The sequence below is a fragment of the Planktothrix tepida PCC 9214 genome (assembly GCF_900009145.1).
Classification (GTDB): Bacteria; Cyanobacteriota; Cyanobacteriia; order Cyanobacteriales; family Microcoleaceae; genus Planktothrix; species Planktothrix tepida.
On record NZ_LN889782.1, the window covers coordinates 1571897 to 1675984 of the forward strand.

General features: G+C 39.3%; 87 protein-coding genes, 1 tRNA gene and 3 pseudogenes (1 of these 91 running past the window's edge). 47 read left to right on the forward strand and 44 right to left on the reverse strand.

Annotated features, from left to right (window positions below):
- A pseudogene (locus tag PL9214_RS09855) lies at positions 1-341 on the reverse strand (shikimate dehydrogenase); its annotated part reaches 4 nt to the left of the window's first position; the annotation flags it as partial.
- Positions 342-555: 214 nt separating this feature from the next.
- On the opposite strand from PL9214_RS09855, the gene PL9214_RS09860 reads away from it, so the two are divergent.
- Positions 556-1959, forward strand: coding sequence for a hypothetical protein (locus tag PL9214_RS09860; protein WP_072718554.1), 1404 nt, complete (start codon positions 556-558; stop codon positions 1957-1959).
- Positions 1960-3291: 1332 nt separating this feature from the next.
- Here PL9214_RS09860 and PL9214_RS30060 read toward each other — a convergent pair.
- From PL9214_RS30060 to PL9214_RS09895, 3 genes are all read right to left on the reverse strand, one after another.
- Positions 3292-3696: a hypothetical protein gene (locus PL9214_RS30060; protein ID WP_083579942.1), complete on the reverse strand. Its 405-nt coding sequence runs from the start codon at positions 3694-3696 to the stop codon at positions 3292-3294.
- Positions 3697-3948: 252 nt separating this feature from the next.
- Positions 3949-4233, reverse strand: coding sequence for a hypothetical protein (locus PL9214_RS09885; protein ID WP_072718558.1), 285 nt, complete (start codon positions 4231-4233; stop codon positions 3949-3951).
- Positions 4234-5029: 796 nt separating this feature from the next.
- Positions 5030-5833: a hypothetical protein gene (locus tag PL9214_RS09895; protein ID WP_072718559.1), complete on the reverse strand. Its 804-nt coding sequence runs from the start codon at positions 5831-5833 to the stop codon at positions 5030-5032.
- 163 nt (positions 5834-5996) lie between these two features.
- On the opposite strand from PL9214_RS09895, the gene PL9214_RS09900 reads away from it, so the two are divergent.
- Positions 5997-6182 carry a ribbon-helix-helix domain-containing protein gene (locus PL9214_RS09900; protein ID WP_072718560.1) on the forward strand — a complete coding sequence of 62 codons (186 nt, stop codon included), beginning with the start codon at positions 5997-5999 and terminating at the stop codon, positions 6180-6182.
- A 557-nt stretch (positions 6183-6739) separates the two neighbouring features.
- On the opposite strand, the gene PL9214_RS09905 is transcribed toward PL9214_RS09900, so the two are convergent.
- Positions 6740-7006 (reverse strand): hypothetical protein, encoded by a 267-nt coding sequence (locus PL9214_RS09905; RefSeq protein WP_072718561.1) that lies wholly within the window; start codon positions 7004-7006, stop codon positions 6740-6742.
- Between the two features lie 1052 nt (positions 7007-8058).
- Between PL9214_RS09905 and ltrA the strand changes: the two are divergent.
- Positions 8059-9857 (forward strand): annotated as a pseudogene (ltrA, locus tag PL9214_RS09915) (group II intron reverse transcriptase/maturase).
- A gap of 261 nt (positions 9858-10118) precedes the next feature.
- On the opposite strand, the gene PL9214_RS09920 reads toward ltrA, so the two are convergent.
- A tRNA-Gly gene (locus tag PL9214_RS09920) sits at positions 10119-10190 on the reverse strand.
- 255 nt (positions 10191-10445) lie between these two features.
- On the opposite strand from PL9214_RS09920, the gene PL9214_RS09925 reads away from it, so the two are divergent.
- Positions 10446-11417 (forward strand): LysR family transcriptional regulator, encoded by a 972-nt coding sequence (locus tag PL9214_RS09925; RefSeq protein WP_072718563.1) that lies wholly within the window; start codon positions 10446-10448, stop codon positions 11415-11417.
- 157 nt (positions 11418-11574) lie between these two features.
- On the opposite strand, the gene PL9214_RS09930 is transcribed toward PL9214_RS09925, so the two are convergent.
- From PL9214_RS09930 to trmD, 9 genes are all read right to left on the reverse strand, one after another.
- Positions 11575-12429 carry a nitrate ABC transporter ATP-binding protein gene (locus PL9214_RS09930; RefSeq protein WP_072718564.1) on the reverse strand — a complete coding sequence of 285 codons (855 nt, stop codon included), beginning with the start codon at positions 12427-12429 and terminating at the stop codon, positions 11575-11577.
- Positions 12430-12497: 68 nt separating this feature from the next.
- On the reverse strand, positions 12498-14507 hold the full coding sequence (locus tag PL9214_RS09935; protein ID WP_072718565.1) for an ABC transporter ATP-binding/substrate-binding protein: 2010 nt from the start codon (positions 14505-14507) through the stop codon (positions 12498-12500).
- A gap of 69 nt (positions 14508-14576) precedes the next feature.
- Positions 14577-15425 (reverse strand): nitrate ABC transporter permease, encoded by an 849-nt coding sequence (gene ntrB, locus PL9214_RS09940; RefSeq protein WP_072718566.1) that lies wholly within the window; start codon positions 15423-15425, stop codon positions 14577-14579.
- Between the two features lie 118 nt (positions 15426-15543).
- The gene (locus tag PL9214_RS09945) at positions 15544-16917 is read right to left on the reverse strand and encodes a CmpA/NrtA family ABC transporter substrate-binding protein (protein ID WP_072718567.1); all 1374 of its coding nucleotides are present in this window, start codon (positions 16915-16917) and stop codon (positions 15544-15546) included.
- Between the two features lie 661 nt (positions 16918-17578).
- Complete coding sequence (gene rnc / locus PL9214_RS09950) at positions 17579-18280, reverse strand: ribonuclease III (RefSeq protein WP_367400268.1); 702 nt, start codon at positions 18278-18280, stop codon at positions 17579-17581.
- Positions 18281-18442: 162 nt separating this feature from the next.
- On the reverse strand, positions 18443-19192 hold the full coding sequence (locus PL9214_RS09955; protein ID WP_072718568.1) for an NYN domain-containing protein: 750 nt from the start codon (positions 19190-19192) through the stop codon (positions 18443-18445).
- Between the two features lie 610 nt (positions 19193-19802).
- Positions 19803-20069, reverse strand: a complete 267-nt coding sequence (locus PL9214_RS09960; RefSeq protein WP_072718569.1) for a KGG domain-containing protein — start codon at positions 20067-20069, stop codon at positions 19803-19805.
- Between the two features lie 497 nt (positions 20070-20566).
- Positions 20567-20926: a hypothetical protein gene (locus PL9214_RS09965; protein WP_072718747.1), complete on the reverse strand. Its 360-nt coding sequence runs from the start codon at positions 20924-20926 to the stop codon at positions 20567-20569.
- Between the two features lie 62 nt (positions 20927-20988).
- Entirely contained in the window at positions 20989-21711 is a 723-nt protein-coding gene (gene trmD / locus PL9214_RS09970; RefSeq protein ID WP_072718570.1) for a tRNA (guanosine(37)-N1)-methyltransferase TrmD, read from the reverse strand.
- A gap of 522 nt (positions 21712-22233) precedes the next feature.
- Here trmD and PL9214_RS09975 point away from each other — a divergent pair.
- Together PL9214_RS09975 and cphA are read left to right on the forward strand one after the other, a co-directional pair.
- Entirely contained in the window at positions 22234-23088 is an 855-nt protein-coding gene (locus tag PL9214_RS09975) for a cyanophycinase (protein WP_072718571.1), read from the forward strand.
- A gap of 402 nt (positions 23089-23490) precedes the next feature.
- Positions 23491-26196, forward strand: a complete 2706-nt coding sequence (cphA, locus tag PL9214_RS09985; protein WP_072718573.1) for a cyanophycin synthetase — start codon at positions 23491-23493, stop codon at positions 26194-26196.
- Between the two features lie 73 nt (positions 26197-26269).
- Here the strand turns inward: cphA and leuB are convergent, their stop codons facing one another.
- Entirely contained in the window at positions 26270-27358 is a 1089-nt protein-coding gene (leuB, locus tag PL9214_RS09990) for a 3-isopropylmalate dehydrogenase (protein WP_072718574.1), read from the reverse strand.
- Between the two features lie 184 nt (positions 27359-27542).
- On the opposite strand from leuB, the gene PL9214_RS09995 reads away from it, so the two are divergent.
- On the forward strand, positions 27543-28034 hold the full coding sequence (locus tag PL9214_RS09995; RefSeq protein ID WP_245824207.1) for a universal stress protein: 492 nt from the start codon (positions 27543-27545) through the stop codon (positions 28032-28034).
- Between the two features lie 92 nt (positions 28035-28126).
- On the opposite strand, the gene ilvA is transcribed toward PL9214_RS09995, so the two are convergent.
- Positions 28127-29644 carry a threonine ammonia-lyase, biosynthetic gene (gene ilvA / locus PL9214_RS10000; protein ID WP_072718576.1) on the reverse strand — a complete coding sequence of 506 codons (1518 nt, stop codon included), beginning with the start codon at positions 29642-29644 and terminating at the stop codon, positions 28127-28129.
- Between the two features lie 178 nt (positions 29645-29822).
- Between ilvA and PL9214_RS10005 the strand changes: the two genes are divergently transcribed.
- Positions 29823-31130 carry an MBT domain-containing protein gene (locus tag PL9214_RS10005; RefSeq protein ID WP_072718577.1) on the forward strand — a complete coding sequence of 436 codons (1308 nt, stop codon included), beginning with the start codon at positions 29823-29825 and terminating at the stop codon, positions 31128-31130.
- A gap of 117 nt (positions 31131-31247) precedes the next feature.
- Here PL9214_RS10005 and PL9214_RS10010 read toward each other — a convergent pair whose 3' ends face one another.
- Positions 31248-31838 (reverse strand): LppP/LprE family lipoprotein, encoded by a 591-nt coding sequence (locus PL9214_RS10010; protein ID WP_072718578.1) that lies wholly within the window; start codon positions 31836-31838, stop codon positions 31248-31250.
- Between the two features lie 311 nt (positions 31839-32149).
- Positions 32150-33394 carry a tRNA nucleotidyltransferase/poly(A) polymerase-related protein gene (locus PL9214_RS10015; RefSeq protein WP_072718579.1) on the reverse strand — a complete coding sequence of 415 codons (1245 nt, stop codon included), beginning with the start codon at positions 33392-33394 and terminating at the stop codon, positions 32150-32152.
- Between the two features lie 109 nt (positions 33395-33503).
- Between PL9214_RS10015 and PL9214_RS10020 the strand changes: the two genes are divergently transcribed.
- The 7 genes from PL9214_RS10020 (at position 33504) to PL9214_RS10050 (ending at position 44015) form a co-directional block, all read left to right on the forward strand.
- Entirely contained in the window at positions 33504-33755 is a 252-nt protein-coding gene (locus tag PL9214_RS10020) for a Ycf34 family protein (protein WP_072718580.1), read from the forward strand.
- Positions 33756-33925: 170 nt separating this feature from the next.
- Positions 33926-35677 (forward strand): serine/threonine-protein kinase, encoded by a 1752-nt coding sequence (locus PL9214_RS10025; protein WP_072718581.1) that lies wholly within the window; start codon positions 33926-33928, stop codon positions 35675-35677.
- Positions 35678-35686: 9 nt separating this feature from the next.
- A complete protein-coding gene (gene tsaB, locus PL9214_RS10030; RefSeq protein ID WP_072718582.1) occupies positions 35687-36349 on the forward strand; it encodes a tRNA (adenosine(37)-N6)-threonylcarbamoyltransferase complex dimerization subunit type 1 TsaB in 663 nt (220 codons plus the stop codon).
- Between the two features lie 232 nt (positions 36350-36581).
- On the forward strand, positions 36582-37505 hold the full coding sequence (locus PL9214_RS10035; RefSeq protein ID WP_437126712.1) for an undecaprenyl-diphosphate phosphatase: 924 nt from the start codon (positions 36582-36584) through the stop codon (positions 37503-37505).
- Positions 37506-37585: 80 nt separating this feature from the next.
- Complete coding sequence (locus PL9214_RS10040) at positions 37586-38908, forward strand: TIGR03279 family radical SAM protein (RefSeq protein WP_072718583.1); 1323 nt, start codon at positions 37586-37588, stop codon at positions 38906-38908.
- Positions 38909-39011: 103 nt separating this feature from the next.
- Positions 39012-43067, forward strand: coding sequence for a PAS domain S-box protein (locus PL9214_RS10045; protein ID WP_072718584.1), 4056 nt, complete (start codon positions 39012-39014; stop codon positions 43065-43067).
- Between the two features lie 3 nt (positions 43068-43070).
- Positions 43071-44015, forward strand: coding sequence for a diguanylate cyclase (locus PL9214_RS10050; RefSeq protein ID WP_072718585.1), 945 nt, complete (start codon positions 43071-43073; stop codon positions 44013-44015).
- A 16-nt stretch (positions 44016-44031) separates the two neighbouring features.
- Here the strand turns inward: PL9214_RS10050 and PL9214_RS10055 are convergent, their stop codons facing one another.
- The 3 genes from PL9214_RS10055 to PL9214_RS10065 form a co-directional block, all read right to left on the reverse strand.
- A complete protein-coding gene (locus PL9214_RS10055) occupies positions 44032-44994 on the reverse strand; it encodes a TIGR03885 family FMN-dependent LLM class oxidoreductase (protein WP_072718586.1) in 963 nt (320 codons plus the stop codon).
- Positions 44995-45109: 115 nt separating this feature from the next.
- The gene (locus tag PL9214_RS10060) at positions 45110-45505 is read right to left on the reverse strand and encodes a sensory rhodopsin transducer (RefSeq protein ID WP_072718587.1); all 396 of its coding nucleotides are present in this window, start codon (positions 45503-45505) and stop codon (positions 45110-45112) included.
- A gap of 203 nt (positions 45506-45708) precedes the next feature.
- Positions 45709-46359, reverse strand: coding sequence for a hypothetical protein (locus tag PL9214_RS10065; RefSeq protein WP_072718588.1), 651 nt, complete (start codon positions 46357-46359; stop codon positions 45709-45711).
- Between the two features lie 421 nt (positions 46360-46780).
- Between PL9214_RS10065 and PL9214_RS10070 the strand changes: the two genes are divergently transcribed.
- On the forward strand, positions 46781-47422 hold the full coding sequence (locus tag PL9214_RS10070) for a DUF6335 family protein (protein WP_245824208.1): 642 nt from the start codon (positions 46781-46783) through the stop codon (positions 47420-47422).
- Positions 47423-47561: 139 nt separating this feature from the next.
- Here PL9214_RS10070 and PL9214_RS10075 read toward each other — a convergent pair whose 3' ends face one another.
- The gene (locus PL9214_RS10075; protein ID WP_072718589.1) at positions 47562-48521 is read right to left on the reverse strand and encodes a hypothetical protein; all 960 of its coding nucleotides are present in this window, start codon (positions 48519-48521) and stop codon (positions 47562-47564) included.
- A gap of 11 nt (positions 48522-48532) precedes the next feature.
- Entirely contained in the window at positions 48533-49870 is a 1338-nt protein-coding gene (locus tag PL9214_RS10080) for an AAA family ATPase (RefSeq protein WP_072718590.1), read from the reverse strand.
- Between the two features lie 306 nt (positions 49871-50176).
- Here PL9214_RS10080 and PL9214_RS10085 point away from each other — a divergent pair, with 306 nt between their 5' ends.
- Together PL9214_RS10085 and PL9214_RS10090 are read left to right on the forward strand one after the other, a co-directional pair.
- Positions 50177-51361 (forward strand): NAD(P)H-quinone oxidoreductase subunit H, encoded by a 1185-nt coding sequence (locus tag PL9214_RS10085; protein ID WP_072718591.1) that lies wholly within the window; start codon positions 50177-50179, stop codon positions 51359-51361.
- Positions 51362-51692: 331 nt separating this feature from the next.
- Positions 51693-52694 (forward strand): pentapeptide repeat-containing protein, encoded by a 1002-nt coding sequence (locus PL9214_RS10090; RefSeq protein WP_072718592.1) that lies wholly within the window; start codon positions 51693-51695, stop codon positions 52692-52694.
- A 31-nt stretch (positions 52695-52725) separates the two neighbouring features.
- Here the strand turns inward: PL9214_RS10090 and PL9214_RS10095 are convergent, their stop codons facing one another.
- The 4 genes from PL9214_RS10095 to PL9214_RS10110 all read right to left on the reverse strand — a co-directional run bounded on the left by PL9214_RS10095 (position 52726) and on the right by PL9214_RS10110 (position 56337).
- On the reverse strand, positions 52726-53937 hold the full coding sequence (locus tag PL9214_RS10095) for an anion transporter (RefSeq protein WP_072718593.1): 1212 nt from the start codon (positions 53935-53937) through the stop codon (positions 52726-52728).
- A 164-nt stretch (positions 53938-54101) separates the two neighbouring features.
- A complete protein-coding gene (locus PL9214_RS10100; RefSeq protein ID WP_072718594.1) occupies positions 54102-54956 on the reverse strand; it encodes a CPBP family intramembrane glutamic endopeptidase in 855 nt (284 codons plus the stop codon).
- A gap of 26 nt (positions 54957-54982) precedes the next feature.
- Positions 54983-55264 (reverse strand): ATP-dependent Clp protease adapter ClpS, encoded by a 282-nt coding sequence (gene clpS, locus PL9214_RS10105; protein WP_072718595.1) that lies wholly within the window; start codon positions 55262-55264, stop codon positions 54983-54985.
- Between the two features lie 452 nt (positions 55265-55716).
- On the reverse strand, positions 55717-56337 hold the full coding sequence (locus tag PL9214_RS10110; RefSeq protein ID WP_072718596.1) for a hypothetical protein: 621 nt from the start codon (positions 56335-56337) through the stop codon (positions 55717-55719).
- 186 nt (positions 56338-56523) lie between these two features.
- On the opposite strand from PL9214_RS10110, the gene queF reads away from it, so the two are divergent.
- From queF to PL9214_RS10155, 9 genes are all read left to right on the forward strand, one after another.
- Positions 56524-56958: a preQ(1) synthase gene (queF, locus tag PL9214_RS10115; RefSeq protein ID WP_072718597.1), complete on the forward strand. Its 435-nt coding sequence runs from the start codon at positions 56524-56526 to the stop codon at positions 56956-56958.
- Between the two features lie 181 nt (positions 56959-57139).
- The gene (gene rpmI / locus PL9214_RS10120) at positions 57140-57337 is read left to right on the forward strand and encodes a 50S ribosomal protein L35 (RefSeq protein ID WP_072718598.1); all 198 of its coding nucleotides are present in this window, start codon (positions 57140-57142) and stop codon (positions 57335-57337) included.
- A 35-nt stretch (positions 57338-57372) separates the two neighbouring features.
- Positions 57373-57729 carry a 50S ribosomal protein L20 gene (rplT, locus tag PL9214_RS10125; RefSeq protein WP_072718599.1) on the forward strand — a complete coding sequence of 119 codons (357 nt, stop codon included), beginning with the start codon at positions 57373-57375 and terminating at the stop codon, positions 57727-57729.
- A gap of 223 nt (positions 57730-57952) precedes the next feature.
- Positions 57953-58492, forward strand: coding sequence for a tetratricopeptide repeat protein (locus PL9214_RS10130; RefSeq protein WP_072718600.1), 540 nt, complete (start codon positions 57953-57955; stop codon positions 58490-58492).
- A 162-nt stretch (positions 58493-58654) separates the two neighbouring features.
- Positions 58655-59557, forward strand: coding sequence for a lipid kinase (locus PL9214_RS10135; protein ID WP_072718601.1), 903 nt, complete (start codon positions 58655-58657; stop codon positions 59555-59557).
- Between the two features lie 290 nt (positions 59558-59847).
- Entirely contained in the window at positions 59848-60078 is a 231-nt protein-coding gene (locus PL9214_RS10140) for a hypothetical protein (protein WP_072718602.1), read from the forward strand.
- A 235-nt stretch (positions 60079-60313) separates the two neighbouring features.
- A complete protein-coding gene (locus tag PL9214_RS10145) occupies positions 60314-61405 on the forward strand; it encodes an amino acid ABC transporter substrate-binding protein (protein ID WP_072718603.1) in 1092 nt (363 codons plus the stop codon).
- Between the two features lie 113 nt (positions 61406-61518).
- Complete coding sequence (locus tag PL9214_RS10150; RefSeq protein WP_072718604.1) at positions 61519-62682, forward strand: amino acid ABC transporter permease; 1164 nt, start codon at positions 61519-61521, stop codon at positions 62680-62682.
- Between the two features lie 42 nt (positions 62683-62724).
- Entirely contained in the window at positions 62725-63945 is a 1221-nt protein-coding gene (locus tag PL9214_RS10155) for an amino acid ABC transporter permease (RefSeq protein WP_072718605.1), read from the forward strand.
- A gap of 183 nt (positions 63946-64128) precedes the next feature.
- Here PL9214_RS10155 and PL9214_RS10160 read toward each other — a convergent pair whose 3' ends face one another.
- Positions 64129-64818 carry a class I SAM-dependent methyltransferase gene (locus tag PL9214_RS10160; protein WP_072718606.1) on the reverse strand — a complete coding sequence of 230 codons (690 nt, stop codon included), beginning with the start codon at positions 64816-64818 and terminating at the stop codon, positions 64129-64131.
- 392 nt (positions 64819-65210) lie between these two features.
- Here PL9214_RS10160 and PL9214_RS10165 point away from each other — a divergent pair, with 392 nt between their 5' ends.
- The gene (locus tag PL9214_RS10165; protein WP_072718607.1) at positions 65211-65990 is read left to right on the forward strand and encodes an amino acid ABC transporter ATP-binding protein; all 780 of its coding nucleotides are present in this window, start codon (positions 65211-65213) and stop codon (positions 65988-65990) included.
- 110 nt (positions 65991-66100) lie between these two features.
- Here PL9214_RS10165 and PL9214_RS10170 read toward each other — a convergent pair whose 3' ends face one another.
- Both PL9214_RS10170 and PL9214_RS10175 read right to left on the reverse strand, forming a co-directional pair.
- The gene (locus PL9214_RS10170; RefSeq protein WP_139295006.1) at positions 66101-66445 is read right to left on the reverse strand and encodes a hypothetical protein; all 345 of its coding nucleotides are present in this window, start codon (positions 66443-66445) and stop codon (positions 66101-66103) included.
- Positions 66446-66539: 94 nt separating this feature from the next.
- Positions 66540-67472, reverse strand: coding sequence for a calcium-binding protein (locus PL9214_RS10175; protein WP_072718609.1), 933 nt, complete (start codon positions 67470-67472; stop codon positions 66540-66542).
- Between the two features lie 136 nt (positions 67473-67608).
- Between PL9214_RS10175 and gor the strand changes: the two genes are divergently transcribed.
- The 3 genes from gor (at position 67609) to PL9214_RS10190 (ending at position 71636) form a co-directional block, all read left to right on the forward strand.
- Positions 67609-68955: a glutathione-disulfide reductase gene (gene gor, locus PL9214_RS10180; RefSeq protein ID WP_072718610.1), complete on the forward strand. Its 1347-nt coding sequence runs from the start codon at positions 67609-67611 to the stop codon at positions 68953-68955.
- A gap of 677 nt (positions 68956-69632) precedes the next feature.
- A complete protein-coding gene (locus PL9214_RS10185; RefSeq protein ID WP_072718611.1) occupies positions 69633-70337 on the forward strand; it encodes a pentapeptide repeat-containing protein in 705 nt (234 codons plus the stop codon).
- A 144-nt stretch (positions 70338-70481) separates the two neighbouring features.
- On the forward strand, positions 70482-71636 hold the full coding sequence (locus tag PL9214_RS10190) for a DNA cytosine methyltransferase (RefSeq protein ID WP_072718612.1): 1155 nt from the start codon (positions 70482-70484) through the stop codon (positions 71634-71636).
- Here PL9214_RS10190 and PL9214_RS10195 read toward each other — a convergent pair.
- The 4 genes and pseudogenes from PL9214_RS10195 to PL9214_RS10210 all read right to left on the reverse strand — a co-directional run bounded on the left by PL9214_RS10195 (position 71605) and on the right by PL9214_RS10210 (position 75797).
- Positions 71605-72171 (reverse strand): Uma2 family endonuclease, encoded by a 567-nt coding sequence (locus PL9214_RS10195; protein WP_072718613.1) that lies wholly within the window; start codon positions 72169-72171, stop codon positions 71605-71607. The genes PL9214_RS10190 and PL9214_RS10195 overlap by 32 nt on opposite strands.
- 79 nt (positions 72172-72250) lie before the next feature.
- Positions 72251-73645 carry a DUF1800 domain-containing protein gene (locus tag PL9214_RS10200; protein ID WP_072718614.1) on the reverse strand — a complete coding sequence of 465 codons (1395 nt, stop codon included), beginning with the start codon at positions 73643-73645 and terminating at the stop codon, positions 72251-72253.
- Between the two features lie 87 nt (positions 73646-73732).
- Positions 73733-74569: pseudogene (locus tag PL9214_RS10205) on the reverse strand (FHA domain-containing protein); the annotation flags it as partial.
- Position 74570: 1 nt separating this feature from the next.
- On the reverse strand, positions 74571-75797 hold the full coding sequence (locus PL9214_RS10210; RefSeq protein ID WP_222425192.1) for an RNA-guided endonuclease InsQ/TnpB family protein: 1227 nt from the start codon (positions 75795-75797) through the stop codon (positions 74571-74573).
- Positions 75798-75832: 35 nt separating this feature from the next.
- Here PL9214_RS10210 and tnpA point away from each other — a divergent pair, with 35 nt between their 5' ends.
- Complete coding sequence (tnpA, locus tag PL9214_RS10215; protein ID WP_072717176.1) at positions 75833-76231, forward strand: IS200/IS605 family transposase; 399 nt, start codon at positions 75833-75835, stop codon at positions 76229-76231.
- A gap of 66 nt (positions 76232-76297) precedes the next feature.
- Here tnpA and PL9214_RS10220 read toward each other — a convergent pair whose 3' ends face one another.
- Complete coding sequence (locus PL9214_RS10220) at positions 76298-77149, reverse strand: hypothetical protein (RefSeq protein WP_072718615.1); 852 nt, start codon at positions 77147-77149, stop codon at positions 76298-76300.
- 322 nt (positions 77150-77471) lie between these two features.
- On the opposite strand from PL9214_RS10220, the gene glgX reads away from it, so the two are divergent.
- A complete protein-coding gene (glgX, locus tag PL9214_RS10225; protein WP_072718750.1) occupies positions 77472-79541 on the forward strand; it encodes a glycogen debranching protein GlgX in 2070 nt (689 codons plus the stop codon).
- A gap of 52 nt (positions 79542-79593) precedes the next feature.
- On the opposite strand, the gene PL9214_RS10230 is transcribed toward glgX, so the two are convergent.
- A complete protein-coding gene (locus tag PL9214_RS10230) occupies positions 79594-79869 on the reverse strand; it encodes a glutathione S-transferase C-terminal domain-containing protein (protein ID WP_245824210.1) in 276 nt (91 codons plus the stop codon).
- Positions 79870-79999: 130 nt separating this feature from the next.
- Between PL9214_RS10230 and PL9214_RS10235 the strand changes: the two genes are divergently transcribed.
- Both PL9214_RS10235 and PL9214_RS10240 read left to right on the forward strand, forming a co-directional pair.
- The gene (locus tag PL9214_RS10235) at positions 80000-81847 is read left to right on the forward strand and encodes a peptidoglycan D,D-transpeptidase FtsI family protein (RefSeq protein WP_072718616.1); all 1848 of its coding nucleotides are present in this window, start codon (positions 80000-80002) and stop codon (positions 81845-81847) included.
- Between the two features lie 342 nt (positions 81848-82189).
- The gene (locus PL9214_RS10240; RefSeq protein WP_072718617.1) at positions 82190-83137 is read left to right on the forward strand and encodes an Hpt domain-containing protein; all 948 of its coding nucleotides are present in this window, start codon (positions 82190-82192) and stop codon (positions 83135-83137) included.
- A 16-nt stretch (positions 83138-83153) separates the two neighbouring features.
- Here PL9214_RS10240 and radC read toward each other — a convergent pair whose 3' ends face one another.
- The 3 genes from radC to gcvP all read right to left on the reverse strand — a co-directional run bounded on the left by radC (position 83154) and on the right by gcvP (position 88162).
- Positions 83154-83885 carry a RadC family protein gene (gene radC / locus PL9214_RS10245; RefSeq protein WP_072718751.1) on the reverse strand — a complete coding sequence of 244 codons (732 nt, stop codon included), beginning with the start codon at positions 83883-83885 and terminating at the stop codon, positions 83154-83156.
- A 230-nt stretch (positions 83886-84115) separates the two neighbouring features.
- Entirely contained in the window at positions 84116-84958 is an 843-nt protein-coding gene (locus PL9214_RS10250) for an MOSC domain-containing protein (protein ID WP_072718618.1), read from the reverse strand.
- Positions 84959-85231: 273 nt separating this feature from the next.
- The gene (gene gcvP / locus PL9214_RS10255; RefSeq protein ID WP_083579946.1) at positions 85232-88162 is read right to left on the reverse strand and encodes an aminomethyl-transferring glycine dehydrogenase; all 2931 of its coding nucleotides are present in this window, start codon (positions 88160-88162) and stop codon (positions 85232-85234) included.
- A gap of 354 nt (positions 88163-88516) precedes the next feature.
- Between gcvP and PL9214_RS10260 the strand changes: the two genes are divergently transcribed.
- From PL9214_RS10260 to PL9214_RS10275, 4 genes are all read left to right on the forward strand, one after another.
- The gene (locus tag PL9214_RS10260; RefSeq protein WP_072718753.1) at positions 88517-88903 is read left to right on the forward strand and encodes a C6orf136 family protein; all 387 of its coding nucleotides are present in this window, start codon (positions 88517-88519) and stop codon (positions 88901-88903) included.
- 38 nt (positions 88904-88941) lie between these two features.
- Positions 88942-90129 carry a TRC40/GET3/ArsA family transport-energizing ATPase gene (locus PL9214_RS10265; RefSeq protein WP_072718619.1) on the forward strand — a complete coding sequence of 396 codons (1188 nt, stop codon included), beginning with the start codon at positions 88942-88944 and terminating at the stop codon, positions 90127-90129.
- A gap of 222 nt (positions 90130-90351) precedes the next feature.
- Positions 90352-91017, forward strand: coding sequence for a Panacea domain-containing protein (locus PL9214_RS32255; protein WP_245824211.1), 666 nt, complete (start codon positions 90352-90354; stop codon positions 91015-91017).
- 2 nt (positions 91018-91019) lie between these two features.
- Positions 91020-91439, forward strand: a complete 420-nt coding sequence (locus PL9214_RS10275; protein ID WP_072718620.1) for a hypothetical protein — start codon at positions 91020-91022, stop codon at positions 91437-91439.
- Between the two features lie 168 nt (positions 91440-91607).
- Here PL9214_RS10275 and PL9214_RS10280 read toward each other — a convergent pair whose 3' ends face one another.
- On the reverse strand, positions 91608-92405 hold the full coding sequence (locus tag PL9214_RS10280) for an inositol monophosphatase family protein (protein ID WP_072718621.1): 798 nt from the start codon (positions 92403-92405) through the stop codon (positions 91608-91610).
- A 65-nt stretch (positions 92406-92470) separates the two neighbouring features.
- Here PL9214_RS10280 and PL9214_RS10285 point away from each other — a divergent pair, with 65 nt between their 5' ends.
- On the forward strand, positions 92471-92800 hold the full coding sequence (locus PL9214_RS10285; protein WP_072718622.1) for an NAD(P)H-quinone oxidoreductase subunit M: 330 nt from the start codon (positions 92471-92473) through the stop codon (positions 92798-92800).
- A gap of 63 nt (positions 92801-92863) precedes the next feature.
- Here the strand turns inward: PL9214_RS10285 and PL9214_RS10290 are convergent, their stop codons facing one another.
- Both PL9214_RS10290 and PL9214_RS10295 read right to left on the reverse strand, forming a co-directional pair.
- Positions 92864-93163, reverse strand: a complete 300-nt coding sequence (locus tag PL9214_RS10290) for a hypothetical protein (RefSeq protein ID WP_072718623.1) — start codon at positions 93161-93163, stop codon at positions 92864-92866.
- 209 nt (positions 93164-93372) lie between these two features.
- Positions 93373-94602, reverse strand: coding sequence for an RNA-guided endonuclease InsQ/TnpB family protein (locus tag PL9214_RS10295; RefSeq protein WP_072718624.1), 1230 nt, complete (start codon positions 94600-94602; stop codon positions 93373-93375).
- 311 nt (positions 94603-94913) lie between these two features.
- Between PL9214_RS10295 and PL9214_RS10300 the strand changes: the two genes are divergently transcribed.
- The 6 genes from PL9214_RS10300 (at position 94914) to PL9214_RS10320 (ending at position 103088) form a co-directional block, all read left to right on the forward strand.
- Positions 94914-97124, forward strand: coding sequence for a PP2C family protein-serine/threonine phosphatase (locus PL9214_RS10300; protein ID WP_072718625.1), 2211 nt, complete (start codon positions 94914-94916; stop codon positions 97122-97124).
- 101 nt (positions 97125-97225) lie between these two features.
- Positions 97226-99469: a cation:proton antiporter domain-containing protein gene (locus tag PL9214_RS10305; protein WP_072718626.1), complete on the forward strand. Its 2244-nt coding sequence runs from the start codon at positions 97226-97228 to the stop codon at positions 99467-99469.
- 41 nt (positions 99470-99510) lie between these two features.
- A complete protein-coding gene (locus tag PL9214_RS10310; protein ID WP_072718627.1) occupies positions 99511-100152 on the forward strand; it encodes a Uma2 family endonuclease in 642 nt (213 codons plus the stop codon).
- A gap of 110 nt (positions 100153-100262) precedes the next feature.
- On the forward strand, positions 100263-102557 hold the full coding sequence (locus PL9214_RS32260) for an McrB family protein (RefSeq protein WP_072718628.1): 2295 nt from the start codon (positions 100263-100265) through the stop codon (positions 102555-102557).
- Between the two features lie 38 nt (positions 102558-102595).
- Positions 102596-102712 carry a hypothetical protein gene (locus PL9214_RS33390; RefSeq protein ID WP_496196694.1) on the forward strand — a complete coding sequence of 39 codons (117 nt, stop codon included), beginning with the start codon at positions 102596-102598 and terminating at the stop codon, positions 102710-102712.
- On the forward strand, positions 102699-103088 hold the full coding sequence (locus PL9214_RS10320; RefSeq protein WP_072718629.1) for a hypothetical protein: 390 nt from the start codon (positions 102699-102701) through the stop codon (positions 103086-103088). Before PL9214_RS33390 ends, PL9214_RS10320 begins: the two co-directional genes overlap by 14 nt.
- Before the next feature lie 64 nt (positions 103089-103152).
- Here PL9214_RS10320 and PL9214_RS10325 read toward each other — a convergent pair whose 3' ends face one another.
- A complete protein-coding gene (locus PL9214_RS10325) occupies positions 103153-103503 on the reverse strand; it encodes a glutathione S-transferase N-terminal domain-containing protein (RefSeq protein WP_222425228.1) in 351 nt (116 codons plus the stop codon).
- Positions 103504-103701: 198 nt separating this feature from the next.
- Here PL9214_RS10325 and PL9214_RS10330 point away from each other — a divergent pair.
- Positions 103702-104088: hypothetical protein (locus PL9214_RS10330; RefSeq protein ID WP_072718630.1), on the forward strand; the 387-nt coding region annotated here is incomplete at its 3' end.

A 104088-nucleotide genomic window follows, 5' to 3' on the forward strand; every position in this document is an offset into this window, starting at 1 on the left:
AAGGGCGTAAGAAACCCTACAACATCGGTATTTGTACCACTCCAACCGTTATGAGTACACCAAACCGTATTCACCGCGCCCACGGATTGGGCCAAGGTTGTCACCTCGGATAAAAAGGGTAAAATTGCCTGTTTGTGAGGAATTGTCACATTAAATCCTTGTACACCAATGGTGGCAAATCCTTCAAGAGCGGTTTTTAAATTAGGGGGGGAAATGGCAAAAGGAAGGTAAACATAATCTACACCCAAATGGGCGATCGCCGCATTCTGCATCACCGGAGAAAGCGAATGTTCAATGGGATAACCAATCACCCCTAATAGTTTCGTAGTTCCTTTAATCATCATAAATATTCATTCGCTCCCCTGAACTGTGAATTATTAACGCTAGATCCGTTATAAAGATGTGGGTGTAATTCAGTTAGAGAATATTCCATTCATGAGGTTAGCGAAGTGAAGCGGACGAGGGGACTCGAACCCACCAACTAAGCTACAACCCCTATAACTGCGTTACTTAGAGTTGCTCAATACCAAACCCCGGTTAAAGGATGAGCAAATAATGAGTAACGGTACATACAACCAATTAAGCGATCTAATCACATTCTACAACCGCAAAAGGAAGGAATGTCCTAAAGGGGTTAGCCTTAAGCTGCATGATAACAGACTATTATTCCTTCAATTCATAGACCCTTCTACTAGCAAGAGAACAAGTAGAGCTTGTAATGTGACGTTTACCGAGAAGGGTATCCTAGATGCTGTAGACAAAGCCTACAAGGTAGCTGAAGCTTTAAAGCGGTTTACAACATCATCTGACTTTTGGAACTGGTATGGAGTAGAGATAATAGATAAAAATATTATTGAGAACGATCTCGTAACTTATCGGGAGATATTCAAGCAAATAGAGGATAACTTTTTCAAAGGTAGACACCGTAACACAGGAAGAAAACGAGAGAGAGATATTAATAAACCAGGAGGGGCATCAGATATCGCAAGTTTTAGAAGACAGTATGGTGTTATTTTTGATATGTTCCCAAACTGGGACACATACCCAACTTGGGAAGAGTTAAAAAATATCTGGTTTACTTTAGAGCAAGGAACTAAAAGTTTTAAAGATGCTAAAACCACGATGTTAGCAATAGCTGAATTAACCCCTAACAACACTAAACTACTTAAGCAGATAAAAAGCGTTAATGCTACTCAAACTAAGTTTAAAGAAAAGCAATCAATAAGTTTAGATGAGTTTTTAAGCTGGTACAAAGAAGCGTATAGCAGTATTGAATTTTTAGACAGGGAAGATAGAAAACTAAGTAAAAAATCATGGCTATGGGTTTCTGCTATGTGTGTTTTATACGGGTTAAGACCGTCAGAAATTGCAGCCAGTTTAAACTTAGATAAACCGTATACAAAAGATGGAGTAACGATACATCCAATAACTGATAGCGTTAATAACCCAGAATGTACAATTGTAGTCGGTGAGTTTACTTATTTTGGTACGTCAACTAAAACAGGTTTTAGAGTTATTAATCCAGTACCCTTAAAGCATTTATGGGAAGAATTAAAAATCACAGATCCGTTACTACCAATTTACAGCCCCAAACCTGACAGTAAACCTGAAACTATAGCTTCTGGCTTTGATCATCTATATGATATGAGAATGAAAAGTTATAAATGTCCGATAACGCAAAAATATGCTTTTAGACATTTATATAATCAGTTATTAGAAATGTGTGGAATAAACACATCTGTTAGAAGTCGATTAATGGGTCATTCAGAAACCACTAACCAAGGTACATACAAAAAGCGTAGAAACCTTAAAACTGAGTTAAATATTATAAACAGTGTTAATAAAAAAACACCGTTAACTTTAGACATCGTTAAAACTCAACTTGAATCATCTGGCTTTGATTTAAATGATCCATCGGTTAAGGCAATGTTAAAAATCATCTACCAGTTAGATGATTAACCCAATTAATATTCTATCAGTGTAACGGTGATTCAAAGGGGGTTAGTTCCCCCTTTTTATTTTGTGCCTCAATCAGGTTTTTAAGTTGATTTGAGTTCCAAAAACCTTAAGCTTATAATCCGACTTGTACTTGATAAGATATCCCTCTTCTGTCAGTCTCCGAGGAGTAAAATTAGAAAATAAACCAGATGGGTAGCTAGAAGGGGGATAGGGTAATGGATNAGGCATCAATAAACCCTTCTGTAATGAGAATGTAGAATCGGTCATCAATAGACCAACAATGTTTTTTAAGCTCATCTCCATGAAGCCAGAAGTTAGGGTATTCAGGATGATTGGGTAACATTGCATCAATTTCACAACCATACGGGGTGACGTACTTGGTAGCCCGTTCTGTACCGTCCGTTCTTTTCTCTACTTTTGGATTGTCCGGTCTAAACTGATTCTGTAGGCTTGGTAACGCTGACTTTAACAGAATGCCATCGGACGGCGCGCTAAAACCCATCTCTTTAGCTTTTTTCTGGGTGATACTCTCAAAATTAGCGACTACCCAGTGTCTCGGTATCTTCCGGTCAAACCTTAAATAGTTGTAGTGCTTGCCAGTGAGATTACCAACAACTTTTTTAGCCTGTTGCGTATTTTGGTGAGTTGTACTATAATTGCTCATATCGGTTTTTAACATTGATTTTATGTGATTTTATGTGAATTTTTATTCATACCTTCTTAGAGGTAACTTTTACGGGGTTGCCTCTTTTTGCGTTTGTAGAGGGTATTCTCTGAAAATAGCATACCTATCGAGAAAATTTCAACAAGAAAAATATTTATTTTTGAACAGGTAAACCCTAGGGTTTCCGTTTTAATTTCTGCTTTCGGTACAGGACGGAAACTTACGGAACCATAACGGAAACCTTTAAGGTTTCCTACTACACTCTTGTTAACCCTACCCATTACCAGGTTTAAATTATTCATCGGGTAATTACGGTATTTTTTGAGGGAATAACCCGTTAACGGATTTTAATAAAAAACTAATTAACGGGTTTTAGTAAAAAACGTTTAATCGTCTAAATCAATAAAACGCTTTATTTCATTTAATACGTTTTTACCTTCCTTGTAACGGTAGTTTTTAAATCCCATCACGTTTTTAATGATATGGGAGTCACTCAATCCATCTTCTAAGGCATCCAGTACATCCTCAAAATGTTCTACAGCTAAAGGTGAGAGTTCATCGGCTGAACTGTTCTGAACCGCTTGAACTGACTTGTTCAGGAGTTCTGAACTGTTCTGAACTGAGTCTACATTTTCGCTAGAACCCTGATGAACGCTATCGTTCAGGAGTTAATTCTCAACAGCTTGTTCTGAACTCAGTGAACTACTCCTATCAGCAATCAGATATTGTGCGATAGCGGTATTCGTACTTTGAGCTAAATATAAATCACTCGCTAAACTGTGTTTAAATTCAGCTTGCTCACGTTTATTGATTGCATCAATTTTGGGTTTTAGTTTACCGAGTTGAGTCGTTAGGTAGAGTGACGTACCGCTTGCGACTATCGCGTAGGTAATAGAACTGAACCTAAAAAACTTATGCCAACCGTTAGCGTTTACATCACGGGTAAGGAATGGAGCAAAAAACCAGAAAGGGAGCGACGTAGTTAACAGGAATAAGTTGATAACGTGGTTTAACTTCCAATTTTGTTTAATCGCTTCTATGTTGGTAGATGGATTGATTACTGAGTAACCCATTGAATTAACCCCCCTACTAATAAAGCAGTAGCTAAACCAACAACAAAAAGTAAGCCTAAAACCCATTATTTATTGTCGGTTTTACGATAATAGATAACCGTACCCGTAACACCTAAACCGATTGAAATGATAAGCGAAAGAACAAAAAAAGGTTCCTTTAATTGGTTAACTAATAACGCTAGTAAACTGATTAAGCTTGCGGTACTAGCTACTAACAAAAGGAACCCGGTAATACGATAAAGTTGAATCACCTTAACAATCCTCTAGTAGCCAGAGTTCACTGTCTATAAACCATTCGTCAATATCAGATGATGAGTTGAGAAACTTTACTTGATACTCCCAAACAGGTTCAGGTCTGTTATCGGTAACGTAAGCCATACCCGTTACCCGTCCAGGGAACCAAGCATACACGTTAGGGTTAGACCAATCTGCTAAAGCATAAGCTTCTACCAGTTGACCGATACGGTACTCAGGCATCGGAATATTTATTGGTAGTAAAAAGTCAATCTTTTGTCGCTCAATTTGTGCTACGATCATGTTACAATCCTTTGTGATATTTAATGGATTACCCTTACCCGTCCTGAGTCTAAGAGGACGGGTTTATAATTTCTAAATCTATTCAATAAAATTCATTGAATAAAAACAGAAAAGACTACAGTTGAGACATCAAATTGTTAATAGCTTGGTCTGCCAACTGTTCTGCTTTTTGCAAGCTTTGTCCGAGTTGAGCATACTCAGGTCGTAAGGAATGAAGGTATTTTGCGCTAGTGCTTTTATACCCTTGAATTCGGCGCTCATTCCGTCCCTCATTTCGTCGGTAAGTCTCATGATGACGATTAATTGCAGTTTGATGATTACCAATTTTTTGCAGTTTATCGTAAGCACGTTTAGACGCTTTACGTTTACGTCGGGTATCTTTTTCTAACTCAGTTAATGCGTCAGCCTCTTCCTCGGTAAACGCGCGTGCTTCTTCTACAACGGGTACAGCGCGATAACTTTTCCAGCTACCAGGAGAATCTGGAGTAATAGCATTTTGAGCAGATTTTGAGTGAACAGAATTAGCATCTAAATTTGAGTGCTTACCGTCTACAGGAGCGATATTACCCCCGTTAAAATCATCACCTTTAAAGAATTCTAATATTTGTGTAAACTCTTACTGAATGAGTGTTACACTGATAACTGATAACTTAATCTAGCCACAATTAACTTAACCGTTCAAAGGTTGTTATAGGGGCAATCTTTACTTCAATAACTGTATTGAGAAAGTACCCAGCGAGGAAACAGAATAACGGGATAAACCAAGGAGATAAGTAGTCAATGATTCCAGTAGGTTTCATGCTGCTAACGCCTCAAATAACATCCGCTCTGATTCCTCTAGTAACCCTAAATAGATCGCTGCGGTATGTTCATCAGGTGGGTCTTTCTGCATTTCTTCTAAAGCGCTTAAAGTTACCCCGTTATCCACATAACCCGACATTTTCGCGATTAACTTGTCACGGTATGGGGTAGATGATTCACTCGGTTTTTCCTTAACCCAGTTACCCAGTTTTTCATCAAAAATTAAATAACCAGAATTATCAGGTTTACAGGGTTTAGTAGGGGTAAAGGTAAACGGGAGAATAGGAAAGGATTGACTCGCTGTAATACTGTTAGAAACGGGTTTGTTTTCAATCTCAACCCATTTACCGTCAATTAAGGTATGGGTAGGTTCAAAGGGTAACTCTTCAGTAGTAGGCTGATTCACGGTTTCAGCGATATCTTTAGATAAATCGGATTCTGTCTGACCAATGGGGTTGTCGGTAGGCTTCCCCAGTTTGGCGGCTTGCAGTTTGTTAGCCTTAGCTATCGCCTCAGTTATTGAATGACTACTCCAATCGCCGCCTTCTTCCTCAAACTGAATATAGAAGTTATTCGCAAAGGAAAAGATTTTAAATCCAGTTCCGTAAAACTTGTCTACCCGATAGGCTTCTGTTTGGTAAATGCCCTTAGTATCTAGGCTCTTTTCAGCAATAGCTTTTTCCGTCGCTGCAATGGCCGTTTCCCATGTCGCTTTTTTAGCGAGTGAACCGTGTTGACGTACTTCGTCGGTCGTTAGACCTAACTCAGTGGCTTTAGCCTTGAGTTCTGCAAGTGTCATAATTTAATAGCTCCTAAGTGGTTAGGGGTGAGTACCCACTGGTGAGAGTTTGGCGACTGATACCAGTGGGTTTTACTTTGCTTTTGAGTATAGCACAGTATTTATAAAGTGTTAACACTGTGTTACTATGAAATTGTAGGATATTAATATAGAGTTGTAAAGTATGACTTTTACTCAATCCGTCAAGGCTGTGCCAACAAACCTTTCTAAAACAATGGTCTATATGCCTGATGAACTAAAAGAGGCGTTGGTTAAACGGGCGAAAAGGGAAAACAGGTCATTGTCTAACCTGATAGTTACCCTGCTACAGGAAGTAGTAAAGAATGCAGAATCCGAAACAAAAAACTAACCCACTCACCCAAAACACTAAAACCCACTGACTAACAATCGGTGGGTTATTTTTATGGGGGGTTGTGTAAGGGGTTGTGTAGACGTGTAACCCTTGTAGCAAGGGAGTTTTAGTGTTTTTGTGTCAAACCTCAACTAAGGGGTTGTGTAAGGGGTTGTGTAAGCCTCTAATCCTTATATATCAATACTTCCACCATTCGTTACACAGCTTACACAGCCTTTTTGCTAAAAAAATAAATTTTTCATTACCTATACCTCTGTCAATGTCCACTTAGGACTACCAGATAGATACCCTTACCCGTTTTTCAAAAATTTTAGGGAAAAATGATGTGTAGGTTGTGTAAGCTATCCTGAAACCCTTATACAGTAATATTTTGAACCCTACACAACCCCCTACACATCCTCAAAAGTTAATCTGACCTGTAAATGCCTGAAATGATTACCAGGTAAGCTTTACGGCGTTTACACAACCCCTCCCAGTATTTTACACAACCCCCGTGACAAAAAAACCCACTGATTTAACGTCAGTGGGTGAGTGAATGGGTTTAATTTTGGGGGTCAGCCTTTGGCTAGTATCTCCAGTGCCTTTTTGATTCCCGTTTTAATCGCGCCCCCTTTGTTGGCGGGTAGGGTTAACGATTGAGTCAACATTTTTATGGCGGTGTCCAATTCAACAGTAGAGCGATCATTCTCCCCTTTGTCCAATTTATGAGCATAGGCTAGGACATCATCTGCTATCGGTTCAGGTAGACGGTAAACTTTCACAGGTTTATTAACCCACTTTGATTGAGTTAGTCCTTCAGTGTTGGGATTATAGTTAGGCATATAATTATTCCCTGTTTAGTGTTAACTATTCTATCAATGTAACACTGATTCAATAAAATAAGTTATTCAGTTTGTTTTTCTGTTTTGTGATTTCTATTTTTACTGAGTAAATTTTACTCAGTAAATTTTTTTATTACCTATCCTTTAACATCTCAAACTTATCTGTAACCAGTCCAGCCTTACCCTTACTGTGTACCCATACCAGATACTCAATCGTTTCTGACATACCATTGCCGTACTGACTCAGATACTCTCGTGTAGACTTGCTTAAGCTTAATGTAGTCCTTACCTTCTCCTCATCCCCTACATAGCGCTTAACCCTACCCTTCTCTAAGTTCTCAAGCTTACGGTTCACTTGCGGTTCACTCATATTTTTTTACCGTTCGTCTAAAAGTTTTGCTTACTTCCCTAAGTACATACAACTGGAAGTAAATCTGAAAGTTATCGTGCGATTCGTTTAACCTAAAATAAGCCAAAAAGCTTATGGGACGGTTAGCCTAGCTACCTAGGTAGTTAGAGATAACTAATTACATTTATGGGTGAAATTCTGTGAATTAAGTCCCATCCCTCAAGTGCTGAGGTGAAAGCATAACCCCTAGTCTGCTTAAGTAGCAACTAACAGACTAAAGCGGGGTTAAAAGGTAGAACTACTGGTAGCCAAATCTGGTAACTATCGAGCAAGAAGTCCATGTGTAGCGAAAGCAAAGATGCGTTTGAACCATCGTTAACAGAAATGGTGTAATGGGCTAAATTCAAGATAAAACTTGATAAACACCAAGCCAAAAGGCAAGGATTAGGGCATAAGCGGTTGATAATCCGACTTATAAGCACCGCCCAATAAACCCGGTGGATAGCATCACGCTAAAGACTTCAAACAAATGTGTAATCGGAACGAAGTAACCCCTAATTATCTCTGGTAAAAGGTCGATAACCAGTAAGTAGCTAACGAATGGTAATTAGGGGAGGGATGGTATCAAAAGCGAATGCCCTTGGTAATGCAAGGGATATGCTGACAGATACTCGGTAATTCCAAAGAAATAGAACAAGTAGCAATGAATAAATCTAAAACGCTGAACAAAAATCAGACGGTGGAGTGGAAAGACATCAACTGGCGCAAGCTAGAACGGGTGACTTTCAAGTTGCAAAAGCGCATATTTCGAGCGAGTGAACGAGGCGATGTTAAAGCAGTTCGCAAACTTCAGAAGACCCTGATTAGGTCTTGGTCAGCAAAATGTATCGCTGTACGTCGGGTAACACAGGACAATCAAGGCAAAAATACCGCAGGAGTGGACGGAGTTAAATCTCTGACCCCAAAACAACGGATGAGCCTTGTAGGACGATTAAAGTTAACAGGTAAGGTTAAACCTACTCGTAGAGTAATGATACCCAAACCGGGAACAACTGAAACTCGTCCATTGGGAATACCCACAATAGACGACCGTGCATTACAAGCGTTAGTCAAACTAGCATTAGAACCCGAATGGGAGGCTAAATTTGAACCTAACAGTTACGGTTTCAGACCAGGACGTTCCTGCCACGATGCAATCGAAGCAATATTCAATAGCATCCATCAAAAAGCCAAATATGTGCTTGATGCTGATATCTCAAAATGCTTTGATCGTATAGACCATCAAGTGTTAATCTCCAAAATACATACATACCCCACTTTAAGCCGTCAAATTCAAGTGTGGCTCAAAGCAGGGTACTGCGTCGGAAAACAACTTTTTCCTGCCCATGAGGGAACACCACAAGGGGGGGTGATTTCACCTCTACTTGCAAATATTGCCTTACATGGTATGGAAGAAAGAGTCAAGCAATATGCAGAAACTCTAAAAGGACATAAACAAAATAACCGTAATGCCCTTAGTTTAATCCGTTACGCTGATGACTTTGTGATAATCCATGAGGATGTAAACGTTGTCAGAAAGTGTCAAGAGATAATCGCTGAATGGTTGAGTGATATGGGATTGGAATTAAAACCCAGTAAAACAAAAATAACCCACACCCTCAATGAAATTGACGGAAAAGTTGGGTTTAATTTTTTAGGATTCCATATACAACAACACGAAGTAGGTAACTACAGAAGTGCCAATAATTCCAAAGGAATTCCACTAGGTTTTAAAACAATAATCACACCCTCAAAAACCAAAATCAAAACTCATCTTATCAAGATAGCTGAAGTAATAGATACTTATACGACCGCCCCACAAGCTACTTTAATTAGTAAGCTAAACCCAATAATTAAAGGGTGGTCAAACTATTACTCAACAGTTGCTAGTAAAAAAACTTTCTCACAAGTTGATCATCTAACTTATGATAAGTTGAGAACATGGGCAAGAACAAGGGGAAAAGGGGACATCAATAAAGATAAATACTGGAGAACAGTAGGCAACAAAAATTGGTGTTTCAGTACAGAAGACGGATTAGAATTAATCACTCACGCTAGTACGCCAATCGTAAGGCATACAAAGGTTAAAAGCGAAGCTAGTCCGTATGATGGCAACTGGACTTATTGGAGTAAACGAAGAGGCAAATATCCTGAAACTCCTAACAGGGTTTCTAAATTAATCAAGAAACAAAAGGGTATTTGTCCTGACTGTGGTCTGTATTTCACAAGTACAGACATTGTAGAGGTTGATCATATTAAACCAACATCATTAGGTGGAAAAGACACTTATGATAATCTGCAACTTCTACACAAACATTGTCACGACATAAAAACGGCCCACGACGGTTCTTTAATCAAGAATCATGACAATAACCCGTTTTGAATCGTACCTATAACAAAGGTGGAATTATCAAGGAGCCGTGTGAGGTGAAAGTCTCACGCACGGTTCTGAAGGAGAGGTAGAAGTGGTAACGCTTCTATCGACTCTAACAGGCAAGGTAAGGGTGAAGGTGATATGGCTTATAAATATCGTCTATTTACGGATTATAAGCAAAAGTTAAGCGATCGCTCTAACAGCTATAAGTATTATCTATATAACTATAAAGTGTTGTCACTCATCCAACCCGTTACACTAACAGTATGTTGAGTGATGATTGAGTGATTCAGTGGTAAAAATGTTACGTTCTTAAGGTGAACGTCGTACAGTGAGAGTATTACAGCTTAAGCGGACGAGGGGACTCGAACCCCTGACGTTCACCTTGGGAAGGTGACATTCTACCACTGAATTACGCCCGCAGCTTTTTTTCAGACTATATTTGATTATAACTCAATTTTCCGTATTTTCAATACCCCTCATGGAGAAAAAGCCAAAAGCGGTAGAATGGTTTTCCCTCAGTGAGCATCGACTCTCAGTGTTAGATAACTTTTAGTTATATAGTTTTTTTTTAATGTTAAACGATAATTTTATTGATTTATATCTATAATAGAAAAGAGAGAAACGTTGCAAAGCTTTTATTTCATAACCCTAATGACTCAAGGAGGGATAGACTCTTGATGCAGGCAACCTTACATCAACTGAAAGTATTTGAGGCCGTGGCGCGTCATAGTAGCTTTACGAAGGCTGCCGAAGAAATGATGATTACACAGCCAACGGTTTCAACTCAAGTTAAACAACTCACTCAAACCATTGGTTTACCATTATTTGAACAAATTGGCAAGCAACTGTATCTGACTGAAGCCGGAGAAGCATTGCTATCTACTTGTCAAGATATTTTTGAACGGTTGGATAATTTAGAAATGCAAGTGGCTTCATTAAAAGGAACAAAACAAGGTCGCTTGCGGTTAGGAGTCGTCTCAACGGCTAAATATTTCGTCCCCAGAGTGTTAGGGCATTTTTGTCAACAATATCCAGGGATTGATATTGCTTTACAGGTGACTAATCATGCTACCTTAATTCAACGAATGCAAGACAATCAAGATGATTTGTATATCCTGAGTCAACCTCCTGAAGATTTAGCATTATCCAGTCAACCGTTTTTAGATAATCCCTTAGTTGTTGTATCCCGACAAGATCATCCTTTAGCGGGAGAAAAGAATATTCCGATTAAATCTTTAGCGGGAGAACCCTTTATTATGCGAGAACAAGGTTCAGGAACACGACAATCGGTTCAAAAGCTATTTGAACGGTATAAAGTTGGGGTAAAAGTTCGTTTAGAATTAGGGAGTAATGAAGCCATTAAACAAGCGATAGCAGGAGGTTTAGGGCTTTCAGTTCTGTCTCAACATACTCTGATTGCAGAACAGTTAATGGGGGAACTGACTATTTTAGATGTACAACATTTTCCGATTCATCTGCGGTGGTATGTGACTCATTTAGAAGGAAAACAACTGTCTATTATTGCAGAAACTTTTTTAAAATTTTTATTAGAAAATAGTAATCATGTTCCCTTATTAGGAACCCTGGCTTTACAGAATGGAACGTTGCTCGGAAATCATCATGGAGATTTAGTTAAAATGGGATGAAATCAGTTAGAGTTCGGAAAGAAAATGACATTTTAATTCATCTAAAGATCCCCTGTATCGGCGAGGTTTTCTCGCCCTTAAATGCTTTAAATTTTCCTAAGATTAAAACCCCGGTTTCTTGAAGAAACTGGGGTTTTAGGGTGTAGTCAAAAATTATTTATTCATCATCATGGGCAAACCGACGATAGAGGAAATCTAGGGCATAATTTCTGAGGTTATAATATTCAGGATCTTCCATAATTTGAGTGCGATCGCGAGGACGTTCAAAGGGAATTTCTAAGATTTCGCCAATGGTTGCCGAGGGGCCGTTTGTCATCATCACTAAGCGATCAGCCAGGAATAATGCCTCATCAATATCATGGGTAATCATCAATACTGTACAGCGATGATCATTCCATATTTTTAACAATTCTTCCTGCAATTCTTCTTTGGTAATAGCATCCAACGCCCCAAAGGGTTCATCTAAAATTAACACTTCAGGACGAATGGCTAAGGCCCGTGCGATCGCAGCCCGTTGTTTCATCCCTCCCGAAATTTGAGGGGGTTTTTTCTCGGCCGCTTCTGATAATCCCACCATAGCTAAATGATCACGAACAATGGCATTTTTTTCAACTTGTGACTTATTGGGATGAACCGCATTAACCGCCAAATAAACATTTTCAAAGACCGTCCGCCAAGGTAATAAGGCATAGTTTTGAAACACCACCATGCGGTCTGGCCCTGGTTTTAAAATCGGTTTTGAGCGTAATGTCACCTGACCATCGGAAGGAGTATTAAAACCAGAAACCATATTTAATAAAGTAGACTTTCCGCAACCAGAATGTCCGATCACGCAAATAAACTCTCCTTCACTAATGGTGAGATTAACATCTTTTAAAACCGTGTAAGGCCCTTTAGAAGTCGGATAAACCTTAGAAACGTGATCAAACACTAAATAAGGCTGATTTTTGACTTTTGATGTTTTAGTAAATTTTTTACCAAAGGTAGAACCCACATTTTTAACAGTAGTCATGGTTAATTTTTCCTTATTTTTAAATGGTATTTGTAGAGACGTGCCACGGCGCGTCTCTATTGGTTGAATTAAGCAACTTTAATCCGGGGATAATCTAAGACAATTTCTGTCACCGTAAAATCCCGTTTAATCTTCAAATTATTGAGATAACCAATGGGATCTTCAGTATCAAATTTTGTGCCATCAAATAATTGAATAGCGCTGCGACTATAACTAATTTCAGAAAGTCCTAATTCACGGGCGGCGGTACTAAAAGCCCCCACTGCACATAAACGTTCTAAAATTTCCACCCAGTTGCGGGGGAAGGGAGTATGCCCCCAACGAGCCATTTGAACCATGTGCCACAGTTGTTCAGTGCGGCTGGGACGGTTGACGCCTTCGCCAAAAAATTGATGATGGGCATATTGACGCATGGGTTGATCCAGATTGCAAGCCACATCATTGGGGTCAGCCAACTGAATATATTCGGCGCGAGTACCGAGATAAGTCCGTTGGGCTAAAATTTCCCGAATTTCATCGGCATTTTCCGGGTTAGCACAATAGGCAGACGCCTCTAACAGCGATTTCACTAAAGCAATATGGGTATTGGGATAGGCTGCTGCCCAGTCTTCCCGCACCCCTAAGACTTTTCCAGGGTGTCCCGGCCAAATTTCTAAGTCCGTCGCCACCGTAAACCCGACATCTTCCATCATCGCCCGCAGGTTCCAAGGTTCGCCGACGCAGAACCCATCAATAGTGCCACCTTGTAAGTCCACCACCATTTGGGCAGGGGGAATGGTCAACAGTTCCACATCATGGTCAGGGTCTATCCCTCCCGAAGCCAACCAATAGCGGAGTAACAGGTTGTGCATGGAACTAGGATGGACAACCCCCATGCGATGTTGCTGTCCAGGGGATTTTAATAGCATTTTTTTGAAGTCTGCCAAGGTGTAAATGCCTTGGTCATAGAAGCGACGGGCGAGGGTAATGGCGTTGCCGTTGCGGGTCATGGTGAGGGATGTAATCACTGTTACGGGCTTGGTGTCATCATCCCCCCCTAACGTCATCCACAGAGGCATCCCAGAGGGCATCTGAGCCGCGTCTAAATAGCCTCCGGCAATGCCATCACTAATGCCGCGCCAACTGCTTTCCCGCACCAGATGAACTTCATCTAAACCGTGTTTTTCAAAAAATCCTAATTCTTTAGCAACGGCGAGGGGGGCGCAGGCGGTGAGGGGAACAAAACCCAGTTCTAAATTAATTTTTTCTAAGCCATGACGGGCAATGACTTTATTCTTTTTAGCCCGCATTTTTTTGATCAGTTTTTGTTGATTGAGAAAATAAATCATTTCACTTCGCAACCGATAGTAACTGGGGTGTTCTACGACTTGCATCCGTTGACGGGGACGAGGAATATCGACATCTAAAATTTGTCCGATTTTTGATTCTGGGCCGTTAGTTAACATCACAATTCGGTCGGATAATAAAACCGCTTCATCGACATCGTGTGTCACCATTAAGGCACTGATTTGATTATCTTGGCAAATCTTCATTAATTGTTCTTGAAGATTACCCCGGGTTAAGGCGTCTAAGGCTCCAAAGGGTTCATCTAATAAGAGTAATTTCGGGCGTAAAGCTAGAGCACGAGCGATCGCAACCCGTTGTTTCATTCCCCCAGATAATTGAGCCGGATATTTATCAACAGCATGACGTAAGCCGACTAAATCAATATGGCTTTCGATGATACTTGTCCGTTCTGCTAACGGTAATCCCTTCATTACGGAATCTACTGCTAAAGCAATATTTTCTCGCACGGTTCGCCAGGGTAATAAGGAATAGTTTTGAAACACCACCATCCGATCTGGCCCTGGTTTGGTGATTTTTTGACCTTCAATGGTAACAATTCCTTCTGAGGGTAAATCTAACCCGGCTACCATATTTAATAAGGTGGATTTTCCGCAACCTGAGTGTCCAATTAAGGAAACAAATTCACCTTTTTTAATTTGTAAATCAATGCCTTTGAGGGCTATATATTGACCGCCTCCGGCTAAAGGAAAGACTTTATCAATTTGTTCAACTTCGATTAAAGGTTTTGCCATGATGTTAACTCCTAAGTAATTATTTTGGAATGGTGCGTGCGCTGGGCTGACGCACCCTACGGCTGTTATTTACTTTCTTTCACCGGGAACAATTAATTGTTGAATGTAACCAATGCCTCGGTCTAAAATTAAACCTACTGCACCGATATAAACGACGGCTAAGAGAATGTCACTGATGTAGTTTTGTTGGTAAGCATCCCAGATAAAGAAACCAATTCCGACGATACCAGACATCACGATTTCGGCTGCAATAATGGCTAACCAAGCTAAACCGATGGCAATTCTTAATCCGGTAAAAATGTAAGGTAAAGCAGAGGGAAACAGAATATTTAAGTAATATTCTTTGCGAGATAATTGCAACACACGAGCAACGTTATTGTAATCATCAGGAATTTGTTTAACACCTTCTTTGGTATTAATTAAAATTGGCCAAACAGAAGTAATAAAAATCACGAAAATAGCGGCGGGTTGGTTTTGTTGAAAGGCAACTAAGGCAATAGGAACCCAGGCTAAAGGTGCAACCATTCGTAAAAACTGGAATAACGGATCTAATGCTTTATCTAATATGGGGTTTGTTCCGACTAAAATACCTACGCTAATCCCAACAATGGCAGCAATTGAATAGCCTTGAGCTACCCGTCCTAAACTGGCTAAGGTTTGCCAAAATAAGCCTTTATCTAATCCTCCTCGGTCATAAAAAGGATACATTAATAAAATGCGAGTTTGTTCATTTGTAACCACACTCAACGGCCCAGGCAAACGGGTAATTCCTGATAGAGATAAAAGTTGCCAAACTATCAAAAAACCCAGGGTTCCTATTAAAGGAAGAATAATATTTTGTGCATTCTTTTTCCAAAATTCACCGAGGTTATCAGCAAAGCTATTTCCATTTGCTCTTCTTTTGGCTACGCTTGTCATTTTGTTACAACTCCTTGAAAGTTTTTCAGTCTACAATAAGAATGGGGAAGGTTTACTTTTCAAGAATTAAGAATCATCTATAATTCCTATAGATTTATTCTTAATTCTGAAGTTTTCACTATACTTTTTTGATAGTTAAACTTTGAAGATAAGCTTCAGGATTTGCTGGATCAAAGGTAATTCCATCAAAGAATTTTTCAACCCCTCTTGAAGTTGAAGTGGGAATATCAGCTGTAAATCCAGCTTCTTGAGCCGCTTCCCGCCAAATATCTTCGCGGTTTACCTTATCAACAATAGCTTTAGCTTGGGCAATATCTTGAATTTGACCTTGATGGAAACCCCAACGAATGCTTTCAGTTAAAAACCATAAATCATGGCTTTTATAGGGATAGGAAACATTACCAATGGGATCTTTCCAATATAACGGGCCTTTATTAAAGTCTTGAATGGCGGGTTTTCCATCTCCCATCTGATAGTTTCCTTGGAATGGAGGGGTAATTACATCTTTGGGAATATTAAAATAATTCCGCCCAGAAACAATCGTCACTAATTCGGCTCGATTTTCTGGTTTATCACACCATTGTTGGGCTTCCATTATCCCTTTTAATAGAGCTTTTGTTGCTTTGGGATGTTTATCAACCCAGTCAGCACGAATGGCTAAATATTCTTCAGGATGAAACGGCCAAACTTCGGTGGTTAAACAGGACATAAACCCGATATTATCGCTAACAATTCGATAAGGCCAGGGGTCTCCTGTACTAAAGGCATCCATTGTTCCATTTCGCATTCCCTGAACCGTTTCTGCGGGAGGAACTGCGATCAAATCAATATCAACATCGGGGTCTATTCCACCCGCCGCCAACCAATAACGAATCCAAAAATCTTGGTTAGCATTGGGGAAAGTATAAGCAGCTTTAAATTTGCGTCCACTGGTACTTGGAAAACTGCGAATATATTCGGCTGCTCCTTTAATATCTAAGCCTATTCCTTTCCCTAAATGGGTATTAGAAATAGCAACACCATTACCATTTGTTACTAATTGAGCTAAGACATACATGGGAACCTTTTTGCCCCCGGTAATAATGCCTTCTGTCATTAAATGGGGCATCGGCATTTGCCATTGTCCGCCATCAATTCCACCCCCACTTGACCCAATGGTAACGTTATCCCGTGCTGAAGCCCAGTTTGCTTGTTTGGAAATTTCAACATCACTCATTCCATACTTAGCAAAAAAGCCTTTTTCCTTAGCAATAATTAATGGAGCAGCTTCGACAATAGGAATAAAACCCAGTTTAATTTTGGTAACTTCTGGAGCTTGTTCCGGGCTAATATTTGCCACAGGAACTGCTGTTGTTGCGGGTGAACTTCCCGTATTAGCAGTGGGTTCGGGTGGGTTGCCTAAACATCCTTTTAAAAAGATGGTACTAGCGGCAGAAACTCCGGCTGTAATTAAAAATTTTCTGCGAGAATAATTGTTTGAAAATTGAGACATAGACCCTCCTAACAACCTGCTTTTAAAACAATAGGTTGCTACTTACAAAATAGGTTTTGTAGTAGTTAAATCATTGAACACAAGGGATCTAGCTTGTCCTGAAAGGCAATCAGCTAGATTAAACATCACCTTACCGTTAAGGTGACTTTGGCTAGAGCCGAATTAATTAAGAAGTCGTGTTAAGACTGTTCTTATCTATAAAGATAACAGCTTTTTCCCAATATGTCACTACCTTTTAGTGTTAAATTTTTATTTTTTCTTAAATATAGTGATCAAGTTTAGCTTATCATTCATCACTTTCTTTGACTAAAATTTATGGCTTTAATAATTTTTGCTTATTAAATATGGCAATTTGAGGCGAAATCGGCGACTAAAACAATAATTTTGTTGTTTAAGTTAACTCAAAACCACTGGATCACAAACATTGATAAGAAACAATACTCAATAAACTTGACATAGAAAACAGTCTATGAAGATAAGACGGGAAGATAGAGCAGGGGGAGTCGGGGAAGCAGGGGAAGCAGGGGGAGCAGAGGGAGTAGAAGAAGTCGGGGAAGTCGGGGAAGTCGGGGAAGTGGAGGGACGTTAGCTCTACCCTCGCTCAATGATTTTGAACCGCAAACTCACTGATAACTGATAACTGATAACTGATAACTGATTATCAAAGCAGACCCAACTTTTGTAACGCGACTTCTGCGGCTCTTTTCTCCGCATCCTGTTTTCGGCGTCCTTTTCCATAACCATATACTTTGTCCCTAACCCGAACTTCAGTCTGAAATTCCTTAGCGTGATCTGGCCCAGATTCTCCGACGACATAATATTTTGGGTTTTCACCGTATTCCGCTAAGGCCCATTGTTGAAAACGGTTTTTACAATCAATTAAGGTTTGGGGTGTTGTTTCTGCTTGGGGAAAGACAATTTCATTCGCAACCGCCGAAAATAAAGGATGAATAAAATCTCGAACTGCATCAATATTTGTATCTAAATAATAAGCACCAATATAAGCTTCAAAGGCATCACTCAGTAACGCTGGGTTAGTGCGTCCCCCATCTCGAATGGCTCCTTTTCCTAACCGTAATAATTCCCCTAAATTAAATTGAATCGCAAATTTAGCAAGTTGTTTTTCATCGACTAACGCTGACCGTAAGCGCGTCATATTCGCTTCACTCATTTTGGTCATGTCTTCGGGATAACGTTTTTTAAATAGCAATTCTCCCACTAAAAATCCTAAAACAGCATCCCCTAAAAATTCTAATCGTTCATTGTCTTCTCCAGCATTAGGGTGTTCATTAATATAGGAACGATGGGTGAGAGCTTGTAGTCGTAATTGTTCGTTTTTGATTTCGGGTAATTTTGTCATCATTATATAGGAATCCGTATAAGATTTGTGATTCAATATTGTAGGGGTTTGGTTTCCAAACCCAACAGAAAAAACGGTTGGGATTAACATCGCCCCTACAATAAAATATTACAACCTTGGCGCGGATTTCTATATCGGATGATTGAGATCGCTATTTTTCTACATTCATACTACAGTTAACTCTCCATTGCAATTTTTTTGAATAATTCCCTCCTGAATTACTGCATCTACAAATTTACTGAAATTATAAACAATCTTTCCATCAGGTTTGCAATATGAGATTTTTTTATACCCTGAAAGTTGCGGATGCTCTTTGATTAAATTACCCATTAAAGCAAGAGTCGTTTTTTTCCCTCTCGCTTTAACTGTCTGGATCGATTCAATTAAGCATTTTTTAGCTTCTTCGTAAGAAATTATAGCAGGAGAATCTAGTTGTTCTGGAGTTGCCTTATCGAGTTCAACAGAGGCGATTACTTCATTAATATTATAGGCTTCATCAACAGTTCCTTTCAAGGCTTGACTAACATTATCACCATGAATCAATATGACTTTTATTCCTAACTGTTGCAACTCCTCAACTAAGGGTAAAAAGTCTTTATCCCCTGTAATTAAAATTACAATTCTAATGCTCCTGTCTGTCATTATATCATGTTTGCAATCTTGAATCATTTCATCATCAACTGCATTTTTTTTTAAGTGAGGAACATGAATTATTTTAAAACTAGACTCAGCGATAACCTCTGCAAATAGTTGATTTTCTTTCTTCCAGTTAGAATAACCTTTCTTTTTCAAGATACGGCCTTTTAGATTTAACCATGTATTCAAAAGTTTAAATTCTTCAGGAGAATTCCGAACATTTTGAAAATCCGCATAAATTGCCACACCAACTGCCAAAATTTCCAAGGAAGTTTTCATACCTGGCTCCTAATATTTTAATGAATTAGATGCCTAGCATTAATAAAGCTTTAAATTCTAACCCTTCAGACACTTGGTGTGAATTAAAGTATACTCCCCATTTCCAAGTCCAAAATAGAACTCGAAAACTGATACTGTCAGCACCAGAGCTAATGTATTGAATCCAAACTCTAAGTTGAGAGTGGTTTTGGCTAAAGTCTCAAGTATCGGAATCAGAGTAAGAGGCAACATACAGAAGACAAGGGATAGGAGTAAAACACTTAACCATTAAGGATCGCACCTATCATTAATGTTCTAACTGCATTGTTAACTGCTATATTCTTTAATTCCGATAAATGAGGCAGAAGTCAATTTCCGACTCAAACCTATTGCTAGGTGACTCTACTATAATCAAGCCGTCTGAGAATGTCAAGTCTTTTGTGCCAAAGCTTAAACTCCAACAGAGTCACGACTTCTCCGTTGGAGTCTAAAAACTTGTTACACAGGTAGAGTGGGCAAAAACTAGGCTTAATCTTAAGAAAAACCCAGTTTTTGAGCACTATTTCAAACAGAAGCTTTTTTTAAACACCCAAGTTTGATCTCAATTGAGATTAAACTTTATGGAACCAGATTATGAGTTTTCTTCATTATCTTGATTATTTTGTTCATTATCATTATCTTTTTTATGGCTATTTTTACCTCCTTTACGACCAATAGCAGCCATGTGTTCGCGATCTTGGCTGACTGCTTTACCACCTTTGCGACCCGCTTCTCTGGCCTCTTCAGGAGTAAATTCATGAGCGCGGCCTGACTCATGGGCTGCTTTACCGCCTTTGCTGGCTATCTCCCGTTGTTTTTCTTCATCCATGGAAGCAAATCCACGTTTTTCTGTCGCCATGATTTTCTCCTTATCTTTTCTTGATTGGCTAAACACTACTGTATCTCTCTGATTAAGGTTTACCTTCTACCAGAAGACAGAGTTAACTTCTTCCACTAATAAACTGAAAGATAGAATAATTTAACCGTCAACTTATTCCTTAGTCAACGTCCAATAATCCCTAGAAATTGGCTCTGATCACAAAATTTATCAAATTTGTGATAAATCCTCCATTTCCCTCACTAAAACAGCCAATTCTTACACTCCGTCAAGGTTAGCCCAAAATACTGATAAAAGGATTGAGATTAATCCGAGAGTTTCTACTATTAATTATAGCATTACTCAATTAATTTGTGTATAAGGTTGCCCCGATTGAATCACTAGGCAATTGATCCCAGACTTTATCGCTGTGAAACCTCCTTAACAATATCACTCTTTTATCTAGGGTATTTTTATATTTTAAAGTATATCAATAAATCGAGATTTTAAGTTAAATATTGCCGAAACTCAGTCGGAAATTAATAAATAATTGTATAAAATAAATCTTTCATTTTTTCCTTTCCGACTTGAGCAAATAATTCATCAATAGAACTCGCATCTGCAATTAAATTCCCTTTTTCTAATGCCACCCATCTCCCCCGATAATGTTGGCGATGTTGAATCACCCAATTAAGATTTAAGGGTGTATCTGGATTGGGAGCAAGTTGATGAAAAGGCAAATTTCGAGAAGCTAAAATTCGAGCATAGCGTTGAATTTTTGCATGATTAGGGTAATCTTGACTCGCTTGGGCACAGAGGGTTTTTGCTTGATTAAAATTCCCTTGACTTAATGCCCAATCAATAGCTCGAATGACTTCTTCGGGTGTATCAGAATTCATACTGTTGACTGTTGATTGTTGACGCTTGACCCTTGGTTGTTGACCAACAACCAAAATCCTCTTTATCCCCTTGTCCCCTCATCCTCAATCTTGCTTTCTGACCTCTGTATCCAATCTTGCCACAAATCAGGACGACGCTCACGAGTGCGCTGAAGTTGCTGTTGTTTTCGCCATTGCTCAATTTTCTGATGATTTCCTGATAATAAAACATCAGGAACTCGCATTCCTCGAAACTCCGCAGGTCGAGTATAGTGAGGGTAATCCAGTAACCCATCTTCAAAGCTTTCTGCTTTGAGAGACTCCTGTTTTCCAACCGTTCCCGGTAATAATCGTACAACTCCATTAATCAGTGCCATTGCTGGAATTTCGCCTCCAGTCAGGACAAAATCTCCTAAAGAAACTTCACGGGTCACTAAGGACAAAATGCGTTCATCGATACCTTCATAATGCCCACAAATTAAAACAATCTGATCAAAATTTAAAGCTAAATTGCGGAATAACCCTTGGTGCATTTTTTCCCCTTGGGGCGTTAAGAAAATCACTTCTCGACGGGGAAGTTGGGATAAGGATTCAACAGCTGCATAAATTGGTTCAGGTTTCAAGACCATTCCCACACCACCCCCATAGGACTCATCATCCACCCGGCGATGCTTATCCGATGCAAAATCACGGGGATTAACTAAATGGACATCAGCAATTTGCTTTGCTAAAGCTTTACCCAAAAGACCTGAATTCAGGGGAGAGGCAAAAAAGTCGGGAAATAGAGTAATAATGTCAAAACGCACAGTATTTAAGATTTACGAGTGGATCATCTGACCCTAAAAAAATTTTAAGCAAAAACTTGCACAGGAGATGTCATGCTATATGATAGTCCATAAACTTAAATATTTCTTAATTCGTATCAAAATATACTAAAATGGATCAGCTTTTTTTGATTGGACAAAGCGACCTAAATCGGTTTTCTCGAAATTTCCCTATCCAATCAGGGGGAGTTTAGGCAAAGCCGAGCAACTCGGTTATCCCGGTTAAAAACCCGTTTCTCTGCTCCTGTTGGAGGAGAACACTCACCCCAGAAACAACTGGGGTTGAGGATGAGATCCGGTTGTTTCTGTCTCTACAGGGAGGTCAGAAACAGTCCTATGGGATATCAGGGGAAACCCTAGCCGAGGGTCGCTGGCCTAAGTTACAGATTAATTCAAAAAGATCTGTACTCATTGTAGCCAAATCGAACAACTGTTGGTAACAAGCCGTAGGTGGTGACAAATGCCCCTAATCTTGAACTTATTCTCATGACTAGGAGATACACTATGCAGCAGTTGACATCTCAAGCCCTTGAACAAATGATTCCCCAACAAACTAAAACCTCTATTCTCATTATTGGTGGAGCAGAAGACAAAGTTCATGGACGTGAGATTCTGCAAACTTTTTTTCATCGGGCTGGTGCTTCCAATGCCAACCTAGCCATCATTCCTTCTGCCTCCCGCGAACCCGCCATTCAAGGAGAAAGATATCAAAAAATCTTTGAGGAAATGGGGGCAAAATCCATTGAAATTTTTGATATTCGGGAACGTCATCATTGTGAAGATCCCAAATGGCACGCTTACTTGGAAGCCTGTACTGGGGTATTCATGACAGGCGGTGATCAACTCCGGCTTTATAGTTTATTAGCCGATACCCTGCTGATGGAGAAAATTCGCATTGCCGCCCGACAAGGCCAAATGGCTTTAGCCGGAACCAGTGCGGGGGCTGCCGTTATGGGTCATCACATGATTGCTGGGGGAGGAAGTGGCGAATCTCCTAACCGTTCTCTGGTGGACATGGCAACCGGCTTAGATATTTTACCTGAATTGCTGGTTGATCAACACTTCCACAACCGCAATCGCATGGCACGACTGATCAGTGCGATCGCAGCCCATCCCGATAAAATTGGCATTGGCATTGATGAAGATACCTGTGCCTTATTTGAAGCGGAAGGTTTATTGCGGGTGGTGGGGAAAGGAACTGTTACGATTGTGGATACCCACGAAATGTCCTACACCAATCTGGTGAATGCGGGAGCGACTGATCCCCTGAGTGTATTCAATCTTCGGGTACATATTTTGTCCTATGGCGATCAGTATAACTTCCATTCCCGGCGTCCGAGTTCTACCCCTAGTGTGTAAACCGTGGACATCGGAATCTGGCTGTGGGAGGTTGCCCAGGTTTTTCCCGGTGATTACGATAAGGGAATCCTAACTGAAGCCATTGAGGATTGAAGGTGAGGGAATAGCCTAGGGGAGTCAGGACAGAAAATTTCTGCCCTTGAACAATTCCTAGGAGCCGGGTTGAAGGTGTTGCTAAACCCTTTGATTGGGGCATCTCTACGGCTCATCAAGCTCCCTGCTTTATTTGATTTTGAGGGTTCAGCTTTCAAAAATTGTAAATCCCCACTGGCCAAACCTCCCAGCATTCAAGGGTTTTAAAAAAACTGTTCACTGCAAACAGTTTCCAAATCACCTTAGCTTGAAATTGAATAAAGCGGACTATTACCCTGGAACATTCCTGCATCACGGACTCACACGGATATGAAAATTCTTAAAATACAAACCTTAAGAGGCCCTAACTACTGGAGCATCCGACGTCATCAACTGATTGTCATGCGCCTAGATTTAGAAGAATTAACTGAACGTTATAGTTGCGATATTCCAGGCTTCTATGAAGGCTTAACGTCTGTTCTCCCGAGTTTGGTTGAACATCACTGTTCACCTGGAGTCCGAGGGGGGTTTCTCAGTCGCGTAGAACGGGGGACGTTAATGGGGCATATTATTGAACACGTTGCCCTGGAACTCCAACAGTTAGCGGGAATGACCGCCGGATTTGGTCGCACCCGTGAAACCTCCAGTCCAGGGATTTTTCAAGTCGCCTTTGAGTATGATAACGAACACGCCGGACGTTATGCAGGAAGAGCCGCTGTCCGCCTATGCCAAAGTATTGTGGATACGGGAACCTATCCGGCCGAAGAACTCACCCAGGATATTGAAGATCTCAAGGAATTAAAAGCCCAAGCCTCCCTTGGCCCTAGTACAGAAGCCATTGTTAAAGAAGCGGAAGCGCGTGATATTCCCTGGCAGCAACTGAATGCTCGATTTATGATTCAGTTTGGCTATGGATGTTATCAAAAACGAATTCAAGCCACTCTGAGTAATCAAACCGGAGTATTAGCAGTGGAGTTGGCCTGTGATAAAGAAGGCACGAAACAAATTCTACGGGATGCGGGGGTTCCGGTTCCTAGGGGAACAGTAATTCGCTATTTTGATGAACTGCAAGATGCCATTGATGAAGTCGGGGGCTATCCCATTGCCATTAAGCCCCTCGATGGCAACCATGGCCGGGGGATTACCCTTGATATTACCAAATGGGAAACGGCTGCTGCTGCTTACGATGAAGCCAGTAATGCCTCTAAAACCCACAGTGTGATTTTGGAACGCTTCTATACGGGTCGAGATCATCGGGTGTTAGTCGTGAATGGCAAAATGGTCGCCGTAGCAGAACGAGTTCCAGCCCATGTGATCGGCGATGGTCAATTAACGATTGAACAGTTAATCGAGAAAACTAACAAAGATCCCCGTCGAGGCGATGGCCATGATAACGTCCTCACCCGGATTGTTGTGGATAAAACCGTGCTGTCCATGGTCACGGAGAAAGGCTATACCCTGGAAACGGTATTACCGGCTGGGGAAGTTTGTTTTCTGCGGGCTACCGCTAACTTGAGTACGGGCGGGAGTGCCATTGACCGTACCGATGAAGTTCACCCGGAAAATGCTTGGTTATTTGCTCGCATTGCCAAAATTATCGGTCTGGATATTGCCGGAATTGATGTGGTGACACCGGATATTTCCAAACCGTTGCGGGAAGTGGACGGGGTGATTGTGGAAGTTAACGCCGCACCGGGATTTCGGATGCACGTCGCCCCCAGTGAAGGTTTACCTCGGAATGTGGCCGGGGCGGTGATGGATATGTTATTTCCCCCCGGTCAACCCAGCCGTGTCCCGATTTTAGCCGTAACGGGAACCAATGGGAAAACCACCACTACCCGTTTACTCGCCCACATTATGAAGCAAACGGGGTTAGCCGTCGGTTATACCACCACCGATGGCATTTATATTGGGGATCATTTAGCCGAACCCGGAGACAATACTGGCCCCCAAAGTGCCCAACTGATTCTGCGTGATCCAACGGTAGAAGTGGCTGTCCTCGAATGTGCACGGGGGGGAATTCTCCGGGCGGGTTTAGGGTTCGATACCTGCGATGTTGGGGTGGTGTTGAATGTGTCGGCGGATCATTTGGGATTGGGGGATATTGATACCATCGAACAAATGGCAAAAGTCAAAAGCGTGGTGGCTGAGGTGGTGATGCCGAAAGGCTATGCGGTGCTGAACGCTGATGATCCGTTAGTGGTACAAATGGCTGAACGGGTCAAAGCCCAAGTTGCTTATTTCACCATGAATCCTGAGAATGAAATTGTCCTCAGACACACGGAATCAGGGGGATTAGCTGCGGTTTATGAAAATGGCTATTTGTCGATTTTAAAAGGGGATTGGACGCTGAGAATTGAGCAGGCGGTGAATGTTCCGATCACGATGAAGGGTCGGGCTCCGTTTATGATTGCCAATGCCTTAGCCGCTTGTTTAGCCGCTTTTGCTCAAGGGGTAAAAATAGAGCATATTCGGGCGGGTTTGTCAACCTTTGTTGCTTCCACATCCCAAACCCCAGGACGAATGAATTTATTTAATATGGGTAGCTATCACGCCTTGATTGATTATGCCCATAATCCTGCCAGTTATGAAGCATTAGGGGCTTTTGTGAAAAATTGGCCAGGGCATCGGATTGGGGTCATTGGTGGCCCTGGCGATCGCCGAGATGAGGATTTTGTGGCTTTGGGTCAACTCTCGGCGGATATTTTTGATGAGATTATTGTGAAGGAGGATGATGATACTCGTGGCCGAGAACGGGGTTCGGCGGCGGAATTAATTAGTAAGGGTCTTCAGCAGGTCTTAGGACGAGTTCCAGAACCTCGGATTCGCTATGAAATGATTTTGAATGAAACCGAAGCGATTAATACGGCATTAGACCGGGCTGGGGCGGGTTCGTTAGTGGTGATTTTACCCGAAAGTGTAAATCGCGCTATTCAATTAATTGAGTCCCGGAATCCGATTAAGGAATCAAACAACAATTCCCATTCGCCGAGCTTGAATTCCTCAACAGCCAGTTTAAAACCTTCTCAAGTTTAATTAGATTATCCCTAAAACCCCCGTAGAGACGAGCCATGGCTCGTCTCTACAGTAACGATTTGAGGGGTTAAAATTAATTTTCTTCTAATGCCTTTAACAACATTTCTCCCATTTCCTGACACCCGACTAATTTCATGCCCTCAGACATAATATCCCCGGTACGATATCCCTGATCTAATACTTTTAAAACAGCATTTTCCAACAGATTCGCCGCAACGGGTTGATCTAAACCATAGCGTAACATCATGGCAGCACTGAGGACTTGGGCGAGGGGGTTGGCTTTATCCTGACCCGCAATATCCGGTGCTGAACCATGGACGGGTTCAAAGACCCCAGGGCCAGACTCCCCTAAACTGGCTGAAGGTAACATTCCGATACTTCCCGTTAACATTGCCGCCGCATCGGAGAGAATATCGCCAAATAAGTTCCCCGTGACAATCGTATCAAACTGTTTGGGGGCGCGAACTAACTGCATGGCAGCGTTGTCAACATATAAATGAGATAATTCGACATCGGGGTATTCTGAGGCGAGGAGGGTAATGCGATCACGCCATAACTGAGAGACATCTAAGACATTCGCCTTATCTACAGAACAAAGTCTACCTCGACGCTTCTGGGCGGTTTCAAACCCCACACGACCAATCCGATCAATCTCGGATTCCGTATAGGCCATTGTATTAACGCCGCGTTTCTCCCCGGTTTCCGTCTGAAAAATTCCCTTGGGTTGTCCAAAATAAATTCCCCCGGTCAGTTCACGGACAACCATAATATCCACCCCTTCTACCACTTCTTTTTTTAAAGAAGAGGCATCAATTAAATGGGGTAAAATTGTCGCGGGGCGCAAATTCGCAAATAATTTTAATCCAGCGCGTAACCCCAATAACCCGGTTTCAGGTCGTTGATGACGGGGTAAATTGTCCCACTTGTAGCCGCCAATGGCCGCCAATAGTACCGCATCACTCTTGAGACACTGTTCTAAGGTTTCTGCTGGAAGGGGTTCCCCAGTGGCATCTATCGCCGCTCCCCCCATCAACGCTTGATGAAAATCGAAAGTAATGCTGAGTTGTTTTCCAACGACTTTTAACGCATCGACAGCCACCGCTATAATTTCAGGGCCGATGCCATCGCCTGGAAGAAGAGTAATGCGGTAGTTTTGACTCATATAGCTCGATAGTAACAAAAAAGATTAGTTAGACGATGTTGAGCATTGTCAGCGATCGCCCAACCTTTAAATATAGCATTCTTAGGTCAAAAAGTCCGAAATTGGGTTTAAACTAAGATTATAGGAAATCAATCCCTTTGGGGGCAAAGATTTGAGCTTTTAGCCCATTAGGGAATTAAAACAGATGAAAGAGGACACGGGCATGGAATATCACAAAATTTTAGTGGCAATTGATCGCACTCCCCAAGCAGAGTATGTCTTTCACCAAGGCTTACAACTGGCTAAACTGTATCAAAGTCAGTTAAAAGTCTTTCATTCTATTACTGTATCACCGATGATTTTAGGTTCCCCTGGAGATTTATATGGTCAACGGTTAAACCAGGTGGCACAAATTCAACATGAATTAATTGAACAGGAAATTAATGAAGTGGCAGGATGGTTATCAACCTTTGTCAATTATGCTGCACAGCAAGGAATTTCCATTGAAACCGAATATCAAATCGGAGAACCGGGATATTGGATACGAGAAATTACGAAAAAATGGGAGGCTGATTTAATCGTAATTGGTAGGCGTAACCGTTCAGAATTAGCCGAATTATTTTTAGGAAGTGTCAGTAATTATACGGTGCATCACATTAAATGTTCTGTATTAGTTGTACAGCAACCCGATGATTAGGCAGACGGGTTGTGGGGTGGGTTGAAAAGGATAGTAAAAACAGCAATAATAGAGCAGCAGTCAACCGTTGATTGTAAAAAGCTGGGATTGTTTTATTTTTGGGATAAAAACAGTTTATAGGCTGGGTTTTTATTCTCATCCCAATAGCGATAACCTAAACCGTCTAAAAATGCTTGCCATTCTGCCATTTCTTCAGGGGGAACCTGCATTCCTACCACAATTCTTCCATAGTCTGCGCCATTATTGCGATAGTGAAATAAACTAATATTCCAGTTTGGACTCATGGAACAAACAAACTTCATTAACGCCCCTGGACGTTCAGGAAATTCAAACCGATAGAGTAATTCATGATGGGCTAAACCCGACCGTCCTCCGACCATGTGTCGCAGATGTAATTTAGTTAATTCATCATCGGTTAAATCAATTGTTTTAAATCCATTTTCCTCAAAATTCTTGATCATTTCTGCTGCATCAGCCCGATTTTTAATCTGCATTCCGACAAAAATATGGGCTTCTTTTTCATCGGCAATTCGATAGTTAAATTCGGTTAAATTGCGTTTACCAATACATTCACAAAACTTGCGTAAACTGCCAGGTTCTTCAGGAATTGTCACGGCAAAAATAGCCTCTCGACGTTCTCCAAATTCCGCACGTTCGGCTACAAATCGTAAGCGATCAAAATTCATATTCGCCCCGCAAGCAACAGCAATTAAGGTTTCTCCTTGAATTTGTTCTCGTTCAACATAAGCCTTTGCTCCCGCAATTGCTAAGGCTCCAGCAGGTTCTAAAATTGAACGAGTATCTTCAAAAACATCTTTAATTGCCGCACAAGTATCATCTGTATCTACTAATATAATTTCATCCACATATTCTTGACATAAACGGAAGGTTTCTTCCCCCACTTCTCGCACGGCTACCCCATCCGCAAATAACCCGACTTGTGATAACTTAATTCGATGTCCGGCTTTGAGAGATTGTGACATAGCATCGGCATCAACGGGTTCAACTCCGATGATTTTAATTTCAGGACGTAATCGTTTAATATAAGCGGCAATTCCTGAGATTAATCCCCCGCCACCAATGGCAACAAAAATAGCATGAATGGGTTGTTGATATTGGCGTAAAATTTCCATGCCAATTGTACCTTGTCCGGCAATCACATGGGGGTCATCAAAAGGGTGAATAAAGGTTAATCCTTTTTCAGCTTCTAATTGACGGGCATAAGCACAAGCTTCATCAAAGGTATCGCCATATAAAACGACTTCCCCCCCTCTTGCTTTGACGGCATTTACTTTAACTTGAGGGGTGGTTACAGGCATCACAATAATTGCTTTTGTTCCTAATTGAGACGCACCGAGGGCAACACCTTGGGCATGATTTCCGGCTGATGCGGCAATCACTCCCTGCTTTAATAAATCGGGAGGAAGATGAGCCATTTTGTTATAAGCTCCCCGCAATTTGAAGGAAAAGACAGACTGCATATCTTCTCGCTTTAAGAGTAATTTATTATTCAGACGGGCGGAGAGGTTAGGAGCGTATTCTAGGGGTGTTTCTTGGGCAACATCGTAAACACGGGCGGTGAGAATTTGTACTAAGTAGTCGCAAAGCATGGAGTTGAACCAAGGCAAGGGGTGACACAGGTTTATTTTACAGGATTTGGGTCACTATTTCTTATTTTAATAAAAATGGGCGATCACTTAATTTAAAATTTTGCTAAAGGAATGCGGATTTCTAATTTTAATAGAGTAGGATATTAAGTAACAATTTAGAGGGTTGAGACTCTGATTTATGGATAAATCTATTGTGCAGTTAGTGGATGAACTTCCCGCCGATAATATTACGGTGAAAGTCTTGAAGGCTATTGATTATTTAATGCCGGGACAGTGGACAAATTTAGTCGGATTTGAGAATAGTATCCGTACTATTACAGGGGAAACCGATACTCAAATCATCCAAAAAATTCGAGATCGGGCTGTTGTTTTATATCATGATCCAAAATCGGGTTATCAATCAGCCGTTCAATTATATCAAACCATTGATACGGCTGATGTAGCAATGGCAACAGCAGCTTTAGCCAATAAAGTTGGAGAAAAAATCAGCTTTCTGTCTATTTTAAGCAGTATTACGCCTAAACCTGAAGTTACCCAAAGCTTTGATTTAGTCTTAAAAATTGCGGTTGAGATTATTGCGTTTTGTAAGTTAAATGGCATTCCTCAACCCAACCCTCAAGAATTTGTTAAAGCCCTGAATAATAATTATCAAGATGCTGCATTAATGCGGATGGTGGCTTTAGTTTGTTTAGATGGAATGTTGCCATTAGGCCCTAACTTCTTGAGTAAAATCCATCAAACGATTGCTCAATCTGATACCACTATTTTAACCCAGAATCCAGTCTTTTCAGCCTTGAGTAATTTTATTCCAGGGGGGACACCTTCGGATAAATTGGGTTTTATAACCCAAGGGTTTGATGCAGTTCAGGGTTGGATTAATAATTTAGTGGCTAAAACGGGAATCACCCCCCAATCTATTTTTAATGCTTTGGGAAATTCTATCCAAATTGCGGATGATAATTTAGATTTTGTGGCTGCTTTTATTGATCAAAGCACAAATTATTATCAACATACAGGGATTCAAACCGTTGCGCGTAAAGTAATTTTACAAGCTCAAGAGTCTGTAAAATCGGAATTACCCGCAGCAACTTTACCGATTAATTCTAATCCAGTATCGGGTTCTGTTTCTTCGGGTTCGACTCAATATAAAGTCGGTCAAACGGTAGAAGTTTGGGATGAAGAGGATGAAGATTGGTATGAATCTACAATCCAAAAAGTCAAAGAAAACGAGTATTATATTCATTATGTTGGTTATGGTTCATCGGATGATGAATGGGTGAATGAAGATGAGGTTCGTGTTCGAGATCATCGGACAACGGATGATAATGGATATGGGCTGGGTCAAAAGGTGAAAGTTTGGGATGATGAGGAGGAAGAATGGTATTCCGCTATTATTGAAAAAATTGAAGGAGATCAATATTATGTTCATTATATTGGTTATGATTCTTCCTATAGTGAATGGGTAGACTCAGATGAAATCAGTTAACTCATAGTTGAGAATTTGACACAGTAACAATACTAATACAACCCGCCCGGGCGGGTTTAATTTTATTCTATTAAACTTTTTGATAATCATTCATTCAATTTTAAGCAGTAACATTTTTTATAAGTCACTATCAGAAAAAGCCCTAGTATTAGTTTTTACAGGAACAACGAGCGGGCGACCACTAACCGTATCAATTTTGAAATTAACTATTGTACTACCAGAAGGACAACAGGAAGCGTCAGAATCTCGATAACGATCAAATTTTACTATGAATGTCTTTTCTGTTAATAATTTAAAATCTCTAAAAGCTCCATCAAGGCGATATATAATAGTTGTTGGTGATCCGGTTCCAGCAAAAATACCGTTATGGAATACAAATATTTGAGATTCTGCTAAACGGCATTTTATATCTGTTTGTGATATTGCTAGAAATAGTGTTGTTTTGCCATTAGTTCTTTTATAGTTTAATAGTTTCCAACCTGCTTGTGTAATAAGACGTTCAGTAGTATTACGAGGAGGTTGAATCATCTTTTGACAATTTTCTGGAATGGGATATAATTTGGTTTTAGGAATATTAACCCCAGGTTTATTCCAATTTTGGGGGGTGGTTTGATCTAACCACATTTGGCGTTGACCCAATGCGGGAATAGCCAGACTGAATACAAGAGTTAAAGTTAATCCTAATTTATGGATGATTTTAGTTTGCATAAATATAAATAATTTCTTTACTAAAAATTTTTATTACTAATACAAACTTGCCTCAGTTTCTCTAAAATATCAATAGTCATGGGCTGATATTTTGTAAATAATTATTACACAATATAAGCAGTTTCTCAAAAATAAAGATAAAGATGAGTATTATCGTTCAAATTTTAATATTTTAAATCAATTGCAGTTATAAGTAATTAAAGAATTTTTAGCCTTTATGAGAACCTATAATCAAGGTTAATCGGGGCGGGTTTAGGTAGATTTTTTATGGATATTATCAATTTTTGTGAACCCGCCCCTACGAGGATTAATTATAATAATTGTTGAGCAAAAGCGATCGCTTCTTCAATGGTTGTGATTTTACCTTCAATTTGTCCTAACTGAATCTCTAATAAAAGTTCTCCAATTTTAGGACTCGGACGTAAATTTAAGGCTTCCATTAATTCATTCCCTGTTAATAACAGTTGGGGATGGGCGACGGGATCATTGGGGTTTAGATAACGATTCATTAAAGGAGAAATACTTTCTAAGGAAAATCCATCGGCTATTGCACTTACAATTAACGCTGAAAATAATAATCCTAAATTTTGGAATAAAAAATATTGTTCTCTTAGAGATAGCTCTCTGGTTTTTAACAACTTTAATTGAGATAAACCTTTTAAAATCGCTAAAGTGCTTTTTAATTCTAATTTACTCAATTTTAACCCTAATAATTCTGTTTCTGCTAAAGTAATATCCTGATTTAACAAACAAGTTAATTTTGCGATCGCTAAACGGGATATTTTTAAGGTATAGCTCAATTCTTGAGATAATTCAAGTAAAACTTGAGGGTAAATTTCTCCTACTTTTATTGCAGATATATCTATTTGAGATAATCGTTTAAACTGCTGGTCTGCACCCTTAAAATAAGGAGAAAGTAAACCAACTTCCCAAGCTTGTTGTATCAAAGGTGTTGCATTGGGGGTATTTAATAAATAAACTAACTCGGTGCGAATGCGTTCGACTGCAACCCGACTTAACAACGGTGCAAATTCTTGAATAGCAGCTTGGGTTTGATCCTCGATTTTAAATCCTAATTGGGCAGCTTGACGATATCCTCTTAATAATCGTAATGGATCATCTTGTAAATTTTCTGGAGAAATCATTTTAATTAAACGCCGTTGTAAATCTTCTTGACCCTTGTTAAGATCAATAAAGGTTTGGGTAAACGGATCAAAAGCGATCGCATTAACTGTAAAGTCTCGTCGGCGTAAATCCTGTTCTAAACTATTTCCTTGGGCTTGAGCAAAGTCAACTGTTACTTGGTCAAAGACAACCCGTGCAATATGCCGTTGAGCATCCAACAAAACGAACCCAGCCTGATACTGTTCAGCCAGAGTTCGCGCTGTTTTGACCGCATCTTGTAAGAGGACAAAATCTAAATCTAAAATGGGTGTTGTACGACCCATTAACCCGTCTCGAACTGCACCCCCAACCAAATAGGCAGGTTGAGGTAAATCATTCAGTTCAAACGGCCAAGTGGCAGGAGAGAAGACATCGGCTAAAGCTTCAGGCATTGCAACAAAAATCAATGAGATTGTCAAGCAGGTTAAGGCCTACCTACGCTAAATTAGCATCAAAGGGATGGACAAGTTTCACCCTTGGCAATCACCGAGGAATAGAATCATGTGTATTTGTGTGAATTGTCATTATGTTGATCGCTGTACCACCTACCACGCCGTAGAAACCCAGCATCAAGAACGCCATTTGACCGAAAACCCCACCTTTGAACCCACCGAACCCACCATTAACGTCAATATCCGCACCCCTAACGACTATGAAATTGAAATGGAATGGGATGTAGTCGGATGTTTGAGTTTTAAAGAAGAAAACGGTAAATGGGCGAAATTAAGACCCGGGGAGTTAGTTCCGACTTAAACAGTTATCAAGTATCCGCATTATCAGTTATCAGTAGAGACGTGCCATGGCACGTCTGTACCAGTTATCAGTTAATGGTTGAGTTTTAACTGTTAGCTTTGTTAGTTTTTAATAAAACTCTTCCCATTCGTAATTCGTAATTCGTAATTCCCTGTTCCCTTCTATAAAAAATGAGTTATTGTTTTAATCCGAATTGTTCTAATCCGCAGAATTTTAGTGATGCTAAATTTTGTCAAAATTGTGGATCTAAATTATTGTTGAGTTCTGTTTCTAATGAAGCTGAGTCTGTTGTTTATCGAGGGATTCAATTAATTGGACAGGGGGGATTTGGTCGGACATTTTTAGTGGTTGATGAAAGTCAACCCTTAACACCTTATTGTGTGATTAAACAATTTTTTCCCCAAGGGAGTAATGCGAGGAAAGCCACAGAATTATTTGAGCAAGAAGCTAAACAATTAAAAATCTTGGGGCAACATCCCCAAATTCCCACAGAGTTAGGTTATTTTGAACAAGACGGCTATCAATATTTAGTTCAAGAATTTATTGAAGGAAAAAATTTAGCTCAAGAATTGCAAAAAAAAGGGGTATTTACTGAAGAAAAAATATGGTTTATTTTAAAAGATTTGTTGCCAATTTTGCAGTTTGTTCATGAAAATAAAGTCATCCATCGAGATATTAAACCCGAAAATATTATTCGTCGGTTTAATACGAAAAAACCGATTGGAAATTTAGTTTTAGTAGATTTTGGGGCTGCTAAATTAGTCACCGGGGGAATGTTGCCTAAAACGGGAACCATGATTGGGAGTGCTGCTTATACAGCCCCAGAACAATTAATGGGAAAAGCCGTTTTTTCCAGTGATTTATATAGTTTAGGAGTGACTTGTATTCATTTACTGACTAATGTTCCTCCCTTTGATTTATTTGATAGTGCAGAAGGAAATTGGGTTTGGCGAGATTATTTAAAAGCACCTGTCAGTGATGAATTAGGATATATTTTAGATAAAATGTTGCAGGGTGCAACCCGTAATCGTTACAATTCGGCGGCAGCAATTTTACGCCACATTAATCCTAAACCGGATTATGTTCCAGTAATGCCGGGATTAACAATCAATCCTGAAACGGGATTTAAACCCTTACCAGAACAGCCTCAATTCATTCAGCCTTCTCCTTCTATTCCGAATATTTCTGATGTTTCTGAACCTGCGGTTTCTGAAGAAAAAGTTCCTGAATTACCCCCACCAAGACTCTTAAATAAAATCAACCTAATTTCAGGAATTCTTCAAAAGCGTTTAGAGCCCTATGGGATTATTCAGGTGAGCGTCAATCAAAACCATATCAATCAGTTAACGATTGTTTTAAATCGAGATAAAAATCGCTCTGTAAAATATAAAGAGTTAGTTCCAATTATCGGATATGAATTAACCTATTGCCAAATCAATAATCTTGAGAAAGTCAAACTTTTAGGGCGAGTGAATAATCAAAATGTTCCTGAATGGACATCTTTGTTAAAACTAGATCGAAAGACAAAAATTAGAAATCAAATGATCCGATTTCAGAATCATAAGTTTCTTTGGAAGTTGTTTCAATTGACAACTCGAACGTTTTGGAGCCAGCAAATTAAAAAGAAAGAATTCTGGCTTGATCTGTTAATGGTTGCCATGATTATCTTTATCTTTAGCGATAAAATTATTATCTTAAAACCCATCATGGCTTTAGTGATTGCGGGAGGATTTTGGGGTGTTAAACATCAAGTCACTCACACCAATACTCTGCAACTGAATCAACTGTTTGCAACGATTACCACTCTATTTTTAATGTTTGGCTGGTTAAATTTAAGGATTTGGGCGGACGGAATGTTTGGTATAATCCTAGCGGGCTTGTTTATTTCCATGCCCATCTTTTTTTCCCGCAATCCTTCTTAATTAGATTCTGTGCAACCGATTTCCTCTCAACCCGTTTATGGTTTAGCCATTCACACCAGTAGTCCTGACCTGGGATTAGCGATTAGTAACTTTCAAGACGTTCAGCGCAGTCAATCCTGGGCAATAGGACGGGATTTATCCACCCATCTGCATCACTATTTATTAGAGTTTATTCAACCCCAAACTTGGTTAGATTTAGGATGGATTACAGTAGCTAAAGGCCCAGGAAGTTTTACTGGAACTCGAATCGGAGTCGTCACCGCCCGCACCTTAGCTCAACAGTTAAATATTCCAGTTTTTGCCATTTCTAGTTTAGCGGCGATCGCTTGGAAAGAACAACTTCAACGCAGACAAAATCAGGATGAAAACTTAGTGATTGCATTAGAAATGCGAGCACAACGAGGTCAACTTTTTGTGGCAATTTATGGTCAAAATCCAGAAACCAATTTCGGCTTAGTTCCCCTTTTAGCGGATAGCGTCATGTCCTCTCAACAGTGGGAACAAACCATAGCGTCTTGGCAAACTCCCTATCATCGGGTAAAGGTAGAAGCAGGATTAGGAGAAACCGCCATGCAATTATTAGAATTAGGATATTTAGACTGGAAATTGGGAAAGCATTCTCACTGGTCAGAAGCATTGCCTTATTATGGACAGCATCCTGTAGAATTCTAAGAGAATTCTCATTTTAACCCTCCCTTAAATAAAAGCCTGTTTTAAATAACTTCTTATGAACAAATGACAATTTACTGTTAAAGTTAAGCCAGAGTGTTTTTAACATCAGAGTTCATTGATTAGCTAATCAGGCTATTATTTGATGGGTCTATAGATTGTATCCTGAAATTTCCCTTGTTAAGGGAAATAGGGACTTGTGATGTGTAATCAGATGTTATTGAGTTTGTCTTCTATGATTTCTATGCCTGATTTATTTTTGAATTTAGGAGCAGCAGATGTATTGGCTCAAACGGCATCTTCGGCTTCAATCGGTTCCGACATTAATCTATTAGAGGCATTTTTTTTAGGATTAATTCAAGGAGTAACAGAATTTTTACCCATTAGCAGTACCGCCCATTTAAAAGTCATTCCAGTCATGTTAGGTTGGGGAGATCCCGGTATTGAATTTACAGCCATTATTCAGTTAGGCAGTATTGCGGCAGTGGTGTGGTTTTTTTGGCAGGATTTAGTTCAAGTTGTCCTGGGATCATGGCGAGCGATTCAAAAAAAGGATTATGAGTCTGTAGACTTTCGTTTAGCGTTAGGGATTGCATTAGGAACGATTCCAATTGTCTTTTTTGGATTGTTAATTAAACTGTTGATTCCTGATTATGATAACTCTCCTTTGCGAAGTCTGGAAACGATTGCATTCGCCTCGATTGGGATGTCCATTTTATTGGGATTGGCTGAAAAAATAGGCAAACGACAACGGAATTTTGAACACCTTAAAGTTCGAGATGGAATATTAATGGGTTTGGCTGAAGCTTTAGCTTTAATTCCTGGGGTATCTCGATCAGGATCAACCATTACGGCTGGATTATTTATGGGGTTAGAACGGGCAACGGCTGCTCGTTTTTCCTTTTTATTAGGAATTCCAGCAATTACTTTAGCGGGAATCGTGGAATTAAGAATGGTATTTGCAACTGGTATCAGGAATTCAGACCTGATTCCCATCGGTGTTGGTTTAATTTCCGCCGCTATTTTTTCCTATTTATCAATTGCTTGGTTAATTCGTTATTTACAAAAACAAAGTACCTGGATTTTTGTTTGGTATCGTCTCGCCTTTGGAGTCATGATTTTAGTGGCTGTGTGGGGAGGTGCGTTAAAGAATATTTAGACTACAATCTTGTAGTAGAGTAGAGACGTGCCATGGCGCGTCTCTACGGAGTCTATGATTGTTAATGTTTAATTCCTCCTATGATTCGACCTGCTAAAATTACAACCGTATTACCCGATTCTATTGCTGAAGAAATTGGCTTTGAACCCGGAGATGCGATTGTTTCGATTAACGGACAACCACCTCGTGATTTAATTGATTATCAATTTTTATGTGCTGATGAAGTTTTAGAATTAGAAGTTTTAGATCGATTTGGGAAAACCCATCAACTTGAAATTGAAAAAGACTATGATCAAGATTTAGGCTTAGAGTTTGAATCCGCTTTATTTGATGGATTAATACAATGCAATAATCGCTGTCCGTTTTGTTTTATTGATCAACAACCCCCCGGAAAACGAGAAACCCTCTACTTAAAAGATGACGATTATCGCTTGAGCTTTTTGTATGGTTCCTATTTAACCTTAACCAATTTATCTCAACGGGAATGGGATAGAATTGCACAAATGCGTCTTTCTCCGTTGTATGTTTCTGTTCACGCCACCGAACCTCCAGTTAGAATTCGCTTATTAAAAAATCCCCGTGCGGGTCAAATCTTAGATCAGTTAAAATGGTTTAAAAAGAACCGTTTACAAATTCATGCTCAAGTGGTGGTTTGTCCAGGAATTAATGATGGCAAATACCTCGAACAAACCCTTTTAGATTTAGCTCAATTCCATCGCGGTAGAATCCCGACTGTTGCTTCCGTCGCGGTGGTTCCCGTGGGGTTAACTCGGTTTCGTCCCCCGGAAGATGAATTAATCCCAGTTACGCCTGAAAAAGCTCAAGAAATTATTACTCAAGTTCAGAATTTACAACAAAAATTTCAACAAGAATTCGGTTCAACTTGTGTTTGGATTGCGGATGAACTCTTTTTAATTGCGGGTGCAGAATTACCGCCTGAATCCCATTATCAAGATTATCCTCAAATTGGTAATGGGGTAGGTTCTATTCGCAAATTTATTAAAGAATTTGAACAAACTGTCAAACAACACCCGATTCAATCTTGTTCAACTCCCCGCCAGTTTACTTGGGTGGTGGGAAATGCCGTTGAAAAAGCCTTTCAACCCTTGTTAAACTCCTTAAATGACATTTCAGGGCTAACGGTGAATTTGGTGGCTTTAGCGAGTCAATATTGGGGTCAAGAAATTACGGTTACAGGTCTATTAACCGGACAAGATTTGCTGCAAGGATTAAAAGGAAAATCATTAGGAGATGGAATTTTATTACCATCGGTGATGTTAAAACAAGGAGAACCTGTGTTTTTGGATGATATGACCGTAGCAGAACTCGCAGAACAACTGGAGACAGAAATTTTTCCAGTGAGTCATGTTGAAGAATTAATCTCTATTGCGTTGCAGGATTAATTTTAATCGTAACAGAAGTGGTGTAGATCACTGAATTCTTATTCCATAATAAAGGAAGATTCACGATCAAGCCCATTTTTGTTTCAAAGGGGGTCAGGAGACAATGGTAGTTTCACAAGAAGTTACAATTCATACGACGAGACTGAAAGAACAAAGTCAAAGACATCAGCTTTTAACAGATACCGCTTTACGGATTCGATCTTCTTTAAGTTTAGATCTGATTTTAAAGACAACGGTGACAGAAGTTCGGCAATTGTTAGAATGCGATCGCGTGATCATTGAAAAATTTGAAGCCGATGGCTATCGAAGAGTCATTGTTGAATCTGTAGAAAACCCCCAATACTCACTTCTCGATGCAGGGGTCATCTATCACAATTCTGATTCAGATTTAGCTGTTGAAATTCGATTTGAAAACCAGCTATGGGGTAGATTAATTGCTCAGAATTTTAGGATCATTCAGCCATGGGAACCCGAAGAAACAGAATTTTTAGAAAGTTTATCGGTTCATGTTGCTTTGGGAATTGAACACGCGACGTTACTAGAGCAAGTGCAACAAGCTAATCGAGAATTAGAAGCAAAAGTCCTAGAACGAACGGCTGAATTAGAACAAACCAATGAACGATTAACGCAAGAATTAGAGCGCAGTCAAGAAACCCAAACGGCTTTAAAACACCAACAAGAAATTCTGAATAGTTTTTATAATTCTTCTCCAATAATGATGGGTGTCGTTGAACTATTTGAAACCGATGTTTTACATCTTTCAGTCAATTTAGCAACGGCTCAATTCTTAGGAAAAAAAAATGAGGAAATTCACCATAAATTTGTTAGTCAATTAGGTATAAATCACCCTTTGCTTCAACATTGGATGAATCATTATCGAGAAAGTCAAGATTTAGGAAAACCCGTCAAATTTGAGTGTCAATATGATCAACCTGATGGGAAAAAGAAATGGTTATCAGCAACGGTGTCTTATATTGGTTTATCGGAAAATGATCGTCCTCGGTTTTCCTATATTGTTGAAGATATTAGCGATCGCAAATATTATGAAGAATCCCTAAGACGATATGAACGCATTGTTGAAGCCACTGGGGATGCCATTTGTTTAGTGGATCAGAACTATATTTATCAAGTGGCTAATCCCGCTTACTTGAAATTGGTAAATCGACCCTTAGAAAAGGTGATTGGTCATTCTGTTTCTGAGGTTTTAGGGACTAATTTTTTTGAGCAAACCATTAAACCTTCTCTGGATCAATGTTTAATCGGGGAAGCCATTCAAGATGATTTATGGGTGGATATTGATCCTGTTAAAAAACGATATTTGAGGCGTACCTATACCCCCTATTTAGATGAACAGAAAACGATTTGTGGAATTGTTGGCAGTATTCAAGATTTAACGGATCTCAAAGAAGCCGAAAATGCACTGAAACACAATGAAGAACTATTTGCTTTAACAGTGCAACACGCTCCTGATGTCTTTGTAATTTATGATTCAGAACGTCGATTTGAGTATGTCAATCAACGAACATCCGAATGCACCCAAATTCCCATTGAAAACTTTATCGGTCGTCGAGATGAAGATATTTACCCCCCGGAAGTTTATTCTAAATATCTGCCCTTACTTGATCATGCAATTGCGACCAAAACCGTACAAATTGGAGAATTTACATTGCAAATGGAGGGACTAGAACCTTATATCGTGATTATCAAATACGTTCCCCTTTTAGATGATAACGGAGAGGTTCAACAAATTTTAGGTATGACCTTTGATATTGGCGATCGCAAACGCATGGAAGAAACTCTACGTCAACGAGAAGAACAGTTAAAAGCCGTTGCTGATAATATTCCAGGCGCAATTTTTACCTATATTAAACGCCCCGATGGTTCTGGTTTTTTGGAATATATTAGTGATGGTTGCTTTGAAGTCTTTGGCTTGACCGCCTTGGAATTAATGAACAATTATAAACTTTTAGAACCCGGGTTTCATCTCGAAGATCTCCAGGGACATCGAATAGCAATTTTAAACAGTGCAGCCACCCTTACCCCCCTGTTTTATGAGTTACGATATCAAATGCCCAATGGGGATATAAAATGGATTGCAGAAGCTTCCCGTCCTGAATATCGAGACAATGGAGATATTGCTTGGCGAGGGGTGATTTTAGATGTGAGCGATCGCAAAAAAACCGAATTAGAATTAAATGAAACCAGCGATCGCTTAAATTTCCTGCTCAATTATTCTCCCATTGTTATTTTAAGTTGCAAACCCGAAACCAATTATCCGATTACTTTTATCAGTGAAAATGTTAAAGAAATTGTCGGTTTTGAACCTCAAATTTTTTTAGAAAATTCGAGCTTCTGGATTCAACAGATTCATCCTGATGATGTAGAGTGGGTTTTAACCAACTTAGCAACAAAATTCACTGAGGATTATTATGTTCATGAATATCGGTGGTTGAAAGCAGATGGAACTTATAGCTGGTTTTTAACACAGTTAAGGAAAATTCGAGATGAAGCGGGGAATGTCGTGGAAATGTTGGGATATTTAGTTGAAATTAGCGATCGCAAAAGCTTAGAGCAAGAATTAGCCACATTACTCGAACAAGAAACCCGTCGGAGTCAAGAACTAACCCAAAAAAATATAGCTCTCGAACAAGCTCGACAGGAAGCAGAAATGGCAAACCAAGCTAAAAGTGAATTTCTGGCTAATATGAGTCATGAAATTCGTACACCCATGAATGCCATTTTAGGATTTACAGATTTACTACAATCTGTTGTTCATGAACCGAGATCTGTCTCTTATTTAAACGCTGTAATCACCGCTAGTCGAACTCTACTCGCCTTAATTAACGATATTCTTGATTTGTCTAAAATTGAGGCGGGGAAACTGGAACTCGATTATGGCCCCGTTAACTTACGGGTGCTGATTCAGGAAATTCAAAACATTTTTAACCATAAAGCCACAGAAAAAGGGTTAGTTTTACACATCCAAATTGAAGATAATGTCCCCGAATTGATTTATATTGATGAGATACGATTACGTCAAATTTTATTTAACGTTGTCGGTAATGCTCTTAAGTTCACGGAAAAGGGATATATTAGCGTTTCTGCACGAACTCAAACCTATTGTGCCTGCAATAGCGAAAAAGTTTGGTTAGAAATTGCGATTGAAGATACAGGAATTGGGATTGCACCCCATCAGCAGACTCGTATTTTTGAAGCCTTCGTTCAAAGTGCCGGACAAAGTAATCGTAAGTATGGAGGCACCGGTTTAGGATTGGCGATTACTCAACGCTTAACTCAAATGATGGGGGGGATTATATTGCTTCAAAGCCAATTGCGACGAGGCAGTATTTTTACCTTTGTATTTCCCGACATTGCTCAGGCTAAAAATCCGATCTCGGTCAAATTAAATTCTGGTCAAGATCGAAATCTCAACCAATTTCAAGCTAGTACAATTTTGGTTGTTGATGATGTTCAATCTAACCGAGAATTAATTCAAGGATACTTTGCCGGAACTCATCATTTATTATTTCTAGCAGAGAATGGAAAACAAGCAATTCAGATGGCAAATATTCATCAACCCGATTTAATTCTTCTGGATTTACGGATGCCGGAGATGGACGGAAAAATGGTGGCTCAATTTCTCAAACAAGATGAAAAAACTCGACAGATTCCGATTGTGATTTTGACCGCATCTTGTCAAAGTGAAGAACAAGCAAAAGTTCAATCACTCTGTCAAGGATTCTTGCGAAAGCCGGTCAGTTTGCCACAATTAGTCAGAGAAATGAAGCGACATTTAATATGCCAAAACTCTTCTAAAAATACCGAGATTGACAGAGAAAGTCCGCAAGAAAAACTAGGAGTTTCTCCTGTTTCATTCCTCAGTTCTGATGCGTGTACAGAACTCCTGTTTAAACTTCAACAAGAAGAAGAACAGGTTTGGAATACGTTGCGAAAAACATTAAGAACCAGAGATTTACAACATTTTGTTCAACGTCTGGCTGCCTGGGGGCAACAGTATCAATATCAACCTTTATTAGATTATATACAAACTTTAGAAACTCAATTAGAAGCGTTTGATTGGAATACAATTCCTCAAACTATTGAGGATTTTCCTCAGATTGGAGAAAGGTTAAAACTTTACTGCAAAGAAGGACTTTGATTTATGCAACTCAAAACATTTATTCCTGAAAATTTTCTGATTTTAATTGTTGATGATATTACTCAAAATCTGAAATTAGTCGGACAAATGCTTGGCGAAGTTGGATATAATACCACCTTTGCAACCAGTGGTTTTCAAGCGTTAAATCGACTAAAAAATAATCAAACGGATTTAATTTTATTGGATTTAATGATGCCTGAAATGGATGGATTAGAGGTTTGTCAAGTCATAAAAAATAATCCCCAGTTTCAAGACATTCCGATTATTTTCCTCACCGCTAGTCATGAAGAAGAGAGTTTAGTCAATGCCTTTGAGATGGGGGCTGTTGATTTTATTACGAAACCTTTTATCAAAACTGAATTGTTAGCACGGGTCAAAACTCATTTAACCCTAAAACATACAACCGATATCTTAAAAAACACTTTGTTACAACTCGAACAATTATCTCAACTGGATTCCCTGACCCAAATCTTAAATCGTCGTAGTTTTTTTAAAGTGGCTGAAGTGGAATTTAATCGATCAATTCAAGAGGGAAAAATCTTTTCTTTATTGATATTAGATTTAGATCATTTTAAACAAATTAATGATCAGTATGGTCATCTCATGGGCGATCGCGCTTTAATCACCTTTACATCAGTAATTAGGAATTACCTCAGAGAAGGTGATTATTTTGGACGCTATGGGGGAGAAGAATTTGTGATTTTATTATTAGATACTAATCTCGAAGATGCAGTTAAAATTGCCCAAGATATTTGTAGTTTAATTGCTGATTTATCTATCCCAACGGAGAAAGAGAATTTACAAATGACGGTAAGTATTGGAATCGCTATTTCTGAACCCCAGGATACCCGCATTGAGGATATTCTTTCTAGGGCAGATCAATCCCTATACCAAGCAAAAGCTCAAGGAAGAAATACTTGTTTTGCTGATTCATTAAAACCGGGTTAACTCTCTTTTCTTTTAATCAGCTTAAAACCGGAATTACTTCTTTTCCAAATACTTGAATAAACTGTTTTTGCTCTCGATTGACGTTATGTAAAATAATCTCATTAAACCCTAGTTCTATATCTTGTTTTAACCAGCTAATATGTTGTTGAAGATCGGAGGAAATGCGGACATTGTTTTCAACTTCTTCTAAGGTGACAAATTTTCCCATCGCATCAAATTGTTCAGGATTTTTTAAATCTGATAAAACCAGACTTTGAAAAATATTATTTCGCCATTGATCAAACGCTCCTTGTTTAGCAATGGTTTCATTAGCATGATAGGATAACTGCACTTTTAAAATCATGGGTTTTCCCTCTCCTCCTCCTCGATAAAAGGCATCAACCACTTCTTTTAATTGTTCAGGGGGACGAGATGTAGTAATTAACCCATCAGCCCAACTTCCTAACCATTCGGCGGTTTTAGCGGTAATTGCAGCGCCAATTATTAAGGGATTAATTTCAGGACGGGTATAGAGTTTTGCTTCTTCAATTGTTACTAAACCTCGATGGGTCACAGTTTCGCCAGCCCATAAAGCTCGAATAATATCAACACATTCTTTTAAACGAGTATTGCGATCGCTTTTAGACGGCCATTTATCCCCTGTTATATGTTCATTTAAAGCTTGACCACTGCCTACGGTTAACCAAAATCGATTCGGAAAAAGTTCCGCTAAAGTTGCAGCAGCTTGGGCAATAATTGCCGGATGATATCGTTGACCTGGGGCGCAAACAATTCGATAGGATAAATTCGGTGTGGCTTGCATTGCCGCCCCTAACCAAGACCAAGCAAATCCACTTTGTCCTTGCTTTTCACTCCAAGGATAAAAATGATCGGAAGATAAGGATAAATCAAACCCCGCTTGTTCAGCTTTTTGAACATAATTTAACAATTCACTGGGTTTAAATTGTTCGTGGGACGCATGATAACCAATCTTAACCATGATCAACTTTCCTCTTAACAAAAAAATCCCTTAAAGATTGATAATTTTTACTATAGTTCTACCCATTACAATTAAGATACTTCTCAATTCAGCCAACTCATTTCCTGTTCCCTAATTAACGATAGGAATAAGCAACGGTACTGAGTAAAGCGTTTTCCGACTGTCGAGAATCGAGGCGAGTATGTTGGACAACAATCGGAACATCCGACTCAAATACACTGGCATAATCTGTATTACGGGGAATAGGTTCAGGGTCGGTTAAATCGTTAAATCGTAGGTGTTTTGTTCGTCTTGCGGGAACCGTCACACAATAGGGGCCAACGGGTTCACGATCGCTAAAATAAATGGTAATTTTCACAGAGGCATCTTGATCAGATGTATTTAAAATACAAGCTGTTTCATGACTGGTAAATTGAGGTTCTGGGCCGTTACTATAGTCAGGAATATAGCCTTCAGCGATCGCCCAACGAACACTTCCAATGGGTAAATTATCTCCAATTTGTAAAACCATACTTTATTTTTCCTTAATAATTAAAGCCTAATATTTCATTAAAATTGAATGATTTATCTCGCTTTAATAGGAGTTAATCATATTTTAAAATTACTTTCTTCACCCTTAAGATGGAAATCAAAAATCAATATTAAAAACCCAGCTTTTTGTAGAAACTGGGTTTATAAAATGATGGGTTTGAATACCATAAAATCTAAGGAATTTTATCGAGCATAAGGTCTACCCACTCCGGGTTGTACTGTAGGGCCTGCATAGGGTTTATGAACACCGACGGATGAGCCAACCAAAGTTGAAATTAATCCTAATAGAGAGCCAAAGGAGAATGCCCAACTCGCTTTAGCCGCATTCGAGGCAATATCTTGAGCCTGCTGTGCCGAAACATTGGGAGCCCTCGCCGGAACATTCACACCGCCTTCTTGAACTTGATTAATTACTTCTCCAGCATTGGACGCAACAATCCCAAAAATACCAGATACCCCACTCGAAAGTAACCAAGCACTAATCGCTAAGGTCGTAGCCCACAAAATAGCTCCATTCAAGAGGGCGGTGTTGCGATTCATTGGCCCACAAACACGAGCCATTAACCAACCCCCAACAAACAAAGCAATTAATAAACTAATAATTGACCAAATCCCAACGGCTGTTCCCGTATCTCCCGCATTAGAACGAGGTGCGCCGGAGTTGGCAAGTCCAGTTAAACCAATGGCTGCACCAATTCCACTCAGTATTAATTGAGTTCCAATGGCAATAACTAAACCTGCAAAAATGGGGCCCCAACGGACACGATCATGATAGTCTGTTCCCGCAGCAACGGGATGATCAATAATTCGGCCGGATTCATCAGTGTATGCCATTTTTTTTAGCTTCTCCTAAAATTAAAAAGTCTGAAGGGTTGAAGTTTATGTAAGAAATGCCTGATTAACAGCATTTGTTGATTCGGTATTTTTCAGCCAATAATCAACGTGCTTATACATTAACCTTTGGACAGAGAACTCATCGTCTAGCAAAAGTTATATTATTAATTGTGTTTCGGGTTTCATTCTATAACTTGAGGAAGAGTTTTAATCAAATTCAAGTTTTAATTTCGAGCTTATAACTTGGGATAGATGTTTTTCTATAAAACATAAATAAATTAAGTATTCCGAGAATTTCATAAAATTCTTTCAGGTTTAGAGATCTTTAAATGGGGAGAGGCGCGAGTCTATCTTTATGAAGTTATTAAATCTAGCTTCAGTCAGATACCGTGCAAATAGCAGATATAAACAGGAAAACATCATGGCTAATCGAACTCACCCGTCTAAAGGAAAAAAAAATCAACTTCCTCACAATCAAAACTTAATTCAAGAGATTAAAGATGAGATTGAATTGAATCAAGATGAAGAACCAACCTTAGCAGAATTAGCAAGCATTGAGGAGGAAATCGGTTTAAGAGAAATTCCCGTTGATCCCGAAGAACTCAATACAATCATGATTGATGATACGGATGATAATTGGGATACCAATGATGATGATGTAATTGATGAAAGTGATGCTCCAGAAATGATTAGTGATTTACCCCCAGAAATTACCCAATCATTAGGGACAGGACTACAAGGACAACCTACTGACCGTGCGGGTAGACGCGCTCATTTAAGCCAAAGTGATCAATTTAATCAAGCCAGTGCAGTTTTAACAGGTGGAGATATTGATGCTAATTTTGAACAAGCCAATGCTGTTGGGGATGAAGCCGTTGGCGGGACGGTCGCCACACCGGATCAAGATATTGTAGAGGAAATTGCAGCCGCAGTGGGTTTAGAAATGCGCGATCGCTCTTCCCTTCGGACAACAGAATTTTTAGAAAAACGAGATGATCAACGCTGGGAATTAGATCCCACTTCTTCTGAAGATTATGAAGACCGGGAAAACGAACGTTTGTAGTCTAAATTGATAGGGGAGAATAAAACCTCTAAAAAAATCCCATTCCGTCACGAATTTAAGCGTTTTTAGAATTATCTCTCTCCCAAGCAAATACTGTTTCTTAGGAGAGGGATAGAATGGTTATTATCAATATAGAATTTTATACAAACTGATATAAAATTTTAAAGAAAATGCTCAGATGATATTCAGCATCACTGTGTTCTGAATAAAATTTTCCTATCTTTAATAGCAATTGCTCTTTGTAATTGTCTGCTGAACCACTCCAATTAGGAGGCGGTTCAATTTTACGCCAAAAATTTTTAGCTTTTATTAAAGTTAATAACACATAAATTAATTCATTTTTGCGAGTAACATCTACGGTAGAGTTAAATTCCTGAATCCAGGATATTTTTAATTGATTGACATCAGTACAGTTTAAACTTTGACAATAGTTAATTCTTTGACAGGCAGTTATTAGATGATTGTTTAAATCAGGATCTTGATTAATTAATTCAGCCATATCTTTATAGATATCTGTCAGTAAAAGATTGTTTCCCTTATAAAGGGGGGTATAAAGGGGAACGGGAGGCATGGAACAACTATCAAACGTTTCTTGCAATTCAGGTATAATAAAATAAGATTCTTTGTGAATTAAACCTGTTACCCAAATTCGATGCTGGGATGCAGTTTGCTGATTAACTTTTAATCCTTGATAAAGGTCATAAAAGATGGTTTCGGTATCTGGAAATTGATAATTATGACCAATCTCTTTAGATTGAATATCTAAATCAACAATGGCAAAAAGTTTTGTAGGGTCTAAATAAGAGTTAATCGGATCTTGTTCATGTAAATCTAATAAACTAAAATAGGTATCAATCACATCTTGGCGATCACCACAATTAAAAAATTCAGGTCGGTTTTGACTCCATCCTTGAGGAACACAAGCTTTATAAAAGTTAGCATCAGGCATCTTCTCCATTTTACTATAGCTTTGTGGTGAAGATCTACCCTCAAGTTTAGGAATATCCCCTTCACACAGAATGACAATTTTATTTTTAATTCTGCGAGATTGAAGAATCGTTTCACAATGTTTTTGTAATCCCTCTGGGTTCAGACGCATGGTTCTCAATATTAATCTTTATTTTTAATTAACTTAAGTTCAATTTCTTTGACGTGAGCAGGGGTCAATGCCTGACATAATTCGTAAGAGTGGGTTGCTAAAATATATTGGTTACTGCGTTCCCATTGTTGTAAATCCAAAATAATTTGATATTGCCAGTCTGGATGTAATGTAATTTCAATTTCATCCATTAAAACAATAGCATCTTTTATTTCATTATGTTTTAGCCAAACATAAATACTGAGTCTTTTTAATTCGCCACGACTAAGATCTTGGGGATATAGATCTACTTCTTCACCCTGTTTATCTAATTTAAAGGTTATTTGGTTTGAATTGGGAGAAAAATTGATTTTTTTATTAATCAAAATTGAATTTATATCCTGCTTCAATAAGGTTTCATAGTAATTACTGCCTTCTCCATCCTTTATTACATTTCTATCTTTGTTTCTAGCATCTATAAATAATTGATTTACCAGATCTATTGCGAAAAAATCATAAGTAAAAAAACCTGGGATTTTTGTTCTTAAGGAATTTATATTAGAACAGTCGTTTTTTTCAGAATCATCTTTTTTTTCAGAAAATAACTTTCTATATTCTCCATTCATAAATAGAAAATCTTGTGTTATATGAGAAGCAAAAAATACTTTTTTTGACAATTCATCTAAAAAAATTTTAGCTTCATGAGAAGACAAATTCTCTATTTTATTCCCTATTTTATTCTTTATTTTACAAAGTAATGATTTGTCTTCAAATGATTGATTTTTAGTTGAAGAATAATTACAAATATGCAATAAATTTTTCCGTTCCCATTCATCGAAGATCTCCTTGAGCATTCTCTTTGCTTCACGAAGTTTTAGTGCAGAACTATCATTTCCAGAAAGAATAGGAAAAGTAGTAGTATCAAAAAAAATTTTTTCAGCAATCTTGTTTTCAGAAGGAACAGAAGGAACAGAAAGAACAGAAAGAAGATTAGAAAAAGGCATAGAAAACCCTCGTTTTTCGTTATCATCCTTGACATTTATTTTGGAATTTATTGCATCAATTGTTTGATAAGCAAAAAACTCGATAGTGTGTTCCTTAGAACCGTCCCAAATCTCGAAGGTAGCTAAAATAGTTTTCTCTGATGACTGATTAGGATTGAATCTATGAAGTAAATTTTGTAAAAACATATTTGTTTCGGCAGAAGTAGAACAGTGGAGAAGGGTAAAAATCAACTGTAAGAGCGTACTTTTACCGCCTCCATTTTGACTACCTAAAGGAAAAATTCGAGGAAAGAAATCTTTCTCAAACGTAATATCAACTTGATCCAAGCCTCGAAAATTAGGAACTTGAACTCTTCGTAAGTGCATACTAGACTCCTGATTGTGTGGAGTTAAAACGATACCTTGATAAAATATAGAATATAACATTGCGATCGCTAACCCCCCAAACTCAGAAACCCTATTTCTCAGCTAGTTTAAAGGGATAAAATCAAAATCTTTGTTTAGAAACCCAGTTTCCGGGGAAGTACAAACCCTGGGTAGGGACAAAAGGCTTGTGACTATTTTTTGCCAAAGCTGCGATCTCAGACAATCCAAGTGTTCCTATAATATTAACAATTGAAACAAACATCCCAAGAAAGCAATAAATCCGCGTTAGGGAACACAGATAAGATTATGAGCAGAATAGAAACCCGCACAGAACCGATGGTCTTGAACATGGGGCCACACCATCCCTCCATGCACGGGGTCTTGCGGTTAATTGTGACCCTGGATGGGGAAGATGTGGTGGACTGTGAACCCGTCATTGGGTATCTGCATCGCGGTATGGAAAAAATCGCCGAAAATCGTACCGTTGTGATGTACGTTCCCTATGTTAGCCGTTGGGACTATGCGGCGGGAATGTTCAACGAAGCGGTAACGGTTAATGCTCCAGAACGATTAGCCGGAGTCACCGTCCCCAAACGGGCTCAATATATTCGGGTGATTATGCTGGAACTCAACCGCATCGCTAATCACTTGTTATGGCTTGGGCCGTTCTTGGCTGACGTCGGAGCCCAAACCCCATTCTTCTATATTTTCCGAGAACGGGAATTAATCTATGACCTCTGGGAAGCCGCCACGGGATACCGGATGGTCAATAATAACTATTTCCGCATTGGGGGGGTAGCGGCAGATTTACCCTATGGTTGGGTGGATAAATGTCGAGATTTCTGCGATTATTTCGCCCCCAAAATTGATGAATATGAACGCTTAATTACCAATAACCCGATTTTCCGACGTCGAATTGAAGGGTTAGGAACCATTACCCGTGAACAGGCGATTAACTGGGGGTTATCTGGCCCAATGTTACGCGCCTCTGGGGTGAAGTGGGATTTACGCAAAGTTGACCATTATGAATGTTATGACGAGTTAGACTGGGATGTCCAGTGGGACACGGGGGGAGATTGTTTCGCTCGTTATATCGTTCGGATTCGGGAAATGCGGGAATCAGTGAAAATCCTGTATCAAGCCTTAGAGGCTCTCCCTGGTGGCTCCTACGAGAATTTAGAAGCAAAACGGATGATGGAGGGGCCAAAATCCGAATGGAATGGCTTTGATTATCAATTTATTGGTAAGAAAATTGCCCCAACCTTCAAAATCCCCAAAGGGGAACATTATGTACGGATTGAAAGTGGAAAAGGGGAACTCGGCATTTATATCATTGGGGATGATAATGTGTTTCCCTGGCGGTTCAAAATTCGGGCGGCGGATTTCTGTAATTTACCCATTCTCTCGGAATTAGTTCGCGGAGAAAAAGTGGCTGACTTAGTAGCCATTCTCGGTAGTATCGATATTATCATGGGTTCCGTTGACCGTTAGAGCTTGATAGGTAGAAATGGGATTTGGGGCGAGGTATTCTTGTCCCTATCCTAAAAACAGAATTACTCTCAAATCGCTGCATCTCGTCAAAAAATTTACAAAAATTTATAAAAATAAAATTCCAAAAGTATTGTTGTATACTAAATACTAGATTGAAAATAACAGTTGTGTTGAAAAAAACGAGTCCGTTTACAGAATAATTTTTAAGGGTGATCTTCATCGAATTGCTCACAACTCAAGTTGAAATCGTCTCAATAGTCTTGATTCTTTTCAAAAGTAACTAACTTTTAAAAAGAAAATATTAGGTATTATGAAGTTAGAGGCTATCACTATGAAAAGCAATGAAATTGTTGAACGCTATCTTCGGGGAGAACGAGATTTCAGAGGGTTAGATTTAACGGCGGAAAATTTAATTGGAGTTACCCTCAATCAAGCTAATTTCTCAACTTCACGTTTAAAAGAGGCTTCTCTGGCGAGAGCTTATTTAGAACGTTGTTTTTTAATGGATGTTAACTTAAATGGAGCGTTTTTATATGGAACAAATTTAAGTTTTTCTAAATTAAAAGGCAGCTATTTAATTGAAGCTGATTTAACCAAAGCTAACTTACAAGGAGCGCAATTAAATGGAGTCGATTTAACGAATGCGAAACTGAGTGGAGCTATCCTATTATCGGTTAATTTATTTCGGGCGAATTTAACTGGGGTCAATTTATGTGGGGCAAATCTCAACGGAATTAACCTGCGGTCTGCCAATTTAGAAAGAGCCAATTTAAACTGGACAAATTTAAGTGGTGCTAGATTAAGTGGGGCAAATTTAAAAGGAGCGCAACTCAATGGTGTTAAACTCAATGGCGCGTTTCTGAATGGCTTGCAATTAGAAGGCGTTGATTTTAGTGGGTTAGACCTGAATGACGCTAAAATGAGTGGCGCAAAATTGGCGGGTGCTAACTTAATGGGAACCGCATTACACGCTGCTCAAATGCGATTTTCTAATTTAGAAGGGGCGAATTTACAGGAAGCGGATTTACATGAAAGCAGTTTAAAAGGCGGACAATTCGTTTCAGTTAATTTAATGAAAGGCGACTTACGCGATGCCGATTTGAGAAATGCTGATTTGAGTTATGCAAATCTCAATTTAGCTGATTTATCCGGCGCAGACTTAACCAATGCTAATCTTCAAGGTGCTTATTTGTGGGGGGCTAATTTAGATGGGACTTGTTTAAAAGGGGCAAATTTAACAGGTGCAAGTTTGCGAAATGCTAAACTCAATGGGGCTGATTTACAAGATACCATTTTATGCGGTGCAACCCTGCCAAATGGTCGAATTTATTAACTCTTTAGCCCTATTTTGATGCGGAATAAGCCTACAAAGCTACTGTTAATTCAATCCAAAAATAGGCGATTAAAAGCGTTATTAAAGTAACAGGAACACCAAACTTTAAATGGTCTATAAATGTAATTTTATAACGCAATTTAGCAGCAGATTCTACTATAATTAAATTCGCAACGGAACCAAATAATGTTAGATTTCCGGCTAAGGTAGATGCTGCTGCTAACATTAACCAAGATTTCGTATCCTGGGGGTTAATTAAAGGCTGCATCATTAACACCGCCGGAACATTAGAAATTAAATTAGAAAGAATTACGGTTACTCCTAACAGTCCGGCGGTAGTTTCCGCAAAGGGTGTAAAAATTTGTAGCAGATTTAAGCGTTCCGTGGCGGCGGTGAGAATAAATAAACCCGAAAACATCACTAATAAATCCCAATCCACTTGTTTTAAGATTTTTTCGGGTTTAATGCGACGAGTCATCAATAATAAAGCAGCGGCCGTTAATGCCGAAATTCCTAATGGATATCCTGCTATAAAAGCAACAAATAATCCACTGGTAATCACAACGGTTTTGATTAATAAAGGTCTAACCATTTTCACCCGAATTCGGGGAGGAATCACAAGCGGTTTTAAGGAACGAACATCAGGATAAAATAACCACAATAAGGCAATTTGTACCATTAACCCCAAAATCGCAACGGGAGTTAAGACTTGGGCAAATTCTAAAAAGGGAATTTGGGAAAAAGAACCGATTAAAATATTCTGAGGATTCCCGTTAATTGTTGCTACAGAACCAATATTAGTCGCCGCTCCTAAAGCAAGTAAATAAGGAATAGGATTCAGGCGTAGAGTTTGAATTAAACTCAAAATTAAAGGGGTAAATACTAAGGCTATTGTATCATTTAAAAATAAAGCAGACAACAACCCACAGCTAAAAGTTAAAACAACTAATAATCCAAATGGAGTATGAGTAATCCGAATTAAACGATTGAGAAATAATTGGAAAAAACCGGAATAAGCTAAATTAGCATTAACGACCATCATACTTAATAAAAAGATAATCGTATTGGCATCAATGGCTTGCCAAGCTTCTTCTAAAGTTAAAATACCTAAAGTAACTAAAAAAGCTGAACCAACTAAAGAAATTGTCGCTCGGTTCATCCGAAGACCAGGGATTATTCCTAATGCTAATCCTAGATAAGTTAAAGCTAAAACTAAATATTGAATCCCAAAAATAAACTTCACATTTCCTTTCACTAATAGTGTTAAATTTTAAAATATAGAAACATTAAATAAATTGATGATTATCCCCATTATGCAGATAAAAATCCAGAAAATAATAAGGTTTCATAGTGAATAAATCCCCAATAAATTAAGGTTTAAATTCCGAGGATTGAGGCAATTTCCGATCAGGACGATTTGTTCGAGATAAAAATTGCGATCGCACCCAAACAAAACAACCCCATCACCCCAGCTAACGGATTTTGATCAATTCCGGTAATCGCCTCAGAAACCGTATCAGAATAATCAATCAGTTGCCCCACATTAATCATATAATAACCCCAAACTAACCCCCCATGCAACCCCATCGGTAAACCCAACCAACCAGACGGACTTAACTTTAAACGAGGTGAAGAAGCCGGAAACCAAGCTAGTTTAGAGATAACTAAGATTGAGCCTAATAACACTAACCCTGGAAATTGTAAGGCTGTTCTTTGAATTTCGGATAACGGTTTAATAAAATGTAAACTTGCAAAGATTAAACTATTAATCACTAATGCTATTTTCGGGGAATAATCTCGGTTTAATTCATCCAGTAACCATCCTCTAAAAAATAATTCCTCTGCAAACCCCACTCCAAAAGCGACTAAAAACCCTTCTAAACTAATTCTAAAAAAATTAGGGTTTGGAGATTGCCATTGTACCCAACCGAATAGGGATTCTATGAAAAATAATCCTATTAAACTGATTAATCCTAATCCTAATCCTTTAAAATAATTTTGATAATTTTTAGAATTAAAGACTAACCCATAACGAGTTAAGGGGTGAGATTCTTGATAAATTGCTTTGACCCAAAAGTGAATTAAAATCAGAAACTCGACATAGAGAAAAATTAATGTAATAATACTAACAAAATTGCGATCGCTCACCCATAAATAAAAAGGTGCTGCCAAGGGGAGCCAAAGCAACACCAACATTAGGAGAAAAATAATAATTCTCAGAAAAGCAGGATAATTTCTTAAAAATTCAAGATGGTATTTCAAACCTATTGTCCTATCATTGAGGAAGTTTATTCATCGGGTTCAATCGTGCTGATGAGTCCATGAGTTTTTAAGGTTTCGCAATAAAATTCTGCGTGTTCTTGAGCACAAGTAATCACCAACGCTAGGCCATTGGTATGGGCTTCCATCATAATACTCACCGCCTGGGGTTGAGTCAAACTCGGAACCGTTTTCATCAACACCTGAACAACATACTCCATCGAATTAAAATCATCATTATGCAGCAAAACCCGATAACGGGGTGCAAGTTTACGAACAGTCTCACTCTTTTGTACGGTCTCAACAGACACAGTTTTTTCTCCTTTTTGAACAAATGGAAAGGGATTAGGATTAGTAAAATCAATAAATTATTAGACTTTATACAGTTTAATGAATCCTTGCGGGAGCGACAAGGTTGTTGAGAGTTGACCGTTAACCCGACATCTCAAACCGGGACACGATAACATATTAGAAGCCCCAGGGCTGTTTCATTTTCTCTGAAAATTTCTATGACCTAATCCCCCAGACCCCTTCCCTTGCAGGGAAGGGGGAGTAATTAATATTTTTAAATCTAACTTCTTATTTAAGAGTAACAAAAATTCTCCCCTCTTCATGGGGTCGAGGGGCTGGGGGAGTGTGTCAAACGAGATTAGATTTATTGAAACCGAGAAAGCCTACAAATTAGATTAAACTAATTCTGTCCGCAGAAACGAGAGTGTCAATAATTCACAAAATCATCTTTGAGCAGCAATTCCTGAGCAATCTAACGCTGTTGGTTTAACAAAGGACGAACAATCCAATACCCAGCACCAAAAGCAACGACAACAATCACCACAATCGACACAATTAACCAAAATCCACTCAGTTCAGAACGCTGAGATTTAGACAGGGGGCGTAACCGAGCTTCCGGTTGTTCTGTAAAAAAGGGTTCTGCGACTTCTGGTATTAAAGGTTGTTGTTGAGGAGGCTGGGGAAAGGGAAAATTCGGTTCAGGAGCTTGGGGTTGGGAGGTAACGCCAGGGGCGATGTCGAGAAACGGAGAAGTCGCAGCCGTCCCAGAACTACTCACTGGGGATGAAACATCCAAATTGAAAGAATGAGATCCTGGGGGTGTAAAGGAAGATTTTTTTCCTTGACCTACATTTTGAGCTTTATTAATCGCTTGGTGCAACTGAATTGCGGCTTGAACCACGTTTTCCAGTTCTTGACGAAGCTGGTGATTTTGTTGTGTTAACTGGTGATTTTGGGTTTTGAGGGCTTCTAATTGAGATTGAACCGTTTGTAACTCAGCCGTGACTTCTCGATAGATAGAAATCGGAATAGATGGAGAGTAGTTACTCGATGCCACTGACGGAGTAGGGCTGGAGGTGTCAGCATTTTGCATAGGGCGGGTGATCAAGGGTGAACATCAATTGGGAACTGATAAAATTAACCTGGTGGGTCAGGTTAGTTTGTTATGTTTCAGGATACCTGTCATTAGAACGCTTTGAACCAATTTCTTTAAGAAATTTCAGAAAAACTTCCGTTCTATTCACTAAACTTTAAAGAGTCCCTGTTGAATCTCAATTCCATGAGCCACTCTTACACTGAAACTCCAGAATCTCCCGCCACAAGTCCAGAAGCATTAAAGTATGGTGAACGGGAAATTGCCGAAGGACAATTGATTACCTTCCCAAATCCCAGAATTGGCCGTCGCTATGAGGTTCAAATTACCTTACCCGAATTTACCTGCAAATGTCCGTTTTCCGGTTATCCCGATTTTGCCACGATTTATTTAACTTATGTTCCTAACGAACGAGTTGTGGAATTAAAATCCATTAAACTGTATATCAATAGTTACCGAGATCGCTATATTTCCCACGAAGAATCGATTAATCAAATTTTAGATGACTTTGTAACTGCTGCTGACCCCCTAGAAGTCAGAATTAAAGGAGATTTTAACCCGCGCGGTAATGTTCATACCGTTGTTGAAGTCCAGCATCTGAGAGTCAACCCAGAATCCTAGTATAGCTGTTCCTGATTAGACCCCAGGGCCGTGAAATTCCTGTTCGTAATTCGTAATTCGTAATTCGTAATTCGTAATTCGTAATTCCCTGTTCCCTGTTCCCTGTTCCCTGTTCCCTCCCCTTGTGGGAATTTAAACTCCCATGATATAATTGTAGGCTGTGTCGAATTTAGGCGAATCCATGCCCAAACTCAAAACTCGTAAATCCGCAGCCAGACGTTTTAGAGTCACCGGCAGTGGAAAAATTGTACGTCGTCGGGCTTATAAAAGCCATTTATTACAACATAAAAGCCCTGCTCGCAAACGTCATCTGTCTAATATGGCTTTAGTGAGTGAGACTCAAGAAGACAACGTGCGTTTGATGCTGCCCTATTTGTAAGCCTCTAAGCAAATTTTAATTAAAGGAAACGTAAAATGACCCGAGTTAAACGCGGTAATGTTGCTCGCAAACGCCGCCAAAAAATACTGAAACTTGCCAAAGGATTCCGGGGGTGTCAGTCTACCAACTTCCGCACCGCGAATCAGAGAGTTATGCAGGCGTTGAAAAATGCCTATCGAGATCGTCGGAACCGCAAACGGGACTTTAGACGGTTGTGGATTACTCGGATTAATGCAGCGGCTCGAATTAACGGTATCAGCTATAGTCAGTTAGTTGGCAATATGAAAAAAGCCAATATCTTAATCAATCGCAAAATGTTAGCCCAACTCGCCGTTTTAGATCCTGAAACCTTTGGGAAAGTGGTTGATCTGGCCAAAAGCGGAGCAAAGTAGTTTTAATAAATTAAAACAGACTGTCATAGCAGTTGCGCCGGGGGTGTTAGGACATAGACTGATGCTAAAACCTAAACTTATATCCCTCTTTTCCTTTCTGTTCCCTGTTCCCTGCTATAAACGAAATAGACAGATTGCCAATTATCGGCTAAGGTGAAGGATCGATTGCATTTGATCCTTCTCCTTTGTGTTTCAAGCTAATTAAAATTTTACAGTTTCAATCATGGATACTAATCTTCCCATTGCCTATCTATTACTTTTAGTGGTGTTACTTTCCGGGGCCATTGTTTTCCTGATTCGTCAAATTCTGAAAACTCGTCGTACAGAAATCACCCTCTTTGATCTGCAAACTAAATTAGCAAAAGAACCGGGAACTGCACAAGAATACTATCAATTAGGAAGTATTTATAACGATAAAAAGCTCTATTCCCAAGCCGTAACCCAATTACAAAAAGCCTTAAAAGCTGGGGAAGAGGAAGATCCCCAAAATTTAGCCATGATTTATAATGCTTTAGGATATGCTCATCTAGCTAAAGAACAATATGATATTGCCATTCGCCAATATAAAGAAGCCTTAAAATTAAATCCCATTTATCCCACTGCTTCTAATAATTTGGGTTATGCTTATGAGAAGAAAAAACTAACCAGCCAAGCCTTAGAAGCTTATGAGCAAACCCTAAAAATTGATCCCAATAATCAAACCGCAAAACGTCGGGCTGAATCTCTACGCAAACGGGTTGGTATTCCCACAGAAGTCGCTTAATCAGTGATAACTGATCAGTGATCAGTTATCAATTGACAGCTTTTAGTCAAATCGAGAAAACTATTAGAATAGGATTGAGAAATCTTTAGGTTTGGGTTCCTTCGGCAGTAATCACTTATAAACTGATAACTGATAACTGATAACTGATAACTGATAACTGTTATGGCAAATTTTCCCCAACCTGCCCATCCGAAAACGGCTTTACTTTTGATCAATCCCCATGCGCGCAAAACCCAAAAGAATTTATCGCAAGTGGTTTATCAACTTCAAGCCTTAGATTTTGATATTATTCAAGAGTCCCCTGAACATCCGCAAGAGTTTACCTCAACCATTCAACGATATAAAGATCAAGTAGATTTTGTGATTGTCGGAGGGGGAGATGGAACCCTCAATGCGGCGGTGGATGGGTTGGTAGAAACCGGTTTACCCCTAGCAATAGTCCCTTTAGGAACGGCCAATGACTTAGCCCGTACTCTAAAAATTCCCGCCTCTGTGACCGAAGCGTGTCAAATCATTGCCTGTGGACATCAACAAAAGATTGATTTAGGCTGGGTGAATGGTAAACACTTCTTTAATGTGGCCAGTTTAGGATTGAGTGTAAAGATTACTCGTAAACTGACCAAAAAATCTAAAAAGCACTGGGGGGCCTTAGCTTATGTATGGGCTGCAATTCAAGCTACGCTAACGGCTCGACCTTTTCGTGCTTTAATTGAAGTAGATAGTCAAATACAACGGGTCAAAACTTTACAAATTGCCGTTGGGAATGGCAAATATTATGGGGGCGGAATGTCCATTGCCCATGATGCCACGATTGATGATCAACGTTTAGACCTTTACAGTTTAGAAATCAAACATTGGTGGCAAATTCTCTGGGTGTGGTTAACCCTGAGAACAGGAAAACATCGGGAAGAATTAGGAGTCAGAACCGTGTCTGGCTCAGACTTTCAAATTTATACCAGTAAACCCTACCCGATTAACACCGATGGGGAAATTACCACCTGGACACCCGCTCATTTTCGAGTTATTCCCCAAGCTTTAACCGTTTTAGTACCCCAACCGAAGTAAAAATGGGATGGGATACCCGGTAAAAATACTGATATAGAAAACAAAATTTTCAAATCTTAACTCTACATTCAACCATTTGTCAAGATTTAATTCACTAGATTAAGAGAGTTGTAATTGTTGTGACATCTTGTGTTTTTTTCCGTCAAATTTGAGTAAACTCGGTTATTCTTGAAATTTAAAGAAAGTATTAAGCCTCCTGATGACGGAGAAAGACTACTTTCTGGCTCACGCAGAATAACAGCGTTTTTTTCTGTATAAAAACCGACAAAACTGCATCCATCGGAGGTTTTATGACTCCTACAATGCTTCGTCAACTTTGGTCACTGGTCGAAAAGACCCAAGCATCCACTCTGGTTACTCTTGATGATGCGAGTCTTGTCCAGTGTTTACTGAAACAGTTCAATAAAGAAGCTTCTATCAACGGAAATGAAGCTGATCTCTTAACGGATTATATTTGCTCTCGCATTTCTTTGATTCGGGATATGGCGGAAGCACGCTTATCTGGAGAGGCTTCAGCTTAAAATCCATTTGTTGTGTATTTTTCGGTTCGGGGAAATTTAAGGTCATCCCCTGAGTTGGAGGAAAACCATGATGATCTTAACCCGCTACCCGATTGAATTTTGCTCAAAAAATTGCAGGGAAAATTCCCACATTAAGGTAAGCTTAAAGCGTTTGAGGTAACTCCTGGGGAGCTAATAACCTCAACACCTTTAGAACTCTAAACTTACCTAATCTATACACGAGCAATATAAAACTATGCACAAATGCGGTTCTTTGCTAGTAGCAACACTCTTGTTAGTGGCATCCCTAACAGCCTGTGAATCATCCAATACTACTAGCACTAATACAACTTCACCAGGGGGAAACTCAACACCTGCTAGTAATTCGGGAACAGGTCAAAGTCGCCTTGATATTGTCAAGCAACGTGGAAAGCTGATCTGTGGTGTTGATGGTAAAATCCCCGGATTTAGCTTTGTGAATGAAAGTGGCCAATATTCCGGCTTAGATGTGGATGTGTGTAAAGCCGTAGCTGCGGCTGTTTTGGGTGCTCCTAATGCTGTGGAATTTCGCAATTTGGATTCTACAGAACGATTTGAAGCGTTAAAAGCGGGAGAAGTGGATATGCTCTCTCGCAATACCACCTGGACGATTAGCCGGGATACCTCCGTTGGCTTGGAATTTGCCCCGACAACCTTTTACGATGGTCAGGGGATGATGGTTCGTCAAGATAGTGGGATTACCAAATTAGAAGATTTTCAAGGAAAAGCGGTTTGTGTAGAAGCAGGAACCACAACGGAACTGAATTTAACCGATGCGATGCGTCAACGGGGTATCCAGTTTGAAACCGTTACCTTTCAACAAGCTGATCCCGCTTATGCTGCTTATGCTGAAGGTCGTTGTCAAGGAATGACGTCTGACAAATCTCAACTGGTCGCTCGTCGCAGTACCCTCCCTAATCCCAATGAGCATATTCTGCTGGATGTTACGATGTCGAAAGAACCTCTTGGCCCTGTAACAGTCAATAATGATTCTACTTGGTTTGATGTCGTTAAATGGACAACCTTTGCGTTATTTGAAGCTGAAGAATTAGGGGTGAAGCAAGCCAATGTTGATCAACTTAAAACCAGTGATAATCCTAATATTAAACGATTCTTGGGAACAGAAGGCGACCTGGGAAAAGGGATGGGATTAAGTAATGATTTTGCGGCTAATGCGATTAAAGCCGTTGGGAATTATGGTGAAGTGTATGAACGCAACCTCGGTGAAGGTTCACAATTTAAGCTTCCCCGTGGACAAAATGCCCTGTGGACAAATGGCGGTTTAATGTATTCTCCGCCTTTCCGTTAAAATCAGTTATCAGGGAACAGGGAACAGGGAATAGGGAATAGTTTACTGATAACTGATAACTGATAACTGATAACTGATAACTGATAACTGATAACTGATAACTGATAACTGATATGACAACCAACAGAGATCAGAAAATCCCCCTTTGGCGAGATGACCGATTTTGGCGCATTGCCTTACAAATTTTAGTGATTGTGATTGTAGTTAGCCTATTCGCTCTTTTAGGCGGAAATCTAACTCGAAATCTTAGACAAACAGGAAACAATTTTGGCTTTGATTTTTTAAATACATCGGCAGGATTTAATATTCTCGATAGTTTAATTCCCTATACTCCCACTGATCCCTATAGTCGCGTTTTATTCGCGGGATTATTGAATTCTCTGCGGGTGATGTTTTTTGGAATTATCCTCACAACATTATTGGGAATTGCTGTTGGTGTTGCCCGTTTTTCTGATAATTGGCTATTGCGTCAGTTATCATTAATTTATGTTGAAATTGTCCGCAATACTCCCCTTTTATTACAGCTAGTATTTTGGTATGGAATTTTTGTCCAATTTCCACTGATTAAAGAAAGTTTAAACATTTTAAATTCAATTTATTTGTCTAAACAAGGAATTTTTATCCCTTGGCCGTCAGGAATTCAAGGGATAATTGGGTTAGGAATTTTAGTGATTTGTGCGATCGCTGCTTTCATTGTGTCCAAAAGAAGAACCAAGGTGATGGTAGAAAGAGGAGAATCTGGACAACCTCAATTGATTACTTTGGGAATCATTGGAATCATTGCCTTATTAACATTAACAGTCGGATTAAATTGGCAACGTCCAATGTTTAATCCTACCACCAATACGATTGAAGGAGGATTAAGACTCACCATTGAATTTACAACACTTCTAGTAAGTTTGGTCGTGTATACAGCCGCTTATATTGCTGAAATTGTGCGGGCGGGAATTCAATCTGTTCCTAAAGGTCAATGGGAAGCCGCCCGATCTTTAGGGTTAAAATCAGGTTTAGTCATGCAGTTAGTCGTATTTCCTCAAGCGTTACGGGTAATTATTCCACCGTTAAATAGTCAGTATTTAAACTTAGCAAAAAACTCTAGTTTAGCGGTCGCCGTTGCTTATGCGGATGTCTATAATGTTGCCAATACTACCTTTAATCAAACCGGAAGGGCGATTGAAGTCATGTTAATTATTATGGCAACTTATCTCACCATTAATCTATTTATTTCTTTGGGAATGAATCAATTAAACCGCAGTGTTCAATTACGAGAAAGATAAATTAAGGTTTCAACTGTCAACCATTAACATCTATTCTTAACCATGACTTCTGTACCATCAACACCATCATCTCAGCAACCGCCTCAGATCGCCGTATTAAGCGCAAAGGAATGGTTACAAAAGAATCTATTTAATACTTGGTATAATACCCTGATTACCTTGGGAATTAGTGCCTTATTATTGTTCATGTTAACAAGGTTTATTTCATGGGCATTTACCCTGGCTAAATGGAGTGTAATTCCTGCGAATTTGCCTTTGTTTTTTGTGGGAAGATTTCCCGGTGATCAATATTGGCGTTTATGGGTAATGTTAGGGATAATTTCTGTTCTTTCGGGTATTACCTGGGGATTTTTAGCCCGAAATTCAAGACTTTTATTTAGTAAAAATATCTTGGTTATTTTGGGATTTGTTGGAATTCTGGCAGTTATTACTCCAGTTCCCATTATTTTCCGTTTCCTCCTGATAGGAATGCTATTATTATTAGTAGCAGGAGCTTGGGGCGGTAAAATCATAGGAAATACTTACCCAAAGTTAGGCAAGTGGTTGCCTTTTTCGTGGTTTTTATTATTAATAATTTGTATTTGGTTTATTGGAGGTGGGCTCGGATTAAAAGTCGTCCAAACCAACCTGTGGGGAGGGCTGATGTTAACCTTATTGATGTCAATTGTTAGTATTTTACTATCTTTTCCTATTGGTATATTATTAGCATTAGGGCGACAAAGTAGTTTACCGATTATTCGTATCTTATCAACTATTTATATTGAAATTATTCGGGGATTACCCTTAATTACAATTTTATTTATGGGACAAGTTTTACTTCCATTATTCCTCCCCGAAGGCTCACGACCCGACCGCATTTTACGCGCTATTATTGGATTAACAATGTTTAGTTCAGCTTATTTAGCTGAAAACATCCGAGGCGGGTTACAAGCCATTCCCAGAGGTCAAACAGAAGCGGCTAAAGCATTAGGATTAAATACACCCTTAACGGTTAGTTTAATTATCTTACCCCAAGCCTTAAAAGTTTCTATTCCTTCGATTGTGGGACAGTTTATTAGTTTATTCCAAGATACAACGTTATTGTCAATTGTGGGATTAGTGGAATTATTGGGAATGAGTCGATCTATTTTAGCAAATCCCAAGTTTCTCGGACGCTACTTAGAAGTTTACCTATTTATTGGAATTCTTTACTGGGTTTTTTGTTATGCGATGTCTGTTGCAAGTCAAAAATTAGAAAAAGAGTTGAATACGGAGCATCGATAAAGAGAGAGTGGCAAAGAGAAGGGGTACAGAGGAAAATTATTCAAACCCTATACTCACTCTTATTCTTACCAGTCAACGCCTCTCTGTGTTACACCGCATTTAAAAATCAGTTAGTGTGAAGTGATTGTACTAGGTTGCATGATCAACTCTTGTTCCTGTTGGCGCTCACCGAAGATTGTAATATTACAACTTCCAGGATGGGGAAAGCACTTGGCGTATCCAGGTCGTTAGCAGCACTTGAGGAGAAAACAAACTTAAACTTTCGCGAGGCTCAATAGCATTCAATTCCCATAAACCAATGGATTTATCAGAATGTTCTCCTGTATCATCACTGGGATCGCTAATGATACTCAGAGGAGTTCCACAGTTATAGGGTGGTAAACAAAGATTGAGCGGTCGCCAGGAGCCAGCTGCTACATCAATGTTGACCTTCACTTTCGGGTAGGTTGTTGATAAAAGATAAGTAGATCCACTGCGTTGAAATTGCTTTAAGGCTGAACACCCATACAGCAATGGCAAATGTACCATGCAATCGCGACAAATAATTAGATCTACTTTTGGCAAATCGTCTTTCGTAATATCTCCCGGCTTGAACTCAATGGTATCTGTGCTGTATTTTTCTTGATTGTGTTGAATAATATCTGAAACTATATCAATACCCAAGTAGTTGATTTTATCAAGTTGAACACGGCGCATCCAGTTAAAGTCACCGCAGGGAGCATCCAGAATAGATGTAACCTTCAATGCCTTAAATAAATCTGGCAATGCAGATCTAATTGAAGTTGTACAATCTATTTCAGATCCTCTGCCAGACTTTGATTCTGAACTTTGCCATAAATTGGATTGGCTGATATAAGTAAAAATTTGTTTCATTTGCTTGCAACGGTTATTGAATAATTAAGCGACGATTTGTTAGCCTAAGTGCTTGGCTGGTTTGCTCACCAGAAAAACGTGGGAAGGCTGAAAGCCTCGTCTCTTTAGAGTGAGTAGGGAATGTAATTTGTTAAATTATTATCTTATCAGGAATTATTAGTTTCTATTCAATTAATTTCCCTAACGAGTAGGGAATATCAGAACTTACTTTGCTGTTTCCCTTTATGTTAGATTTAGACCCGAACTGGATTTAAAATTATCTCCATCTTCCTTCCCTGGGATTTGATATGAGACTTAGACTCCTAAAAACTGTCCCCAGGATGGGAAGGCTATAGAGAGCGTACAATAGATGACAAACTTAATTGCCTGACCACTAACCCCAAATTAAAGCCATGACACAAACACAACCCACTACCAACTCAGTTCAAGCGACAGCAGAAGATTATGCCATTCTGGCGACCGATGTGCATAAGTGGTATAGCAATAATTTCCATGTTCTCAGGGGAGTTAGCCTTTCCGTCAGACGGGGGGAAGTTGTGGTGATTATGGGGCCATCGGGTTCGGGAAAATCGACTTTTATTCGCACTTTTAATGCGTTAGAAGAATTTCAACAGGGTAGTATTGTTATTGATGGAATTAATTTATCCCATGATTTGAAAAATATTGAAGAAATTCGTAAAGAAGTGGGAATGGTATTTCAACAGTTTAATTTATTTCCCCATTTAAGTATTTTACAAAATGTGACGTTAGCTCCCATCTGGGTACGGCGTTGGCCACAAGCAAAAGCGGAAGCAGTGGCATTACAATTATTAGAACGGGTGGGAATTTTAGAACAAGCCAAAAAATATCCCGGTCAATTATCTGGGGGTCAACAACAACGAGTTGCGATCGCTAGAGCATTAGCAATGCAACCTAAAATTATGTTATTTGATGAACCTACTTCTGCTTTAGACCCGGAAATGGTACGAGAAGTTTTAGACGTGATGCGAACCTTAGCTGACTCCGGGATGACGATGGTTTGTGTCACCCATGAAGTCGGATTTGCAAGAGAAGTAGCGGATCGAATTGTATTAATGGCCGATGGAATATTAGTAGAAGAAGGAACCCCAGAAGAATTTTTTAATAATCCTCAAGAAGAACGGACTCAAAAATTTCTGTCTCAAATTCTTTAAATGTAGGGAACAGGGAACACTTCGACAGGCTCAGTGCTTCGCAGGGAACAGGGAACAGTTTAATTAGGAATAGGAAATGAGTTTGCTGTTCCCTGTTCAAGTTCAATGAACTATTGATTGGGTTGGGTATAGTTAGCCAGACAACTTGTAATAGCACCCTGAATCGCTGAATCTTGCATAATTTGTTCTTCTGTCAAAACTGCTAAAGACTTCAATTTTTCATCGGGAAGCTTGAGCAAATTTGTCAGTGTACAACGACAATACTGTTCACCTTTTGTCGGATCAAGACCCGATTGATTAATTCCTTGCAAACAGCCTTTCATGTATTCGCTACTAAAGGCTTGTGCTTCCTCATTCGTTAACGATAACGCTGGATAAGCAGGAATGAAAAAACCAGCACCTAGCACTAACACAATTAGAGGCTGGAAACAACGTAAATAAAAAGAACTCAACATTGAGATGAATAATTTTAGAGGTGGATTAGACAATCGCTTTCAATTTTAGAAGTTTTTGCTGGAATTAGTGGAAACCAGAATTTGAAATCGTTATTTATCCTTGTCCGAGAATATTATTGTCAACGGAGACAAACTGAAGTTGTGTAGGTGCAACCCCTTTAACTAACCCTAAAATATTTCCCGTATTGGCTATTGTAATCACCGTTACAGATGCCGTCTCAATTTGAAAATCCAGGGTTCTGATGTCACCCGGAGGGAAGGGGCCACTACTCTGATAATCTCGCAGATCTCCATAGGTTAGCGTTTGTTGGGTTAAGACAATATCATTAACCGTTAACCCTGCGGTTAACCCAATTACATCGCCTTGGGCTGCATTGTAATCGAGAATAAAGTCAGAAGTAATCGTGTCTAGATTTTCAATTCCACTGCAACCACAGTCTTCAGCCGGGGAAGTTGCGGTCTCTTTTCGTAAAACAAATACATCTTTTCCGTCACCTCCCCAGAGACGGTCAACCCCCAGATCACCCACTAGGGTATCATTTCCCGCTTCTCCAACTAACGCATCGTTTCCTTGACCGCCTCGCAGAAAATCATTCCCTTCATTTCCATAGAGATAATCATCGCCTAAATTACCGTTAAGCCAATCATTACCCGCACCGCCATACAGGATATCAAAATCCTGACCTCCCCGCAGGGTATCATCTCCCCCTTGGCCATCGAGGGTATCTTGACCTTGATTTCCGACTATGCGTTCTGAGTCGATAGACCCTCGAACAGAATCATTTCCACCCAAAGCAGCTAAACCGTTAGGATATTTGGAGATAGCGACAGGATTAACCCCTAAGACCCCCGGTGCAATTTCAACACTATCGTCATTTTCCGTTAATAAAAATAATCCCGATAGTAGATCAGATGGGGTTAGGGGTTGGGAAATTACCGTCATATTACTCGATTGTCCTGTAGTTGTATGATCCTCTCCTGCGTGTCTGGGTTGGGGGAGATTAACAGATTGTGATATCGGTTCCATAAAATTGTTGTACCTTAGAGAATTAATATCTATAGAATTCCCAACAATCCAAAGAGTTCCAACAGAGGATTAAAATAAAGTTTAAAATTAATTCAATGGATTAACATTGAAGTTGTAATAAAGAGGCTATTGAATCATGAGTTATGATTATGATTTGTTTGTGATTGGTGCAGGTTCGGGTGGATTAGCCTCTTCAAAACGGGCAGCATCTTATGGGGCAAAAGTTGCGATCGCAGAACATGATTTAGTCGGTGGGACTTGTGTAATTCGCGGTTGTGTGCCTAAAAAATTGATGGTTTATGCGTCTCAATTTTCCGATATGTATCAATATGCTCAAGGTTATGGATGGGGAGAAGTTGAACCCACATTTAATTGGAATAAATTAATTACGGCTGTTGATACAGAAGTTAAACGCTTAAGTCAACTGCATATTAGTTTTTTGGAAAAAGCTGGAGTTGAATTAATTTCTGGCTATGCTAAATTTATTGATGCTCATACCGTAGAAGTGGGCGAGAAAACAATTACAGCCGATAAAATTTTAATTGCTGTAGGTGGAGAAGCTGTTAAACCCAATCTTCCCGGAATTGAACATAGTATTACCTCCCGTGAAATGTTTTTACTTCCTGAACAGCCGAAACGGTTTGCAGTTTGGGGAGGGGGTTATATTGGAGTAGAATTTGCTAATATTCTCAAAGGATTAGGTAGTGAAGTTACCCAAATTATTCGCCGAGATTTAATTTTACATGGCTTTGATGAAGATATTCGCAGCAATATTCAAGCGGGAATGGCAAATCATGGGATTAATTTTATAACCCAAAAATTTATTGAAAAAATTGAAAAAAATGAAGAGGAATTAAAGGTATTTTTGAATGGAGATGACACAGAACCCTTAACGGTTGATGCGCTGCTTTGCGCTACAGGTCGTAAACCGAATTTAGCGGGATTAATGTTAGAAAATGCTGGAGTTGAAGTGAATGGAAAAGGAGCTATTCAAGTCAGTCTTGATAGTCGCACAAATCAGCCTAATATTTTTGCGGTGGGAGATTGTACCGACCGGATGAATTTAACCCCCGTTGCGATCGCAGAAGGACGAGCGTTTGCGGATACAGAATTCGGTCATCAACCTCGATTTATTACCCATGAAAATATTGCCACGGCTGTATTTTCTAACCCAGAAGGAGCAACGGTTGGATTAACAGAAACCCAAGCACGAGAAAAATTTGGTGATAATATTAAATGTTATACCGCTCGGTTTCGCCCGATGTTTCATAGTTTCACAGGCTCAGAAGAAAAGGTCTTCATTAAATTAATTGTTGAAATCAATACGGATCTGGTTTTAGGCGCTCACATGGTGGGAAAAGATGCCGCAGAACTCATTCAAGGAATTGCGATCGCTGTTAGTATGGGAGCAACTAAAAAAGACTTTGATAACACAATGGGAATTCACCCCACCAGTGGCGAAGAATTTGTAACACTTAGATAATCAGTTATCAAGTATCCGCATCATCAGTTATCAGTTATCAGTTGTTCAGTCTCTAAATGCTCGATTTTAAAATTGTGACATCGTTGATATTACTAGAGTGCGTGACTAGGAATTAACGTGCTCTTCTTTTTTTAGATATATCGTAAGTTTTGTTAAATATTCCTAATGGGTGAAGCATTCAGCCGTTGAATCGGCTTATAATAGGAATCAGATAACTATCAGGTGTAGGTTTTGGGTGGCAGCTATTGGAGGTTGACACTCCCTAGCCTGAAGGCGTAGGGATTCTTGGTTCAACGAAACCACTTAATCAAAGTACCTTGCAGTGCTTTAATTAGAGGTGGGATTCTCCCCAAGCGTAAATTCGGGTATGCCCTACCCTATTCGCAGTTACGCGAGTTCTTTTTTCTTACTTGAAACTAATCGTTTCAAAAACTGTTCGTCTAGCTCCCATGAATCTTTTACCCACTGCTGGGACAAACTAGAACTGTGCAGTAGAACCGCCTAGATTCAATTGTCAAGGTGAGCGTGTTTTGCTGTTAAGCAACTAGGTTTTTAGACAGGTTTTTTACCTTTCCTGCTATGGGAAATAGTAGCACGATCAGATGTCAATAGACAACCCACCAATATAAAGCCTAACTAGAAGTTAGGGGTTTTAAACCCATTCTCTTGATAAAGTTATGAAAATCCTATCCACAGCAATGTTTGGAACCGCCACAGTGCTTCTACTCGGTTTTGGAGTCACGACTCCAGCCTATTCTCAGAACCCTAATGATCTTAAACAATTATTAGAAACCCGGTTTTGTCAAGGGTGTGATTTGAGAGGAGCTAATTTAAGCGGTGCTCATTTGATTGGTGTAGATTTACGAGATGCTAATCTCGCAGGTGCAAATTTAGCCAATGCGAATTTAGAAGGTGCAGATTTAAAAGGTGCAAATCTCAAGGAAGCGAATTTAAAAGGTGCATTCTTAAATCAAGTTGAATTTAATGATGCTAACCTTAGTGGGGCTAATTTAACCCATGCAAATTTAGTTCAAGCTCAATTAAATGGTGCAAATCTATTAAATGCTGATTTAACCGGATCTGAATTTGCAATTCCTACCCTACAAAGTGCTGAACTTCCTAGAGGTTTCGCCGATGATTTAGGAACACCTGAAATGAGTGCAGGGAATAATTCTCGGTTAACTTTCCCTGTAGGGGGGCCAGAATTAGATGAACCATTTGAATATAGCCAAGAATATCTGGATCAAACGGTTAATCCCACTTTAAACCCATCACAACCAATTGATTCTGATCCTTTTTTACGCCAAACAACTACCTTTAATGATGGTATGAGAGGAGATGTGAATCCATCAGGAGCAGGTGTGTTAAAACTTGATTTTTAGCTTTCATCTATGAGCAGTATTTCTGTTCTCGTTAAACCCAAATTACTCATATCAGGGAAGAGAATTTAATCATTTTCTTCCCTGTTTTAGCTTCAGTCTTATATTATAATGAATCTGAGTACGGTATAAATTAACAGCAGACGGATGAAGAATTTTATCGATTTATTTTCTGGCGCAGGGGGAATGTCCTGTGGATTAGAAATGGTAGGAATGAACTGTTTATTAGGAATTGATTTTGATAAATCTTCTTTAGATACCTTTCAAGCTAATCATCCTACTTCTCAAACAATTTTAGGAGATTTGCGGGAAATTACAGTTGAATTAATTCAAGAAAAAATAGGTGATCAAACAGTAGATTTAATTTGCGGTGGGCCGCCTTGTCAGGGATTTTCAACTATTGGGACTAATGATAAACAAGATCATCGCAATTTTCTATTTTTTGAATTTTTGCGGATGGTCAAAGCGTTTAAACCTAATTTTATTATTTTAGAAAACGTTACAGGTTTATTAGCAAAACGCAATGAAAGTACATTAGCATTGATGATTAGCAGTTTTAACCAATTGGGTTATACTGTAGATGTTAAGGTATTATCAGCCCATCATTATGGTGTTCCTCAAGCCAGACGACGAACAATTTTATTAGGAAATCGTTTCGGAGTTAATAACATTTATCCTGAAAAAAAATTTAAAGATTCCGAAAAAGATCCTGATTCTTTACCCTTACCTCGAACTGTTGAATGGGCTTTTAATACCTTATTAGAGTTTGAAGATCAAACCTTTAACCATGATTTGAAAACGGCTCAAATTAAAAATGAATTAGAGCAAAAAAGAATTCATTATATCCCAGAAGGTAAAGGAATTCGTTATGAACGAGATCAGTTAGCCTATCTTCCTCCTTCATTATGGTATGATATAGATTGGAAAAATATTCGAGAAGAACGGTTTAGAGAAACAAAATTAAAGCGTTTAGATCGTTACTCCCATTCGGGTACAATTAATACGAGTAAAACGACTTATTATCATCCCACAGAAGATCGTTATCTGACTCCTAGAGAAGCAGCAGCTATCCAATCTTTCCCACCTAATTATATTTTTTATGGGACATTATCTCAACAATGGCGACAAATTGGGAATGCAGTCCCTCCGTTATTAGCTGCATCCATTGGAACGGGAATTTTAAAGTTAGATAACTTGAAAAATAATTTAGAAAAATCTTATTCTTTACCGGATTTTAAAACGGTTCGTTCTGATGCGTTTAATTATAGATTTAAGGAAACAAAAACCGAACAACAGCACTAAATTCGGGTAATAACGGTGATGTAATTGCGTCTGTTTCTAATAAAGTTGCAACTTGAACTAATTGTGCTTGTTCTCGACGATAAATTTCCACTTGTTTAGTGAAATAATTAACAATCCAATATTCTTGAACTCCTGTAATAGAATAAAGTTTTAATTTAGCTTGTTTATCTCGGCGTTCATTTTGTTTTCCGGGGGATAAAACCTCAACGACTAATTCAGGTGCACCTGTTAAATGTCCGGCTTCATCTTCAATTTGTTCAAGTCGTTCATGACTAACCCAAACGACATCAGGAATAACGCTATCAAATTCGGAAAAAATTAAACCCGGAGCAAAAATTGTTACACCTAAATTATTCGACTCCGACCAAGTATCAAGTAATGTAGAAATCTTAACGCAAGCCTGTTGATGGCGACGATGGGGAGAGCGAGTCATAAACAGTTCTCCATCGAGAATTTCATAACGTATCCAGTCATTTTCCGGTAGTCCCTCAACATCGTAAATTGTCCAACGTACTTGTTCAATAGTTTGGCTCATCATGACCCCCTTTTTGGGTTTGATAATTGTAATTATAGTAAAAAATTGTGCGTGTGTTAACACTTACGCAACCTACAGGTTAATACATCATAAATTCGGGACTTCCTAAAATTAATGCACCTCTTAAATTCGGGTCAGTTTTTTCTAAAACAGAACGAGTTTGAGGTGAGAAATTATTCTCTAATGTGGAGGCTAAAAATTCTGCATCAATGGGTTTTCCATCGTGTAATAATCCTCTGGATAAAGGAACGGATAAACTACTCCGACGCACCATTGCATCAGGATTTAACCAAGCAGATTGAATGTTTTTATAGCCATCAGGAGACGGACAACCATATAAAGGCATTCCTAATTGATTGAGGATACCATCTAAGGGTTCAAAATTGGTGACAGTTCCAACTACTCGCATAATAGAAACAATATATCGATAAGGAGTTTTAAATTTAGTCTGATAAATATTAGGCTTCCAAAATTCATCACTTTTAAATAAAGTTTGCAGAACAGTTGCAATATTACCCTCACTGTCTAAAAAGGTTTTAGCAAGAAGTTTAACTAAAGACTCAGGAGGATTATCACTGACAAAATTTTGAGCTAATTTATAACTAATATGTTGAGCCGTAGAAGGATGTTGTGCTAGAATATTCAGGGCTTCTTCCCCTTCATTAATACCACTTCCTTTAATCGAATATCCTAAAAACACTTTATTAGTAAAATCATGACGAGCTTCTTCAAAATAAAATCCGGCTTTGGTTGAAGTTTTTTCAATGGGTTGGAAGAGTCCCCAGCCTGTTAAAATCTTCGCTAACGCAATAATATCGTTTTGAGTGTAACCTCCATTAACTCCTAATGTATGTAACTCTAATAATTCACGAGCATAATTTTCATTTAAACCTTGAAATTGCCCCTTTGCACCCGGACTTCCTGGTGCAGTATTTCGCCAATTATCTAAATAAACTAACATCGCGGGATGTTTAGCAGTAGCTCCTAATAATTGTCTAAATTTCCCTAAAGCATAAGGTCGAATAGCGTGTTGTTCATAAGAACTAAAAAACTGTCGGGTAAAGTTATCTTTTGCTGCAAATACATTAAAATGGTTATACCAAAACTCAACCATCACTTCTTCCAATTGACGCGGACTTGCAAAGGCTCTTAACAAACGTCCGCGTTTTGCTTGCTGCATAATTTTTTGATTAAAACTTTGCTTAATTTTATCCATCGATTTGTTATCTAAACCTAGAGTTTTGGCTTGTTCTACGGTTTGCTTTTCTGCTAAAATTACCTCGCCGGGTTGCCAAACTAATGTATTTAAAGGGTTCAATCTATCGTTTAAATCGGCTGGATAGGAAATTGTTTGGGATTGAAGTTGAGTCTTAATATAAGTTTCAATCCCCATCTGTTGTATCTGTTGAAGTTGTCCAGGGGTAATTCCAAAACTGACGCGGTTTATTAAATGAAAAAGTTTAGGATCGCTCATAATAGTTAATCATTATTTAAACGAGATCTTGAAACCAACCCTGATTAATTCGTAATTCGTAATTCGTAATTCATAATTCGTAATTCTCTATTGCTGATATTGAGCTTCAATAATAAACTCTAACATTTGACCTTGAGAACTGCCAAATTTTAACTGCATTCCTGATATTAATGGAATTTCTTGATGATGAATTCGTTGCCATTGTTGAGCATTAAAAACTAACGTTCCATAACGGGAAAAATCCCTTAAAAAATAATTCGGTTGTGTTTTCCCATCCGAGCTATGACGACAAAAAATTTCAGCGTGCTTGGAAGAAACCCATTGTTCAGAAACAATCACATCATTTCCTTCTCCTCGTCCCACCCGGACTAACCCCGTATCAACGGGCCAAGCTTGTACCGGGGTATTTCCCACTGAACTCATTAACCGTAACCATGCTCTAGGAATATCCCCAAACCCTGTTACCGCCGTATTTGGCATTTCTGTCTTAATTTGTTCTAACGGCTGCACTAACACCCCGTCAAATTCCGGGTGCATATACAATATCGGTAACGTCCAGGCGGGTTGATTGAATTTATATAAAGCTAACAACTGCTGACGGGCTACCGCAACAGCTTGATCTACCGGAAGCCGTTCTCCTAAAGCTCTCGCAAAAGCCTGAATAAAGCTTAACGCCTCTGCGTCAGTAATAGAGTCCCGCATTCCCAACACTGCCGGAACTCCATGATGGATTAAAACCTTTGCTAAACTACTACTAGGAATTGCTTGAAATAGAGAATTAGAAGCGGTTGAGACGGCTTCCACCGCAGGTTGAGCACTCCAACAGGTATTAAACACCGCTAAAACAATGCCACATCGGACTAAGACCTGGGCGAGTTCGGTGCCATTAACGGTGGTATCAGGACTTGACACTCCCACCCCTGCGCTACGCTAAAGGGGTGGGATTCTCGTATCTAGTCCAGTCAAGCAGAGACAGTTGAATATACTCTTGTTTGACTGTATTCACCGAGTTCAGGGGTGTGCCAAGCACCCCATCAGTTAAACCGGATGAATCCATTACAGAAGCATCTCTCTGTAGGTCTAACTGACAAGAAAAACCGTCCCATTGAGCTAGGTTTTTCGCAGCATTCAAATCAGAGTTATGGTAGTGACCATTAGGGCAATTGAAATCATGTCGATTTCTTTTACCAATAAAACCACAGGTTGAACAGGATTTGGAAGTGTATGGCGCAGGTCTTTTAATTAATTTCAATCCTTTAAGAGCCAACTTATAATTAAGTTTCTGTTCCAAAGAATAATAAGACCAATTATGTCGAGATTCACCGGAATCAGAACGAGATTTTTGGCTCTGTTTCATTGTGCTTCGACATCCTTCTAAATCCTCAATAACAACATCAGCATTATGGTATTCGGCAAAACGAACAATTCGACGGCTGATTGTATGATTGATTGCATCCATCCATCGTCGTTCTTTTTTGTCCCATTTCTTTAATGCTCGAAACTTTTTAGCTTCTTGAAGTTGTTTTCTTCGTTGTTGAAAATAACGTCTCCGATGCTTAACGCTTTGACCATTAAAGAACTTACCAAAACCCTGTTTAGGTGCAACTACCGCTAAATTATTCTGTCCTCGGTCACATCCTAATCTTTTCTCCGTCTTAACTTCTGGAACATCCTCAGTAATTGACAGATAGGCATACCACTTATTTCGATGTTTAATTAATTTAAAAGAACCCCCTTGAATTGTTCCCTCTAACAATCCGTCTAAAACAGGTTGCCAATGGGGAGATGCAACTTCAATGGGAATTCTTTTTTCACCTTTAAGGGTTGGAAAACTAATTGAATAAGTATTCCCTTTTAGGGTTAACTTCCAGTTTTGGTTGTTAACTTCCACAGGAAGAACTTTATATTGTTTGGTTTTACGACCTGTGGGTGATGTGGTATGTCGGATTACTTGGTTAACAAGGGCAGATTTTAACTCGGACATAATTTTAGCTGTTGTCATTTTACGCCGTTCTTTAATCGGCAATGACAACAGCTTGTTGGCAACCCGTGTGTTTTCTGCCGTCATTTGCTCAAACACCTGAGCTTTACAACGGTTGAGATCCACGAATTTCAATTTAATCGTCCGAGTTATTTTTGTCATGTCATCCATGATAACATAAGGTTGATGAATCGTGTGTATCGACAATGACAGAAAATCAATATAGAAGAAAAAACACATCAGTTAGTCTGATCAACTATCATTTTGTCTTTTGCCCAAAAAGGAGGAAAAGGGTGTTGGTTAACGGAGTGAGCAGAAGATTAGAGGAAATTATCTACCAAAAAGCAAAAGAGCTAGAATGTGATGTCCTAGCTCTGGAGATAATGCCTGATCATGTGCATTTATTTATTAGTTGTCACCCTTTGATTGCTCCACATCAAATTATGTTCAGAATCAAAGGGGCATCATCAAGAATATTAAGAAAAGAATTTCCTCATTTACTTAAACTACCTTCTTTGTGGAGTCGAAGCTATTATTGTGGGACGGCTGGTTCTGTTTCTAGTGAAACTATCAAAAAGTATATTGCTAACCAAAACTCTCACTAGCCTTCACTCCGCCTAAAGGCGGGTATTCTACATCCCACGCTTGAAAGACGTGGGCTTTGAATACGGTTATTGTAAAAATAATAACCCCCCATCGGGGGCAGGAACGCCATGTCCGGCATAAAATAAAACGTTATAGCGATCGGTTTCTAACTCGGCAATTAAGTGTTCAACAGTAGGTTGAATTAAGGTTTTGATTCCACAGGAAACCTGGGTATCGATTTGATTTCCTGGAGGAGCAAGACTACACTGTTCAAAGGCTTTGCTTAATGCGATCGCTTCTTCTTCTAATTTTAGTTTTAACAGGTAAGATGCCTGTTCCACAACACCAGTGTCAATTTGATTTTCTCCTAAGATTAATAAAATATTTAACCCTTGGGCTGCTACCCGTTGAGGCAGAGGGTTAACATCAAAGGTGGTGCGACTAAACCACAGATTTTGACTCAGGGAAATGGCAGGTTGACCGGCTTGGGGTTGCATCGTTTCCCAAGGAATGGGAATTAAATCAGCATCTCTTAAATCTAAACGGATTCGTAACGGTTGATCCTGTCCAATGGCAATGCCTTGACTTCGATGTAAACTGGCTTGAATTGACCCTTGAAATAACCATTGCCAGAGATTAATTCCTAATTGTTGCATTAAACGGGTGCTATAACTCAATTGTCGCCCTGAGTCAGAGGTGGCAATTAAGGCTAAATTCCTGGTTGGTGGAGAACACAGACGATTGGGAATACTATGGGGTGAGAACAGTTCTAGCCAAGCTTGCCATGTTTGGGAAAGGGGGTCTGGCCAGCTACTATCATGGTGAACATATCCATTCCAATCAGGAGATTGTACCACCCAAGTTGCAAAATGGTTAGCAACGGAGGTACTCATCCGGGCGATGGCAATACTTAAGCAAGGAGTTTCTGACGGCAACATTCAACTTATAGCAAGGAATAGGGAACCCGGAAAAACCATTGATCCTTTAGGTTTTATCATCAATTCATGTTCTAACAGTTCTAGGGACTGGTATATCACGCAGTTTTGTTGCTATAAACAGGGATTTTCTGCTAGTTTATCCTGTTTTTAGCACTTGCGATCAGTTGTCTAAGCAATGTACCCCAATTAACGGTAATCTAAGTTAACGTTACAACTTAGAAAGCAAAATTTCTGTTCCACAGAGAATTATTCTACAAGAAATGGGGTACAACAATTGAACTTAGCCATTGACAATACCGAAAACCAGCAAGGAGTTAAAGGCATGAATTTTGATGTCTTATCCGGTCAAAGTTTCCCCTTGGGGGCTACCGTTTATCCCAAGGGGGTGAATTTTTGCGTTTTTTCTAAAAATTGTCTTGCTATAGAATTATTATTGTTTGATAGCCCGGATGCGGCTGAACCCACTCATATTATTCCCTTTGATCCCAAACGAAATAAAACCTTTTATTATTGGCATATTTTTGTTTCGGGAATTAAACCCGGACAAATTTATGGCTATCGAGTTTATGGCTTATTTGAACCGGAATTAGGATATCGATTTGATCCCGACAAACTGTTATTAGATCCCTACGCTACAGCCATTGTTAATACAGAAAATTATAGTCGAGTTGCTGCTTCGGTTCCTGGGAATAATTTCGCCCAAGCTTTAAAAGGCGTTGTGGTTGATAATAGCACCTATGATTGGGAAGGAGATAAACCTTTAGAATTACCTTACTCTCAAACGATTATTTATGAACTTCATGTCGGTGGTTTTACCCGCAATCCTAATTCAGGAATTTCTCCTGAAAAACGGGGAACTTATGGTGGATTAATTGAAAAAATACCTTATTTAAAAGATTTAGGAATTACAGCCGTTGAATTATTACCGATTCATCAATTTGATGAACAGGATGCAGTTCCTCCTCGTAATAATTATTGGGGATATAGTACCATTTCATTTTTTGCCCCCCATCGCCAATATAGTTCTCGTCGGGATGCCTTTGGCCCCTTAGATGAATTTCGAGACATGGTGAAAGCACTGCATCAAGCGGGAATTGAAGTTATTTTAGATGTCGTTTATAACCATACGGCTGAGGGAAATGAAGACGGGCCGACGTTATCCTTTCGAGGATTAGATAACAGTATGTATTATATTTTAGAAAAAGAGAATCCTGCTTTTTATAGTAATTATAGTGGCTGTGGCAATACGATTAAAGCCAATCATGAAATTTCAGGACGATTAATTATTGATAGTCTGCGATATTGGGTTTCAGAAATGCACGTCGATGGATTTCGCTTTGATTTAGCTTCAATTTTATCACGAGATAAAGAAGGAAATCCCATTGATGATGCTCCGATTTTATGGATTATTAAATCTGACCCCGTATTAGCCGGAGCTAAATTAATTGTTGAAGCTTGGGATGCGGGAGGATTATATCAAGTTGGGTCTTTAGCAGGCGATCGCTTTGGAGAATGGAATGGACAATTTAGAGATGATGTCCGCCGTTTTGTTAAAGGAGATGAAGAACAAGTTGAAAAGTTAGCCTATCGGATTATGGGGAGTCCCGATATTTATCCCCATCCTGATCGAGAAGTGCATTGTAGCGTTAATTTTGTCACCTGTCATGATGGCTTTACTTTAAATGATTTAGTGTGTTATAATGAAAAACATAATGAAGCTAATGGCGAAAAAAATAAAGACGGTTCCGACTGTAATTTTAGCTGGAATTGTGGGGTTGAGGGGCCAACCGATGACTTATATATTCAAGCGTTACGCCTACAACAAATTAAAAACCTTTGGGTGATCTTATTACTTTCTCAAGGAACCCCAATGTTATTAATGGGGGATGAAGTTTGCCGCACCCAATTCGGAAATAATAACGCCTACTGTCAAGATAATGAATTAGGATGGTTTGATTGGAGTGATGTGGGCAAACATCCTGATGTTTTGCGGTTTGTAAAGAGTTTAATCCGCTTTAAAAAAGAACTTCATCTTTTTCAATTAGATGATGTTTTAGAAGTGGATATTGAGAGCGATTTGCCTCATATTATGTGGCATGGGGTTCGCATCGGGAAACCGGATTTAAACGAAAACTCTCGCAGTATTGCTTGTAGTTTATATCATCCCGAAAAAGGCGAACATCTACATATTATGTTAAATGCCTATTGGGAACCCTTAAAATTTCAAATTCCTCCTCTGTCTAAAAATGAACGTTGGCATCGTCTCGTTGACACCGCTTTAGTCGTTCCCAACGATATTAGTAGTTTAAATGCGGCGTCTCCCATTTCGGGAAAATACTATCATGTTAGTCCTCGTTCTGCCGTTGTTTTAATGGCTCAATCGTTGATATGAAGTATCCCACGCTGCTATCGGGTTAAACGTGGGATACTGGTTACAGAAGAAACTAAAGTCCTGGGGGGAAAGGTTCTTGGCAAAGACTGTGAATTTCCTTGATCCGTTCAAATAGCCAAGGGTAATCCTCTCGATACTCTGGGATCAAGGCTAAGGGGCTCAGAAGTGCCGCAGCTGTTATATCAGCGATACTGATTTGATCCCCGACTAAATAAGGCTGATGTTTCCAAACGGCTAAGACTTCAAAGGCTGTTTGTAAGCGGGTTTTAGCTTGTTCAACCGTAGCCGAATTAATCTGATATTGCCAACGGACAACTTGAATGACCAATTGACTCGATAGGGAGGGATCAATAACTTTCCCTTCCCCAGAACGAAACTGTTAGAGTCGATAGAAGCGTTACCACTTCTACCTCTCCTTCAGAACCGTGCGTGAGACTTTCACCTCACACGGCTCCNCTATGGGGCGGAAAAAATCCATTGTTGGGGGTCAACGGCGAAAGTCTACATCACGGAATACCGTGACCGTTGCGCCATCAATGGTGTCTCCAAAGCGAGGGAGAACCTCCAAACCCTATCCTCGGCAGTGCGATCGCAACCGTTTAATATTAGTTTGGTTCATTATATTAGGTGGAATTTTCGGCCTAGCCCTTAATTTATTTCGTTTACAAATTGGTCAAGACTCTTCCTTTCTCAGAGAAAAAGCCAAAGCACAACAAGAACAACGAATTTTACCTTTTGTTCCTCGCCGTCCCATTACGGATAAAAACGGAAATATTCTGGCTTTAGATCAGCGAGTTTATACCCTTTATGCTCATCCCAAACTCTTTAAACAATCTCCAACGGAAATTGCTGAAAAGTTAGCTCCTGTGTTGGTCAGAGAAGATTTAACAACGCCCAATGCTAACGAACTTGTTCAACTGTTTAGTACCTCACCGAGTGGAATTAAAGTTGCAGATTTTATTCCAGAAGAAGTCTCAAACCGCATTCAAAATTTAGGGTTTGATGGATTAGAATTGCTGGAAAATCGTCAACGACTTTATCCTCAACAGGATATTACCGCCGATGTCGTGGGTTATGTCAATCCAGAAGGAAAAGGTCAAGCCGGAATTGAATACAGTCAGGAAAGTTTATTAGAACGTGTCATGCCCTCCTTATCCTTTCAACGGGCTGCAAATGGAGCTTGGGTTCCTGAACAAATTGCGACCGGATTTATTCCCGTTGATGATTTACAATTACGGCTAACCATTGACACTTCTTTACAACGAATTGCGCGTAAAGCACTGCAAAAAAACGTTCAAGAATATAAAGCCAAACGGGGAACAGTCATTGTCATGGATGCCCGCGATGGCTCAGTATTAACCCTTGTAAATGAACCCTCTTATAACCCCAATCAATATTATAAATTTGACTTAGAACGCTTTAAAAATTGGGCTTTAACAGACCTTTATGAACCCGGTTCAACCTTTAAACCGATTAACGTTGCCTTAGCTTTAGAAGCAGGAGTGATTCAACCCGATACGGTGGTTAATGATGAAGGGAATATTCAAGTCGGAGGCTGGCCAATTCAAAATGCTGACGGTTCTGCTAGAGGGGCCATTAATATTACCGATGTGGTGAAATATTCTAGCAACGTCGGTATGGTTAGGATTATGCAACGCCTGGAGCCAGAGGTGTTTTATGAAGGCTTAAAACGATTAGGTTTAGGAACAACTCTAGGAATTGATTTACCCTTTGCTGCCTCTAGTACCCTAAAAACAAAAGAACAATTTGTCTCCGCCTCCATTGAACCCGCAACAACCGCTTTTGGTCAAGGTTTTTCTATTACTCCGATTCAGTTAGCTCAACTTCATAGTGTTTTAGCCAATGGCGGTAAATTGGTAACTCCCCACGTTGTTCAAGGGTTATATAACAGTAAAGGTCAACTGTATTGGAAACTTCCCCTTCCTGAACCTAAACAAGTGTTTTCTGATAAAACCACCAATGCTGTTTTAAAAATGATGGAAAGTGTGGTTAAAGAAGGCGGAACCGGGACAAGAGCCGCAATTGAAGGCTATCGAATTGGGGGAAAAACCGGGACGGCTCAAAAAGCATCTCCCGATGGTGGTTATTCCTCTAATGCTTTAATTACCAGTTTTGTTGGGATTTTAAGTGTTGACCATCCTCGTTATGTGGTTGTCGCGGTGGTGGATGAACCCCTCGAAGGTCGCGCCGGAGGAATTGTTGCCGCACCCATTGTTAAATCGGTGATGGAAGGGTTAATTCATTTGGAAAAAGTTCCACCCTCTGAAATTCCCTCAGATTCTTAGAAGAGGGGACAAGGGGACAAGGGGAGAGGGAGAGAGGGATAAGGGGACAAGGGGAGAGGGATAAGGGGATAAGGGGATAAGGGGAGTGTCCTGGTCTTTGGTTGCTAACAGTCAACTGTCAAGAATCAATACCCTTCTGGTTCTGAGTTCGTGGATGAATATAGAAGAAAAAAATCTTAGCTGAGGAAGAAAAGGGATAATCTTGGGTTAAATTAAGATCCAGGAGTGAGTTGCCACTGGGTGAAATCTGTCTTTACCCAGCCATCAAAAACTCAGGGCGAGGCGACACGACTCAATGAAAACACGCTCTGTTTCAACTGATAAGGGTTTAGGAGGGCTGCTGTGCCAACAAACCAAGACCAAAAGATCTTTGCTATCTTCATGGAAGAAGCTGAGGAGCGTCTTGAAACCCTGCAAACGGGGCTAACAGAGCTACCTGCAATTATGGCTGATGCAGACCGGGAGGGTGTAACGGCCATCTATCGGGCTGCCCACTCCATTAAAGGAGCCGCCGCGATGTTGATGGACAAGATGCCCAGTCTCACCAGCATTAATAAGGTGTCCAAGCGCTTAGAAGATTGTTTTAAGATGGTGAAGGACACGCCACTTAAAATTGATGCCACAACCCAAACCCTCTATACTAAAGGGTTTGAAGTGCTGAAAAATTTAATTGATCGCGCAGCAAGTCCAGCAGGGCTTTCCGAAGAAATGGGGGAGAAAATTCTACAAGCGTCCCTTCCCCTTTATGATAAGTTGGAAAATAACTTAAAAGGCTTGATGAGTGGTAAAGCATCCCCAGCAACAGCCCCAGCAGCACCCGCGACCGGAACACCTGGGGTTGCTAATGCTGTTAATCAAGTCATGACGGTTCTTAAACCGATGTTGCAGGGATTTAAACAAGCAGAATCCCCAGAATCTCGTAAACAATTGGCGGGTTTGTGCGCTCGATTAACGAAAATTGGAGTCGGAATTGAACCTTGGCAAACCTTAGTTAAAACGGCTCATGGTGCGATCGCTAATCCTAAAAATTCTTTTAAAGTTTTAGCGAATCCCATTATTAACGAGTTAAAGCAAGGAGCCGAACTCTTACAAGCTGGAAAAGCAAACACAATTGCTCCGAGTGCAGCGTTATCAACCTTAGCGGGAGCTAAAGCAACCGCTAAACCTGCCTCTGGAGAAATTACAATTCCGGCTGATCCGAAAGAGGTGGTTAAAGTTCTCTTGAAAACGTTTAATAAACAACAATTACAAGCGATCGCTCAATTGTTAATTAAACACGTTAAATCTTAAAAAGCACTCTTTTAGACTATTCCATTTGGGGATATTCTTCCCATAAGGAAGTTGTAGAGCGCAAACTTAAATAATTACCATTTCCTAAAATAAGATGGTCTAAAAGTGGAATGGATAAAAATTGCGCTCCTTGCAAGAGTTGACGAGTTAAATTAATATCTTCTGCACTGGGTTCTACATTCCCCGATGGATGATTATGAGCCAAAATTGCCCGTGTTGCGCCACTTTTGAGCACTTCTCGAAAAATATCACGGGGATGGGCGATGGTTTCCGTTGCACTACCAATGGTAATCACTTGAGTTCCTAAAAGGCGATGTTTGACATCTAACAACAACACCGCAAATCGTTCCTGGGGTTGCCACATTAAATCATGACTTAACGCATCCGCCGCCGCTTGGGGAGTCTCAATGATAGCTAAATCGGGCGGTTTAGACTGAAAAACTCGCTTTCCTAACTCCACCGCCGCTAAAATAGTGGTGGCTTTGGCTGTCCCGATGCCATGAATTTGAGTTAATTCGTGAACCCCAATATCTCGCAATACCGACAAGGGATCTCGCTGATGCTGACTTAACTGGTTTAACACATATTGTCCTAAACCCACCGCAGATAATTTTCCTTTTCCCTGACCCGTTCCCAACAGAATTGCAATCAATTCAGCCGTTGCTAAATTTCTGGAGCCAATGGCCATTAGTCGTTCACGGGGACGCTCATCACTGGGCAAATCAGCAATTCTGAGGCTATAGGTCATTTGGGCAGCACCCCACCAACGCAAAATGTATGGTATTAAATATTACTAAATTTTTTCCATAAGTTCAAGGTGAATCCACCTTAAAATTCCCTACTTTAAGCCTTTTTTTTCAAATAAGTCTCCGCAATTCTAACTCGCGCTTGTAACAAAAGTGAAGTGTCCAATACCAACAAGGCGGAACGCTTTTGGGGTGGGTCTTCTGACTGCTATTATTGATCAAAGTGAAAGCTTCAAAGGATTTCGACGACCTCAACAGAATCACCGACTTGAATTGTCCCGGTATTTCGAGGAATCATATTAAAACCAAACATGACTCCGCGCGGCTGTTGTCGAAAGGTTGCTAAGGTTTTCAACGGTTCTTTTAATTCATTGCGTTCCCCACTTTTTTGATTGGTTGTTGTCACAATACAACGGCTACAAGGTTTGACTAAATCAAAATAAACCTCTCCAATTAAAATTGTTTTCCAATTATCTTCAATAAAGGGTTGATTGGTATCGATCACAATATTAGGTCTAAATCGATTCATGGGAATTTCTTGTGATGATGTTGAATAGGTTTCTTTGAGTTTCCGATTCAATTCTGCTAAAGAAGCCGTATTCGTTAATAAACAAGGATAACCATCGGCAAAACTGACCTGATTATTAGGATTAACGGCATAATTTGGATCAACAGGTCGGATAAAATCAGGAGATTGTCGCATTAATCGAAAATAAGGTTGTTCATCTTGTTTTAAAGCATTTTGTAGCCAATCTGCAACGGCATCTCCTTGATCAATTGCAACGGTTTGATCCCGCCAAACTTGTACCGTTTTGGAGGTTCCTGTTAATGTCGGTTGCAGTTTAAACGGTTCAATTTCTTGATTGTCAACGGACAATTCAATCTCATTCTCTAATTGTTGAACTCGAATTTTAGTTAATTGGGGATAAGTTCTCTGGGTAACAAACTGACCGGATTCATCAACCCACATAAATTCTCGATCCCCTGCTAACCCCTTCAGCGTAACTTCAGCTTGGTTCAAAGGAATTTTGCCACAGGATTTAATCGGATAGATAAAAAGTTCAACCAGATTCATCAATGAGATCTCCATAATAATCTAATCGCTATTTTAGGACTAACTCATCTATCATTCAAGAGACTATATAGTACAACTTTTTGATTCCAAAATTATTGTAAGGGCGAGGTTACCTCGCCCCTACCTTGAAATCGCAGTATTTGGGGGATTAATAAATGGAATATTATTTTTTTTAAAAGCGAATAGGAAACCAAAAAATATTACTATTTTATGTTCCCTATTCTAAGCTTACTGTTCCCTGTTCCCTATTCCCTATTCCCTTGAAATGAGCTTTTATTGATAAGCGTCCATTGGCAAACAAGAACAAACAAAATTGCGATCGCCAAAAGCATTATCAATACGTCCCACAGAAGGCCAGAATTTATATTCTTTTGTCCAGGGTGCAGGATAGGCTGCTTGTTCACGGGAATAGGGATGATTCCATTCACCACAAATTAACGATGCTGCGGTATGGGGAGCATTTTTTAAAACGTTATTTGTGGTATCCATAACCCCGGATTCAATTTCAGAAATCTCCGCACGAATAGCAATCATGGCATCACAAAATCGATCTAATTCTGCTTTAGATTCGCTTTCAGTAGGTTCTACCATCATCGTTCCTGCCACAGGCCAAGAAACCGTTGGCGCATGAAATCCATAATCCATTAAACGCTTGGCAATATCATCAACTTCAATGGCTGCGGATTTCTTCACAGAACGCAAATCTAAAATACATTCATGGGCAACAAATCCATGATTTCCTTTGTACAAAATTGGGTAATATTCATCTAAACGACGGGCAATATAATTAGCATTTAAAATTGCCACTTTTGTCGCTTCTGTTAATCCTTTTGCCCCCATCATGGCAATATACATCCAAGAAATCACCAGAATACTCGCACTCCCCCAAGGCGCGGCGGAAACAGCCCCAATGCGATCATTTCCTTCTAATTCCACCACCGCATGACCAGGGAGGAAGGGAACCAAATGAGATGCAACCCCAATTGGCCCCATCCCTGGCCCACCGCCCCCATGAGGAATACAGAAGGTTTTATGTAGGTTCAGGTGACACACATCCGCCCCAAAATCCCCTGGACGACATAACCCGACTTGGGCGTTCATATTTGCCCCATCCATATAAACTTGTCCGCCATTAGCATGAATGATATTACAAATCTCTTGAATTCCGGTTTCAAATACCCCGTGAGTTGAGGGATAAGTTATCATTAATGCTGCTAAATTATCTCGATGTTTTTCAGCTTTTGCTTGCAAGTCAGCAATATCAATATTGCCTTGGTCATCACACACAACCGGAACAACTTTAAACCCACACATCACAGCACTCGCAGGGTTTGTTCCATGAGCAGATTCAGGAATTAAACAAATATTCCGGTGAAGTTCCCCTCGATTTTCATGATATTGACGAATTACTAATAATCCGGCATATTCTCCTTGAGAACCTGCATTCGGTTGTAATGAAATCCCTGCAAATCCTGTAATTTCAGCCAACCAATTTTCTAACTGTTCAAACAGAATTTGATAACCTTGGGTTTGGGATTTTGGGGCGAAAGGATGGAGTTTTCCAAATTCTGGCCAAGTCACCGGAATCATTTCGGCGGTTGCGTTTAATTTCATCGTACAGGAACCTAAAGGAATCATCGAGGTATTTAACGATAAATCCTTGGTTTCCAAGCGATGAATATAGCGTAAAAGTTCCGTTTCTGAATGGTAACTGTTAAAAACCGGATGGGTTAAATAGGCAGATTTACGAGTAAAAGGGGTAAGATTATCTGAGGCTTTTAATACCTCTTCAACGTTAAAAGGTAACTCAGATCCCCGAAAGATTGACCACAAATCAATCACATCTTGAATAGTTGTGGTTTCATCTAAACTAATCCCAACAGTTTGCTCATCAATCACTCGCAGATTAATTTCTTTAGCTTCGGCTGCTGACAGAATTTCCGTTAAAGATTTTCCCCCTAATTCTACTTTTATTGTATCAAAAAAGGGTTCTGTTCCCATTGAATAGCCTAAACGTTTTAACCCTTCTGCTAAGGTTAAGGTTAACTGATGAATATTTTGGGCAATTTGTTGAAGTCCAGACGGCCCATGATAGACTGCATATAAACTTGCAATCACCGCTAATAAAACTTGGGCCGTACAAATATTACTGGTGGCTTTATCACGGCGAATATGTTGTTCACGGGTTTGTAAAGCTAACCGTAACGCCGGGTTTCCTTGGGAATCTTTAGAAACACCGACCATCCGCCCTGGAACGTTGCGTTTATACGTTTCTTTCGTGGCAAAATAAGCCGCATGGGGGCCACCATAACCCAAGGGAACCCCTAACCGTTGGGTACTTCCGACTGCAATATCTGCTCCGAATTCCCCAGGTGGAGTTAACAGCGTTAAACTTAAAATATCCGCCGCCACTGTAACTAAAGCATTGTGTTGATGGGCGGTTTCAATAAAATTACGATAGTCATAAATTGACCCATCACTCGCTGGATATTGCAGTAAACATCCAAAAATAGGAGTATTAAAATCAAACGTGCGGTGATCTCCAATAATAATATCAATGCCTAATGGAATTGCACGGGTTTTGACGACATCAAGGGTTTGAGGATGGCAATCTTTTGAGACAAAAAATCCGTTAGCTTTGCTTTTAGAAACGGCATAACTCAAACTCATGGCTTCCGCCGCCGCCGTTCCTTCATCTAATAAAGAAGCGTTAGCAATTTCTAATCCGGTTAAGTCAATAATCAGGGTTTGAAAGTTTAGTAAAGCTTCTAAACGACCTTGGGCAATTTCCGCTTGATAGGGAGTATAAGCCGTATACCAACCGGGATTCTCTAATATATTGCGTTGAATCACACCCGGAGTGATACAATCAGAATAACCCATACCGATAAAAGAACGATAAACTTTATTTTGAGAAGCGATCGCTTTTAATTGATTCAGGGCTGCATATTCACTGAAAGCTTCGGGTAATTTTAAGCTTTGATTGAGGCGAATCGTTGAGGGAATCGTTTGATCAATTAAATCCTCTAAACTAGAAACCCCCAATAATTCTAACATTTGTTGAATTTCATCAGCATTGGGGCCTAAATGCCGTTGAACAAATCCCTCTTGTCCCGTAGTTTGTGGATATTTTCCGTTATCCGTAGCAGCAGAAGATGACATCGTTTCAGTCTGGGTGTTTGCTGGGGAAGTAATCTCTAACATGAAACTCCGAATGAGGGTTGACGGTTAATAAACAACCAGATATGAGGGTTGATACCCGGTGGAAAAATTCTGTAAACCTTTGATACAATCAGATTCTCGGGTTCAGCTTGAACCGAATCTCAATTAACAACTGTTTACATTATCTTAAAAATAGTTTACCAAAAGTTGAGATAGGGTGTAGCGAAATCGTGACTTGTATCGCACCTCACCTCTAGGAAGGTTAACGGTTAGCCCGTAATAGGTTGTCATAATTTACAACTGACCTAAAACAGCCAGAAGTATTATCTGGTATTCCCTATTCGTAATTCGTAATTCGTAATTCGTAATTCCCTATTCCCTGTTCCCTTTAAGATGATGAATATTATTGAAATTCTCAAACAAGATTATCAACAATTTCCCGATAACCAAAGTTATCAGATTTATGCGGATAACGTTTATTTTAAAGACCCCATGAATCAATTTAATGGGTTAGAACGCTATCAACAAATGATGGGATTTATGAAAACTTGGTTTTGGGATATTCAACTGGATTTACATAGTATTACTCAAACTGAGAATTTAATAGAAACCCGTTGGACACTGAGTTGGACAACTCCCCTCCCCTGGAAACCCAGAATTTCTATCCCTGGACGGAGTGAACTCAAATTAAACCCCAATAACCTGATTGAAAGCCATATCGACTATTGGGACTGTTCGCGCTTGGACGTAGTGAAACAGCTATTCTTGCTAAAAACCCGCTAAAGTTAAAGAATGTAAACAAATTTTAAGCTTAAAATCGTATGCGCGTAATCTTAATGACGGGTAAAGGTGGCGTAGGTAAAACCTCCGTTGCGGCTGCAACAGGGTTGCGCTGTGCGGAGTTGGGGCATAAAACCCTGGTGTTGAGTACCGACCCCGCCCACTCCCTCGCCGATAGCTTTGATATGGAGTTAGGACACGAACCCCGTCAAGTCCGACCCAACCTTTGGGGGGCTGAACTGGACGCTTTAATGGAACTCGAAGGCAATTGGGGGGCGGTGAAACGCTATATTAGTCAAGTATTACAGGCGCGAGGACTCGATGGAGTACAGGCGGAAGAATTAGCCATTTTACCGGGGATGGATGAAATTTTCGGTTTGGTGCGGATGAAGCGCCATTATGACGAGGGAGATTTTGAGATCTTAATTATTGATTCTGCCCCAACGGGAACGGCGTTGAGATTGTTAAGTTTACCGGAAGTGGGCGGTTGGTATATGAGAAAATTTTACAAACCGTTACAAGGAATGTCGGTGGCGTTGCGTCCTCTGTTTGAACCGATTTTTAAACCGTTAACGGGGTTTTCCTTACCCGATAAAGAAGTCATGGACGCCCCTTATGAATTTTATGAAAAAATTGAAGCCTTAGAAAAGGTGTTAACCGATAATATGCAAACCTCAGTGCGTTTAGTAACGAACCCTGAAAAAATGGTAATTAAGGAATCTTTACGCGCCCATGCCTATTTAAGTTTGTATAATGTTTCGACAGATTTAGTCATTGCAAATCGAATTATTCCTGAAGAAGTCACCGATCCCTTTTTCAAAAAATGGAAAGAAAATCAACAACAATATCGTCAAGAAATTCATGATAATTTTACCCCCTTACCTGTTAAGGAAGTTCCCTTATTTTCTCAGGAGTTATGTGGATTTGAAGCGTTAGAACGGTTAAAAGAGACGTTATATGCAGATGAAGATCCCAGCCAAGTTTATTATAAAGAAAATACTGTTCGAGTCGTGGAGGATAAAAATCAATATACCTTAGAATTGTATTTACCCGGAATTCCCAAAGAACAAATTCAACTGAATAAAACGGGGGATGAACTTAATATTAGAATTGGTAATCATCGCCGGAATTTAGTGTTACCCCAAACCTTGGCTATGTTGCAACCTTCTGGGGCAAAAATGGAAGATGATTATTTGAGAATTCGGTTTTCGGATGGGGTGAAAGCGTAAATTTTAGGAATCCTGTTTCTTAGATAATCAGTAGGTGGACGCAATTATGCGTAAAAGGTAAAACGCTATAAATTTCTCTGTCTAAGGAATTGATGTTTACAGGTTTAACCTTTATTCGTGACCACCTACTGACCTTTGCCAAATCAAAATGAGATATCATAGAAAATAGGGTATCCTAAAATTAAACTACAACTTTAATAGATTAGATATTAAAACTGGCTTATGATTTCTGAATTTCCAGAACACCTAGAGGAAGAAAAACCAGAGTTAACCGAACCGATTGTTAAACCTCATAGACAATCTAATCCCCCATCGTTAACCGAAACTTACATACGATCTAATCGCTCATGGTTAACCGAAACTTATATACGCTCTAATCGCCTATCTCCTTCTAACGTGATTGTTGACGAGGATCTTGAACTAGATGCTAGAAAAGGATTGTCTGAAACTGAAGCATCTAATGCTTTAGATATAGCTAAATACTTGATTACCCTGGCTTCTCCTGAAGAAGAAGATTTAATGACTAATCTAAGACTTCAGAAATTGCTTTACTATGCTCAAGGTTTTCATTTAGCTCTATTTGGGAAACGCCTATTTTCTGAAAAAATAGAAGCTTGGCAATATGGGCCTGTTGTGCCTGATGTTTACCGAATATACAAGCAATATGGATCAAATCCTCTTCCACAGCCTGACGATTTTAATATAGATCAATATAGTCAAGAAACACAAGAATTACTAGATGAAGTTTATGAAGTCTATGGACAATATACGGCTCCAATACTCAAGCGTTTTACTGATCAAGAACCCCCCTATAAAGAAACTGATGTTAATGAAGAGATAGCCCTTGATTTGATGAAGGCATATTTTGAGACTCAAGTGGTGAAGTAGTCATGGCAAAGATGAAGGGTAAAGACCCTAAAAAAGGAAAACGTATTGCTCCACCTCCACCTTTGCCAAGTACCCCAAATTACGATTTAGAACCTCCTGTTTTCTGTTTGCGATATCTTGATAAAACACACGGCTTAGATAGTTGTGATCAAGATGAAAAAGCAGCTTTGGTATCTACATTTTACAAACTCAGTCAGTTATCTTGGAGGGAACTTCGTCGCGCACCTCGTCATGGACTTGGGTATGAAATCATTGATCGTAAGAGTTTTCGTGTTACTATTCCCAAACATATTACAGAAGATGTAAATCTGATCGCATTCCGATTTAGTGGTTTAAAACCAATGGTCGGTTATAGGGATGAAGCAATTTTTCGGATTATATGGCTAGATAAATCTTTTAAAGTGTACGATCACGGAAGTTAAGGAATAGAAATCTTTTCTTAACTCTACAAATTGCCAGGAAAAAAGTCTCAGTTGATAGATTTTTAGGAATAACGAAAATGGAAGACGATTATTTAAAAATTAAGTTTGCGTCTGAGGTAAAAGTTTAACGAGATCAGGTGCGTGCGCGATCGCTTACGCACCCTACTTTTATGTTTTTTTAATAAAGGGTTCAAAAACAGATACTAATTCCGGTTGACTCACCACTAATGTTGGATAGGATTGAGTGCCATAATTTCGTCCAATTTCTAAGGGAAAAGGTTCGGGAGACAGAGGACACCAAACCGCCCCTGCTGCTTTAACAATGACCCAACTTCCGGCGATATCCCAAATTTTAGGAGTGGCTTCAACTCCCCCTAAAGTTGCACCTGCGGCGACAGTGAGGAAGTTATAAGCCGCCATGCCTAACATCCGAATTTTACACGGAATTTGAGGAGCGATCGCAATACTTCGAGAACAGAGGTTAAAAAAGTGATTAGAACTTAACGCATCGGAACTGGCGTGAATGGGTTGACCATTTAAAAATGCTCCTTGGGTGCCTGTTAAACTTGATGAGCCGAACCAAAACCCGTGAAAGGTTTGGTTTAAAGGAGGTAAATGAATCAAACCAAAAACCGGATTTCCTTGATACAGTAATCCTAAAGAAACCCCCCAAATGGGAATCCCTCTGGCGAAATTCGTTGTCCCATCTAAAGGATCAATCACCCAACACCAGTCTGTATTCGGAAAAATATGTTCCGCTTCTTCACTGAGAACCCCGTGTTCGGGAAATGTGGTGGCGATACGGGTGCGAATTTCAAGATCGGCCCATTGGTCAGACCGGGTGACTAAACTCCCATCGGCTTTTTCATCAGCTTGGACTGTGCCAAAATCGAGGATTAACTGTTGTCCAACATCGTTAGCCGTTGTTGTTGCAAAGTTCAAAATTTGATTCCAGAAATTACTCATGATTTCCTAAAGTAATGTCAAAATAAAAAACAATCCAGATAAAAACTATTTCAGTTAAACCGCTTATGCTGTTGAAATCGACCACTCGCCATATCCATATTTATACGGCGGAAATTCAGAATGAAGAGTTAGTGGACAGCGAACAAGTCCTCACCTTGGATGTTGATCCCGACAATGAATTTAACTGGAATGAGAAAGCTTTGCAACAAGTCTATCGGAAATTTGACGAGTTAGTCGAAACGTTCAATGGCGAAGACCTCACCGAATATAATTTACGTCGGATTGGATCAGATTTAGAGCATTTGGTGCGATCACTGATCCAAGCGGGTGAAATTAGCTATAACCTCAACTCGCGTACTGTGAACTATAGTATGGGATTACCTAGGGTTCAGTAGTGAATGTGGGGTGGAGGGTGTAGGGTGGAGGGTGTAAGCAAAAGAAGAGTGTAGGGGTGGGTTCTAAACTGGATGATCAGGATCAACACCTGAAGGATCGGGTTGCTGATTGGGTATAGGAGATTGTTTTTGCGATCGCTGACGTTGTAAAAATTGTTTCATGGACAATTGACGGTTGGTCATGAATCGATTCCAAGAACCCGGAAAAAACTGATCCATCGTTTCAATTAATGCCCAAACCTCCAAATTAATCATTTGGTAGTAGTGACCGTGAGACTGTTTCAATTCAGTTAGCCGTTCATTAATTTCCAAATACGGTAAGAATTTAGGGTCATTGGACGGGTTAGGGGGAGAATGACTCATGAGGTGAGTAGCCTTAAATGATGTTGTTGATTCCCAATCGGTGCTAATTTTTAGCTTCTTCCGCACTCGTACGCCAAGTCTGACCCGTGATTGGCGGTGTAGGTAGTTCACAATCGGGCATCTACTGCACATCTATTGTGATTCTCTGTTGTCACCTCGTACCGATGGGGTAGAGAGTAACGCTGATCTGTTAGTTGACACTCTCACCGTCAATCGCCAAGCGATGTGACGGGAGATTCTTTGTTCAACGAATCGACTTGCCCCAACAGGATTGCTCCCGTTAAAGTAGAGGTCAATTCTCCCAAAGCGTTTATCGGTTCTAAACCGAAGGTTCCGGTATGTCCTGCCGTACTTAATCCAATTCTTAAAATGTTTTTTGCAGCATTTTCATCCCTATCTAACTGACATCCACAATTACAAACGTGGGTTCTTGTTGATAGGGATTTTTTGACGATTTTTCCGCAATTTGAACAGTTTTGGCTTGTATATTGAGGAGGAACAGCGATAGTAGCCTTGCCGTACTTTCTCCCAAAATATTCTAACCAAATACGGAATTGATACCAAGCTGCATCATTAATTGACTTAGCCAGACAATGATTTTTAACTAAGTTCTTAATCCTTAAATCTTCGTAGGCGACCAAATCGTTAGATTGGATGACGGAGTATGCAACAAGCTTGCTAAACTCTTTTCGTTGCCGACTGATTTTTAGATGAGCCTTAGATAATCGCTGTCTGGCTTTTTTGCGGTTATTAGACCCTTTCTGTTTACGAAAAAGTTGTCTTTGTAACCGCTTAATTTTCTTCTCTCCTTTTCTTAAGAATTTGGGGTTATCTACTTTATTACCTTGATCATCGGTGTAGAAAGCAGATAATCCTACATCTAAACCGATTGTTTTATTAGTTGGTTCAGATTGAATCTTAACGTCAATTGAGAGTAGAAATTGGCAATAGTAACCATCTGCACGTCTAACTAATCGAACTCGTTTAATTTGTTCCGGTTGATAGAAATGCAGATCATAACTTCCCACTAAACGCAACCGCCCAATTCCTTTCTTATCAGTAAAGGTAATGGCTTTACGAGTTTCTAAATTCAATTGCCATCCGGTTGTTTTATATTCAACCGAACGGCAATTTTTCTTGAATTTAGGGAAGCCTTTTTTACCCGGAACTTTCCGCTTGCAATTATCGTAGAATCGAGCGATAGCTGACCATGCTCTCTCTGCACTAGATTGTCTAGCTTGAGAATTCAGTTCATTAGCGAATTTAAAGTCATGAGCTAATACACGGCAATATTTGTTCAAATCGTACTTATTAACCCCTTTGTTATCCATCCAATATCTTAAACATTTGTTTTGGACGAATTGGGCTGTACGAATCGCTTCATCTATTGCCTTGCGTTGTTGCAATGCGGCTCTAACTTTAAATTCTAAAACCAACATTTATGCTACCTATCTCGACCTAAATCTAAGTTAGCACAAGTTTTCTGTTTTGTGCCAACTGTTTCTATATCGTGCTACGCTAGTTTTGTTGCTCGGTTTTTCATCTCACCGTTAACCTGGCGGTGTAACGGGAGTCTTCAAACCGAGATCCTAGATAACAAGAAACGCAATCCTGTTGTAGCGTAGAAACATCATGATCAGAGTCAAGGCACGCTGTTAGGCGAGTCTTTACGAAGCCAACCTCCTAGAGGTAAATTATTCCAATTTTAGACGATGATCGTTGAGTGGCAACAGAGGCGTGAGGAAACCAAATGCAAAATGCTGTGGCAAAACACTATCTGTGGGCTGTAGGTGAAGGGATCGAAGCAGTACCTTCGGGAACGCTGATCGCCGAGCGCTACCTCCTCAAAAGCAGCAAAATTGTGGTTGATACTCGACCCGAACTGCTGCCGGAAATACCAAGCGAGATTTCTGATCAAATTGCCCCCTATCTCAAATTATTTTCCTATCGGTTGCACATTCCGCAGGTATATGGAATTATTTCGCCCACGAAAGGAGCCAAGAATAAATCCATCCTCCTGTTAGAAAAAGGGCCAATTGCACCCCATGGGGAGACTTTAATGCCAACGTTAACGGCCCTGTGGCCGGATGCGAGTGCTATGCGTCAACTCAATTGGTTGTGGCAAATAGCTCAACTCTGGCAACCTTTTAGCCGTCAGGCTGTCGCTTCGAGTTTACTAGAGGCTGATTTACTGCGGGTTCAGGGGCCTTTTGTGCGGCTATTGCAATTAAACTTAGATGGACACAATATTTCTCTAACGCAGTTGGGTTATTTTTGGCAACAGTGGGTTCCGACCGCACACCCCCGGATTCAAAAATTCCTCCAACAACTCACCCATCAAATGCTTACGGGAGAGTTACGCACCTCAACTCAATTGATTCAGCAATTGGATCAAGCTCTCTCGATCTGTGGACGAGGGTATCATCGACGGATTGAAATTGCGACCGGAACAGATGCTGGCCCCACTCGTTCTCACAATGAAGATGCTTGTTATCCCAGTGGACAAACCTCCATCCGAGTCCCCTTAACGGAACCTGCATTGGCTGTTGTTTGTGATGGCATTGGCGGACAGGATGGCGGAGAAGTCGCTTCTTCCATGGCAATTGATGTTTTACGTCAACAGGTGGAACAAATGCCCCTGCATCAAGCCAATTGGGATCCTTTATCTTTAGTTCCTAAATTAAAACGGGCAACTTGTATTGCTAATGATGTCATTTGTCAACGCAATGATGATGAAAACCGTCAGGGTCGCGAACGCATGGGAACCACGCTGGTAATGGCGCTGGCTCATGTTCATGAAATTTATTTAACCCATTTAGGGGATAGTCGCGCCTATTGGGTGAGCTCTAGTGGTTGTCATCAAGTGACGGTGGATGATGATGTGGCTTCTCGACAGGTGCGTTTAGGTTGTGCACTTTATCGAGATGCTCTCCAACAAGGGGCTTCTGGAGCGTTAATTCAAGCGTTAGGGATTACCTCATCGGTGACACTGCATCCCACAGTACAACGTTTTCCCCTGGATGAAGATTGTGTATTTTTATTATGTTCTGATGGGTTAAGCGATCGCGATCGGGTTGAACAATATTGGGAAACGGAAATTTTACCTGTACTGCATCGAGAAGCCGATTTAGGGACAATTCGCGATCGCTTGATTGAGATCGCTAATACTCAAAACGGTCATGATAATGTCACGATTGCTTTATTATTTATTGAAATTGTTCCCAAGGATGATAACGAATCTTTAAAGGAAGTGTCTGTGGCGCCTGTGGTTCCTTTAAACGATGGGTTGGGTGATGATTCTTCCGATACCAATGATGCGGATGATTCATCGATGGAAACAGAAATTGCCCGCGCTCGACAGACAAAACCCGCGATGTCTAGGGTTTGGTTCCTATCCTTGGGAATTGCTATTTTATTGGGAATTTTAGGCGCTTTGCTGTATGGGTTAGGTTTGTTTAACCCCAATAACCCCGAAGCTCAACTCACAACTCCATCCCCCACTAGCAGCCCATCTCCTTCTCCAACACCCCCTCCTTTACCGGCTCCGATTAGTACCTTAAAATTACAATCTTTTATTCAACTGGGAACTCCTACAGCCAATTCAACCCCGATCATTCTCCTTCAAGAATTTGGGAAACCGGCTCTCAAAGGAAATGTACCACCGGGAACAGTCTTTCAGGTTCAACAAAAACAATCTACTCCTGAAGCCGGAATTTGGATAGAAGTCAAAATTTGTTCCCTTCCTAATTCTACAAATGGACAACCTCTGGATGGGAACTCCCCTGAAGTTGATTCAACGGTTATACCCCCTAACCCTGGGGAACCTCTGGATACAACAACTGCTCCCCCTCTAAAAGTGGGAGATCTGGGCTGGTTAAAGGAACAAGATGTGAATAACCATTTGATTCCTAACTTTACCCCTAGTGCAAAACAGAAGGGACAGTGTACATTAGCACCGTAATCAGTTATCAGTTATCAGTTATCAGTTATCAGTTATCAGCGACTGTCCATTGTCCATTGTCCATTGTCCATTGTCCATTCTCTATTAACTGATTACTGCTTATGGCAACTGAACCAAAATTTATATTAGATTTAGTCACGGCTTTGGGGTCGGCGACTGTAGGGGGGTTTTTAGCCAATCGTTTGCGTCAACCTGTACTGTTAGGTTATTTATTAAGCGGTTTAATCATTGGGCCGTTTGGTTTAAAGTTAATTAAAGATGTCCCTCAAATTCAGTCTTTAGCTGAAGTGGGTGTCGCTTTTTTGTTATTTGCTCTAGGCGTAGAATTTTCTATTGCTGAACTGAAACGAGTTAAAGATATTGCCTTAAAAGGAAGTTTATTACAAATTGGTTTAACAACGGGTGCAATTGCACTCATTTCTTTAATATTCGGATGGACAAAGACACCCATAGAGGGAATATTTTTAGGATTTTTACTCTCTTTATCCTCTACGGCTGTTGTTCTTAAAACGTTAACAGAACGGGGAGAAACGAATACCACTCATGGTCAAGTCATGTTAGCAATTTTAATTGCTCAAGACTTGGCATTAGGACTAATGTTAGCAATTCTTCCCGCCTTAAGTCAACCGGGATCGGCGTTAGGAATAGCCCTATTACAAGCAGGGTTAAAAGGGGTTATTTTTATTGCTTTTGCTATTTTTGCTGGAATTTGGTTAGTACCGCCATTAATCAAAACCATTGCAGCAACGGAAAGTTCAGAGTTATTTTTATTATCGGTAATTGCTTTATGTTTAGGAGTGGCATTACTCACTGATGCTTTAGGATTATCGATTGAAATGGGGGCCTTTATTGCTGGATTAATGATTGCTGAAGTTGATTATTCTGATCAAGCATTAGCGAAAGTTTTGCCCTTGCGAGATACCTTTGCCAGTCTATTTTTTATCTCGATAGGAATGTTAATTGAACCGTTAGTAATTTTAGATAACTTTGGATTGATTATTTCGTTAGTTTTAATTGTCATGTTAGGAAAAGCCTTAATTGTAGCTCCGATTATTTTAGGGTTTGGCTATTCCTTTAAAACCGCAATTATTGCCAGTTTAGGATTAAATCAAATCGGAGAATTTTCTTTTGTTTTAGCTCAAGAAGGCTTAGATTTAGGGATATTAGGAGAAAAAAAATATTTATTAATTATAGGAACAACAGCAATTACATTAGTCTTAACTCCGGTATTATTGAAAGCCGCGCCTCAGTTAGCGGATCAAATTGCAGCGTTACCCGGAATTAGTAGTTTTTTAAAGAAATTTCGAGATGTGAAAGCCATCGCCCTTCCCGAAACTTTACAAAATCATGTCGTGGTTGCAGGTTATGGACGGGTAGGACAGGTGTTAGTAAATATGTTAAGAAATCAAGGACAAACGGTGTTAGTGATTGAAAATAGTGAAGCTGCAATTCAAAAATTAAGACTACAACAAATCCCCTATATTTTTGGTGATGCTGACTCAGATTTAGTCTTAGAAAAAGTTCATTTAGAACGGGCTAAAGCTTTGGCTGTCGCCCTTCCTGACCCCGCCAGTACCCGAATTTTATTACAACGGGCGTTATCCCTCGCCCCCGATTTAAAAATTGTGGTTCGCGCCCATGAAAATATGGAAGTGGAAATTTTAACTCAATTAGGGGCGTGGGAAGTGGTACAACCGGAATTTGAAGCCGCCTTAGAAATTGGGGCGAATTTATTAGCGGTATTAGGGAAAAATACGGATGTAATTCAATCCGTTATTCGGTCAATTCGTACCGGACGTTATCGTAGTGTTCTCCCTGAAAAAATCACGAATTTAGAATTAAGAGCATTACAGGAAGCAACGGAAAATTTAAACACAAATTGGGTCGGAATTCACCCGGATTCTCCTTTAGTGGGGTTAACCTTAGCTAAAGCAAATATTCGTCATCTCACTGGGGTAACAATTATGGAAATTGAACGGGAAAACGAAAGGTTAAATTATCCAACACCAGATACTGAATTTCAAGTCAATGATCGAGTTTTAGCTGTGGGTTCAAAGGATGAAATTGATCTATTTAAAACCTTAATGGGTCAAGCTTCTTGGTTAAGTCGAGATAAAATTCGTTGGGTTCCTTTAGAGGAAACGTCTCCGTTAGTGGGTTTATCGTTAACACCTGAAGAGTTAACCAATAATTCAACGGGAATTATTGCTATTAGACGACAAGGAAACCTTTATAAATCGGTCAATAAACCCTTTAAGTTAAAAGAGGGGGATGTTTTATTATTACAAACGCCCTTAGAAGATGTGGAAAAATTGATGCAAGAACGCTCAGTCAGTTCCGTTTAAATTTGTTAAAATAAAAGCGATCGCTGATTAATAATATTATTATGAGTCCTGTTCAAACCCAACTCCCAACTGATACCTGGGTAACAGCAACCTGGGAAGAATACCTCGCTGCATTGGATAATCCCGCCTATGCTAAAGCCAGAGGTTACTATTTTAATGGACGCATGAGGTTAGAAATGTCACCCCTTGGAAACCCCCATTCTCGTGATCACGCCACCATTATTGCAGCCCTTTATCTATTTGCTGCATTGCGGAATATTGATTTAGATGCTCATGATAACTGCACCTACCGTAAACGAGGGTTTGATGACGCACAACCGGATGCTTCTTTTTATATGGGTGAAAATGCAGAAATCATTCCTTGGGAAACTACAATTATTGATTTAGATCAGTTTCCTGCGCCTGATTTAGTGATAGAGGTTGCCTATTCTTCTTTAGCAGATGATCAAGGGGAAAAACGGTTACTTTATGAATCTTTAGGGGTAAAAGAATATTGGATTATTGATGTACAAGCCGTTAAAATTATTGCATTTAAGGTTGAGAATAGAGGTAGTTATAGAATTGAACAATCGCAAGTTTTACCAGGGTTAGAGATGGGAATATTAGAAGAAGCATTTCGTCGCAGTCGTCAAACGAATCATGGGAAAGTTAGTGCTTGGTTGTTATCGCAATTTCAGGGTTAATTTTTGTGAAAAATATTAAAATATTGTAGGGTGGGTGAGAACATGAAGCTTTGAAGCTAGTCGCTAATTTTATTAACTCACCCATCCTAAAAGTTAGAAACTTACTAAAAATGGCAATTGATAATTTAGGCAAAGAATCAATTATTGAATTTGGATTGCAAAAAATTCTAAAAATATATGAACATATTTATGATGAATTATATGACTGGTATTATGCTTGGTATGAAGATATTTTATTTGATTATATTTATTTTAAATTCGATCTGGACTTGTTTAGAATCCCCAGAAACTATGTATCCAATATAGTAGATATAGAATATGAAACGAGTTATTTTGACTTTAGGATATTAGACTGGCTTAAAACAAATTGGACTAAATTGGTTCAATCAAGATTTTATAACTTTATAGATCATTGTGAAATTAAAATAGATTTAGTTGTTTTTGTATTTGTTTATTTTAAAAAGATTTATGATTTTGATTTTAATAGTAATTTAGACATATTTAAAGAAGTATATATACGTCTATTCCAAGAATTGGATATAGAGATTTATTCTGTAATAGAATTAATTAATTTTAAATTGGGAATAAATGAAATAGACCCAGGAAAAGATTACGAAGACAATCAATTATTAGATATTATTAATAATAATATTGTTGATTTAATTATTTTACAAACTAGAAAAATATCTGAATGTTTAGAATTGGTTTTTGGAGGAAAATATTATTTAGATAAATCAATGGAAGAAACACTAAAAATAGAAATTGATCATAGCTTTTTGGAAAATGAATTTGATGATTTTGAAAGAGAGAATACAGAATTTTATGAACAAGAAATAAAAATAAAACAAATTTTAGATAATTGGGAGGAAGTAGAAATTGATGAGTCATTGTTAGCGGCTAGAAAATTGGCTTACTATTTTGATGGTCAAATTATTGACTTATTAGAATATAATGATAAAAATTTTTTTACAGGAGACAAAAAAAATATGCAATCTAAAAATTTACCCGCATTCAGTTATGATTCTGTACTTCCTAAGTATTTATTTTCTAGTCAAACTTTTGAAATTATAGAGCAGTTATCTATTAAGTACAATCAAGGTTTGTCATCATTCCTTAGTTTTACTCAAAAAAACAATGAGAAAATAGAGGAATTTATTGAACAACCTTTTAATCAACTGTGTTGTGCTGTTTTTAATAAACTTCCTAGAATAATAACTTCCCGTTATACACAGCCAAAATGGTATCAAGCAGAATTAAAGCAAGCATTAGGGGTTGATAATATTTTATATATCAAGCTTAATCAAAATTCTTTATCTTTTGGTGTTGACAAAAATAAGCAGAGAGATTTACTTTTCAATAACTTAATTAATAGAGAAACTTCATGGGAGTTAGGGAATTGTGTTGATTTAGAATCTTTATTTTCCTTATCTCATCATGAAATAGTTATTAGCAAAAATGATTTAATAAATTACTCAACTAATAAAATTATTAATTTAATTGAAGAAAAATTTAGAAATCACCATAACTTGATTAAATCTGACTTATTGATTAAATATAACTTACACGAATGTTCTAAAGAAACAGGAATTGATGAAGCTGAACTTCAGAGATGGGTAAACAATATTAACCGTAAAGGACAAATTATTTTACAAGGGCCACCGGGAACCGGAAAAACCTTTATTGCAAAAAAATTAGCTGAACATTTCACTAGAGGTAGAGATGGTTTTTCAGAAATCATTCAATTTCATCCTTCCTATAGTTATGAAGACTTTATTCAAGGAATACGTCCTCAAACTGAAAACGGACAATTAACTTATGATCTCGTCCCTGGTCGGTTTTTAGAATTTTGCCAAAAAGCCGAATCTTATGATGATATTTGTGTTTTAATTATTGATGAAATTAATCGAGCAAATTTATCAAATGTGTTTGGGGAGTTAATGTATTTATTAGAATATCGAGATCAAGAAATTAATTTAGCGGGTAGTAATGAACCCTTTAAGATTCCTGAAAATGTTAGAATTATTGGGACAATGAACACAGCAGATCGTTCTATTGCGTTAGTTGATCATGCGTTGCGTCGCCGTTTTGGTTTTATTAAAATTGCTCCAAATTACAATATTTTAAAACGTTATCATGAAAACAAGGAAATCAACTTTTCAATAGATCAACTCATTCAAGTTCTTCAAGATATTAACAAAATGATTAATGATCCGAATTATGAAATTGGGATATCCTTCTTTATGATAGGGAATATTAAGGATAATCTTCAAGATATTTGGGAAATGGAAATCGAACCCTATTTAGAAGAATATTTTTATAATTCACTGGATAAAATAGAGGAATTTCGATGGGATAAGGTTAAAATAAAACTCGATTATAATTCTATTGATTATTCACCTTTCTGATACCGAATAGGGAGGATAATATTCAGGATATTTGGGAAATGGAAATCGAACCCTATTTAGAGGAATATTTTTATAATGCACTGGATAAAATAGATCAATTTCGATGGAATCAGGTTAAAATTAAACTGGGTTTAAATGCTGATGAAAATAATTGAACTGATAGAATATAAACCTAAATTCTTTAAACCAGAGGAATTAGAAGAAGCGATCGCAGATCTCATTTGTCGTAATTATTCTACATATATTAAGATTGAGTATCCATCCCCCAAAACCCAGAAACAATATAAACTCACTGCTAAAAGCTATGTGGGTTTTATTCCGTTAACGCCGGATATTCAGATTTTGCTAAAACCTAAAGTTCCCATTGCTAATTTATTTAGGATGTTGGAATATACCTATAATTTAAAAAGTTTTCAACTCCTAGACGGATCTGTTCATTGTGAAACTATCCCAGAATTTTATAATCGATTAGCTGATATTTTAACACAAAAAATATTAGAACAAAGCCGAAAAGGATTTTATCGAACTTAGGAATGAAAAACCAATAAGGTGACTAATTGAGAAATAGTTTACAGTGGATCAAGGTTTCCAGGGTTTAGTTGTGCAAGTTNTAAACAAATCGAGTCGCCGTTCCAATACTTTCATCTAACCAATCTTCTAATAGCGCAGCTTGGGTCTGTTGCTGAAGATCACTGAGAAATAAAGGAGGTTGAGGATAATGGTGTTCTAAATACTTAAAAATTTGAGTAGAATCTGCAATAGCCTGGGGTTGACCCTCTAATTGAGGCAATAAAACGGGAACCGTTGTCAGTCCCGTTAAAGGTTTTAGTTTGAGAGTATGAAGGCCAGGGGTGAGATTTTCCACTTGATAAGAAATCCCTTTGTAGCCCAAGGCTAAACGAGCCTTCCGACAGTAATGGGATGTACTAAACTGCAACAGGAGCATAAAAAAATAAAACTGATCAACGATTAATAGGGGAAACTGCAATTTAACAATATTTTGGGGTTTTTTCGTGATTAGATAGTTACTAAGTCAGTTTAAAAATAAAAGGTTAGAGGGTTCTGTTGGACATAATTCCTACCGAGCCTGACCCCTGTTTCCATTGCCCCACACTGAAAGCTGAAGTCAAGGTAGGTAAATTGTATGGCTGTTGCGTTTAAATCCACTTCTTCTCCTCAACGCAGACCTTCTCGTCCCGTTCATCTTCCTTCCACTCAAAATAAAGTTGTTTCCTTTGACCAAGCTCGGAAAAAACGGGTGACAACTCGCGTAACAAATTCTGCACCGTTGGTTGAGCCTCTGTCTCCCCCACCCACACCAACCGTCGTCAAAGTGTTGCCCAAGCCGAAGCCACAACCCTTATGGTTAAGCTCTATGATTGCTTTACAACGGGCTTCATCTGTTGTCACATCTTTAATTATTGGCTCAACTTTAACGGTTTATGGTTTAACGGTTTATGGGGAGTCGAGTTGGACACAAGAATATCCGAGATTAGAACAATTGCGTGCTACCGAACAACAACTCCAAGCC

Coding starts and splice junctions, on each gene's coding strand:
- PL9214_RS10090 (WP_072718592.1), top strand. CDS start 51,693: ATGAAAAGCAATGAAATTGTTGAACGCTATCTTCGGGGAGAACGAGAT.
- PL9214_RS10025 (WP_072718581.1), top strand. CDS start 33,926: ATGAGTTATTGTTTTAATCCGAATTGTTCTAATCCGCAGAATTTTAGT.
- PL9214_RS09895 (WP_072718559.1), bottom strand. CDS start 5,833: ATGACACTTGCAGAACTCAAGGCTAAAGCCACTGAGTTAGGTCTAACG.
- PL9214_RS09975 (WP_072718571.1), top strand. CDS start 22,234: ATGCAGCAGTTGACATCTCAAGCCCTTGAACAAATGATTCCCCAACAA.
- PL9214_RS10035 (WP_437126712.1), top strand. CDS start 36,582: ATGATTTCTATGCCTGATTTATTTTTGAATTTAGGAGCAGCAGATGTA.
- gor (WP_072718610.1), top strand. CDS start 67,609: ATGAGTTATGATTATGATTTGTTTGTGATTGGTGCAGGTTCGGGTGGA.
- PL9214_RS10145 (WP_072718603.1), top strand. CDS start 60,314: ATGCACAAATGCGGTTCTTTGCTAGTAGCAACACTCTTGTTAGTGGCA.
- PL9214_RS10070 (WP_245824208.1), top strand. CDS start 46,781: ATGGCTAATCGAACTCACCCGTCTAAAGGAAAAAAAAATCAACTTCCT.
- PL9214_RS09930 (WP_072718564.1), bottom strand. CDS start 12,429: ATGACTACTGTTAAAAATGTGGGTTCTACCTTTGGTAAAAAATTTACT.
- PL9214_RS32255 (WP_245824211.1), top strand. CDS start 90,352: ATGATTTCTGAATTTCCAGAACACCTAGAGGAAGAAAAACCAGAGTTA.
- cphA (WP_072718573.1), top strand. CDS start 23,491: ATGAAAATTCTTAAAATACAAACCTTAAGAGGCCCTAACTACTGGAGC.
- PL9214_RS10220 (WP_072718615.1), bottom strand. CDS start 77,149: ATGTTGCCGTCAGAAACTCCTTGCTTAAGTATTGCCATCGCCCGGATG.
- tnpA (WP_072717176.1), top strand. CDS start 75,833: ATGACAGAAAATCAATATAGAAGAAAAAACACATCAGTTAGTCTGATC.
- PL9214_RS10200 (WP_072718614.1), bottom strand. CDS start 73,645: ATGAGCGATCCTAAACTTTTTCATTTAATAAACCGCGTCAGTTTTGGA.
- PL9214_RS10165 (WP_072718607.1), top strand. CDS start 65,211: ATGACACAAACACAACCCACTACCAACTCAGTTCAAGCGACAGCAGAA.
- ntrB (WP_072718566.1), bottom strand. CDS start 15,425: ATGACAAGCGTAGCCAAAAGAAGAGCAAATGGAAATAGCTTTGCTGAT.
- rplT (WP_072718599.1), top strand. CDS start 57,373: ATGACCCGAGTTAAACGCGGTAATGTTGCTCGCAAACGCCGCCAAAAA.
- PL9214_RS10040 (WP_072718583.1), top strand. CDS start 37,586: ATGATTCGACCTGCTAAAATTACAACCGTATTACCCGATTCTATTGCT.
- rpmI (WP_072718598.1), top strand. CDS start 57,140: ATGCCCAAACTCAAAACTCGTAAATCCGCAGCCAGACGTTTTAGAGTC.
- PL9214_RS10065 (WP_072718588.1), bottom strand. CDS start 46,359: ATGGCATACACTGATGAATCCGGCCGAATTATTGATCATCCCGTTGCT.
- PL9214_RS09955 (WP_072718568.1), bottom strand. CDS start 19,192: ATGAAAACTTCCTTGGAAATTTTGGCAGTTGGTGTGGCAATTTATGCG.
- PL9214_RS10320 (WP_072718629.1), top strand. CDS start 102,699: ATGAAAATAATTGAACTGATAGAATATAAACCTAAATTCTTTAAACCA.
- PL9214_RS10015 (WP_072718579.1), bottom strand. CDS start 33,394: ATGCCTGAAGCTTTAGCCGATGTCTTCTCTCCTGCCACTTGGCCGTTT.
- PL9214_RS09960 (WP_072718569.1), bottom strand. CDS start 20,069: ATGGCGACAGAAAAACGTGGATTTGCTTCCATGGATGAAGAAAAACAA.
- PL9214_RS10160 (WP_072718606.1), bottom strand. CDS start 64,818: ATGAAACAAATTTTTACTTATATCAGCCAATCCAATTTATGGCAAAGT.
- PL9214_RS30060 (WP_083579942.1), bottom strand. CDS start 3,696: ATGGGTTACTCAGTAATCAATCCATCTACCAACATAGAAGCGATTAAA.
- glgX (WP_072718750.1), top strand. CDS start 77,472: ATGAATTTTGATGTCTTATCCGGTCAAAGTTTCCCCTTGGGGGCTACC.
- PL9214_RS09900 (WP_072718560.1), top strand. CDS start 5,997: ATGACTTTTACTCAATCCGTCAAGGCTGTGCCAACAAACCTTTCTAAA.
- PL9214_RS09995 (WP_245824207.1), top strand. CDS start 27,543: ATGAAAGAGGACACGGGCATGGAATATCACAAAATTTTAGTGGCAATT.
- PL9214_RS10305 (WP_072718626.1), top strand. CDS start 97,226: ATGGCAACTGAACCAAAATTTATATTAGATTTAGTCACGGCTTTGGGG.
- PL9214_RS10060 (WP_072718587.1), bottom strand. CDS start 45,505: ATGGTTTTACAAATTGGAGATAATTTACCCATTGGAAGTGTTCGTTGG.
- PL9214_RS10130 (WP_072718600.1), top strand. CDS start 57,953: ATGGATACTAATCTTCCCATTGCCTATCTATTACTTTTAGTGGTGTTA.
- PL9214_RS09885 (WP_072718558.1), bottom strand. CDS start 4,233: ATGATCGTAGCACAAATTGAGCGACAAAAGATTGACTTTTTACTACCA.
- PL9214_RS10075 (WP_072718589.1), bottom strand. CDS start 48,521: ATGCGTCTGAACCCAGAGGGATTACAAAAACATTGTGAAACGATTCTT.
- PL9214_RS10260 (WP_072718753.1), top strand. CDS start 88,517: ATGAATATTATTGAAATTCTCAAACAAGATTATCAACAATTTCCCGAT.
- PL9214_RS10310 (WP_072718627.1), top strand. CDS start 99,511: ATGAGTCCTGTTCAAACCCAACTCCCAACTGATACCTGGGTAACAGCA.
- PL9214_RS09905 (WP_072718561.1), bottom strand. CDS start 7,006: ATGCCTAACTATAATCCCAACACTGAAGGACTAACTCAATCAAAGTGG.
- PL9214_RS10295 (WP_072718624.1), bottom strand. CDS start 94,602: ATGTTGGTTTTAGAATTTAAAGTTAGAGCCGCATTGCAACAACGCAAG.
- ilvA (WP_072718576.1), bottom strand. CDS start 29,644: ATGCTTTGCGACTACTTAGTACAAATTCTCACCGCCCGTGTTTACGAT.
- PL9214_RS10185 (WP_072718611.1), top strand. CDS start 69,633: ATGAAAATCCTATCCACAGCAATGTTTGGAACCGCCACAGTGCTTCTA.
- rnc (WP_367400268.1), bottom strand. CDS start 18,280: ATGATGACAAAATTACCCGAAATCAAAAACGAACAATTACGACTACAA.
- gcvP (WP_083579946.1), bottom strand. CDS start 88,162: ATGTTAGAGATTACTTCCCCAGCAAACACCCAGACTGAAACGATGTCA.
- PL9214_RS33390 (WP_496196694.1), top strand. CDS start 102,596: ATGGAAATCGAACCCTATTTAGAGGAATATTTTTATAATGCACTGGAT.
- PL9214_RS10050 (WP_072718585.1), top strand. CDS start 43,071: ATGCAACTCAAAACATTTATTCCTGAAAATTTTCTGATTTTAATTGTT.
- PL9214_RS10150 (WP_072718604.1), top strand. CDS start 61,519: ATGACAACCAACAGAGATCAGAAAATCCCCCTTTGGCGAGATGACCGA.
- PL9214_RS10045 (WP_072718584.1), top strand. CDS start 39,012: ATGGTAGTTTCACAAGAAGTTACAATTCATACGACGAGACTGAAAGAA.
- PL9214_RS10190 (WP_072718612.1), top strand. CDS start 70,482: ATGAAGAATTTTATCGATTTATTTTCTGGCGCAGGGGGAATGTCCTGT.
- PL9214_RS10235 (WP_072718616.1), top strand. CDS start 80,000: ATGGGGCGGAAAAAATCCATTGTTGGGGGTCAACGGCGAAAGTCTACA.
- PL9214_RS10170 (WP_139295006.1), bottom strand. CDS start 66,445: ATGTTGAGTTCTTTTTATTTACGTTGTTTCCAGCCTCTAATTGTGTTA.
- radC (WP_072718751.1), bottom strand. CDS start 83,885: ATGACCTATAGCCTCAGAATTGCTGATTTGCCCAGTGATGAGCGTCCC.
- PL9214_RS10155 (WP_072718605.1), top strand. CDS start 62,725: ATGACTTCTGTACCATCAACACCATCATCTCAGCAACCGCCTCAGATC.
- PL9214_RS10290 (WP_072718623.1), bottom strand. CDS start 93,163: ATGAGTCATTCTCCCCCTAACCCGTCCAATGACCCTAAATTCTTACCG.
- PL9214_RS10265 (WP_072718619.1), top strand. CDS start 88,942: ATGCGCGTAATCTTAATGACGGGTAAAGGTGGCGTAGGTAAAACCTCC.
- queF (WP_072718597.1), top strand. CDS start 56,524: ATGAGCCACTCTTACACTGAAACTCCAGAATCTCCCGCCACAAGTCCA.
- PL9214_RS10140 (WP_072718602.1), top strand. CDS start 59,848: ATGACTCCTACAATGCTTCGTCAACTTTGGTCACTGGTCGAAAAGACC.
- PL9214_RS10055 (WP_072718586.1), bottom strand. CDS start 44,994: ATGGTTAAGATTGGTTATCATGCGTCCCACGAACAATTTAAACCCAGT.
- PL9214_RS32260 (WP_072718628.1), top strand. CDS start 100,263: ATGGCAATTGATAATTTAGGCAAAGAATCAATTATTGAATTTGGATTG.
- PL9214_RS10085 (WP_072718591.1), top strand. CDS start 50,177: ATGAGCAGAATAGAAACCCGCACAGAACCGATGGTCTTGAACATGGGG.
- PL9214_RS09860 (WP_072718554.1), top strand. CDS start 556: ATGAGTAACGGTACATACAACCAATTAAGCGATCTAATCACATTCTAC.
- PL9214_RS10020 (WP_072718580.1), top strand. CDS start 33,504: ATGTGTATTTGTGTGAATTGTCATTATGTTGATCGCTGTACCACCTAC.
- PL9214_RS10005 (WP_072718577.1), top strand. CDS start 29,823: ATGGATAAATCTATTGTGCAGTTAGTGGATGAACTTCCCGCCGATAAT.
- PL9214_RS10195 (WP_072718613.1), bottom strand. CDS start 72,171: ATGAGCCAAACTATTGAACAAGTACGTTGGACAATTTACGATGTTGAG.
- PL9214_RS10210 (WP_222425192.1), bottom strand. CDS start 75,797: ATGGATGACATGACAAAAATAACTCGGACGATTAAATTGAAATTCGTG.
- PL9214_RS09965 (WP_072718747.1), bottom strand. CDS start 20,926: ATGAATTCTGATACACCCGAAGAAGTCATTCGAGCTATTGATTGGGCA.
- PL9214_RS10275 (WP_072718620.1), top strand. CDS start 91,020: ATGGCAAAGATGAAGGGTAAAGACCCTAAAAAAGGAAAACGTATTGCT.
- PL9214_RS10010 (WP_072718578.1), bottom strand. CDS start 31,838: ATGCAAACTAAAATCATCCATAAATTAGGATTAACTTTAACTCTTGTA.
- PL9214_RS10080 (WP_072718590.1), bottom strand. CDS start 49,870: ATGCACTTACGAAGAGTTCAAGTTCCTAATTTTCGAGGCTTGGATCAA.
- PL9214_RS10300 (WP_072718625.1), top strand. CDS start 94,914: ATGCAAAATGCTGTGGCAAAACACTATCTGTGGGCTGTAGGTGAAGGG.
- PL9214_RS10110 (WP_072718596.1), bottom strand. CDS start 56,337: ATGCAAAATGCTGACACCTCCAGCCCTACTCCGTCAGTGGCATCGAGT.
- PL9214_RS09945 (WP_072718567.1), bottom strand. CDS start 16,917: ATGTCTCAATTTTCAAACAATTATTCTCGCAGAAAATTTTTAATTACA.
- PL9214_RS10135 (WP_072718601.1), top strand. CDS start 58,655: ATGGCAAATTTTCCCCAACCTGCCCATCCGAAAACGGCTTTACTTTTG.
- PL9214_RS10250 (WP_072718618.1), bottom strand. CDS start 84,958: ATGAATCTGGTTGAACTTTTTATCTATCCGATTAAATCCTGTGGCAAA.
- PL9214_RS10175 (WP_072718609.1), bottom strand. CDS start 67,472: ATGGAACCGATATCACAATCTGTTAATCTCCCCCAACCCAGACACGCA.
- leuB (WP_072718574.1), bottom strand. CDS start 27,358: ATGAGTCAAAACTACCGCATTACTCTTCTTCCAGGCGATGGCATCGGC.
- PL9214_RS10280 (WP_072718621.1), bottom strand. CDS start 92,405: ATGAGTAATTTCTGGAATCAAATTTTGAACTTTGCAACAACAACGGCT.
- PL9214_RS10285 (WP_072718622.1), top strand. CDS start 92,471: ATGCTGTTGAAATCGACCACTCGCCATATCCATATTTATACGGCGGAA.
- PL9214_RS09935 (WP_072718565.1), bottom strand. CDS start 14,507: ATGGCAAAACCTTTAATCGAAGTTGAACAAATTGATAAAGTCTTTCCT.